The organism is Streptomyces sp. NBC_00988, from assembly GCF_045162645.1.
Taxonomy (GTDB): domain Bacteria; phylum Actinomycetota; class Actinomycetes; order Streptomycetales; family Streptomycetaceae; genus Streptomyces.
Window position 1 is genome coordinate 3,151,121 of sequence record NZ_CP108730.1, and the last position, 114,149, is coordinate 3,265,269.

Genomic DNA, 114,149 nt, shown 5'->3' on the forward strand with positions numbered 1-114,149 from the left:
ATGATCCTTCCGCTGGTCTGCGACCGGCAGGTGCTCTTCATCGGCAAGGACGAGTACGTCACCGGTGAGGGATTCAAGGGCCGTCTCATGGCCTGGTTCTTCACCGGCGTCGGCATGATTCCGGTGGACCGGGACGGGGCGAACGGCGGGGTCGCGGCGCTGATGACCGGGCGTCGCATCCTGGAGGAGGGCAAGGTCTTCGGGATCTATCCCGAGGGCACGCGGTCGCCCGATGGCCGCCTGTACCGGGGGCGCACCGGGATCGCTCGGCTCACGATGATGACCGGGGCGCCTGTTGTTCCGTTCGCGATGATCGGCACGGACAAGTTGCAGCCAGGTGGGGCGGGGTTCCCCCGGCCGGGGAAGGTCACTGTTCGGTTCGGTGAGGCGATGGAGTTCTCTCGGTACGAGGGGATGGACCGGGATCGGTATGTGCTGCGGGCTGTGACCGACTCTGTGATGACTGAGGTCATGCGGTTGTCGGGGCAGGAGTACGTCGACATGTACGCGACCAAGGCAAAAGCCGCTTAAGGGTTCGTTGCCGGGTGCGGGTGCGTGGGTGCTGGTCGCGCAGTTCCCCGCGCCCCTCAAGACAATTCCCTTACCCGGCGTCTTCGAGTTTCTGGTTCTTCAGCATGAACCAAGCCGCAACTGCCGTTGCCAGTAGGACTGTTGCGCCTACCGCCGATGCCACGCTGAGGCCGCTGACGAAGGCTTCTCTCGCCGAGGTCAGCATTTCCTGGGACGCGTGGGTCGGCATGCCGGCCGCCGCTTCCACCGCGCCGCCCAACGACTCGTGCGCACCGCTCGGTGTCCCCGCCGGAGCTGCGAAGTCCCGGTACACGCCCGTCACGATCGAGCCGAGTACGGCGATGCCCAGGGCCGCGCCCAACTCATAGGCCGTCTCCGATACCGCCGATGCCGCTCCCGCCTGTTCCTTCGGTACGGAGGAGAGGACGACGTCGGCTGTCACCGTGAAGGAGAAGCCGGCGCCTACGCCGACCACCAGGAGCGCGGCGCCCAGGAGCGGGTAGCCGGTCGACTGGTTGAGGGTTGTCAGTACGGCCAGTGCCAGGCCCACCGCCGCCAGGCCGCCGGCGACCACCGCGCGGACCGAGAAGCGGCGGGCTGTCCTTCCCGCGATCAGGCCCGCCGCCACCGCGCCTACGGCAGCGGGGATTTCGGCCAGCCCCGCCTCGAACGGGCCCCTGCCCTGGACCAGTTGTAGGTACTGGGAGAGGAAGAACACCAGGCCGGACAGGCCGAGGATGGTCAGCAGGTCGGCGAGGACGGCCGCGCTGAAGCCGCGGTTGCGGAACAGGCGCATGTCCAACAGGGGTGCGGGGAGCGTGAGTTGGCGGCGTACGAACCAGTACAGGGCCGCCGCACCCAGCGCGCCCACCGCGAGTGAGGGCAGCTCGAAGCCGTGGGTCGCCGCCTCCTTGACGGCGTAGACCACGCCGATCACACCGGTCAGGGAGAGCGTGACGCTGATCAGGTCCCAGGGGCCGGGGTTGGGGTTCTTGGACTCGGGGAGCGTCTTGATGCCCACCAGGACCAGGACCGCCATCACGGGCAGGTTGATGAGGAAGACCGAGCCCCACCAGAAGTGTTCGAGGAGGAAGCCGCCGGCCACCGGGCCGACTGCCGTACCGGCGGAGGCTGTTGCGCCCCAGATGCCGACGGCGAGGCTGCGTTCGCGCGGGTCGTGGAAGAGGTTGCGGATCAGGGCGAGGGTGGCGGGCATCAGGGTCGCGCCCGCGACCCCGAGCAGCGCCCGCGCCAGAATCATCAACTCCGGTGTCGTGGCATAGGCGTTGAGGATCGATATCGCGCCGAACGCCGTGGCTCCGATCAGCAGGATCTTCTTCCGGCCTATGCGGTCGCCAAGGCTGCCCATCGACACGAGCAGGCCCGCGATGACGAAGGAGTAGACGTCACCGATCCACAGGAGCTGGGTGCCGGACGGCTTCAGGTCCTCGCTGATGTAAGGCGTCGCGAGGCCCAGGACGGTCGCGTCCACGGCCACCAGCAGCACGGCGAGCACGAGGACGGAGAGCGCGAGCCAACGGCCCGGGCGCTTCTCCGTCTCCGTCGCGATCGCCGGCTGCAGGGTGCTGGTCATGATCCCTCTCTCTGTGTTTCGTCTCGTCGTAGTGCGCCGCCGAGCAGCAGCTCGGCGATCATGCGCGTGAAGTCCCTGGGGGCGCCCTTGCCGCTCTGCACCATCCAGGCACCGGAGGCCAGCAGGCCGAACAGCGCCTCGGTGAGCCAGGCGGGCGTCAGGTCGATGCGGAACTCGCCGTCCTGCTGGCCGCGCCGGAACACGGCGGTGATGCGGTCGTCGATCCGGGCCCAGCCCTCGTGCTGTTCCTCGCCCTCGAACAGCTGGTTCTCGGTGTAGAGGAAGGCGAGCAGGCCGGCGGCCGGTTCGACCTCGCGGACGAGCCGCCGTACGGCGTCCTCCGCGGGGCCCTCGTCCAGTCGCGCCGCCTCCAGCGCGCTCTCGCACTCCGCGATGCCGAGCGCCTCCAGCGCCCGCACGAGCGCGTCGCGGCCCGCGAACTGGCGGTGCAGCGTGGCCCGGCTGATCCCGGCCGCCTTGGCGACCTCGTCCATGGTGGACGTGGATTTCCGGGTGAGCAGCGCGGCCGCGCTGCGGAGTACGTGGTCACGGTCGACGGCCATGAGACAACAGTAACCCATGTGAGACACATCTGTCTCACAGTGGGCACACGTGACTCATGGTTCGGGTCGGATCAGGTGATCGTCAGTGCCAGGGCAGCGAGCTCCGCCGCGCCCAGTACGTGTGCGGGTCCTCGGCCAGCGCGTCGAGGCGTGCGAGCTGGTCGTCGCTCAGGTCCACGACCGCCGCGTGCAGGTTGGAGGCGAGCTGCCCCACGGTCGCCGCGCCGGAGAGGGCCACGCCTGCCCACGGCCGGCGCAGGATCAGGGCCAGGGCGATCGCGTCCGCACCGAGTGACGTCTCTTCGGCTACGGCCTTCAGGGCGTCCGGTGCGTACGGCTCCGCGAGCCTGCCGTTGGCCATGCCCTCCTTGACGATCACCGCGAGGCCGGCGTCGTGCGCCTCGGCGAGGGCGGGGCCCGCGGAGGTCTCCAGGGCGTTGTACGTCGACTGGACCGTGCGGAAGAGGGGCTCGCCATCCACCGTCACGGTGAGCGCGGCGCGGATGGCGTCGGCCTGGGCGGGGCCGCTGGTCGAGAAGCCGATGGTCACGCCCGTCGCCGCCAACTCGGCCAGTTTCGCGTGGAGTTCCTTGTCGGTGAGGGCCGGGCTGTCCGGGGTCACCGAGTGGATCTGGTAGAGGTCCAGGCGGTCGCCGAGCAGGTCGGCGGTCTCGGCGCGCTGGCGGTCGTAGGTCCGGACGCTGTGGTCCTTGACCTCGTGCTTCTCGGCGTCCGTGGTCCAGTCGGCGGTGTAGGTGTAGCCCCATTTGCTGCCGACCACGATGTCGTCCAGGTCGGGGTGGGCCTTCAGCCAGTCGGCCAGGAACTCCTCGGAGCGGCCGTAGGAGCGAGCTGCGTCGAAGTAACGGACGCCCTGCGCGTACGCGGCGTCCAGGAGTTCGTGGCTTCGGGTGCGGAGTGCCTCTACGGTGCGGGTCTCTCCGAGGTCTTTTTCTCGGCCCAGGTTGATGTAGCCGGGGCGGCCTACTGCGGCGAGGCCCAGTCCGATGTGGCTGGTGGGGGTTGTCGCGTTGGCCAGTCGGGCGAAGGGCATCGCGGGCTCCGTTGGTCGGCTGTGGTGCGGCTGCTGACCAACGTAACCCGGGATGACCTTCGCCCTGGAGCTCGGGGGCTTGGGGTGCGTTTCGCGGGTGCGCGCGTCGTGGTTGCTCGCGCCCACGCGGCGGAGCCGCAGATCGACACAGCCCCGCGCCCCTAAAAAAGTCGCCCCTACCGCTTGTTTTTAGCAGTGGCCCACTCGTGCTGGGCCGCCAAGTCCCGCTTCACCTCTGCCAGTTGGATCGCCACCGCGCTCGGGGCCGTGCCGCCTCGGGCGTTGCGGGACGCCAGGGCACCCGGGACGTTGAGGACCGTCCGCACCTCCGGGGTCAGGTGGGCGGAGATCTTCGCGAACTGTTCGTCCGTCAGGCCGTCCAGTTCGATGCCCTCGGCCTCCGCCACCTTCACGCACTCGCCGGCGACCTCGTGGGCCACCCGGAAGGGAACGCCCTGCTTGACCAGCCACTCGGCGATGTCCGTGGCCAGGGAGAAGCCGGCCGGGGCCAGTTCCTCCATGCGGTCGCGGTGGATGGTGAGGGTGGCCATCATGCCGGTGAACGCCGGGAGCAGGACCTCCAGTTGGTCGATGGAGTCGAAGACCGGCTCCTTGTCCTCCTGGAGGTCGCGGTTGTAGGCGAGGGGGAGGGCCTTGAGCGTGGCCATCAGGCCGGTCAGGTTGCCGATCAGGCGGCCCGACTTGCCGCGCGCCAGTTCCGCGATGTCCGGGTTCTTCTTCTGCGGCATGATCGACGAGCCCGTGGAGAACGCGTCGTGCAGGGTCACGAAGGAGAACTCCTTCGTGTTCCAGATGATGATCTCCTCGGCGATCCGGGAGAGGTTCACCCCGATCATCGCCGTGATGAAGGCGAACTCGGCGACGAAGTCGCGGGACGCCGTGCCGTCGATGGAGTTGGCGACACTGCCGTGCTCGAAGCCGAGGTCCTTCGCCACCGCCTCCGGGTCCAGGCCGAGGGAGGAACCCGCCAGCGCTCCCGAGCCGTACGGCGAGACAGCCGTCCGCTCGTCCCACTGGCGCAGGCGTTCCGCGTCCCGGGACAGGGACTGGACGTGGGCCAGCACATGGTGGGCGAACAGCACCGGCTGGGCGTGCTGGAGGTGGGTGCGGCCGGGCATCGCCACGTCCGGGTGAGCCTCCGCCAGGCCGACCAGCGCGTCCTGGAGGTCGGCGATGAGGCCGCCGACCGTGCGGGCGTGATCGCGCAGGTACATCCGGAAGAGGGTCGCGACCTGGTCGTTGCGGGAGCGGCCCGCGCGCAGCTTGCCGCCGAGGTCGGGGCCGAGGATCTCCAACAGGCCGCGTTCCAGGGCCGTATGGACGTCCTCGTCGGCGATGGTGCCGACGAGGGAGCCGTCGGCGACGTCCGCTTCGAGCTGGTCGAGGCCCGCGAGCATCCGGGTCAGCTCGTCGTCCGTCAGGAGGTGCGCCTTGTGCAGCACGCGCGCGTGGGCGCGGGAACCGGCGATGTCGTAGGGCGCGAGCCGCCAGTCGAAGTGGACGGACGCGGAAAGCTTCGCCAGGGCCTCGGCGGGACCGTCGGCGAAACGACCGCCCCAGAGCCGTACGTCACCGCTGTTGCTGCTCACTTGCGCTGCTCCTCAAAGGCCGTGGATGGGGGTCGTCGTTCTGTGGTGCCCCTGCATTGTCTCGCATGCATGATTATGCAGAGCTCTGTATGATTCGTCAATTTGAAGAGATCTTGAACATCAGCAACCGCTTTCCCGTACCTCTCGCCGAACGCAGGCGCCGCGTTCCCCCCCACGAGTCACCCCTTGTTCACCCCTGACCCGAGTGAGGCATTCGCATGTCCAGGGCTCTCCCCAAGTACAACAAGCGTCGCGTCGTGTTCATCGGCGGTGCCGCCGCCGTGGTGCTGTCCGGCGCGGTCATCGCCGGGTCCGCTCTCGCCGGGACGCCGGACAAGAGCAGCACCGCGCAGAGCGCCCGGACGTTGTCCGACCCGGGGACGATCTCCTGCCCCGACGTGAAGTCGCAGCTGCCCGCTGTTCCGGCTTCGGCGCAGGCCGAGGTCGACCGCAACCTCGCCCTTCTCGACACCCAGATCGCCGAGGCCAACAAGCGCCTCGTCGACACCGTCGGACAGGGCGGCGCCAACTTCGTCCAGAACGCGATCCTCGGCCCGCTGAAGGACAAGCGGGTCTCGACCATCGACCGGATCGCCATCTCCATCGGCCGTCAGGGCACCAAGCCGACGGGTCTCGACTCGCTGGCCACCTGCGCCCTCAACACTGGTGGGACCGACGTCGGCGGGGCCGAGACGGGCGGAACCGACACCGGTGCGACCGACACCGCGACCCCGAGCGCCACGGCGTCCGCCACCGACGCGGCCGGAGGGACGGACACCACCGCGGCGGCCGGGACCATCTCCTGCCCCGACGTGAAGTCGCAGCTCCCTGCCGTTCCGGCCTCCGCTCAGGCCGAGGTCGATCGCAACCTCGCCCTTCTCGACACCCAGATCGCCGAAGCCAACAAGCGCCTCGTCGACACCGTCGGACAGGGCGGCGCCAACTTCGTCCAGAACGCGATCCTCGGCCCGCTGAAGGACAAGCGCGTGTCCACCATTGACCGGATCGCCATTTCCATCGGCCGTCAGGGCACCAAGCCCTCCGGTCTGGACTCCCTGGCCGCCTGCACGCTCACCAAGTGACGTGACAGGCAGCCGTGGCCGCCCCGATGAACGCCGGCCGGGGCGGCCACGGTGACGCCCGGACCGGTCGCGTCCTCCCTGTTCGGCCCAACTGAGCTGCCGTCACCTCGTCCGCGCTCTACCGTCTGAGCCATGCGTCCCGGTGTTCTCGCCCTTGCGTCCGCGTCCGTCCTTCTGCTGCTCGGTGCGGTGCCCGCGCATGCGGTGGAGCCTCCGGCACCCTCGTCGCTCGCTGACACCGGGGGTGGGAGTCAGCTGCTCCTCGCTCAGGCGTCGCGCACCAACTCCACGGCGGGGACGCTCAGTTGGTGGGAGCGGCGGGGTGGGGTGTGGGTGAAGGTCGGGTCTGCGGCTGCTCGGTTCGGGGCGAAGGGGCTCGTCGAGGGTGGGGCGCGCAGGCAGGGGTCCTCTACGACTCCGACCGGGTTGTACGACCTGCCGTATGCCTTCGGGATCAAGGCGGCTCCGGGTGGGACCAAGGCCAAGTACCGGCGGGTGGGCGGGAGTTCGTGGTGGTGTGAGGACACTCTGTCTCGGGTCTACAACCGGTGGAGTGAGCCGCTGGCGAGTGATTGCCGGGCGTCCGAGTCCGAGCGGTTGATCTCCTACGCGACGCAGTACGCGTACGGGTTCGTCGTCGGGTTCAACTACGCCAAGCCCGTGAAGGGGCGTGGGGCCGGGATCTTTCTGCATGTCAACGGGCGTGGGGCTACCGCCGGTTGTGTGTCCGTGCCGGGGGATGCGATGCGGAGGATTCTGCGGTGGGCTGATCCTTTGCGTGAGCCGCATATTGCGATTGGGACAGTGGGCGGGGCTACGGCTATTACTCGGTACTGAATCGCGAGAGTGCCGTTCGGTTTTCGGTTGTACGGCGGGTGCGGGCCGGATGTGGCTGGTCGCGCCCACGCGGCGGAGCCGCGCATCGACACAGCCCCGCGCCCCTGAGGGGGTTCAGGCCGCCGGAAGCCACACCGTGAACGTTGTTGAGCCCGGGCGGCTCTCCAGGGTCACGCTTCCTCCGTGCGCCTCCGTCACCGCCGCCACGATCGACAGGCCCAGGCCCGCTCCTCCTCCGCTTCCTCCCCCGCCCTCCGTTCGTCGGCGGTCCGCGCGGGTGAAGCGTTCGAAGACTCCCGGCTGGACCTCTGTCGGAACCCCCGGGCCGTCGTCGTGGACCACCAGGCGGGTCGCCCCGCCGTCGGTTTCCGCCTCCACCGTCACCGTCACCTTCGTGCCAACAGGCGTGTGCAAACGTGCGTTGGCCAACAGGTTGGCCAACACCTGTTGGAGGCGGTGGGCGTCGCCCGTGACCGTGACCGGTTCCTCGGGGAGTTCCAGGGTCCAGCGGTGGTCGGGGCCGGCGGCGCGTGCGTCGGCGACGGCGTCGAGGACCAGGTGGGTGAGGTCGACGGGGCGGCGTTCGAGGGGGCGGCCCGCGTCGAGGCGGGCGAGGAGGAGCATCTCGTCGACCATGACGCCCATGCGGGCGGACTCCGCCGCTATGCGTTCCAGCGCCCGGGTGACCTTCGGCGGGACGGGGTCCGGGTGCAGCAGGGCGAGTTCGGCGTGGCCCCGGATCGACGCCACCGGTGTGCGCAGTTCATGGCTGGCGTCGGCCGCGAAGCTGCGCAGCCGTTCCTCGCTGGCGTGCCGGTGGGTGAGCGCGTCCTCGACATGGCCGAGCATGCGGTTGAAAGCGGCGGCGACCCGGCCCACCTCGCTGCGCGGGTCGGACTCGGGTGCCCTGGGCGGCAGCGTCACCTCGCCGCTGGCCAGCGGGAGTTCACTGACCCGGGTGGCCGTGGCGGCGACCCGGCTGAGGGGCCGTAGCGACCAGCGCACCCAGAGCGCGCCCGCGAAACCGGCGATGAGGAGGGCCGCGCCGAAGACGATCGCCTCGACCGTCTCCAGTCGGTGGACGGTGGCCTCCACCGACTCCAGCGGGAGTCCGGTGATCATCACGTCACCGTCCCGGCCCGCGGCGGCGAGGACCCGGTATCTGCCGAGGGACGAGAGGTGGATGGTGTGGGCCCTGCCGTCGACCCGGACCGCGGCGAGTTCCCGCCGGTCCCGCGCCGTCAGGGCGACCTTCAGATCGGTCGTGGTGTCGTCCTTGTCCGCGGGCACGACCGCCGCGTTGGTGACGGTGCCGTCGACCAAGCGGGCGCCGAACGTGCCCGGTGCCTGCCGGCGGGTGTCGCCGCGTTCCCGGTCGTCGGCGTCGTGGTCGGTCAGCGTCTGGCCCTTGTGCTCCAGGCTGGCCGGGAACTGGGTCCCGACCTCGGTCAGCTGCTGGTCCAGGCGTCCGGTGAGGAAGCCGTCCAGTTCGATCACCGCGGCCACCCCGACGGCCGCGCAGCTGACCGCGAGGAGTACGACCAGGCCCGCTGTCAGCCGCGCGCGCAGGGTGTGCGGCCAGCGCAGTCCCCGTAGCCCCCGTAGCCCCCTGCTCAGTCCCCTGCGCATCAGGGCACCGGCTTGAGCACGTACCCGGCCCCGCGCACGGTGTGGATCATGGGCGCGCGGCCCGCGTCCACCTTCTTGCGCAGGTACGAGATGTACAGCTCGACGACGTGGGCCTGGCCGCCGAAGTCGTAGGACCAGACGCGGTCGAGGATCTGGGCCTTGCTGAGGACGCGGCGCGGGTTGCGCATGAGGAAGCGGAGCAGTTCGAACTCGGTCGGCGACAGTTCGACGAGGTCGCCCGCGCGGGTGACCTCGCGGGCCTCCTCGTCCATCACCAGGTCCCCGACGGTCATCCGGGGGCCCTCCTCCTGCTGGCGGGCCATGCCGGCGCGGCGCAGGAGTCCACGCAGCCGGGCGACGACCTCCTCCAGGCTGAAGGGCTTGGTGACGTAGTCGTCGCCGCCCGCGGTGATGCCGGCGATGCGGTCCTCGACGGTGTCCCGGGCGGTGAGGAAGAGCACGCAGACGTCGGGCTTCACCTCGTGCAGGGAGCGCAGCACGGCGAAGCCGTCGGTGTCCGGGAGCATCACGTCGAGGACGACGGCGTCGGGCCGCAGCTCGCGCGCGCCGACGAGCGCGGAGGCGCCGTCACCGGCCGCGCGGACCTCCCAGCCCTCGTAGCGCAGGGCACCGGACAGCACCTCGGCGAGGTCGGGGTCGTCGTCGACGACGAGGACGCGCACGGGGGTGCCGTCGGGGCGGGTGAGGGCCGGTCGGCCGGAGCGGGTCGTGTTCATGGCGTTTACCAGCATCTCCCCTGGCGGCGCCCCCGGCCGCCGTGAGCGGCTCTGAGTTTCCTCTGAGAAAGCTGAGAAAGGCGTTCGCTGAGAGATCCCTCAGAGGTTCGGCCCGCACAGTTGCGTGCAGGACGGGTGAAAGGACGCTCACATGACCACCGTGTACGAACGGCGGGCGGCACCGCCTGTGGCGCCGGCTCCCCGGCGTTCACCGGCGGGCGCGGTGCTCGGGCTGTTGTGGGCCGGGGCGGCGGCCTCGGTCGCCCTCTGGTGGGCGGACACCGGGTCGGTGGTCGGGGCCGCGGGCTGGCTGACCGGGATCGGGCGGATCGCCGGACTGCTGTGCGGGTACGCCTGCGCGGTGCTCGTGGGTCTGATGGCGCGGGTGCCGCTGCTGGAGCGGCGGGTCGGCTCGGACCGGGTGGCCCGCTGGCACGCGATGGCCGGCCGCTACACGGTCTGCCTGCTCGTCGTGCACATCGTGTTCATCCTGCTCGGCTACGCGGCCCAGGACCGCGCCTCGATCGTGCACGAGACGGTCACGGTCGTCCTGGACTACCCGGACATGCTGAAGGCGACCTTCGGCGCGGTCATCCTGTTCGCGGTCGGCATCACCTCGGCCCGCGCCGCGCGCCGCAGACTGAGCTACGAGTTCTGGTACTACGTCCATCTCCTCACGTACGTCGCCGTGTTCCTCACCTTCTTCCACCAGCTGTCCCTGGGCAACGAGTTCAACGGCAACGCGGGAGCGACGGACGCCTGGTACGCGTTGTACCTCGGCGTCGCGGCCCTCGTCCTCTGGTACCGGATCCTCGCCCCCGTGCGGCTCAATCTGCGGCACCGGCTGCGGGTCGAGTCCGTGCACCGGGAGGCGCCCGGTGTGTACTCCGTCGTCGTACGCGGGCGGCGTGTCGACGAACTCGGCGCGGAGGCCGGGCAGTTCTTCCGCTGGCGGTTCTTCGGCGAGGGCATGGGCTGGGCGTCCACGCCGTACTCGCTGTCGGCGCCGCCCCGCCGGGACCTGCTGCGGATCACGGTCAAGGCGCTCGGCGACCACAGTGCCGCCATAGCCCTGCTGCGGCCGGGGGCGCGGGTGTGGGCGGAGGGGCCGTACGGGTCGATGACCGCCCAACGGGGTTCCGGGCAGCGGTCGTTGCTGATCGCGGCCGGGGTCGGGATCACCCCGCTGCGAGCGCTGTTCGAGACGCTACCCGGCGAGGTGACGCTGCTCTACCGGGCGCGTACGGCACAGGACCTGGCGCTGGGTGCGGAGTTGGAGGCGATCGCTCAGTGGCGCGGGGCGAAGGTGCTGTACGCGCTCAACGGGCCCAAGGGGCAACGGCCTTCGCTCGGCCCGGCGTATCTGCGCGAGGCCGTGCCCCATCTCGCCGGGCACGACGTGTACATCTGCGGTCCGCACGCGTTCGCCCAGGAGATCTACGGGGCGCTGCGCGCCGCCGGTGTGCCGGACCGCCGTATCCATCACGAGTCGTTCGAGCTGTGAGGCCGTCGTGCATCCGTTGAAGAAGAACCGTCCGCTGCGCCGGATCGTGCTGGCGAGCGCGGTCACCGCGTCCGGCCTGGTGCTGCTGCTGGCGCTGAAGCCGCACACGACGCCCGCGATCGCGGTGGCGCCCGCGCCGGCCGCCTCCAGCTCCTCCGGCGCCAACTCCGGTACGGGGTCCGGCGGTTCGACCGCCACCGGCACCAAGACCGTCACCGGGGACACCGTGCAGACCCAATGGGGTCCCGTGCAGGTGAAGATCACCGTGAAGAGCGGCAAGATCACCGATGTCACCGCGGTCCAGTCGCCGTCGGACAATCCGCGCGACCAGGAGATCAACTCCTATGCCCTGCCGGAGTTGCGGCGCGAGGTGCTGGCCGCGCAGAGCGCGAGCATCGACACGGTGTCGGGGGCCACCTACACAAGTGACGGTTACCGCCAGTCACTCCAGTCCGCACTGGACTCTGCGGGACTCTGAACGCACAGGCGCAACGGCACGTACTTCAGGGCCAAGGGACCAGCCCACCCCCCTTGCCCCGTCCACGGAGGAACCGTGACCACCACGCTCGCAGGCGGACGTGCCGCCCGCCGACAGACGATGCGCCGCATCCGCCCGCGCCGCTCCCCAGCGACCCTGCTGCTGCTCGCCGTCTGGGCGGGCGCGGTCGGGGTGCTGTGGATGTGGTGGCACAACACGCCGTCCATCGCCGACCAGAACGGCAAGATCCTCAATGCGGGCCGTATCACTGGCCTGTTGGCCGGTTATCTGATGGCACTCGTCGTGCTCCAGATGGCCCGGGTGCCCGCCCTGGAACGCCGGGTCGGCTCCGACCGGGTCGCCCGCTGGCACGCGATGAGCGGCCGCTACACGCTCTGCCTGGTCTTCGCGCACGTCTTCCTCATCATGTGGGGCTACGCCCTCCAGGCGGGCAAGACGCTGAGCGACATCGTCCAGCAGACCATCGACTCCGTGAACCAGCTGCCCGACATGGGCAAGGCCGCCATCGGGACGGGCCTGTTCCTCCTCATCGGCCTCTCGTCGATCGGCGCCGTCCGCCGCAGGCTGCCGTACGACACCTGGTACCACGTCCACCTGCTGACGTACGCGGCGGTGTTCCTGACCTTCTGGCACCAGATCACCACGGGCAACGACTTCGCGCTGACGCCGCTCGCCAAGACCGTCTGGTACGGGCTGTACGGCACGGTCACCGCGCTGGTGGTCTGGTACCGGATCCTCACCCCGATCCGCCTCAACATGCGGCACCGGATGCGCGTCGAGGCGGTCATCGAGGAGACGCCCGGCATCGTGTCGGTGCTGATCAGCGGGCGCAAGCTGCACCGGATCGGCGCGGAGGCGGGGCAGTTCTTCCGCTGGCGGTTCCTGGCGCCGGGCATGCGGTTCAGCTCGCACCCCTACTCGCTGTCGGCGGCGCCCCGCCCGAACATGCTGCGGATCACGGTCAAGGCGATCGGCGACCACAGTGAACGGCTGCGCGAACTGCGGCCCGGCACCAAGGTGTGGGCCGAGGGCCCGTACGGCGCGCTGACCTCACAGCGGCGCACCCGCGGCAAGGTGCTGCTGGTCGCGGGCGGCGTCGGCATCACGCCGATGCGGGCGCTGTTCGAGACGCTGCCGGGAGCCGCCGGTGACATCACGCTGCTCTACCGCGCCAACACCACCCAGGACCTGGCGCTGTGGGACGAGCTGGCGAAGATCGCCGACGAGCGCGGCGCCCGGCTGATGTACGCGGTGAACAGCCCCGGCGGGGAACGCCCCGACATCTCGGCGGAGTCCCTGCGGCGGAAGATCTCCGACATCGACAACCACGACGTCTTCATGTGCGGGCCGCCCGGCTTCGCGCAGTCGGTCTACGAAGCACTGCGCGGCGCCGGGGTTCCCGCCCGCCGTATCCATCACGAGTCGTTCGAGATGTGAGCGACGGGAGTCAGGAGCGATGAAGAAGAGCCACCCCATCCGGCGTGTTTTGCTCGCGAGCGCCGCCACCGTGTCCGGGATCGTGCTGCTGCTCTCCCTGAAGCCGGCGTCGGATCCAGCGGCGTCCGCGCAGGGTGCGGCGGCCCAGGAGACCGCCGCCGCACAGGAGTCGCCCCAGGGCGGTGCCGCGGCGGCCGGGACCTCGACGGTCACGGGCGCCGTCGCCCAGACCCAGTACGGGGTCGTCCAGGTACGCCTCACGGTCGCCAACGGCAAGATCACCAAGGCCGAGGCCGTGCAGGCGCCCAAGGGCGGCACCAGCGACCAGAAGACCGCGCTGTCCGTGCCCAAGCTCAACCAGGAGGCCGTCGCCACGCAGAGCGCGGACATCACGTCCGTGTCCGGGGCGAGCTACACCAGCGCCGGCTACAAGCAGTCCCTGCAGTCGGCCATCGACAAGATGAAGGCCGCCGGCGCCAACACGGCCGCCCCGTCGAAGAGTTCGGCCGCCGGGTCGGGTCAGGCCGCCCAGGCCAAGACCGTCACCGGTGATGTCGTGACGACCGAGTACGGGCCCGTCCAGGTCCGGATCACCGTCGCGGGCGGCAAGATCACCAAGGCCGACGCGGTACAGGCCCCGAGCGGCGGGACCAGCGACCAGAAGACGGCGCTGGCGGTCCCCAAGCTCAACCAGGAGGCCGTCGCCGCCGGGAACGCGAACATCGACTCCGTGTCGGGTGCGTCGTACACGAGCGGCGGTTACAAGAAGTCCCTGCAGTCGGCGCTGGACAAGGCCGGTGGCTGACACGGTGACCGATCCCGCGGCGGCCCCCGCCGAACTGCGGCACGCCGAGGAGGTCATGGGGACGGTGTTCTCCTTCGACATCCGCGGCGGGGAGCCCGAGGCCGTCCGAGCCGCGCTGGAGCGGGCGGTCGCCCAACTGCACCGCGTCAACGAGGTGTTCAGCACCTACCGCGACGACAGTCAGGTCTCCCGGCTGGCCCGCGGCGACCTGACCCTGGCCGAGTGCGACGCCGAGGTCGCCGAGGTGCTGGAGCTGGGCGCCGAGGCGGAGCGGGTGAGCGCCGGCTGGTTCAGCACCAAGTACGAGGGGCCCCTCGACCCCACCGGGATCGTGAAGGGCTGGGCCGCCGAGCGTGCGGCCGAGCTGATCGCGGCGGCGGCCGGGGTGAGCGGGGTCAGCGTGAACGGCGGCGGCGACGTCCAGATGTTCGGCACCCCGGGACCGCACCGGCCCTGGCGGGTCGGCGTCTCCGATCCCCTCCGTCCCGGAGGTCTCGCGGCCGTGATCTCCGCCGCGGGCACCGACGAGTTGGCCGTGGCCACCTCCGGTACGGCGGAGCGCGGGGCGCACATCGTGGACCCGAGCACCGGCAAGTCCGCGGTGACCGACCTGGTCGCCGTCACCGTCGTGGCACCGCGTCTGACCTGGGCCGACTGCTGGGCCACGGCCGCGTTCGCGATGGGTTCGCGGGAGGGTCTGGCCTGGCTGGAGTCACTGCCGGACGTCGAGGCACTGCTCATCACGGCCGGCGACGAGGTGCGCTGCACGGGCGGCCTGGCGGCCAGACTCGGCTGAAGCCCCATGCGAGTCGGGGGCGCACCGGACAACTCCGGTGCGCCCCCGACTCGTTGGCCGTACGGGTACGTCAGTGGTCGTTCTGCGCCAGCCGCAGCAGATGGTCCGCGAGGGCCTGCCCGCCGAGTGGGTCCCGGCTGATCAGCAGGAGCGTGTCGTCGCCGGCGATGGTGCCGAGGATGTCCTGGAGTTCCGCCTGGTCGATCGCCGAGGCGAGGAACTGGGCGGCGCCCGGCGGGGTGCGCAGGACCACCAGGTTGGCGGAGGCCTCCGCGGAGATCAGCAGCTCGGACGAGAGCCGCCGCATCCGCTCCTCTTTCGCCGACTCCCCCAGCGGCACCCGCGGGGTGCGGAATCCACCCTCGCTCGGTACCGCGTAGATGAGGTCGCCGTCGTTGTTGCGGATCTTCACCGCGTTCAGCTCGTCCAGGTCCCGGGAGAGCGTCGCCTGGGTGACGCTCAGCCCGTCGTCGGACAGCAGCTTCGCCAACTGGCTCTGGGAACGCACCGGTTGCCGGTTGAGGATGTCCACGATCCGGCGGTGGCGGGCGGTGCGGGTCTGCGGCACGGCCGGCCCCGCGGTGTGCTCGTGCTCCTGCGCCTGACTCATCGTCGACTCATTCTCCGGATCATCCGTCCCCCTTGGCCACGTCCAGGACCCCGGGCAGCGCCCGGAGGAACGCGTCCGCCTCGTCGTCGCCGAGGTTCAGCGGTGGCATCAGCCGTACGACGTCGGGGGCGGGCGCGTTGACCAGGAAGCCGGCGTCCTGAGCCGCCTGTTGCACCTGGGGCGCGAGCGGCTCGGTGAGCACGATACCCAGGAGGAGGCCCGCACCCCGGACATAATCGATCAACGGGTGGCCCAGTGACTCGATTCCGTCGCGGATCTTCTCGCTCTGCCGCTTCACGTTCTCCAGCAGGCCCTCGGCCTCGATGGTGTCGAGTACGGCGAGTCCGGCGGCGCAGGCGACCGGGTTGCCGCCGAACGTCGTGCCGTGCTGGCCCGGCTGGAGCAGCTCGGCCGCGCGCCCGAAGGCCACGGTGGCGCCGAGCGGCAGCCCGCCGCCGAGCCCCTTCGCGAGGGTGACCACGTCCGGCAGAACACCTTCGTGGGCCTGGTACTCGAACCAGTGCCCGGTACGGCCGACCCCGGTCTGCACCTCGTCGAGCACGAGCAGCGCACCGTGCGCGGCGGTGATCGCGCGGGCCGCCTTCAGGTATCCGGCGGGCGGTACGACGACCCCGTTCTCGCCCTGGATCGGCTCGATGATGACGAGCGCGGTCTCGTCGGTGACGGCGGCGGCAAGGGCCTGCGCGTCACCGAAGGGCACGTGCGTGACGTCGCCGGGCAGCGGCAGGAACGGCGCCTGCTTGCCGGGCTGGCCGGTGAGCGCGAGGGAGCCCATCGTCCGGCCGTGGAAGGCGCCTTCGGTGGCGACCATGTGCTGACGGCCCGTCAACCGGCCGATCTTGAAGGCGCCTTCGTTGGCCTCGGCACCCGAGTTGCAGAAGAACACCTTGCCGTCCCGGCCGAAGCGCTCAAGGAGCCGTTCGGCGAGGGCGACGGGCGGTTCGGCGATGAACAGGTTGGAGACATGGCCGAGTTCGGCGATCTGCTTGCCGACGGCCTCGACGATCGCCGGGTGTGCGTGGCCAAGGGCGTTGACCGCGATACCGCCGACGAAGTCGGTGTACTCGTTGCCGTCGGCGTCCCACAGCTTGGCGCCCGAGCCGCGGACGAGGGGGAGCTTGGGGGTGCCGTAGTTGTTCATGAGCGACCCCTGCCACCGCTGGGTCAGGTCCTCATTCGCGGTCATACGGCATCCCCCTGCTTCTTGCCCGACTTCTTGGCGGACTTCTTCTTTGCGGGCTTCGGGTCGGGCAGCTCGTCCGGCACGACCATCGTGCCGATGCCCTCGTCGGTGAAGATCTCCAGCAGGATCGAGTGCTGGACCCGGCCGTCGATGACGCGGGCGGTGGTCACGCCGTTGCGCACGGCGTGCAGACAGCCCTCCATCTTCGGCACCATCCCGGAGCTCAACTCCGGTAGCAGCTTCTCCAGTTGGGTGGCGGTGAGGCGGCTGATCACCTCGTCGCTGTGCGGCCAGTCCTCGTAGAGACCCTCGACGTCCGTGAGGACCATGAGGGTCTCGGCGCCCAGCGCAGCAGCGAGTGCCGCAGCAGCCGTATCAGCATTGACGTTGTAGACATGTCCGTCGTCCTCGCTCCTGGCGATCGACGAGACGACCGGGATACGGCCGTCGGCGAGCAGAGCCTCGATCGCGCCCGTGTCGATCGCGGTGATCTCACCCACCCGCCCGATGTCGACCAACTCCCCGTCGATCTCGGGCAGATGCTTGGTGGCGGTGATGGTGTGCGCGTCCTCGCCGGTCAACCCGACAGCGAGCGGCCCGTGTTGGTTGAGCAGCCCGACCAGCTCGCGCTGCACCTGCCCGGCGAGCACCATCCGTACGACGTCCATGGCGTCCTCGGTGGTGACGCGCAGGCCGGCCTTGAACTCGCTGACGATGCCGTGCCGGTCGAGGGCGGCGCTGATCTGCGGGCCGCCGCCGTGCACGACGACGGGCTTGAGTCCCGCGTGGTGCAGGAACACGACGTCCTGGGCGAACGCGGCCTTCAGGTCCTCGTCGATCATGGCGTTGCCGCCGAACTTGATGACGACGGTCTTGCCGTTGTGCCGGGTCAGCCAGGGCAGCGCCTCGATGAGGATCTGCGCCTTGGGCAGCGCGGTGTGCTTGCGGGTAGTGCTCATGACGAGTACGCGCTGTTCTCGTGGACGTAGTCCGCGGTGAGGTCGTTGGTCCAGATCGTCGCGGTCTCGGTGCCGGCGGCGAGGTCGGCGACGATGTGCACCTCGCGGTAGCGCATGTCGACCTTGTCGCGGTCCTCGCCGACACCACCGTTCTTGCAGACCCAGACGCCGTTGATGGCGACGTTGAGCTGGTCGGGTTCGAAGGCGGCCTTGGTGGTCCCGATCGCGGACAACACCCGTCCCCAGTTGGGGTCTTCGCCGTGGATCGCGCACTTGAGGAGGTTGTTGCGGGCGATGGAACGGCCCACCTCCACAGCGTCGTCCTCGCTCGCGGCGTTGACGATCTCGACCTTGATGTCCTTGCTGGCACCTTCGGCGTCGCGGATGAGCTGCTGCCCGAGGTCGTCGCAGACGGCGCGGACGGCCTCGGCGAACTCCTCGTATCCCGGGGTGACTTGGGAGGCGCCGGAGGCGAGCAGCAGCACGGTGTCGTTGGTGGACATGCAGCCGTCGGAGTCGACCCGGTCGAAGGTGGTGCGGGTGGCGGCCCGAAGTGCCTTGTCCAGTACGTCACTTGCGACGTCGGCGTCGGTGGTGAGGACGACAAGCATGGTGGCGAGGCCGGGGGCGAGCATGCCGGCGCCCTTGGCCATGCCACCGACGGTCCAGCCGTCCTTGGTGGTCACGACGGCGGTCTTGTGCACGGAGTCCGTGGTCTTGATGGCGATGGCGGCCTTCTCACCACCGTGCTCGGAGAGTTGACCGGCGGCGGCCTCGACTCCCGGCAGCAGCTTGTCCATCGGGAGCAACAGCCCGATGAGCCCGGTGGAGGCGACGGCCACCTCGGCTGCGTTGAGCCCGAGCGTGACCGCGACCTTCTCGGCGGTGGCGTGGGTGTCCTGGAAGCCCTTCGGCCCCGTACAGGCGTTGGCGCCACCGGAGTTGAGGACGACGGCGGACACCTGTCCGCCCTTCAGTACCTGTTCCGACCACAACACCGGCGCGGCTTTGACGCGGTTGGAGGTGAAGACGCCCGCGGCGGCGAGGCGGGGCCCGGTGTTGACCACGAGGGCCAGGTCCGGGTTGCCGTTCTCCTTGATCCCGGCGGCGATGCCCGCGGCCGTGAATCCCTGTGCTGCCGTCACACTCACGGCGCGACTCCGATCGTGGTCAGCCCGGTGGACTCGTCGAGCCCGAGGGCGAGGTTCATGCTCTGTACGGCACCGCCCGCGGTGCCCTTGGTCAGGTTGTCGATGGCGCTGATCGCGATGATGCGTCCCGCGGCCTCGTCGTACGCGACCTGCACCTGAACGGCGTTGGAACCGTAGACGGACGCCGTCGCGGGCCACTGCCCCTCGGGAAGCAGGAACACGAAGGGCTCGTCGGCGAAGGCCTTCTCGTACGCGGCGCGCACGGACTCGCCGGTGACACCGGCCTTGGCCTTGGCGCTGCACGTGGCGAGGATGCCGCGGGGCATCGGCGCGAGGGTGGGCGTGAAGGACACGGTGACGGTCTCACCGGCGGCCTCACCCAGGTTCTGGATGATCTCGGGGGTGTGCCGATGCCCACCGCCGACGCCGTACGGCGACATGGAGCCCATGACCTCGCTGCCGAGGAGGTGTGCCTTGGGGGCCTTGCCTGCGCCGGAGGTGCCGGAGGCGGCGACGATCACGGCCTCGTTCTCGGCGAGCCCGGCGGCGTACGCCGGGAAGAGCGCGAGGGAGGCGGCCGTCGGGTAGCAACCGGGTACCGCGATGCGCTTGGATCCCTCCAACGCGGCGCGGGCACCCGGGAGTTCGGGCAGGCCGTAGGGCCAGGTGCCGGCGTGCGAGGAGCCGTAGAACTTCTCCCAGTCGGCCGCGTCCTTGAGCCGGAAGTCGGCGCCCATGTCGACGACGAGGACGTCCGGGCCGAGCCGCTCGGCGACGGCGGCGGACTGCCCGTGCGGCAGCGCGAGGAAGACGACGTCGTGTCCGGCGAGGGCTTCGGGGGTGGTTTCCTGGAGGACCCGCCCGGCGAGCGGCAGCAGATGCGGTTGCAGCGCGCCGAGTTTCTGTCCGGCGTTGGAGTTGCCGGTCAGAGCGCCGATCTCGACCTCGGGGTGCGCCAGGAGCAGACGCAGCAGTTCCCCGCCCGCGTATCCACTCGCTCCGGCCACTGCCGCACGTACCGCCATGGAACCCTCCTCTTCGATGGCATGACTATACGTTTCGTTGCACGTTTATGCAATCTGAGTGGGTGGGTATGCACACAGGATCGCGACGTCCGGTGATCGGTGGCCATCGACGGCAGGGGGTGTTGTGGCCGGGCGAATACTGGGGCGGGGCCGACTGGCGGGCCTGGTCGCGTGGCTCCTGGTGCGCGTCACGGTGGTGTTCCTGGGCCTTGAGGTCGGCGCCGGCATCCTGGTGCACGTCACGCACAACGTCTGGGTGGCGTTGCTCGTGTATCCCTCGCTCTATCTTCTGGCGTTCCTTCTCCTCGGGCTGCTGGTGCCGGGCATGGACGAGCCCGAGGGCTGGGCGGCCGTCCTGGCGATGATCATGGTGCCCATCGGTGCCCTGGTCGTGATGCACCTGACCTACTCGGGCCTGGACCAGCGGGCGCTGCACGCGCGCGGCCGGGAGGAGCGGGCGACGGTGACCGACGTGTACTGGGTCGACCAGGGTGCCGATCCGCCGTCCCACGTCGCGTGGCTGGCCGATCCGTCGGGACAGCCGTTGCCGGGCAAGGTGTCCGGGGACGGCCTGAAAGCCGGCCAGACCATCACCGTCACCGTGGACCCCCAGGGGAAGATCCCCGTGCTGCTGGGCACTCCTTCGACAGGTGCGGGGCAGTTCCGGGCGGCGGGCGTCACCGCGGGCGTCGAGGTCCTGGTGCTCGCGCTGGTGGTCTGCCGGGGCGCCGCGGTCGGCAGCTCCCGATCCGTGCCGGGTTAGGCACCGGCCGTACGGACCGAGCGGGGCTGGGCGCGCAGGGCGGGCAGCCGGGCACAGTCCTCTGCGCTCGCCAGGCCCTCCCCCAGGGCGAGGAGCGAGAGGAGCCGCACGGGGTGGCCGGTGGTGGCCGCGGCCTCCAGTTTGTGGTGGCCGTCGAGGAGGAAGTGCGTCAGCCCCCAGTGCCGGGACCGGTCGTCCCCGAAGCCGACCGCGGGCTCGCACACGTCCAGCGTCGAGACCGCCACGGCCGTCGGGACCACACCCCGGCCCATGAGCTCGGCGTACTCCTCGACACGCTCCCGCTCGTTCCACGTCGGCGGAACCATCGGCACGACGAACTCATACAGGTGGGCGGACGCGTCGACCACCGTCTCGAAGGTGCGGTAGTACGGCGTGTGCGGGTACTCCGGGAGGCCCCAGAACTGGTCGAGCCCCCACGTGTCCACCTGCTCGCCACTGAAGTAGTCGCCCTCCTGCCCGGGGACGACCAGCCGGGGCTCCACGCGCAGCAGCACCGGAAGGTACTCGCCCTCGGGCAGCAACGCCCCGAACGCGTCGACCACGCCACCGTCGCCGGGCTCGGCCAGCGGCCCGGTGAGCCGCTCCCGCACCTCCGCCAACGACAGCGTCTGCCTCGCGGTATCCAGCCGGCGGAAGAGCAACGGGCAGGTGCCGCACCAGTGGCTGAGCTCGAAGGCGGGCTCCCCGTCGACCGTGAGCAGCCTCCGGCCCGTCCGGCCCCCGCTCTCCCGCGGCTCCGCCTCGAAGCGCAGCCGCGCCTCGGAATCCGGAACGCCGAGCCTCCGCGGCTCATCGCATTTGATCAACACAGAACGACCGTACGGGGACCGGGTGGACCGGCACCACCGCTCAAGGGCCCCGACGCCCTACCCTCATCGGCATGACCGAGCCAGTGGCAGAGACCGACCCGCCCCGACCGCACGGGAACGACCCGGGCCCGGCACGCCTGATCGCTCTGTCCGACGGGATATTCGCCATCGCGATGACGCTGCTCGTCATCAATGTCGCGGTCCCCGCGGATCTGCCCGCCGCCGCCTTCCACAAGGCCCTGAACGACGCGCTGCCCAGCCTCGGCGCCTTCGCGCTCAGCTTCACCCTCATCGCCGGGTTCTGGCGTGACCACCGCCGCATCCTCACCACACTGCCCGTGGAGACGACCGTGGTGACCCGTCTGACCCTCCTCGGCCTCGGCCTGGTCGCGCTGCTCCCCTTCCCCACCGGGCTCCTGGCCGAGTACGCCTCCCAGCCCGACGCCGTCGCCCTCTACGCGAGCGCCATGGCCGCGATCCACGCGGTGCACGCGACCCTGCTCCTCCTCACCCAACGCCAGGTGCACCCCTCCCCGACGTCCCCCGCCGCCATGGCCCGGCGCCGCTTCACCGCCCAACTCGGCTCCAGCGTCCTGGTGTTCGGCCTGTCCATCCCTCTGGCCTTCGTCAACACGAAGGCCGCCATGTGGTTCTGGATCACGCTCGTGCCCGCCCACTATGTGATCGGCCACTACCGTCGGCGGCTGCCGCAGCCCTGACACCGCCCGCGCGAACACCCCCTTTCCTACGCCGCTCACCCGCGCGGCAGACTTCACGCCATGGACGAAACGGAGCGGGCCGTACGGGAGTTGTGGGGCCGTACAGCCGAGTGGCTGCGGACGCGTGTCCCGGCAGGGCCCGTGCGGGCGGCGACGGATGTGGACGTGGAGCGCGTCGATGCGGTGGTCGCGAGCGTGCCGGGATCGGCTCTGCCGGCGGACCTGGTCGCGTGGTGGCGGCTCGACGACATGGCCGCCACGGCCTGGATCCCTCTGGAATTCGCCCCGTTGGGGCCGGGGGAGGCGCTGGACGTCAGGGACATCCTGGTGCTGGTCGCCCGGGACGAGGCACCGCACTCGGCCGCCCGTGCCGCCGTCGCGGAGTACCTCCCCGGGTTCCTGCCGATCGCCGAAGACGCGGGCGGCGACCACCTGTTGGTCGACCTCCGGTCCGAACTGCCCACGTTCGGCGCCGTCTTCCTCTGGGACCACGAGACGCCCGGCTTGGGGGTACCCCTGTGGAACTCGGTGTCCGAGATGCTCGCGGACACGGTCGAGGCCCTCACCACCGGCGCACCGGCCCTGTCACGGCACGCCGAGCGCGGCGGCCCTGAGCGCCCCTGCGTAGCCGCGGTCTCTGCCGCCCCCCGCTCACTGGTCTGGAACGACGCCCACCCCGACGTCTCGTCCTTCACCGCTCCCTCCGCCGAACGCCCGCCCGCTCCCCTCCCCGTCCCCGTCGACTGGACGGCCGTGGAGACCTGGCTCGGGTCGCGCCTCCCGGACGACTACAAGCAACTGGTCGACGGTTACGGGCCGTTGGACTTCGGTGAGTACCTCTGGATCCATGTGCCCTGCGTCCGGAAGGACCGCTTCGACTACGGCGACTGGCTGCGGGAGACGCATCGCGCGGCCCGGATAGCCGCGCGGCAGCTGCCGGAGGGCGAGCGGCCGACCGTACATCCGTCTCCCGGCGGGCTGTTGGCGTGGGGCCGCAGCCGGGGCGGTGACGTGCTGTTCTGGGACACGTCGGTCTCCGAGGACCCCGACCGTTGGACGGTCGTCGTCCGGCACTCCCACCCGGTGCCCGGCAGTGGCCTGTTGCCGTTCCACCGCTACGACCTCACGCTCACCGGCTATCTGCGCCACACCGTCCGCGGCGCCGGGGAGCAGCCGTCCCCGCCCGGTCCGCTGCTCGGGCCGCTGCCCGGCAGCATCGCCCGCACCGCGTACCTGCCCACGGCCGAGCCGTGGACCCCGCCCGCACCCACCGCACCCCGGCTGACCGAGGCCGAGCGCCGCGTCGCGCTGGAGACCGGGACCGGCCTGGACGCCCTGCGGCTGCTCTCGCCGCCCCCTGAGCGCCCGTACCTCGGCGCCGGCACCTGGGAGGGGCTGTTCGCCGAGCTGGGGACGCGGTTGCCGACGGAGTACGTGGAGCTGATGGAGGTGTACGGCGCCGGCGACTGGGGCGAGTGGCTGCGCTTCCTGACCCCGCTGCGCACCGGCGAACGGCGCTTCGTCACCCACGTCGAGGAGACGCTCGACGCCTATCGGATGCTGAAGGACAACTACCCGGACGGGTATCCGCTGACCGTCTGGCCGGAGCCCGGCGGTTTCCTGCCCTTCGCGAACTCCTACGACGCCGACCACCTCGGCTGGCTCACCCGGGGCCCGGACCCGGACGCCTGGCCCCTGCTCGTGTGGCCCCGCCACACCGACCAGGGGCCGGTACTGGAGGGCGGCCTGATCGACACGCTCCTCGCCTGGCAGCGCGGCACCCCGGCCACCCCCGGGCTGGCCGAGCTCGACGAGGAGGACGACCCCGTCGAGCACGCCGGTTTCAAGGCGTGGGACGACTGCGCCTATTGGTGAGACGGCGGGAGCGTCAGTCGGCGATCATCCGGTCGCCGCGCCATCCCATGCGCTCGGTCTCGCGTTCCCGCTGCCGTCGTACGACATAACGGCCGGGCGCGATGCCCGTACCGCCGTGTTCGGGGTGGATGAGGTAGGCGACCGCCGAGGTCTCGATCATCGCGATGGCCAGGCCCATGGTGTCGCGGACCTGCCGGGTCCAGCGGCACGTGCCGGGGTCGGCGACGAGGGTGTGCGGATTGCCGCCCGCCGCGCTGCGCAGCAACTCGACGCCTGCGGCGGGCACTTCACGCCAGTTGCCGCTCGTGAGGGTGACGGCGCGGGCGACGAACGCGTACGGGACGACGATCAGGTCGCCCTGGGCCTGGAGGCCGTCGACGACGGGGATGGTGACCTGGCGTTCCAGGTGGTCGAGGACGTCGAGGCCGGAACGCCGGGTCAGGTCGGCGAGGGTCATGGTCGGAGTCGGAGTCATGGCAGCGGGCATGGTTGTGGTCATGGGCATCACCTCTGGTGTCGGGAAGGTTCGGGATCAGGTGCGGCGGACGAGCCGCGCGTAGTGCTCGCCGGACAGGCCGTACGTCCAACCCGCCGCCGCCACCGGGTCGTCGAAGTGCGCGGGCACGCTCAGGCCGTAGCGGCGGTGGGTGCCGTCGGGCTCGACGGAACCGTTGACGACGAGCAGCAGACGGGCGGGGCGGCGCCACAACTCCCGTGGGACGTCGTAGAGATGGAGCGCTGAGCCGGGGTTGCCCGGGTCGCCGGCCGTGGCGATGTGCCGGAGGCGGGCCTGCGCGATGTAGGTGTCCCAGCCGATGCGTTCGATGACGCTGCGGCGGACCTCGATGTTGCGTTCGGCGTGGATGCGCTCGACGGACGGGTCGGTCATCACCCAGGTCGGGATATGGGTGCCGTGCAGGGCGTGGATCTGGGTGCCGTCGGCGAAGAGCACGGCGGGGCCGTCGTCCCGGTGCAGCCGCGCTTCGCCGTTGAGGGCGTTGGGGAGGGGTTCGGTGTGGACCTCGGTGGGGCGTTCCGCCATCACGCAGCGGCCCTCACCGGGCCACCACCAGCCGGTCGAGCGCGCCAACTCGGCCAGCAGGGCGAGCAGTTCGGCGTCGGGGCGCCGGTAGTCGGCGAGGCCGGTGCGTGCGTACACGTCGTAGTGGCCGATCCAGTGGGCGTCGTGCTGCCCGTACCAGGTCATGCCGTCCGTGCCGCCGGTCGTGGGCATCGACTCGGCGCGGATCAGGGTGCGGACGCAGTTGTGCAGGGTGGTGTACAGCGCGTCGCCGACGACCATGTCGATGATGGCGGGGATGGCCACTCCCGTGGTCAGGGCCCGTTCGGCGGGGATGGCGAGGGGCCGCCAGTGGAAGCCCCTCGACCTGCCGTGTCCGACGGCCCGGTCGAGACCGCGGCGCACGTCCTGTACGAGGTTGGCCAGTTGTGCCGCCAGGGGCCAACCCTCCGGATACTTGGGCAGGTTGGCGCCCCGGAAGTGGACGGGTGGGAAGGTGTGCGGGTCGTCGTGGACGACCGACAGGGCCGCGGTGGGCGACGGCACCCAGACGAACTCCGGGGCCGGGGCGTCGATCAGCCGGTACAGGGCGACGACTGCGGCTTCGGCCGCGGGGCGGTCGGCCGGGCGTGCCGCCAGACCGTGTGCTCGCCACTCGTCGCTCAGGCGACGGGCCAGTGCGAGGCGGTGGGCGCCCTGGGACAGGGCTGACACGGGGGTCACCGGAGGACTTCGAGGTCCGCCTTTCGATTCATCATGCGGGGAGCGTGACAGCACCTGGGTCGCGGCGCAAGGAAATTACTCCTTGACCTGGAGCGCGCTCCAGGTTTTACCGTTGTGTTCATGAGCAGCGGACAGCCCCTGAAACCCCTCCCCCGGGACCGGGAACCGACCCTGACCATCGCCCAGGTCGCCGAGCGCACGGGTCTCTCGCACGACACGTTGCGCTACTACGAGAAGGCCGGCCTCATCGAGCGGGTCGGCCGGACCACCGGCAACCAACGGCGGTACCAGGCAGCGGACTTGGCCTGGCTGGAGTTCCTGCTGCGGCTGCGCGAGACGGGCATGTCGATCGCCGACATGCAGCGGTTCGCAGCGCTGCGGGCGGCGGGGAACGGCACGGTCGCCGACCGGCTGGCGATGCTCCGTGAGCACCGTGCCGAACTGGCCGACCGGATCAGGGCGTTGCGCCGCAACGCGTCCGCGCTGGACGACAAGATCGACCACTACCAACAGCTGCTCCTCGACGAGGTCGAGCACGAGCGGCCGGGATCGGATGAACCGACATGAGCGCGAGCACCACCCGTGAAGAGCGTTTCACCCACGGCCTGGCGGTCCTGAAGCGGGTCGACGGCGAGGCCGGGCAGCGGGTCGTCGACTCGCTCGCCGACATCAGCCCCGAACTGGGTCACCAGGTCGTCGCCTGGGCCTTCGGCGAGATCTACGACCGTCCCGGACTCGCCCCGCGCGACCGCCAGTTGGTGACGCTGGGCATGCTCACCGCACTCGGCGGCTGCGAGGCGCAGCTCGACGTGCACGTGAACGCGGCGCTGAACGTGGGCCTCACGCCCGAGGAGATCATCGAGGCCCTCACGCACTCCGCCGTGTACTGCGGTATCCCCAAGGCGCTCAACGCGACCTTCGCCGCGAAGAAGGTCTTCGCCGAGCGTGGACTGCTGCCGCTGGGACAGCAGCCCACGCCGGACACGGAAACAACCTCCGCCTGATTCCGGGGCAGTTGCTACTTCTGCCTGATCCTCAGGAACGTGACGGAGTTCGCCGGGAGGGTGTAACTGAACCTCTCCGCAACCCCCTTGAAGGTGGACACGACCGGCGCGACCGCGGTCGCCGTCTCGCTGTTCAACGCGTCGGGTGCCGCGGCGAGCGTGGTCACCTTCGCCTTGGAGGAGACCTTCGCGCCGCCCAGGTCGATCGCCGTACGGGCCGCCGAGGACTGGTCGTTGACGACCTTGACGATCAGGTCGCCGGTCTTCGCGTCCTTCGTGACGACCTGACGGAACGGCTCGGCCGGCTTGTCGTCGGCGAAGCTGCCCCACTCCTGGCCGTCGAGGTACAGGGTGACCTGACGGCCCCTCACCTTGACGTCGACGTCGTAGGCGCGGCCCGTCTCGATGGTTCCCGGCTTGGCGATCAGCGTCGACTTGCCGCCGTCCACGGCCTGTTCGACGGCGGTCTGGGTGTTGTTCCAGCCGCCCAGGTTCCACCAGTAGTAGTTGCCGGTGTCCTTGACGCCGAACGCGACCAGGAAGCCTTCCTTTCCTGCCTTCTTGGTGGCCTTCACATGCAGGTCGTAGTCGTGCCAGGCCGGGTCGCCGGCCGACACCATGGTGTTCTCGGCGGCGGTGTCGGTCTGGACGTACTGCCCGTCATCGAGGCTCCAACTCCCGCCTCCCGTATGGGTCCACCGGGAGGCGTCACCGGAGAAGTCGTCGCTCAGCAGCGACGTCCCGTCGGCGCCGGTCACCTTCACGTCGTCGTACGCCGCACTCGTCGCCCAGGTCGACAGGCCGACCGCGCCGGAGATCGGGGCGACAAGTGAGGGTGTGCCGGTGGCCGTCGACGGCACCACGCGGGTACCGACGTTGTTCATGAAGAGCTTCTGGACCTCGTAGTTGGCGGAGGCCCAGGACGCGTGGTTGTTGAACCACACCAGGTCGGGGCGCCACTGGACGTAGTCCTCGTTGGCGAACAGCGGTGCGTACGAGGCGAGTTTGACGACGTCCGCGTTGCGTTCCAGGCCGGTCATATAGGCGGCCTCGGCGAGGCCGTTCTTGAACGCGTTGCCGCCGGAGGCGTATTCGCCGAGGAAGACCTTCGGGCCGGTGCGGTCGTAGGAGTCGTAGCGGTCGTTGTTCTGCAGGAACCACTGCGGGCTGTTGTAGTAGTGCTCGTCGACCATGTCGACCTTGGCGTCCTTGTTGAGCTGCCAGGCCGTGTCGAAGGTCGAACCGCTGTCGTCCGGGCCCGCGTTGGAGATCACGGTCATGTACGGGTACTTGGCCTCGATCGCCGTACGGAACTGGGTGAAGCGGGCGAAGAACTCGGTGGGGAGGTTCTCCTCGTTGCCGACCTCGATGTGGGTGAGGTGGAACGGCTTGGGGTGGCCCATCTCGGCGCGCAGCCCGCCCCACTTCGACGTCACCGGTCCGTTGGCGAACTCGATGAGATCCAGGGTGTCCTGGATGTGCCGCTTGAGCAGCGCCGGGTCGTCGACGGCCTTGTTCTGGCCGCAGCCGGTCACCAGGGCCGGTACGACGGGCAGCGGCATCGCGCCGATGTCCTCGGCGAAGCGGAAGTACTCGTAGTAGCCGAGGCCGTAACTCTGGTTGTAGCCCCAGAAGTTGGAGTTCGTGGCGCGGGTCTCGACCGGGCCGACGGTGTCCTTCCACTGGTACGAGCGCTTGCGCTGGTAGCCGGAGGCGGCGCTGTAGTCGTCCATGGAACCGGTGTTGACGAGGCAGCCGCCGGGGAAGCGCACGAAGCCCGGGTGCAGGGCGGCGACCTTCTCGGCGAGGTCCTTGCGCAGGCCGTTCGGCTCGTGCCTGTAGGTGTCACGGGGGAAGAGGGACACCATGTCGAGGGCGGTCGCGTCGGAGGAGGCGACGGTGAGGCGGCCGGCGGTGCTGGTGCGGGTCGCGGTGAACGTGGCCTCGTACCGGACCCAGCCGCTCTTCTTCACCTTCACCTGGCGTGCGGTGGCCAGTGTGCCGCCCGCGTCCTGGAGGCTGACTCCGAGCGTGGTGCCGCTGTCAGCGCGGGCCCACACGGAGAAGTCGTACTTCTTGCCGTCCTCGACGGCGATGCCGGTGTTGTAACCGGCGTTCGTGACGGACGAACCGGCCGCCAGGGAAAGGTAGTTGCGGTTGGTCTCGTTGAGGCGGCCGGCGTCGTTCACGACCTGGGCCGTACCGGCGACCGTCCAACCGGTCAGCGGGGTGTACGACGTGTTGTCGTCGGTGGAGTACTCGAAGGACCGATTCTGCACGAGCTCGGCGTACAGGCCGCCGTCGGCCGCGCGGTTGATGTCCTCGAAGAAGACGCCGTACATCGTCTTGTCGATCGCGGCGCCCCGCGTCGACGGATCGACGGTGATCGCGTAGTCGGTGACGTCCGTGGCGTCGTCGGCGTGGGCGGGTGCGGGGACGACGGCCGTCGCCAGCAGGAAAGCGCTTGCCCCCAAGGCAAGTCTCAGACGGGTGCGGCTGGTGCGTGACATGGATACTCCGCGGCTCTTGAAGTTGTTCTGCAATTGTTCGAAATATCAGACGTCGGTCAGCACTTCGAACGGCAAGATAGGGAAGGGGCGTGAGCACGTCAATGGGGCCGACATGGACGGGGACGTAGGGTCGAGGGCATGCATGCGCTGTTCCCGTACCTGGCCCTGCTCGGCTTCCTGGCCGCCGTCCTGGGGTTCTTCACCTGGCTGGCCCGGCGGATCCGCCGCCGCGGCACCGTCGGCGGCGACATGAGCGGCGCCCTGGCCGCGTACGAGGAGGCCTTCCGGGCCACGAGCCACGCCTCGCACTACGAGATCCGGGCCCAGGCGCAGCGCAAGGCGCCCACCGACTCGCCGGACGGTTGGCGGCGTCGGCGGCGGCTCGGGAAGGGGTGACGATGGGTGAGTTCTGGCCGGTGCCGGACGTGTTGGCGTATCTGTCCGGGAGTTGGCGGGTGCGGAGGTCGGTACGGGACCTGTCGAGCGGCGCCGAGGGCGACTTCGCGGGTACGACCGTCTTCACCGCGCTGCCCGAAGGGGGCCTGCTGCACGCGGAGTCGGGCACCTTCACCTGGCAGGGTGTGGCCCGCCCCGCCGAGCGGACCCTGCGGTTCCTGCCGGGCGGCACGCCGGGGACGGCCGACGTGCGCTTCGGCGACGGGCGGCCCTTCCACGACCTGGATCTGACCTCGGGGCACCATGTCACCGACCATCCCTGCTCGGCGGATCTGTACCGGGGCGAGTTCACCGTGCTGGACGCGGACCGCTGGCGGACGGTGTGGCGGGTGGGCGGACCGGCGAAGGATCTGGTGCTCAACACGGTCTACGCCCGCGGGAGTTGAGTGGCGACGCCCTCACCCGCTGCACCCACGACAAGACCCGCCCCGCCCTACACCTGCCTCGACTGGACCCCCGCCCCGTCGAACCGCAGATTCCAGCGCCCCGCATGCCCCGTAACCGTCGTTGTCGACAGCGGGCGTACGTCGATGTTCCAGTAGGTCGACGGGGGTGCCTTGAGGGCGTAGACCAACGCGGCGCGGATGACGGAGGGTTCGGCGACGGCGACTATGCGGCCGCCGTCGTCGTCGGGTCGGGTGTCCAGCCAGCCGCCGACGCGGGCGATGAAGGTCAGCAGGGACTCGCCGCCGTGCGGGGTGGAGCGTGGGTCGGCGAGCCAGGCGTCGACCAGGGCCGGTTCGCGGGCCATCGCCTCGCCGAGGGTCAGGCCGCGCCAGCGGCCCATGTCGCAGTCCCGCAGGGCGAGTTGCACCAACGGGGTGTAACCGAGGCCGTCGCCGGTGGTCCGGCTGCGCGGGGTCGGCGAGCAGTAGCGCAGCTCCGCCGCCGCCAGCGGCAGCAGGACCGGGGCGGCGCGCTGGACCTCGTCCCATCCCGCCTGGTCCAGCGGGCGGTCGTCCTCGAAGCGCTCCGCGAGCAGCGGGGAGCTGCGCGCGGCGGCGACGAACGTGACCCGAAGTAGCATGCGGCGATCGTGATCCCGCCGAAGTACGCAGGTCAAGGGGTGCCGGATGAGAGTTACCCAGGGTGGGCGAAACCTTACTTCGAGGTCGGGACCAGGCGGACAACTCACTCGAAAATGAGGGCCATCCACCGGTCGGGCCGCTCCAGCGGCTTGAACCCGAGCTTCTCGTACACCCCGTGGGCGTCGTGCGTGGCGAGCAGGATCCGCCGCAGCCCGAAGGGCCGCAGCTCCTCCCGTACGGCGCCGACGAACGCCGTGCCGACGCCCTTGCCGCGCACCGACGGGTCCACGTACACGTCGCACAGCCACGCGAACACGGCCTGGTCGGTGACCACGCGCGCGTAGGCCACCTGCTCCCCCGAAGCCGTGTCGTACACCCCGAAGTTCAGCGAGGACGCGACCGCGCGCTCGTGCTTCTCGCGGGGCCGGTCCTTCGCCCAGTAGGCGTCGGTGGACAGCCAGCGGTAGGTGCGGTCGACGTCGACGCGGGCGGAGTCGGCGGAGAACTCATAGCCGTCGGGGAGGCTCGGGATGTCGTTCATGGCGGGAGGCTCGCAGGTCAGGGAGTGAGGTGTCGAGCGGTTTTGGCCGACGGCCCGGGCGTCGGCGTCGAGCCCCTCTTCGCCCACGCCCGGTACGGCAGCTGGAGCACCTCCGCGTCAGAGCACCTCCCCGCAGGCCGCCCGGAGCCGTCGCACCCCCTCCGCGATCTCCCCCGTCCCCGCGACCGCCGCGAAGCTCAACCGGACGTGGGCGGCCGGGGGTTCGGCGCTGAAGTAGGGACGGCCGGGGGTGATCGAGACGCCCGCGCGGAGGGCCGCGACCGTCAACGATTGTTCGTCCATGCCGTCGGGGAGGCGGAGCCACAGGTGGTAGCCGCCGGAGGGGATGTGCGGGAGGGACAGGGTGGGGAGTTCGAGGCGGAGGGCGGTCGTCATCGTGTCGCGGCGGGTCTTCAACTCCGTTGAGATCGCGCGGAGATGGCGGGGCCAGGCCGGGGAGCCGACGAGTTCCAGGGCCGCTTCCTGGAGCGGGCGGGGGACGAAGAAGGTGTCGACGACCTGGATGGCGCGCAGGCGTTCCAGTACCGGGCCGTGCGCGGCGAGGGCGCTGACCCGGAAGCTGGGCGAGGTCGCCTTGGTGAGCGAGCCGACGTGGACGACGACTCCGTCGGGGTCGTCGGCGGCGAGCGGGCGCGGCAGCGGGCCGGCGTCCTCGTGCACCAGCCGTCGTACGAAGTCGTCCTCGATGACGAACGCGCCCGCGTCGCGGGCGATGCGCAGGACCTCCGGGCGGCGGGCGGGGGCGAGGACCGCGCCGGTCGGGTTCTGGAACAGGGGCTGGCAGACGAAGACCCGGGCGCCGGTCGCGCGGAACGCGTCGGCGAGGAGGGGCGGTTTCACGCCGTCGGCGTCCACCGGCACCGGGACCGGGCGCAGGCCCGCCGCCCTGGCGATCGCCAACATGCCTGGATACGTGGGGGATTCGACGAGGACGGGTGCACCCGGGGGTGCGAGGGCGCGCAGTGCGGTGGTGAGGGCGGTCTGGCCGCCCGCGCTGACCAGGACGTCGGCGGCCGTCACCGCTCCGCCGATGCCGCGCGCGAACCACTCGCGCAGTTCCGGCAGGCCCTCCATCGGCGGCCGTCCCCAGGCGCCGGGGCGGCGGCCGGCCCGGGACAGGGCCGCCGCCATCGCGCGCTCGGGCTGCAAGGAGGGGTGCAGATAGCCGCCGTTGAACTCGATCACGCCCGGCGGCGGGACGGCCAGGGTCGCCAGGACCGCGGACGCGTCCACCGTGCGCGGCACGAAGTCGGCGGTGCCGTCCGCGCTGAGCGCGACCTCCTGCCACGAGGTGTCCCCCGGGGCGGTGGCGGTCGCGGGGCGGGGCGTCGCCCGGAACGCGCCGGCGCCGGGCCGGGTGACCACCAGTCCCTCGGCGGCCAGCTGCGCGAGGGCGCGCGAGACGGTCACGGGGCTCACCCGGAACCGTTCGACGAGCGTCCGGCTCGACGGCAGCTTTCCACCTGGCGAGTAGCGGTTGAGCTCTTGCCGCAGATGATTCGCCAGTTCACCGACACTGCTACGCTCGTGCATGAGAGCACACGATAGCGCTACTACCCCGAGCCCGATAGCGGTCAGCACCGGCCCTAACCCCAGCTCCAGCCCCGCTTCCGCCGCCGCACAAACGCACGCGCTCGGCGTCCGCGCCGGAACCGTCCAGGCCGCGCTCGGCGTGATCGCCTTCTCCCTCACCTTCCCCGCCACCGCCTGGGGACTCGAAGGCTTCGGCGCCTGGTCGTTGGTGGCCGTGCGCAGCGTCCTCGCCGCGGTCATCGCGGGTGGCTGCCTGCTGGCACTGCGCGTCCGTGTGCCCGGCCGCCGGCACTGGGCCGGACTGGCCGTCGTAGCGGCAGGGGTGGTGGTCGGTTTCCCGCTGCTCACCACGCTCGCGCTGGAGACGTCAACCACCGCGCACGCGGCGGTGGTTGTCGGTCTGCTGCCCCTGACGACCGCCGCGCTGTCCGCGCTGCGCACCGGCATCCGCCCCTCGCGCACCTTCTGGACGGCCGCGCTCGCGGGCGCCGCCGCGGTGCTCGCCTTCACGGTCCAGCAGAGCGGCGGCGCCGTGACCACCGCCGACCTGTACCTCCTCGCCGCGCTGCTGGTCTGCGCGGCCGGCTACACCGAAGGCGGCCGGCTGGCCCGGGTCATGCCCGGCTGGCAGGTCATCGCCTGGGCACTGGTCCTGTGCCTCCCGCTGAGCGTGCCCGCCACCGCGATCGCGCTGTCGTACGACACCCCGCACCTCACCGCGCACAGTGTGGCCGGGCTGCTGTGGGTCGCCGCCGGTTCGCAGTTGCTCGGGCTCGTCGTCTGGTACCGGGGCATGGCCGCCATCGGCGTCCCGAAGGCGAGCCAACTCCAGCTGGCCCAGCCACTGCTCACGCTGGTGTGGTCAGTACTGCTGCTCGGCGAACACCTGCCTGTGGCCGCCCCGTTGACCGCCGCGGCGGTGCTGGTGTGCATCGCCGTCACGCAACGGGCGCGGAGTTGAGAGGCACGGGCACGGGGCCGTGAGGTCGCCCGGCCCTCGACTGCGAGATCAAAGCACCAGGACATCAAGTACCCGGACCCGGAACGGCAGTTCAGCGCGGGGGCTTCGCCGACTGCTGGTAGTGGTCGGCCACCACCCGCGCCATCGCGCCGGCCGGATCCACCGCCACGTCCCGGGCCGCGAAGAAGACATGCCCGCCGAACTGGGGGTACTTGGCGGCGAGGGTGAGATGCCGGGACAGTTCGGCCGGGTCCTGCCAGGCCGCGGGCTGCGCCGGGTCGCCCGCCTTGTACAGCGCCTCACCTGCGTACAGCCGCGTCTTCGTGCCGCGTGCGACCTCCGCCCACCAGGGCAGCAGCTTCGCGTAGTCGGCGGCGGCGAAGCCGATGTTCCAGTACAGCTGCGGGACGATGTAGTCGATCCAGTTCTCGCGCACCCACTTGCGGGTGTCCGCGCAGAGGTCGTCGTACGTCTGCACCCCCGCCCGGGTGTCGGAGCCTCGCGGGTCGGTCGCGATGTTGCGCCACACGCCGAAGGGGCTGACCCCGAAGCGTGTGCCCGGGCGGATCTGCTGGATGCGGGCCGCGGTCTCGCGGATCAGCTTGTCGATGTTGTCGCGGCGCCAGGCTGCCCGGTCGACGAAGCCGCCGCCGTACTTGTCGTAGGCCGCGTCGTCGTCGAAGGTCTGGCCGGCCACCGGGTACGGGTAGAAGTAGTCGTCGAAGTGGACCCCGTCGACCGGGTACTTCTTCACCGCGTCGAGGATCGCGTCCTCGACGAAGGCGCGGACCTGGGGCAGTCCGGGGTTGTAGTAGAGCTTCCCGCCGTACGCCACCACCCAGTCCGGGTGCTTGCGCGCGGGGTGCGAGGCGACGAGCTTGGTCAGGTCGGTGTTGTTGGCGATCCGGTACGGGTTGAACCAGGCGTGCAGTTGCAGCCCCCGCACATGCGCCTCTTCCACGGCCGTCTTCAGCGGGTCCCAGCCGGGGGCCACGCCCTGGGTGCCGGTCAGGTACTGGGACCAGGGCTCGTACGGCGAGGGCCACAACGCGTCGGCGGTGGGCCGTACTTGGAACATCACCGTGTTGAGGCGGTCGCGGACCGCCGTGTCGAGGTGGGCGATCAGTTCGGTGCGCTGCTGTGCCGGGGTGAGGCCCGGGCGGGAGGGCCAGTCGCGGTTGGCCACTGTCGCCAGCCACACGCCCCGCATCTCGGTGACCCCGCGCGGACGAGCTGCCGGCCTCGGTACGGGCCCGGGTTCCGCCGCCGCGCTGCCCGTCGTGGCCAGCGTCGACAGCGCGGCCATCGCGAACGCCCGACGTGACAATCGCCCCATCTGCACACCCCCATACGCTGTGGATCCGTGCCGTCACGGATCGTCTCCGCGCCCCAGGATGCCCGACCCCGGCGATCGATCATCGATACTTGCGGGTAACGTGCACGATCGGAGCAGGCGTCGGACAACGGGGTCCTGCGACAGCCTGTAGATCAGCGAAGGGGACGATGTGACCGACATCGAGCGCGTCGGAGTGGTCGGCTGCGGCCAGATGGGCGCGGGTATCGCCGAGGTGTGCGCCCGCTCCGGCCTGGACGTGAAGGTCGCCGAGACCACCGGCGAGGCCCTGGAGATCGGCCGGACCCGGCTGTTCAACTCGCTGACCAAGGCCGCCGAGCGCGGCAAGATCACCGCCGAGGAACTGGCGGAGACGCAGGCGCGGCTCAGCTTCACCACCGATCTCGGCGAGTTCGCCGACCGTGACCTCGTGATCGAGGCCGTCGTCGAGAACGAGCAGGTGAAGACCGAGATCTTCCAGGTGCTCGACCAGGTCGTGACCCGCCCCGACGCGATCCTCGCCTCCAACACCTCCTCGATCCCGCTGGTGCGGCTCGCGGTCGCCACCTCGCGCCCCGACCAGGTCATCGGCATCCACTTCTTCAACCCGGCCCCGGTGCAGAAGCTCGTCGAGCTGATCCCGGCGCTGACCACCTCCGAGGGCACGCTCAGCCGCGCCCAGTTGTTCGCCGAGAAGACGCTCGGCAAGCACGCGATCCGCGCGCAGGACCGCTCCGGCTTCGTGGTCAACGCGCTCCTGATCCCCTATCTCCTGTCCGCGATCCGGATGTTCGAGTCGGGCATCGCCAGCCGCGAGGACATCGACAACGGCATGGAGCTGGGCTGCGCCCACCCGATGGGCCCGCTGAAGCTGGCCGACCTGATCGGCCTGGACACGGTCGCCTCGGTCGCCTTCTCGATGTACGAGGAGTACAAGGAGCCGCTGTACGCCGCTCCCCCGCTGCTCCAGCGCATGGTCGACGCGGGACGGCTGGGCCGTAAGTCCGGCTCGGGCTTCTACACCTACGCCTGAGCACTTCCCTCGCGGCAACTCACCGTAATACTTTGGCGGTTGCGGGCCCGGCACTCTTCGGAGTGCCGGGCCCGCGCCATTCACACACCGTGTGCGCGCCGGGCCCGCATATGCCGCTCGCACACTCTCCCCCGGTGCCCACCAGGCGAGTTGACTCTTCATGCGCATGCAAGGGATGTTCCGACTACGGAAAGGAGCGGACCCGTGACCGCCGACCCCGAGCATCCCGTGGTCCATGGAGAACTCGCAGAGTTACGCCGCCGCCTCGACGTCGCCTACGCGCGGGTCGAGGGAGGGCTGGCCCTGCTCAGCCATCGCACCGAGGAAACGGACAAGGAAGTGGATGACCTGAGCGCACGCATCGTTGCACTGGAGCACACCCGGTGGCCGTTGCCTGCCATCGCCGCACTGACCGCCGTGGGCGCACTCGTCGTGACGGTCTGGCAGGTGCTGGGACGCTAGACGCCTGGACGCCTGGCGGGAGTTCGAGGGGCGTCCTGACCGAGCCTCAAGTGGTGCAACAGCAGTAACGCGGCCGCCATGTTGGCGGCCGGGACCTCCCCGCGGGCGACCATGTCGGGTACGAGTTTGAGCGGCACCCATTCCCGGCGGTCCGACTCGAAGTCGTCCACGGGGTGTCCGGTGTACTCGCCCTCCTCGGCCCAGTAGATGTGGTGCCGGGCGTCCGTGAGCCCGTTGGACGGTTCCACGCTCATCAGGTGGTGCAGGGGCCCCGGCCGCCAGCCGGTCTCTTCCTCCAGTTCCCTGGCGGCCGCGCGCGCGATGTCCTCGCCGTCCTCCACGACACCGGCCGCGAGCTCCCACCCCCAGCTGTCGGTGATGAAACGGTGCCGCCACAGCAGGAGAACCTCGTTCGCCTCGTTGACCACCGTCGCCACGGCCACCGGACGCAGCCGTATGAGGAAGTGGTCGAGGTGCCGGCCGTCGGGTAGTTCGACATCCGCGAGATTGACGCTGAACCAGCGGTTTGAGTACACAGTTTGTTCGTTCTGTTTCGTCCACTGCACGGTTCTGCCACCTTCCGTCGAGTAAGTGGCAATATCGCAGCAGGGACTGTGTTGTGGTCTACGGCGCTTTCCAGGGCGCGTTCTACAGCGGTACGCGCAGTGCCCCGTCGATGAGTTCGGCCGCCTCGGTGGTACCCGCGCAGTCGCTGCGCACCAGGTACTCGCGGACCGCGCGGAGTCTGTCGCGCAGCCGCTGGGACTCCATGCCCCGTGCCTGTTCGGCCATCTGCACCGCCGTGGCCACCGCTTTGTCGGCGTTCCCCTGGCGCAGTTCGATCTGGCTGAGCATGGCCAGCCGGTGCACCCGGCCCCGGTCGTGCGCCGGAGTGTCCACGGCCGCCGTGGCGTGTTCTCCCGCCGCCGTCAGATCGCCGAGGCTGAGCAGCGCCTCCGCCACCTGGACGTTGACAAGGCCCGGCTGGACATAGCCGGTCTCGTCGGGTTCGTATCCGCGCCGGATGCGTTCGGCGGCCTGCTCGGCACGCCGGATGCAGGACAGGGCGCTCGTGCCGTCGCCGAGGTGCGCGTACGCCTTCGCCTGCATCGCGTACAGGTCGGAGGCGAGCGCCGGGGTGATCTGCCGGCCGGCGGCTCGCAGCGCGGCCTCCGCGAAGGCGACGGCCTGGCGGAACTCCCGCATGAACAAGGACTGGTTGACGAGCAGCGCGATGACGTACGCGCCAAGTCCCCGGTCGTTGCTGGCCTTTGCGAGCCTGAGGGCCTGGTGGAAGTAGCGCTGGGCGAGTCCGTGCGCGTCGGAGTCGTAGGCGCAGATGCCCGCGATGGCCACCAACCCGCCGGTGGCGCGGTGCAGTTGGCGGCCGGTGGCGTCGGTGTAGCTGCCGCGCAGCAGGGGCGCGGTCTCGGAGTTGAGGAAGCCGACGATGCGGGTGCGGGTCGCGATGCCGCCGGCCTTGCGGTACATCTGCTCGTAGTGGGCGCGGGCCGCGCGCAGCATCTCGATGTCGGCCATGCTCACCCGGTGCCGGCCGCCGCGCGACACGTCGACGTCCTCGGGCGGGTTCTCCCACTCCCACACGGGCATCACCGCGGGCGTTCCGGTGACCGCGGGGGCGCCGAGGATGTGCGGGCGCTGCTGTTCGTCGGAGCGCCACAGGGCGGTGGCCCGCTCGACGAAGCCGGAGAGGGAGGTGCCGTGCGGGGTGGACGGTTCGCCCGGTACGCCGAGGCCGATGTCGTCGAGGGTGACGGGTCTGTGCAGCCGGGTCGCGAGGACCTCGCAGATCAGGTCGGGGACCTGGCCCCGGGGGCGCTGGCCCTTCAACCACCGTGCCACGGCGGTGTGTTCGTACCGGAGCGCGAGCCCTCGGGCTCGTCCCGCCTGGTTCACGTGGGCGGCGAGTCCCGCGTGCGAGATTCCCGCCTCGTCCAGGATCGCGTCGAGGAGTGTGTTGGGCTGCATGGATGGCCCCCCGGTGACTCGGTGCGGACAGAGTAGTGCGGTTCGGTTCACACCGGGTGTGAATGGAGTGCGCGAATCCGTGGTGTGTGCGCGCTGTCGCGGAGAGTTCCGAACCGGTTGACTGGATTGCCTCGCAAGAGGCCGGCCGGGCCGCCGGCTCCCCCTCGTAAGTGCGGCGGCCTGGCTTTGCGGGCGACTAAACACCGTTGGGCTGCCGGTAGTTGGTCGGGGGCGGGTGCGTTGTGGCTGAGCGCGCCCCCGCGGCGGAGCCGCTGATGTCGCAGCCCCGCGTCCCTGAGGGTGTGGATGCGGGCCTGCGGTCATTGCGGAGGACGAGTATCGCCACGTCGTCCGTGGGGGTGCCGCCCGCGTGGCGCAGTAGTGCGGTGAAGACCGAGCCGAGCACCGACTGCGGTACGGGAAGCGGGTGTTGGGCCACCACCTCTGCCAGGACATCCCTCAACGGGAAGAAACGGCCCCGCGCGTCACGGGCGTCCTCCGCTCCGTCCGTGTAGAGGAACAGCGCCTCGCCCGGGAGGAGTTGACCACAGCAGACGAACGGCAGCTCGGCCGGCAGCGGGAACGGACCGAGGGGCGGAAGAGGATCGGCCCGGGCAAGCGGTTCGACACTCTCCCCGCTCAGCAAGTACGGCCACGGGTGGCCGCAGTTCAGCCCCCGCACCTCCCCGTCCCTGCCGATCTCCAGCAGCAGTACGGTGACGAACTCCTCGGCGACCGGGCTGTCGGGGTCGAGGCCGCCGGACGCGGGGTGTTCCGCGCGGGCGCGTTCGCGGAGGTGGCGGGCGAGGGCGCGCTCCAGGCGGCGCAGGACGCCCTCAAGGTCGGGTTCGTCGTGGGCGGCCTCGCGGAAGCTGCCGAGGACGGCGGCGACCGTGCCGATCGCGGAGATGCCGTGGCCGCGCACGTCGCCCATCACGACCCGGACGCCGTGCTCGGTGGCGATCACCTCGTACAGGTCACCGCCGACCACCGCACCGCGCTCCGCGGACAGTTGGGCGGCGGCGATGTTCAGCCCGTCGAGGCGGGGTGGCAGTGGGCGCAGCAGGGCGTTCTGGGCGGCGCCGGCGATCTGGCGGATCTGCCGCAGTTCGCGGAGCAGGGAACGGCGGACCTGGACGATGAGACCGGTGCCGACGGCGAAGAACACCGCGCTGGTGACGATGCGTGCGCCCAGGCTGTTCTGCTGGGCGAGCGGGCAGGTGAGTTTGTAGGTGATCGCTATGGCGCCCCAGACCGTGGGCAGCCCCAGGGCGAGCGCCCTGCGCAGCGGACGGCGGGCACGCTTCCTCGGGCGCGTCCTGCGGGGCACCCCAGCCTTGATGCGGATCATGCCTGTGGCCCCCCAAATAGGCCCCGACAGCGCAATCGGACCGACCCCGAGAGGCCGGTCCGATTCTGTCGACCACATGCCCCGATCGGGCCACATCACCCGAACTTCTCACCCGAACGAGTGAGCCGAGACAAGACAGCCGCATTTATGCAGATAGGGGAGGTGGAGCGCCCCTTTAGAGGCGCGGGGAACTGCGCGACCAGCCACGGCGAACCCGCACCCGGCAAACAACCGCAGCTCCCCACCTCTTAGCCGCGAAGCACCGCCCCAACCCGCTCCCCGGCCAGCGAAACCGCCGCATCCCGAGCCGCAGACGCCTCATCCACAGTCAACGTCCGATCATCCGCCCGGAACCGCAACGCATAGGCAAGCGACTTCTTGCCCTCGCCCAACTGCGCGGCATTCTCATACACGTCGAACAACCGGATCGACTCCAGCAGTTCACCCGCCCCTTCACGCAACGCTGCCTCGACACCCGCATGCGGCACAGCCACATCGACAACGAGCGCGACATCCTGCGTAGCGACAGGGAACGTGGAGATCTTCGGCCCCTTGGGAACCCCCGAAGACGCCAACTCAAGGACATCCAGGTCGAGTTCCATCGCACTGGTACGCGCGGGCAGACCCAGCGTCTTCAGCACACCGGGATGCAACTCCCCCGCGTATCCGATGACTTGCTCAACACCCTCGACGACAACCGCGAGTTCCGCGCAGCGACCGGGGTGCCAGGGTCCGTACTGCCCACCCCGCACAAGGAGTTCGGTCCCGGCCTCCCGCGCCAGCACCCGCGCCGCCTCGACCGCGTCGGCCCAGTCGGACGGACGCCCCTTGCCCCACCAACCGGCCTGCTCACGCGCGCCCGTGAGGACGACCGCGGCATGCCGGGGCTGGACGGGAAGCGCCTCGGTGAGCGAAGCGATCTCCTCGTCGGTAGGACGCCGGTCGACAGGCAGCCGTACCGCGATCTTCAGCTCTTCACGCGGGTGGAAGACCAGCCCGGTCTCGAACAGCGCGAGATCATGCGAGCCACGACCGTCGTTCCGACGCAGCGCACCGAGCAGGCCCGGCAGCAGCGTCGTACGGAGCGCGGGCTCCTCGTCGGAGAGCGGGTTGACCAGCTTGACGACCTTGCGGTTCGGGTCGTCGGCGGTGAGGCCGAACTGGTCGAAGACGTGCTCGCCGATGAAGGGGTAGTTCGGCGCCTCGACGTAACCGGCGCCGGCCAGCGCGCGGCCGATGCGGCGGTGGAAGCGCTGGCGGTCGGTGAGGCCCCGGCCCGCGGGGGGCTTGGGGAGCGTGGAGGGCAGGTTCTCGTAGCCCTCCAGGCGGATGACCTCTTCGGCCAGGTCGTTCGGGTCGGTGAGGTCGGGGCGCCAGGACGGGACGGTGACGATCAGTTCGTCCTGCCCGTACACGTCGCAGCCGACCTGCTGGAGACGCCGTACGACGGTCTCGCGGCCGTAGGCGACACCCGCGACCTTGTCCGGGTGGTCGGCCGGGATGGTGATGGTGTGCGGCGCCGAGGGCGCGATGACCTCGGTGACGCCCGCGTCCGCCGTGCCACCCGCGAGGAGGACCAGGAGGTCGACCGTGCGCTGCGCGGCGGCGGAGGCGGCCTGCGGGTCGACGCCCCGCTCGAAGCGCTTGGACGCCTCGGAGGCCAGCTTGTGGCGGCGGGCCGTACGCGAGATGGAGAGCGCGTCGAAGTGCGCGGCTTCGACGACGACCTCGGTGGTGGTGCCCTCGGTGTCGTCGATCTCGGTGTTGGCGCCACCCATGACGCCCGCGAGGCCGATGGGGCCGCGGTCGTCGGTGATCACCAGGTCCTCGGCGTCCAGCGTGCGCTTGGCGCCGTCGAGGGTGGTGAGCTTCTCGCCCTGCTCGGCCCGGCGCACGCCGATCGGTCCCTGGACGCGGGAACGGTCGTAGGCGTGCAGGGGCTGGCCCAGTTCCAGCATCACGTAGTTGGTGATGTCGACGGCGAGCGAGATCGGGCGCATGCCCGCCTTCTGGAGGCGGCGGGTGAGCCAGAGCGGGGAGCGGGCCTCGGGGTCGAGGCCGGTCACCGTGCGGGCGGTGAAGCGGTCGCAGCCCATCGGGTCGGAGACCTGGACCGGGTAGCCGAAGGCGTTCGGCTGCGGGACGTCCAGGAGCGCCGGGTCGCGCAGCGGGAGGCCGTAGGCGATGGCGGTCTCGCGGGCGACGCCGCGGATCGACAGGGCGTAGCCGCGGTCGGGCGTGACGGCGATGTCGAGGACCTCGTCGACGAGCTGGAGCAGCTCGATCGCGTCGGTGCCGACCTCGTGCTCGGGCGGCAGGACGATGATGCCGTGGGAGCCGTCGTCGCCCATGCCCAGCTCGTCGCCGGAGCAGATCATGCCGTGCGAGGTCTTGCCGTACGTCTTGCGCGCGGCGATCGCGAAGTCGCCGGGCAGGACCGCACCGGGGAGGACCACGACGACCTTGTCGCCGACGGCGAAGTTGCGGGCGCCGCAGACGATCTCCTGGGGCTCACCGGTGCCGTTGGCCTGACCGACGTCGACCGTGCAGAAGCGGATGGGCTTCTTGAAGCCCTCCAACTCCTCGATCGTGAGGACCTTGCCGACGACGAGGGGGCCCTTGATGCCGTCGCCGACCTGCTCGACGGTCTCCACCTCAAGGCCGACGGAAATGAGCTTGGCCTGGACGTCGCGGCCGGTCTCCGTCGCCGGCAGGTCGACGTACTCCCGCAGCCAAGAAAGCGGGACGCGCATCAGATCTCCATCCCGAACGGCCGGGTGAACCGGACGTCGCCCTCGACGATGTCTCGCATGTCTTCGACGTTGTGGCGGAACATCAGCATCCGCTCGATGCCGAACCCGAAGGCGAATCCGCTGTACTTCTCCGGGTCCACACCGCAGGCCACGAGGACGCGCGGGTTGACCATGCCGCAGCCGCCCAGCTCGATCCAGCCCTCGGAGGAGCAGGTACGGCAGGGGCGGTCGGGGTTGCCGACGGACTCGCCCTTGCAGACGTAGCAGAGCATGTCCATCTCGGCGGACGGCTCGGTGAAGGGGAAGTAGTTCGGGCGCAGCCGGGTCTTCATCTCCGCGCCGAAGAGCGCCTGGACCATGTGGTCGAGGGTGCCCTTGAGGTCGGCCATGGTCAGGCCCTCGTCGATGGCGAGGAGCTCGATCTGGTGGAACACCGGGGTGTGCGTGGCGTCCAGCTCGTCCGTGCGGTACACGCGGCCGGGGCACACGATGTAGACCGGCGGCTCGCGGTCCAGCATGGCGCGGGCCTGCACCGGAGAGGTGTGGGTGCGCAGCACGACACCGGACTCGTCGCCCTCGGTGCCCTTGGGGCCCTGGACGAAGAAGGTGTCCTGCATCTGCCGGGCCGGGTGGTCCGGGGTGAAGTTGAGCGCGTCGAAGTTGAACCACTCCGCCTCGACCTCGGGGCCCTCGGCGATCTCGTAGCCCATGGACACGAAGACGTCGGCGACGCGCTCCATGAACGTGGTCAGCGGGTGCCGGGCGCCGGCCGGGACGCGGTCGTACGGCAGCGTGACGTCCACCGCCTCCTCGACCAGGACGCGGGCGTCGCGGTCGGCCTCCAGCTCGGCCTGGCGGGTGGCGAGGGCCTTGTTCACCGCGCCCCGGGCCTGGCCGACGAGCTTGCCCGCCGCGGCCTTGGCCTGCGGGGGCAGCGCGCCGATCTCGCGGTTGGCGAGGGCGAGCGGGGAGGTGCCGCCGGTGTGGGCGACCTTGGCCTCCTGGAGCGCGTCGAGGTCACCGGCGGCGGCGAAGGCGGCGAGCGCCTCGTCCCGCATGCGCTCGATCTCTTCCGGTTTCAAGGCCTCGACCTCTACAGGGTCGTACGACTTATTCGGTGCCGACATCTCTTCCCGTGCTTCCGGTTGGCTGGCGGATGGTCCCCGTCCCGACTCGACTCGGGGGACGCGTCATCGTCCCTGAAACGGGGACGCAAAGGTGCCAAAGGCCGAGTCTAACGGGGGTGAGGCAGGTGACATCGCCCGTGGGGCCTCGTCGGCGGCTGCGGCAGGGCTACTGCAGATACGCCGGGGTGCCCACGGGCAACATAAATCGGAACTCGGCGCCGCCGCCGGGGGCGCGGCCGACCGTGATGGTGCCGCCGTGGGCCTCGACGATGCCCTTGACGATGTACAGCCCGAGACCGGTGCCGCCGCGCTTGCTGCCCCGCCAGAAGCGGGTGAAGACGCGGTTCATGGACTCCTCCGGGATGCCTGGGCCCTCGTCGCTCACCGTCACCGAGGTGCCGGTCTCCTCCCCTTCGCGAGGGGAGGCCGAGGCCGTGACGTCGATAGTGACGGTTCCCTCGCCGTGGCGCACCGCATTTTCCAGCAGGTTGCTCAGCACCTGGTCGACCTTGTCGGGATCGGCCCACAGATCGGGCAGCGGCTGCTCGACGCGGAGCAGGAACCGGTCGGCGGTCTGGCCCGCGGCGACGTACGCCTGGATGTGACGGCCGACGGCCGCGCCCATGTCGACGGGCTGACGGCGCAGCTCCAGCCGCCCGGAGTCGATGCGGGAGATGTCGAGCAGCTCGGCGATGAGCCGGGTGACGCGGTTGGCGTCGGCGTCGACGGTCTCCAGCATCAGCCGCTTCTGGTCGTCGGTAAAACGTTCCCACTTGGCGAGCAGGGTCGCGGTGAAGCCCTTCACGGAGGTGAGCGGCGAGCGCAGTTCATGGGCGACGGTGGCGATCAGCTCGGCGTGGCTGCGCTCGGTGCGGCGCCGGGCCTCGGTGTCGCGGAGGGAGACGACGACCCGGCGAACAGGACCAAGGGGTTCCGTACGGACGTAGCGCGCGGTGACAAGAACCTCATGACCGCCCGGCAACAACAGGTTCCGCTCGGGCTGCCGCACCCGGATGGCCAACCCGCCGTAGGGATCGGTCAGTTGCCACCAGCGGCGCCCCTCAAGGTCCTCTAACGGAAGGGCCTTCTCCAGCCGCTGCCCGAGGGCGTCTGCGGCGGCGACGGAGGTGATGCGCTCGGCGGCGGCGTTGAAGCAGACGACATGGCCGTGCTCGTCGGCGATGACCAGTCCGTCGGCCAGCTCGTCGGGGTCGATGCCGAGGTCGTCGTGCCGGGCCTCGGACGGCCGGGGCACACCCCGTGCTCCCGGCGCGCTGCTCGTGCCGACAGTCATCCCCGTACCCCACCTCTTCTCATACGGCGCAGGTGGCCCCCGAGCTGGTCACCCTACTAGCTGCCGGTGACAGAGCGGCACCCTCCGGAGGCGCGCTGTGCACGCGCCGACGCATACAGACATACGGCGGCGGCAGTGGCGAGGTTCAGGCTCTCGGCCTTCCCGTGGATCGGAACCCGCACGACGGCGTCCGCGAGCCCCCGGGTCTCCTCCGGAAGCCCCCACGCCTCGTTCCCGAACACCCAGGCGGTCGGCCCGCCCATGGTCCCCTGATCCAGCTCGTCGTCGAGGTCGTCGGTCCCGGCCCCGTCAGCGGCGAGAATCCGCACCCCGATCCCCTTGAGCCCGGCCACAGCCTGCTCAACGGGCACCCCGACAGCGACGGGGAGGTGAAAGAGGGAGCCAACGGAGGCCCGTACGGCCTTGGGGTTGTAGAGATCCACAGAAGCATCGGTCAGTACGACGGCCTCGGCCCCGGCGGCATCGGCGCACCGCAGGACGGTGCCGGCGTTCCCGGGATCCCGCACATTGGCGAGCACGGCGACAAGCTTGGGCCGCGCCTTGAGGATCTCCTCGAACGGAGTGTCGAGGAACCGGCAGACCCCGACGAGCCCCTGCGGGGTGACGGTCGTCGAGATGTCGGCGATGACCTGCTCGTCCGCGAGATGCACCCGCGCACCGGCGTCACGGGCCTCACCAACGATGTCGGCGTACCGCTCCGCGGCCTCAACGGTGGCGAACAGCTCGACAAGCGTGTCCTTGTACCCCGCCGCTTCCCGCACGGCCTGCGGCCCCTCGGCAAGAAACAGCCGCTCCTTGCTCCGGAAGTTCCGCTTGGCAAGCCGCCGGGCGGCGGAAACGCGGTCGGAACGAGGGGAGATGAGGTCGGGGGACATGCTCTGCTTCACCTTCAAATCTCAGGCCAACGATATTTCCCTAAGGGGCGCGGGGCTGTGACATTAGCGGCTCCGCCGCGGGGCGCGACCAGCCACAACGAACCCGCACCCGACAACGAACCGGGTCCGGCCAGCAACAAAGGGCCCGCAGGCAAAAACCTGCGGGCCCTTCAAGTCACCGCTCAAGCCGGCGCAGCGTCACGCGGCCTTGGGCGCGTTGACGTCGCTCGGCAGAGCCTTCTGCGCGACCTCGACCAGCGCGGCGAACGCACCGGCGTCGTTGACGGCCAGCTCCGCGAGGATCTTGCGGTCGACCTCGATGTTCGCCGCGTTCAGACCCTGGATGAAGCGGTTGTACGTGATGCCGTTGGCGCGGGCAGCGGCGTTGATGCGCTGGATCCACAGCCGACGGAAGTCGCCCTTGCGCTTCTTGCGGTCGTTGTAGTTGTAGACCAGCGAGTGGGTGACCTGCTCCTTGGCCTTGCGGTACAGGCGCGAACGCTGACCGCGGTAGCCCTTGGCGGCCTCGAGGATCGCCCGGCGCTTCTTGTGGGCGTTGACTGCCCGCTTGACGCGTGCCACTTGTTTAACTCCTTGTAGCGGGGCCGTGGTTGGACTCACACGGCCCGGAATCGATGGGGTCCCGGTCCAGACGTACGGCGCTCAACCGGAGCGCCGCGTACGTCACTTGCCGAGAAGCTTCTTGATCTTCTTGGCGTCGCCCGGGGCCATCTCGGCGTTGCCGGTGAGGCGACGCGTCACACGGGACGACTTGTGCTCGAGCAGGTGGCGCTTGCCGGCACGCTCGCGGAGCACCTTGCCGGAGCCGGTGATCTTGAAGCGCTTGCTGGCACCGCTGTGCGACTTGTTCTTCGGCATAGCGCCGTATCTCCTCGTCGGTGGCGCTCCGGTGCCCGGTCGTGAAACCGGGCACGGGTGGAGCGTCGCTCTTGTTTCGGTTACATCCCTGGACTGGCGTCCTGGGATCAGGCGTCGGCGCGAGCCTCGGCCGGGGCCTCGACGGTCTCGACCTCGGTGACGTCGCCCTCGTCAACGATCTCCTCGTTGACGCTGTCCTCGTCGTCGAACTCGGACTCCGCGGCGTTCTGCGACTTGCCCGGGTTGGCCTTCGCTTCCGCCTTGCGGACCGCCTGGGCCTCACGGGCTTCGGCCATCGCCTCGGTCTTCTTCTTGTGCGGGCCGAGAACCATGATCATGTTTCGGCCGTCCTGCTTCGGGTTCGACTCGACGAACCCGAGGTCCTCGACGTCCGTGGCGAGACGCTGCAGCAGTCGGTAGCCGAGTTCCGGCCGGGACTGCTCGCGACCACGGAACATGATCGTGATCTTGACCTTGTCGCCCTGCTTCAGGAACCGGACGACGTGACCCTTCTTGGTGTCATAGTCGTGCGGGTCGATCTTCGGCCGGAGCTTCATTTCCTTGATGACCGTGTGCGCCTGGTTCTTGCGCGCCTCACGGGCCTTCATGGCCGACTCGTACTTGAACTTCCCGTAGTCCATGAGCTTGCAGACCGGCGGACGTGCACTCGCCGCAACCTCGACCAGGTCCAGGTCGTACTCCTGCGCAAGCTCAAGGGCCTTGGCAAGCGGAACAATTCCGACCTGCTCGCCGCTCGGACCGACAAGTCGCACTTCGGGAACGCGAATCCGGTCGTTGATACGGGGCTCGGTGCTGATGGATCCTCCTCGGTTAGCACCACACGGCCATCTGGCGGACGGCCGCGTTTGTCTTTGGTAGACAGACCTAACCGCGCCGGAACACAAAAAATGCCCCGGACGATCACAAGACGGGGCTCCAAAACACTGCCGGAGCACCGCCGCGATGATCGCGGGGCGCGCTTTCGGGCGACTCCATCGTCCGTACGGAACGATGGTGACCGCCTGACCGGGGTGACCCGCCGTCCGTGAGGACAGTCAGGTGGGAGATCGGAGCCTCCACTTGTTGGCCGGGCACCACAGTGCCTGGCCGGTCATCACACAAGGTTAGCAGCTACCCGGGGGTGGTGCGAACCGCCGTACACCGGGCCCTATCGTGTGGGGCATGAGTGACACGCCTCCCGAGTCCACCAATGTTGACGCCCCCGACTTCGACGCCATGGCCCGCGACATCGCGGAGGTCCCGGCGGTCGAGGTGATCGTGACGGTCGCCGTGAATCTGATGAGCGCCGCCGCCGTGAAGCTGGGTCTGACCGAGGAGGGCGACAAGTACAAGGACCTGGACGAGGCCCGCAAACTGGTCACCGCCCTGGCCGGCCTCCTCGACGCCAGCGCGACCGAGATCAGCTCGTTCCACGCGGCCCCGCTGCGCGACGGCCTGAAGTCCCTCCAGCTCGCCTTCCGCGAGGCGTCCCTCGTCCGCGACGAGCCGGGCCAGGGCCCGGGCGAGAAGTACACGGGCCCGATCTACGGCTAGCAGCTCACCCCATACGTACGTACAAGGGCTCGCCCGGAGGCGTCGCCCCGGCCGGCAGGAGTGCCAGGTCGAGGCCGCGCACCAGGCGGGCCCTCAGCGTCTCGTCGGCGGCGAGGCGTCGGGCCACCGCGCGGGCGGCCTCGGCGGGGGGCGCGGCCGGGTCGAGCACGAGCGCGAGGGTGCCGTCGGCCTGGCCGGGACCGAGGTGCGCACGCAGCACCGCGGGCTCGGCGGCGACGGCGGTCCGTACCGCCTCCACCACCGCCGGATCGGTGAGCGGATCGGCGGTCGTCCGCCCCTCCGCCACCGCGAGCAACGCGGACCCGCTCAGTTCGTACGGCACGGGCCCGGCCAGGTCCAGCACGATCGTGTCCGCCTTCTCGTGCACGGCGGCTTGCAGGGCCTGGTGCAGCGGTACGGCCACGGGCCGGGCCGCCGGGTCCCAGCGGGCCAGCGAGTCGGTGGAGGTGAAGGCGGGCAGTGCGGTCCGGCCACCGGCCTTGAGAGTAGGCACGGCCATGTCGCTCGTCTTCTCGCGGCGCAGCCCGTTCTCGTCCTCCTCGACCTCGCCCAGGACGGCCACCACGGGCACGAGCAGCCGGGCGCCCTTGAGGGCCGCCAGGACGGGACCCACGGCGGTGCGGTCCTCGGCCCAGGCGGCGAGCGCCGCGCTCAGTGCGGGGTCGGCCGTACCGTCGTCGTCGGAGTAGCCGGAGTCGGGAATGTTCTTGTTCGCCACGGTGACCGACCCTATCGGGGGGATGCTGCAGGGCTTGTGCGGGCCCTGAAACGCCGAGGACACAGCTTTCACACGTTTCTCAGACACCGTTGACAGACATCTAACTTTCATCTCACGTGTCGCACAGTCGCCGCCACCACGATCGCGTGCATGGAGTCTTCCAGAGCCGCCCGCCGCAACCACCGCGCGCGTCCCTCCCGGCGCCGTCCGCTCCCTTACATCGCCCTCGCCACCGTGGCCGTCGTGGGCGTCACGGCGGCGGGAACCGTGTACGTGAAGGCACACGCTCACTCCGGCGCCGTATCGTCATCGGCGGCGGCGGCGCCGTCGGCCTCAGCGTCGGCGTCGGGCAGCCGGGAGGCGACGGTGGAACCTGTGACGCAGCCGACGGTCGACTACGACGCGCTGCTGGCCAAGGCGATGACGTCGGTGACTCCGACCGGCGACCAGAAGGTGTCGGTGGCGGTGCTCGATCTGACCTCAGGCGAGAGCGCGACGTACGGCAGCGCCGCCTTCGACACGGCGAGCATCGTCAAGGTCGACATCCTGGCGACGCTGCTGCTCCAGGCGCAGGACGCGGGCCGGCAGCTGACGGCGACCGAGAAGTCGTACGCCACCACGATGATCCAGAACAGCGACAACGACTCCGCGACGGCCCTGTGGGACATCATCGGCACGGCGGACGGGCTCGACACGGCGAACAAGACGTTCGGGCTGACCGGCACCACGGGTGGCGCCGGCCCGCTCTGGGGGCTGACCCAGACCACGGCGGCCGACCAACTCACCCTGCTCCAGCAGGTGTTCGGGGACGACTCGAAGCTGAGCTCGGCGTCGCAGTCGTACATCCAGGGGCTGATGAAGCAGATAGAGGCCGACCAGCAGTGGGGGGTGTCGGCCGCGGCCGACGGCTCCAAGTGGGCGCTGAAGAACGGCTGGTTGGCGCGCAGCACGACCGGTCTGTGGGACGTCAACAGCATCGGGCGGGTGACGGACACGGACGGCGACGCGTACCTGGTCGCCGTACTGTCGAAGGGCAGCACGACCCAGACCAAGGGCATCACCCTGATCGAGGCGGCGGCGAAGGCGGGGGTCGCGGCGTTCGGTGAGAACAGCGGTTCGGCTACGGCGGCTTCGGCGTCCGCGACCGACTGAAGACCGCGCGCCCAGCCCGGGGCGGGAGTGGTTCTCTCCGGCCGACTGCCCCTGCTCACCGCTGTGTTCAGAAGGCCTCGGGGCGTCGGCGTCGGCCGCGCCACAGGACGACCGCGGCCACCAACAGGACTCCGCCGACGCTGCCCGCGAGGGGGCCCGCCCAGTCGGACGTGCTGCTGTCGGACTTGGCGGCGTCCGGTCCCGAGCCGAAGTACTCCTTGCCGTAGGCGGCGGAGCGCAGGCCGGTCGGCTTGAGGCCGGCCGCGGCCTTGATGGCGGCGGCGGGGTCGATGAAGCCGTAGCCGCGGGAGTCGTCGCGGCCGCCGACCGGGGGGTTGCGCGCGGTGTCTTCGAGGAGCTTCTTGATCTGGGCCGGGGTCAGCCCCGGGTGGGCGGCCTTGATGAGCGCGACGGCGCCCGAGACGAAGGCGGACGCGGCGCTGGTCCCCCACCCCTCGTAGTACTTGTGGTCGGGGTCGGCGATGACGACGTTGACGCCGGGGGCGCTGACCGTGGCGTACCAGCGGCGGGTGGAGAAGGAGGCGCGGGTGCCGAAGCGGTCCACGGCGGCCGCGGCGATCACGCCCGGGTAGGCGGCCGGGTAGGAGACGTGGTCGCCCTTCTCGCCGCCGTTGCCCGCCGAGGCGACGACGGCGACGCCCTTCTTCAGGGCGTACTGCACGGCCTCGTCCTCGGCGGGCTCGGGGTGCGCGGAGGCGGAGTCGTCGCCGAGGGAGAGGTTGATGACGTCGGCGCCGTGGTCGGCGGCCCAACGGATGCCGTCCGCAAGGGCGTTGCCGCGGGTGGTGCGGGCCTTGCCGCGGGCGGAGTCGCCGTCTTCGAGGATCACGCGGACCGGGAGGATCTTGGCCTCGGGGGCGATGCCGATGACGCCGTCGGTGTCACCGGGACCGTGTCCGTGGCCGGCGATGATGCCGGCCATGGCGGTGCCGTGCCGGGCCCAGGCGCGGTCGCCCGGCTTGGCCCCGAAACCGACCATGTCCTTGCCCGCGAGGACGTTGCCGGTGAGGTCGGGGTGGTCGGCCTCGACGCCGGTGTCCAGGACGGCGACGGTGATGCCCTTGCCCTTGGTGGTCTGCCAGGCCTCCTGGGTGTGCATGGCGTCCAGGGCCCATTCCTGGGCGCGTATGCCGTCGGCGTGCGCGACGGTGGACGGGACCAGGGCGAGGGAGGCGGCCAGGAGGACGCTCAGCAGACCGGCCCGGCGGACGGTGACGCTCATGAGGTCTTCTTCTCCGAGGTCTCTGAGGTCGTGGGCGTCTCCGAGGTCTTCGATGTCTCGGAGGGCGAGTCGACGGTCTTGCGCAGGCTCCGCTCGACGCGGTCGGCAAGGCCCTGCGCCTCGTTGCCCAGACCGGCCTGGGCGGGGGCTTCGGTGCCGCCGGACGTGACGGCTTCGTCGGCGGGTTCGGGTGCGTCGACCTTACGGCCGTCCGCCCAGCCGGAGACGGCGTAGACGACGACGGGGGCGTCGGTGAGGACGGAGACGGTCCACGAGGCCCGCTGTTTGTCGCCGAAGGCGGCGGCGAGGGTGCCCTTGGCGGCGTACGGGCGGGGCATGAGGTCGGCGCGGTTGCCGAGGTTCTCGTTCTTGAACCGGGTGGAGAGGGCGGTCATCGCGGCGATGTCGGCCTTGGTGAAAAGGATGCCGACGGTGGTGACGTAGCTCTGGGTCGCGTCGGTGTAAGTGGCCCGCAGGAGCCGCTGGCAGCCGACGGGGGCGAGGACGTCACGCAGAAGCGGATCAAAGGCGTTGGCACAACCGCTGTCCGGGGCGACGGCGATCCGCGTCCAGGTACGGTCGGCACCGCCGGGACCAGCCCCCTGCCCCTGCACGGTGGACGGAAAAAGCTGGTCGACGGGCACGCTGTGCCACAACTGCCCGGCGGCGGCGAAGGAAGTGGCGCCGCTGTCCACCCCGTCATCCCCCGTGAGCCAACTCCCGGTCACCGCGCCGCCGATGAGCCCGAGACCGAGCACGACACAGACGCCGACAGCGGCGGTACGCGACCGTATCCGCGCCCCCAACGGCCGCGGCCGCACCCGCTCGTCGTACCCCTCTGGTTCCCCGAACGACACGACTGGGCGTCCCTCGCCGGGGTTCAGGGGCGCGCTCCAGGAAAAGGCAGGGTCGAGGCGGGTGGGGGTGCCGGGGGTGGAGGGGGTCCAGGCGGGGGGTTCAACTGGGGTGCTGGGGGTGGTGGTTGGCCAGGCTCGGGTGCCGGTGTCGTCGGAGGTGGGGCTGGCCGGCTTACTGGGGGCGGCCGTTGACCAGGCACGCGTGTCGGCGTTGTCGGAGGTGGGGCTGGCTGGGGTGCGGGGAGTAGCCGTTGGCCAGGCGGTGGCGTCCTCGGCAGTGGGTTCAACCGGCGCGCTGGGAGCGGTTGCTGACCAGGCACGGGTGTCGGTGTCGTCTGCGGCGGGCCCAACTGGCTTACGGGGGGCGGGCGGTGACCAGGGCGCGGTGTCGTCGACGGTGGAGCCCTGCGCGGCGGACCCGGAGGAGCCGGGGCCGGGTGCGGTGGGGCCGGCGGGGTGGGCGTCGGTCGGTCGGGAGCCGGAGGGGTAAGGCGCAGCGGGTTGAGCGTCAACCGACCGAGTGTCGGAGGGGTAGGGCGCGTTGCCACCGGAGGGCGACCACGCACCACGGCTGGGCGCGCCGCCTGTGGGATCCGTGAACGACTCGCCTCGCCAAGGGGTTTCCGGCCGGAGCCGGTCGGTGGTCTCCGGGGCGGGGGCGGAGGGGGAAGCTGATGGGCGAGTGGGAGTGGGGCTCTGCCGGTCGGGTCCCTGGTGCGGGGGCTCGGTTGTCGGGCGGGGCGGGGTGGCAACGGGGCCGGGAGATGTGGCCGGTCGGTCCGAGTCCTGGCGGAGCCGGTCGGACGGCTGGGGCGAGGGCTCGGCTTCGGGGCGGGGCGGTGCGGTGGAACCGGCAGATGTTCCCGGGCGCGTGGGGACATACCGCTGCCGGTCGGACGACTGACGTGAAGGCTCGGCTTCTGGGCGCGGCGGAGCGGCCGGGGCGGGGGGCGTTGCCGGGCGGGTCGAATCCTGGCCAAGCTGGTCGGACGGCTGAGACGGAGGCTCGCCCTCGGGGCGCGGTGGATTGTCCGAGCCGGGAGGCGTTGCCGGGCGAGCGGAGTCCTGGCGCAGCCGGTCGGACGGCGGGGGCGGAACCTCAGCTGCGGAACCGGGCGGGGTGGTGGAACCGGCAGACGTTCCCGGACGGGTCGGGATATACCTCTGCGAGTCGGACGGCTCACGCGGAGCCTCGGCCGCCGAACCGGACGCGGTGGCAGGGCCGGCAGATGTTCCCGGCCGTGTGGGGACATAGCCCTGCGGGTCGGACGACTGACGTGAGGCCTCGCCCTCAGGACGCGGCGGCGTGACCGGCGCGGGTGGAGGCGTTGCCGAGCGGTTCGAATCCTGACGAGGCCGGTCGGATGCCGGATGCGGGGCCTCACTCGCAGGGCGCGTCGGGGTACCCGAGTCGGCGGAGGTCCCCGGACGGGTCGGGACGTACCGCTGCGAGTCGGACGACTCACGCGGAGCCTCGGCCGCCGAACCGGACGCGGTGGCAGGGCCGGCAGATGTTCCCGGCCGTGTGCGGACATAGCCCTGCGGGTCGGACGACTGACGCGGGGCCTCGCCCTCGGAGCGCGGCGGAGTCGCCGGACCGGGAGAAGCTGCCTGGCGAGCAGAGTCCTGACCGAGCCGATCGGACGCTCGAAGCGGAGCCTCGCCCCCCGGACCGGGCGAAGTGGCGGAGCCGGAAGGCGTTCCCGGGCGCCCCGGGGCATGGCGAAGCCTGTCGGCCGACTGACCGGGGCCCTCGCCCGCAGCACGCGGCGGGACACCCGGAACAGGAGGCATCCCCGAACCAACCGAATCCTGGCGCGACCAGTCGGACGCCTCACGCGGAACCCCACCCACGGGACGCGGCGGAGCAGCGGGGCCGGGAAGCGTTCCCGGGCGGCCCGGGACATGGCGAAGCGGATCTGACGACCCACCGGCGGCCTCACCCGCAGCACCCGGCGGAACGCCAGGAACAGAAGGCATCCCCGAACCAACCGAATCCTGGCGCGACCAGTCGAACGCCTCGCCCGGAACCTCACCCGCAGCGCGCGGCGAACCAACGGAGCCAGGAGGTGTCGCTGCCCCGGTCACATCCTGATGAAGCCAGTCGGACGACTGGCGCGGGCCCTCGCTCGCAGGGCGCGGCGGGTTGTCCGAGCCGGGCGGTGTGGTCGGGCTGAAAGGGGTGACCGTCTCCGAACTGGGTTGCCACAGCGCCTCGTTACCGCCTGTCGCCGCCGTAGGGCGGTGAGGCGGCCGGGGTGGTACAGCTCCCCGCGTTGCTCCTTCGGCGTTCGCGCGGAACGCCTCGCCGCCAGGCGCGGGCGGGGTGTCCGGGAAGCGTGCCGAAGCCGGCGGAGGGGGTGGGTTCACGGAGTCCATGGCACGGGGTGAGAAAGGCCGGAGGCCGGGAAAACGCGGCCGCCCGTCAGAGGAGGCCGATGCGGAACCGGACCCCTCGCGGCCATCGGAGCCGTTGTTCTGAGACGCGGTACGAGGATCAGGACCGTTGCTCGGAAATACCGTGCGGGCATCAGGACCGGTACCCGGCGACACCATACGGGCATCGAAACCGTCACTCGAAGACCCGGTGCGCCCATCAGAACCGGTACTCGAAGACACCGTGCCGGCGTCAAACCCGTTGCCCGGAGACCCAGTTCGCGCATCGGGGCCGTTCCCCCGGAACACCGCGCCGGCATCGGACCCACCGTTCTGCCCGTTCTGCGGTGCCGTAGGCCTCCCGTTACCGCGGTCCCACCAACCCGTACTGGACCCGTCGCTCCCGCTCCCCGCCGAAGCCGCACCGAAACCCGGCGCGAAGGGCTCCCGCCCACTCCGCGAATCTCCCGCAGCCCCCGACACACCCGTGCCGTCGCCCGGTCGCGGCGCATCCCCCGACGCCCGTCGCCCCCTCGCGTGCGCGCCCGAAGCAGGCCGCCGCTCAGACGACCCACCGTTCGTCAGCGCCCCCGGCATCCCCGGCGCACTCCACGCATCCCACGCACTCGAAGTACTCGACGCACCGGGCCTGTTCGGCCCATCCGGCGTCCCCTGCCCACCCCTCGAAGCGGAACCCGAAGCCACCCCCGAGGCCGGCCCCCAAGCGGCCCCCGAGGCCGGACCAGCAACAGAACCCGAGCCCGGAACCGAAGGAGAACCCGAAGCAGAACCGGAAGTGGCCCCTGACGTAGCCGCGCCCCCAGCCCCCGCCGTCCCAGAATCCCCCACAGAACCAGAATGCGGTCGGTCCAAGTCCTCGCCCGTTGCCTCGTCGGCCGTCGGCCGCCCCGCCGAGTCCGTCACGTTCCCCGAATTCGTCCCGTTCGCCGGGTTCACAGGATTCACCGAGCCCGGCGCTCCCGGCGGCCGGTGCGGCGGCGTCGAGCCCGCCGGTCCGGGGGCGCGTCGCGCTTCCGTGCTCATGCACCCCCCGTTTCCTCGTACCCGGGCCACCGTTATGTCCGCCTGCGGGCCGATGTACGCCTGCCCTTTGTCCGTACGCGGGCCGGTGTACTCCTGCCCCTGCTCGTATACGGACCGGCGTCCACCCCGCTCTCACCCGGCACGACACAAAATCAAAGACACACAAACAAAGTCGTCCCGAGCACGCATACCCGCAGCGGTGGACCGCCATCCCGGGCGCGGTCGAACGACCGGCGGCGTTTCCTCCGTGCGTGCGCGTCACTCTACGGGTTGACCCCGCTCGAACGGGAACCAGTCCACGCCCCCGGGGCATCTGCCCGGAACGTCCCCCTACCCTGCGGTAATCCTGTCTGGCAGGCTGCGTTCATGACTGCGCGCGCCGCCGACCGGACCCGTTACGACCGGGCCACCGCCCACCTCGACGCCCCTCTCGCGATCGTCGACCTGGACGCCTTCGATGCCAACGCGGACGACCTCGTCCGCCGGGCCGGCGGCAAGCCGGTCCGCGTCGCCAGCAAGTCCGTCCGCTGTCGAACCCTCCTCGAACGCGTCCTGGCCAGGGACGGCTTCGCGGGCCTGATGTCCTTCACCCTCGCCGAGTCGCTGTGGCTCGCCCGTTCCGGGTTCGAGGACGTCCTCCTCGCCTACCCCTCCGCCGACCACGCCGCCTTCGGTGAACTGGCCAACGACCCCAAGCTCGCCTCCGCCGTCACCGTGATGATCGACGACCCGGCCCAGCTCAAACTCATCGACGACTCCCGCGACGGCGGCACCGAAGTCATCCGCGTCTGCCTGGAGTTGGACACCTCGCTGCGGATGCTCGGCGGCCGCATCCGCGTCGGCGCGCTCCGCTCCCCGCTGCGCACCCCCGCCCAACTCGCCGACATCGCCCGGACGGTGTCCCGCCGCCCGGGCTTCAAGGTCGTCGGGATCATGGCCTACGAAGGGCACATCGCCGGTGTCGGTGACTCCGTCGCCGGGCGGCCGTTCCGCTCGCGCGCCATCCGGCTGATGCAGGCCACCGCCAAGCGCGAACTCGCCGAGCGGCGCGCCGAAGTGGTGCGCGCGGTCAGGGCAGTTGTGCCCGACCTGGAGTTCGTCAACGGCGGCGGCACCGGCAGTGTCCAGCACACCGCCGCCGAGGACGCGGTGACCGAGATCGCGGCCGGTTCCGGGCTGTACGTGCCGCGCCTCTTCGACAACTACACGTCGTTCCACGGCCGTCCGTCCGCGCTCTTCGCCATGCCCGTCGTACGGCGCCCGGGCGTCGGCGTCGTCACCGTCCTCGGCGGCGGCTACCCCGCCTCCGGCGCCGCCGGCCCCGACCGGCTCCCGGTGCCGTACCTCCCGGAGGGCCTGCGCTACGACCCCCAGGAAGGGCCCGGCGAGGTGCAGACGCCACTGCTCGGCTCCCCCGCCGACGACCTCCTCATCGGCGACAAGGTGTGGTTCCGGCACGCCAAGGCCGGTGAACTGTGCGAGCGGTTCGACGCGTTGCACCTGATCGAGGGCGACGCGGTGACGGCGACCGTGCCGACGTATCGCGGCGAGGGCATGACGTTCCTCTGACGGACCGACAGAAACGCACGACGGCCCGGAAGTTCTTCCGGGCCGTCGCTGTGTGCTGACCGACCGACCTCACATCGGCGTGACGTACGCCCCCGAAATCCCGCCGTCCACAAGGAAGTCGGCGGCGTTGACGAACGACGAGTCGTCGCTCGCCAGGAACGCGACAGCCGCGGCGATCTCGGTCGCCTCCGCGAAACGACCGACCGGGATGTGCACCAGGCGGCGTGCGGCGCGCTCGGGGTCCTTGGCGAACAGCTCCTGCAGGAGTGGGGTGTTGACCGGTCCCGGGCAGAGCGCGTTGACGCGGATGCCCTCGCGGGCGAACTGCACGCCCAGTTCACGGGACATGGCGAGGACACCGCCCTTGGACGCCGTGTACGAGATCTGGGACGTGGCCGCGCCCATCCTCGCCACGAACGACGCCGTGTTGATGATGGAGCCCTTGCCCTGGCGGCGCATGTACGGGATCGCGGCCTTGCAACACAGGTACACCGACGTGAGGTTGACGTCCTGGACGCGCTTCCAGGCCGCAAGGCCCGTGTCGAGGATGGAGTCGTCGTCCGGCGGTGAGATGCCCGCGTTGTTGAAGGCGATGTCGACGCTGCCGTAGGTGTCGAAGGCCGCCTTGAAGAGCGCCTCGACCTGCTCGGGGTCGGTGACGTCGACCTTCACGAACAGCCCGCCGACCTCGTCGGCCGCCGCCTTGCCATGGGTCTCGTCGATGTCGCCGCAGACGACGTGCGCGCCCTCGGAGGCGAGCCGGCGCGCGGTGGCGAGACCGATGCCGCTGCCGGCTCCGGTGATGACGGCGGTACGGCCGACGAGACGCCGGCAAACAATCTCTGAGGTCACTGTGCGGAGCCCTCCGTGCTGGTGGAGACGTTGCTGATGAAGACGTTCTTGGTTTCGGTGAAGGCGGTGAGCGCGTCCGGGCCCAGTTCGCGGCCGATCCCCGACTGCTTGAAGCCGCCGAACGGGGTCCAATAGCGGACGCTGGAATGGGAGTTGACGGACAGGTTGCCCGCCCGGACGGCCTGCGAGACGCGCAGGGCGCGACCGACGTCCCGGGTCCAGATGGACCCGGAGAGGCCGTAGTCGGTGGCGTTGGCCAGGGCGATCGCCTCCGCCTCGTCCTCGAAGGGGAGCACCACGGCGACGGGTCCGAAGACCTCCTCGACGGCCACGCGTGCGTGCGGGTCGACGCCGGTCACCACCGTCGGCGGGAACCAGAAGCCGGGGCCCTCGGGCGCCTTGCCCCGGATGCCGGCCAGGTCGTCCGTGACGTACGAACGGACGCGCTCCAGCTGGACCTTGGAGATCAGCGGACCCATGTCCGTCGTCTCGTCGGCCGGGTCGCCGACGCGGACGGACTCGACAGCCGGAGCCAGCAGCTCCAAGAAGCGGTCGTAGACGGAGCGTTGAACGAGGATGCGGGTGCGGGCGCAGCAGTCCTGGCCGGAGTTGTCCAGGAAGGACATGGGGGCCGCGGCTGCGGCGGCCTCGATGTCCGCGTCGGCGAAGACGATGTTGGGGCTCTTGCCGCCGAGTTCGAGGGTGACGCGCTTGAGGAGTTCCGAGCCCTTCGCCAACACCTGTTTACCTACGGCCGTCGACCCCGTGAACACGATCTTCGCGACGCCCGGGTGCTCGACGAGCGCGGTGCCCGCGACCGGGCCGCGGCCGGGGAGTACCTGGAAGAGACCCTCGGGAAGGCCTGCCTCCAGGGCGAGTTCGGCCAGCCGGAGCGCGGTCAGCGGGGTCGTCTCGGCCGGCTTCAGGATGACCGCGTTACCGGCCGCGAGCGCCGGGGCGGTGCCCCACGCGGCGATCGGCATCGGGAAGTTCCAGGGGGCGATCACGCCCACCACGCCCAGCGGTTCGAGGATCGTGATGTCGAGGCCGCCCGCGACCGGGATCTGCCGGCCGGTCAGCCGCTCCACTCCCCCGGCCGCGTAGTCGAGCAGGTCACGGACGTTGCCGGCCTCCCAACGGGCGTTGCCGACCGTGTGTCCGGCCTCGCGCACCTCCAACTGGGCGAGTTCTTCGAGGTGTTCGTCGACGGCGGTCGCGAAGCGGCGCAGCAGCCGGGCCCGGTCGGCGGGCGGGAGCGCCGCCCACTTCGCCTGGGCCCGGGCGGCGCGTACGACGGCGGCGTCCACGTCGGCCGCGGTGGCGGCGGGGACGGTGGCGAGGACCTCCTCGGTGGCGGGGTTGAGTACTTCCAGCGGGTGCTCGGCAGGCAAGGGGGTCCTCACAGACGTTCGAAGGAGCGGCGCAGCTCCCAGTCGGTGACGGCGGCGTCGAAGGCGTCCAGTTCGACGCGTGCCATGTTGCGGTAGTGCGCGACGACCTCGTCGCCGAAGGCGGCCTTGGCGATCGGGCTGTTCTCCCACAGCTCGGCGGCCTCGCGGAGATTGGTGGGGACGTGCGCGTAGTCGCCGCTGTAGGCGTTGCCCGTACAGGCCTCCGGCAGCTCCAGCTTGTGCTCGATGCCGTAGAGCCCGGCGGCGACCAGGCCCGCCACCGCCAGGTGGGGATTCACGTCCCCGCCGGGCAGCCGGTTCTCGAAGCGCATGGAGCGGCCGTGGCCGACGATCCGGAGGGCGCAGGTGCGGTTGTCGTACCCCCAGGCGACGGCGGTCGGCGCGAAGGAACCCGGCTGGAACCGCTTGTACGAGTTGATGTTCGGGGCGTAGAGCAGCGAGAAGTCGCGGAGCGCGGCGAGCTGCCCGGCGAGGAAGTACCGCATGACCTCCGACATGCCACCGGGGTCGTCCGAAGTCCCCGCCATGGCGTTGCCGCCGTCGGCGTCGGCGAGCGAGAGGTGGATGTGGCAGGAGTTGCCCTCGCGCTCGTTGTACTTCGCCATGAACGTCAGCGAGACGCCCTCCTGGGAGGCGATCTCCTTGGCGCCGGTCTTGTAGATCGCGTGCTGGTCGCAGGTGACGAGGGCGTCGTCGTAGCGGAAGACGATCTCGTGCTGCCCCGGATTGCACTCGCCCTTCGCGGACTCGACGGTCAGCCCGGCGACGGTCATGTCGTTGCGGATACGGCGCAGCAACGGCTCGATACGTCCGGTCCCCAGCACCGAATAGTCGATGTTGTACTGGTTGGCCGGTGTGAGTCCTCTGTAGTTGGCGTCCCAGGCCTGTTCGTACGTGTCCTTGAACACGATGAACTCCAGCTCCGTACCGACCTGCGCGGTGAATCCGTGCTCGGCGAGGCGCTCCAGCTGGCGGCGCAGGATCTGGCGGGGTGCGGCGACCACCGGCGATCCGTCGTTCCAGGCGAGGTCGGCGATCAGCAGGGCGGTGCCGGCGTTCCAGGGCACACGGCGGAGGGTGGTCAGGTCCGGGTGCATGGCGAAGTCGCCGTAACCGCGCTCCCAGGAGGACATGGTGTAGCCGTCGACCGTGTTCATCTCGGTGTCGACGGCGAGGAGGTAGTTGCAGCCCTCGGTGCCGTGCCGGAGCACGTCGTCCAGGAAGAACTGGGCGGCGAACCGCTTGCCCTGCAGCCGCCCTTGCATATCGGGGAAGGCCAGGACGACAGTGTCGATCTCACCACTGGCGACGAGGCGTTGAAGTTCCTCGACGCCCAGTGGGGGTGTGCGGTCTGCCACGGGAAAGCCTCCTTCGGCTTCTACGGTCAGCCGGAAGCCATAAGGTATTGCGGAGAACCATTGCTTGGGAAGGGGGTGCCGCCATATGTCGCTGGATGCGGAGAACGGGCTTGAGGACCGGTTGACCCCGGTACTGCGGCCGGTGCGGGCGGGCAACGGCTTCGAAGAGGCGCTGGAACAGATACTGCAGGTCGTACGGCTGGGCCTGGTGCCGGGGGGCGAACGGTTGCCGGCCGAGCGGGAGCTGGCCGAGCGGCTCGGGATCAGTCGGGTGACGCTGCGCGAGGTTCTGAAGGTACTGCAGGACCAGGGTCTCGTGGAGTCGCGGCGCGGACGCTACGGCGGGACGTTCGTCCTGCCGAAGTCGGACGCGGGCGGCGAGGACGAGCTGCGGCGGCGGATCAGCGCGGTCGACATCGAGGACGTGCTGCGGTTCCGGGAGGTGCTGGAGGTCGGCGCGACGGGCCTGTGCGCGACCCACGGCCTGAGCGACGAACAGGCGGGCCGCCTGCGCGACGCCCTCGCCCGCACGCACGACGCCCCGCTCGCCGACTACCGCCGCCTGGACACCCTGCTGCACCTGACCCTGGCCGAGCTGTGCGGTTCACCGACCCTGACCGCGCAGTACGCGGCGGTACGGGCAACGGTGAACGACCTCCTCGACTGCATCCCCCTCCTCGTCCGCAACCTGGAGCACTCGCAGCGCCAGCACATCGCGCTGGTCGAGGCGGTCCTGGACGGGGACGCGGACGGGGCGCGGGAGATGATGCGGGAGCACTGCGCGGGGACGGCGGCGCTGCTGCGCGGGTTCCTGGCATGACCGCCTGACCAGCGGGGTAGTTCAATGGTTCCCACGGAGTCCATTCAATTCGCTTCACGTCGGAGGGGTGCATGGCGGGCAGACCGCTGATCGGCATCAGTACGTATCTGGAGGCCGGAGCACGTTGGGGCACCTGGGAGTTGGAGGCGGCCCTGCTGCCCGCCGGCTACCCACGGCTCGTGCAGCGCGCGGGCGGCCTCGCCGCGATGCTGCCCCCCGACGCCCCCGAACACGCCGCAGCCACCGTGGCCCGCCTGGACGCCCTGGTGATCGCCGGCGGCCCGGACGTGGAACCGATCCGCTACGGCGCCGACCGCGACCCCCGCACCGGCCCGCCGGCCCCCGCCCGGGACGCCTGGGAACTGGCCCTGATCGAGGCCGCGTTGACCGCGGGCATCCCCCTCCTGGGCATCTGCCGGGGAATGCAGCTCCTGAACGTCGCCGTCGGCGGCACCCTCGTCCAGCACATCGACGGCCACGCGGAGACACCGGGCGTCTTCGGCCATCACCCGGTCAAGCCGGTACCGGGAACCCTGTACGCGTCAGCGGTACCGGAGGAGACCTCGGTCCCCACGTTCCACCACCAGTCCGTGGACCGCCTGGGCGCGGGCCTGACGGTGTCGGCCTGGGCCGAGGACGGCACCCCGGAGGCCGTCGAACTCCCCTCTGCCGACTGGGTGCTGGGGGTTCAGTGGCACCCCGAGATGGGCGAAGACCTGCGGGTGATGCGGGCGTTGGTGGAAGCGGCCGCGAAAGCTCGCTAGCCCTGCGTCAGCGAGAGCAGTTCCCGCGCCGGTCCCGTCGGCCGGTGACCCGTGGGCCACACCGCCCTCAAGTCCCGGGCGAGAGTGACCCCTTCGACCGGGATACGCACCAGCCTCCGCATCGACAGCTCCTCCCCCACGGCGAGTTCACTCAACACCGCAGGCCCCGCCCCGCTCACCGCCGACGCCTTGACCGCCGTAGTGGACGACAACTCGATGAGAGGGCGGGCCAGTCCGCCCAATGCCGCGTCCAGTACCTGCCGCGTGCCCGAACCCGTCTCCCGGAGGATCAGGGGCGTCGACGCCAACTCGGCCGCCGGGACAGGGCGTTGACGGCGGGCCCACGGATGGGTCGGGGCGGTCACGACGATCAAGTGGTCGTGGGCGATCACCGTGGAGTCGAGGCCGGGCGGGACCGACAGGCCCTCCACGAAGCCCAGGTCGGCCTCGTCGGCGAGGAGCCGTTCCGCGACCGTGGTCGAGTTGCCGGCCAGCAACGAGACGGCTGTGTCCGGGCGTTGGGAGTGGAGGGCGAGGAGCCAGCCGGGGAGGAGGTACTCGGCGATGGTCATGCTGGCGGCGACGCGAAGCCGGGAGTCACGCCGGTGCCGCAGGGCCTGGGCACCCGCGTCGAAAGCAGCCGCCGCCTCGACGACCCTGCGGGCCCAGTCCGTGACCAGGGCACCGGCGTCGGTCAGGGTCGATCCACGCGGTGAACGGTCCACCAGGGCGACGCCGAGCTGTCGTTCCATGGAGCGGACGCGGCTGCTGGCGGCCGGCTGGGTGATGCCCAGTTCGCGGGCCGCGGCGCCGAGGCTGCCGAGCCGTGCCACCGCCAGCAGCAGCTCCAGCGCCCCGAGGTCCGGCACCCGGTGCGCGATCGACCCGCCCCGCTGATCTTCCGTCTCACTCCCGCTCATAAATCCAGTTTATGTCCCCATAGACACATACTCCCTGGTCGCGTGTCTCAGTCGGCGAGACGGTGGAGGCATGGTCACCGCCGTTCGTCATCTCGGACCCAACTGGTACGCCTCCGTCATGGGCACCGCCATCGTCGCCACGGCCGGTGCCGGGCTCCCGCTCCACCTCCCGGGACTGCGCACGGCCTGCACCGCCGTCTGGGCCCTCTCGCTCGCGATGCTGCTGGCCCTGATCGCCGCCCGGACCCTGCACTGGACCCACCACCGCGACCAGGCCCGCGCCCATCTCCTCGACCCGGCGATGGCCCCCTTCTACGGCTGCCTCGCGATGGCCCTGCTGGCGGTGGGCGGCGGGACCCTGGTCGTCGGCCAGGACTGGATCGGGCTCCGGGCGGCGGTCGTACTCGACTCCGTGCTGTTCGGCGCCGGGACGCTCGTCGGGCTCACGGCGGCCGTCGCCGTCCCGTACCTGATGGCCGTACGGCACAAGGTGCACCCTTCCCAGGCGACCCCCGTGTGGCTGCTGCCCGTGGTCGCGCCGATGGTGTCCGCGGCCCTCGGACCGCTGCTCGTGCCCCATCTGCCGCCCGGGCAGCCCCGGGAGACGCTCCTCCTCGCGTGCTTCGCGATGTTCGGACTGAGCCTGCTGGCAACGCTGTTGATGCTGCCGCTGGTCTTCGCCCGGCTCGTCACCGGCGGCCCGCTGCCCCTCGCACTCACCCCGACGCTGTTCCTCGTGCTGGGCCCGCTGGGTCAATCCACCACCGCCGTAGGCAAGTTCGCGGACTTCGCCCCCGGTGTCGTATCGCCCGCGTACGCCCAGGGCTTCAGCCTCCTCGCCGTCCTCTACGGCGTCCCCGTCATGGGCTTCGCCCTGCTCTGGCTCGGCCTCGCCACCGCACACGTCGTCCGCGCCCGCCGCGAGGGCATGCGCTTCACGATGACCTGGTGGGCCTTCACCTTCCCGGTCGGCACCTGCGTCACCGGCGCCGAGTCCCTGTCCCACCACACCGGCCTCGCCGTCTACGACGGGCTCGCGATCGTCCTCTACGGCGTCCTGGTCGCCGCCTGGGCCACCGCCGCCGCGCACACGGCCCGCGGGCTGGTCAGCGGCGAGCTGCTCGCAGGGCCGCGCCCAGCACCCGTGGCGCTTCGCCCAGTGCCGGCCCGTACCACGTGAGGTGCCTGCCACTGACGAGCGCGCAGGGCAGCCCCGCGAATGCCTCGGGGCCGTCGTCGGCCGTGAAGCGGTACGGCTCGTCCGGGAGGACCACCAGGTCCGGTGCCACAGCCCGTAGTTCGTCGACCGTGGCTCGCGGGTAACGCTCGGCGTGCGTCGCGTACAGGTGGTCGACTCCCAGCCGGGACAGCGCATCACCGGCGAAGGTGTCCCGGCCCAGCACCATCCAGGGCCGCCGCCAGATGGGAACCACAGCGGTTCTACGGTCGTCGGGTTCCGGCAGCTCGGACCACGCCCGCTCCGCCTCGTCCAGCCAGCGCGGGCGGGTCGGCGCTCCGCACGCGTCGAGCACCCGGGCGAGTTCGCGGAAGGCCTGCGGGACGTCACGCACCTCGGTGACCAGGACCTCAACACCCGCCTCGCGCAAGGCAGTCAGGTCCGGCTCGCGGTTCTCCTCCTCGTTGGCGATCACCACGTCGGGGGCGAGGGCAAGGATCGGGTAGAGCTTCGGGTTCTTGGTGCCGCCCACGCGCGTCACGTCGAGGCCGGGCGGATGGCTGCACCAGTCCGTCGCGCCGACCAGAACTCCCGGCAGGGATACGGCGATCGCCTCCGTGAGCGACGGCACGAGGGAGACGACGCGCATCAGCGCTGGCGGTCCTGGACCGCCTCGATGTGTTCGGCCACCGCGACCACGACCACCCGGGTGTCCGGCACGGTCGCGCGCCAGCGGTGACGGACACCGCCGGTCAGGTACATCGTGTCGCCGCGCACCAGCCGGTAGGCGCGCCCCTCCGCCTCGATCTCGACGGCGCCGTCCGCGACGTACATCAACTCGTCGTTGCGGTGCTGGAATTCGCGTCCGGCGTCATGGTCGCCGGTGAACTCCGAGGCGTGCAGCTGGTGGTGGCCCCGTACCAGGGAACGCATCCGGGGTGCCCCGACCGACTCGGGCTCCTCCGCGCGGACGACGTCGACGCTGCACGCGGGGTCGGCGGCGGCGAGGAGTTCGACGGCGGTGGTGCGCAGGGCGTCGGCCACCTTCTCCAGGGAGCTTCGGCTGGGGCGGGCCCGGTCGTTCTCGACCTGGCTCAGGAAGGGCACCGACAGGCCGCTGCGTTCGGCCACGACGGCGAGGGTCAGGGACAGCGCGCGGCGGCGTCGCCGTACGGCCGCACCCACCCGAAGGGGCTGTTCTTTGTGGTCGCCCATAGCTCCGGCTCCCTCCTTCGCTCGTCGGTCCGCGGTTACTTCCGCAGCCACTTCTGAAGCTGCCTCTGATGAGTTCTCTGCACCCTACGCATGTTCGGCAAACCGTTTCATGCGCCTGTCACATCCACGTCACACAGCGTGCGATCGGACGTCATGGTTCTGGCCAGTCCACACGGGCCCGCCGACCCTCGATCGGCGCGAGACTTCCTCTCTACTCTTCAATGCGTACGCGGTCGACTGTGTTCCCGCTCACCTCTCGGGCCTGATTGAGGGGTTTCGTAGCGCTATGTGGTTGGCCGGATCCTTTTCGTACCGGATCGGGGCACCGACAAAGGTGGGCCCCGCCGCACGAAGGGGGGAACGTGCGGTGGGGCCCACCTCTGGGACGGCGGCTCCGGGACTGTCAGGTCACCCGGCCGCCTGGCTCTTCTGGTCCTACTGGCTCTTCTGGTTCTTCGTGACCGGCGCCAACTGGTCGACGAGGCCCGGGTGTTGCTTCAGCCAGGTGCGGACGGCGTCCTGCTCCTCGCCCTTGCCGGACTTCTGGATCTGCGCCTCCAGACCGGTGAGCTGGGACTCGGTCATCCTGAAGTCCTTCAGCCACTTGCCGACGTCGGGGTTGTCGTCGGCGAAGCCCTTGCGCGCCACGGTGTGCACGCCGTCGCCCTTGCCCCAGGCGTTCTTAGGGTCCTTGAGCTTCTTCAGCTTGTAGTCGCTGTACGCCCAGTGCGGCGACCAGAGCGTGACGACGATCGGCTGCTTCTTGGCGTACGCCCGCTTCAGCTCGGCCAGCATCGCCGGGGTGGAGCCGTCGACGACGTCGTAGGAGCCCTGGAGGCCGTACTCCTTGAGGACCTTGGTCTTGAGGAGGCCCATCATTCCGGCGCTCGGTTCGATGCCGGTGATCTTGCCGCCGAACTCGGAGGCGTGGGTCTTGAGGTCCGCCAGCGTGTTGACGTCCTTCACGTACGACGGGACGGTCAGCTCCAGGGACGTGGAGCCGTACCAGCTGCCGAGGTCGTCGAGCTGCTTGCCGTACTTCTTCCAGTACTCGGCGTGCGTGGTGGGCAGCCAGGAGTCGGTCTGGAAGTCGACCTGGCCGGTGGCGAGGCCGGTGTAGAGCGGGCCCGCCGCGTACTGGGTGGTCGTCACCTTGTAGCCGCGCTCCTCCAGGATCTCCTTCCAGAGGAAGGTGGAGGCGATGCCCTCGTCCCAGGGGATGTAGCCGATGGTGATGTTCTTGCCCTTGCCGACGTCCGTGGCGGAGGTCGCCTTCGTGCCGGAGGAGGAGCCGAAGACGCCCATGCCACCGGCCACCAGGGCGAGGACGACCACGCCGATCACGGCGAACGCCGGGCGGGGGCGGTAGTTCCAGGGCTTGGCGGTGCCGGCCGCGCGGGCCTTGGCGGCGGCGCGGCGGCCGAGCGGGGAGATCTGGGTGCCGAGCGCGCTGGTCATGCGGTCGAGGTAGATCGCGAGGACGACGATGCCGACGCCCGCCTCGAAACCGAAGCCGATGTCGAGCTGGCCGATGGCCTCGTTGACGGCGCCGCCGAGGCCGCCGGTGCCGACCATGCCGGCGATGACGACCATCGACAGGCCGAGCATGATGACCTGGTTGATGCCCGCCATGATCGTCGGGAGCGCCAGCGGCAGTTGGACGCGCAGCAGGGTGTCGCGCGGTGAGGTGCCGAACGCCTCGGCGGCCTCGACGAGTTCGGCGTCGACCTGGCGGATGCCCAGCTCGGTCATGCGGACGCCGGGTGCGAGCGCGAAGATCAGGGTGGCGATGACGCCGGCGGAGGTGCCGAGCCCGAAGAAGAGGATCGCCGGGATCAGCAGCACCATCGACGGCATCGTCTGGAGCAGGTCGAGAGCCGGCCGTACGACCGCGCTGACCGTCTTGGAGCGGGCCGCCCAGATGCCCAGCGGGATCGAGATCACCAGGGCGATGACGGTCGCCACGAGCACCAGGGCGAGCGTCGACATGGCCCGGTCCCACAGGTCGAGCGAGTCGATGAGCAGGAACCCGGCGAAGGCCAGGACGCCCGCGACCAGCCCGCGCAGCCACCAGGCGATGACGGCGAAGATGCCCGCGAGGAGCAGGGGTTCGGGGGCGGTGAGGACCGCGTTGATGCCGTCGTACATGCCCTCGACGACCGTCTTGATCGCGTCGAAGAGCCAGGACATGTGGGCGAGGAGCCAGTCGACACCGGAGTCGACCCAGTCGCCGAGCGGGAGCCTAGGCATGGGCGGCCACCTCCGCCGCGGATTCCCCGCCGAGGAAGGCGACGAGGCGTTCCTGCGGTACGACGCCTACGACCTCGTCGGCCTCGTCGAGCACCGCGACCGGGTGGCTGAGGCGGGCGCTGAGGGCGCACAGGTCGGTGAAGGGGGTGTCCGGGGTGGCGGTCGCGCAGTCGCAGTCGGCCTCGTGGCCGTCGACGCCGGTGTCCATGACGGAGCTCGCGGTCAGCACGCGGGAGCGGTCGACGTCCTGGATGAAGGAGGAGACGTAGTCGTCGGCGGGGCGGACGAGGATGTCCTCCGCGGTGCCGGTCTGGACGATGCGGCCGTCGCGCATGACGGCGATGCGGTCGCCCAGGCGCATGGCCTCGTTGAGGTCGTGCGTGATGAAGACGATCGTCTTCTTCAACGACTTCTGCAGTTCCAGGAGTTGGTCCTGCATGTCCCGGCGGATCAGCGGGTCGAGCGCGCTGAACGACTCGTCCATGAGGAGCAGGTCGGCGTCGGTGGCGAGGGCGCGGGCCAGGCCGACGCGCTGCTGCATGCCGCCGGACAGTTCGTCGGGCCAGGAGTCCTCCCAGCCGGCCAGGCCGCACAGGGCGAGCGCCTCGCCGGCGCGGGCTTCGCGCTCGGCGCGGGGCACGCCCTGCACGGACAGGCCGTAGGCGGCGTTCTCGCGGACGCTGCGGTGCGGGAAGAGCGCGAAGTGCTGGAAGACCATGCTGATCTTGTGGGCGCGGACCTCGCGGAGTTCGCGGTCGCCGAGCGCGGTCAGGTCCTGGCCGTCGAAGAGGACGCGGCCCGCGGTGGGCTCCAGGAGTCCGTTGAGCATCCGCAGGAGGGTCGACTTGCCGGAGCCGGACAGGCCCATGACGACGAAGATCTGGCCCGGTGCGACGGAGAAGGAGGCGTCGATCACGGCGGCGGTGGTGCCGTCGGCGCGCAGTTCCTCCCGGTCGGCTCCTTCGCGGAGCCGTTCGACTGCCTGGTCGGGTCGTCTGCCGAACACCTTGTACAGATGCTCGGCTTCTAGCCTGGCTGACACGCGTACCTCTCGATCGGGGGCAGGACGGGAGGCGACGGCGACGGGTCCGAAGGCCCCTCGACGGTTGAATGTGCAACCGGCATCGCTCCGAGGCCGCGCCTGCCCATGCTTCCCGGGCGCAAACACAGGAGTGGCCCAGCTCACCAGCCAGGGGTGTTCGCCTTTCCGGAGCCGGCGGTGTTGGTCCCTCCGGGTGACAGCGAGGGGTGATCGTGGCCCTGTCGTGCGGCATGATGCGAGGCGTGACCGGACGACTGATGCTCCTCGACACCGCCTCGCTCTACTTCCGCGCCTACTTCGGCGTCCCGGAGTCCGTGAAGGCGCCGGACGGGACGCCGGTGAACGCCGTGCGCGGGCTGCTCGAATTCATCGACCGCCTGGTCAAGGACCACCGCCCCGACCAGCTGGTCGCGTGCATGGACGCGGACTGGCGGCCGCAGTGGCGGGTCGACCTGATCCCCACCTACAAGGCGCACCGCGTCGCCGAGGTGCGCGAGAGCGGCCCGGACGCGGAGGAGGTGCCGGACACGCTCTCCCCGCAGGTGCCGATCATCGAGGCCGTTCTCGACGCGGTCGGCATCGCGCGCGTGGGCGTCGAGCCGTACGAGGCTGACGACGTCATCGGCACGTTCACGGCGCACGCCAAGGGCCCGGTCGACATCGTCACCGGCGACCGCGACCTGTACCAGCTCGTCGACGACGCCCGCGGTGTCCGCGTCCTGTATCCGATCAAGGGCGTCGGCACGCTCCAGCTCACCGACGAGGCGTTCCTGCGCGAGAAGTACGGCGTCGACGGGCGTGGCTACGTGGATCTGGCGCTGCTGCGCGGCGACCCCAGCGACGGCCTGCCGGGCGTCCCCGGCATCGGCGAGAAGACGGCAGCGAAACTCCTCGCCGAGTTCGGTGACGTGCCCGGGATCATGGCCGCGATCGACGACCCCAAGTCCAAGCTGACCCCCTCGCAGCGCAAGCGCCTCGACGAGTCGCGGCCGTACGTCGCGGTCGCGCCCAAGGTCGTACGGGTCGCCGACGACGTTCCGCTGCCCGACGTCGACCCGACGCTGCCGCACGCCCCGCGCGATCCGGAGCTGGTGGGCGCACTGGCGGAGCGCTGGGGACTGGGCGGATCATTGCAGCGACTGCTCACCACGCTGGGCGCGTAAGCATTGTTATTGCCCATCCTTTCTTGCCTTTCACAGAGAATGTAGTGCTAACTTAGGTAAGCCTAAGCATGGGAATTTGGGAGGCCGTCATGGCAGAACGTCCGGCACGGAAGCCGCGTAAGCCCCACTCCGCGCAGGTCGTCCGCACCGAGCGCCTGACCCCTCACATGCAGCGCGTGGTGCTCGGTGGCGAGGGTCTGGCCGAGTTCTCGGCGGACACTTGCACCGACCATTACGTGAAACTGCTGTTCCCGGCCGGGGGCGCGACCTATCCCGAGCCCTTCGACGTGGAGCGCATCCGCGCCGAGTTCCCTCGTGAGCAGTGGCCGGTGACCCGCACCTACACCGTGCGCGCCTGGGACCCCGAGCACCTTGAGATGACCCTGGACTTCGTGATCCACGGCGACGAGGGCCTCGCCGGTCCGTGGGCGACCCGCGTCCAGCCGGGCGAGACCGTCCACTTCATGGGTCCCGGCGGCGCCTACGCCCCCGACGCGGGCGCCGACTGGCATCTGCTCGCCGGGGACGAGAGCGCGCTGCCCGCGATCGCCCGCGCCCTGGAGTCACTGCCCGAGGGCGCCACGGCCCACGCCTTCGTGGAGGTCTCCGGCCCCGAGGAGGAGCAGAAGATCGACTCCGACATCGAGGTCGTCTGGCTGCACCGCGGCGACCGCCCCGTCGGCGAGGCGCTCGCCGAGGCCGTACGGGCGCTGGAGTTCCCGGACGGCCGGATGCACGCCTTCGTGCACGGCGAGGCGGCCTTCGTGAAGGACCTCCGCGCCCTGCTGCGCGTCGAGTTGGCGATCCCGCGCGAGGACCTGTCGATCTCCGGCTACTGGCGCCTGGGCCACAACGAGGACGGCTGGCAGGCGTCGAAGCGGGATTGGAACGCGAAGATCGAGGCGGAGCAGGAGGGCGTTGCCGCGTAAGCGCTCCGCTGGGGGTGCCGGGTTTGGGTCGCCTAGCATCTGCGGCGGCGTCGAGGCTGGTCGCGCCCGCGCGGCGGAGCCGCATATCGACACAGCCCCGCGCCCCTTTCGGGGCGCTGCCCCGGGGCGGCACCTTTGGAGTGCCGCCCCTGTCGCTTACACCGACCGCTGATACGACCTGAACGTGCGGATCGACAGCCATACCGCCACCACCGCGAGCCCCAGCAGCGCGCCTCCCCGGCTGAGCACGTCACCCCAGTCCAGATGCTCGCTCATCGCCGAACGGCCCGCCACCATCGCCCAGTTGAGCGGGTTGAAGTCGGCGATGTGCCGCATCCACGAGGGCATCTGGGACGGCGCCATGAAGGCGCTGGACAGGAACGTCAGCGGCAGCAGCAGGAAGGTGTTGATGCCGATGATCGACTCCCGCTGCTGCACCAGCATGCCGAGCGCGTTGGACAGTGCCCCGAAGATGGTCCCCAGCAGCACGGAGGCCACGATCAGGATCGCGATGCCGCCGATGCCGCCCGGGTAGTCGGCGCCACCGAGCAGTCCGAGCAGCACGATGATCGCCGACTGGAGTGCGGTGACGAGGCCGTTGTTGACGACGTTGCCGTTCATCAGCGCGGCCCGGCTGACCGGGGTGGTCAGGAAGCGGTTGAGGGTGCCGCGCTGGATCTCCTCCAACGTGCCCATGCCCGCCCACATGTTGGAGCTGAGGGCGCTCATCACGACCACGCCCGGGACGAGGTAGTCCAGGTACGAGGTGGTGCCGAAGCCGCCGAGTTCCACGACCTTCTTGAAGAGGTTGCCGAACAGGAAAAGCCAGATCACCGGCTGGATGAGGGTGATGACCGCGAAGGCGGGCTGCCGTGCGAACACCATGAGTTGACGCTGCGTCATGTACCAGGTCTGCGAGACGGCGGTGCTCATCGCGCACCTCCGGCGACGGCGAACTGCCCGGTGCTGTTCGTGTCGGCCTCGGCGTAACGGCGGCCCGCGTAGCGGAGATACACGTCGTCCAGCGAGGGACGGGCGACGGTCGCGCTGGCGACGCCGACGCCGGCCCGCTCGAACGCCGTCAGCAGGACGGGCATCGCGGCCGCTCCGTCGTCGGCGCGGGCACTGACCCGGCGCCCGTCGACCAGCACCTCGCGCACGCCCGGCAGTCCGACGAGGGTGTTCCGCAGCAGCGTACGACCGGCGTCGCCGACCGCTTCCCGCAGCTCCAAGTGGACGGCGTCGCCCCGGAGTTCACCCTTGAGGGAGTCGGGGGTGCCCTCCACGACGACCCGCCCGCGGTCGACGATCGCGATACGTTCGGCGAGCCGGTCGGCCTCTTCGAGGTAGTGCGTGGTGAGCAGGATGGTCAGCCCCTCCTCCCCCGCCAGCCGGCCGATCTCGTCCCACATCGCGGTGCGGGCCTCCGGGTCGAGGCCGGTGGTGGGCTCGTCGAGGAAGAGCACCTCGGGCTGGTGCACCAGGCCGAGTGCCACGTCCAGGCGGCGGCGCATACCGCCGGAGTAGCCCTTCACCGGACGCTTCGCGGCGTCGGCGAGGGTGAAGCGGTCGAGGAGCTCGTCCACCCGCTTCGTGAGGACGGCGCCCCTCAATCCGTAGAGCCTGCCATGGAGTTGGAGGTTCTCGCGGCCGGTCGCCGTCGGGTCGGCACCGGAGTTCTGGGCGACCACGCCGATCGCGCGGCGGACCCGGTCGGGGTGGCGCAGCACGTCGTGGCCGGCGACGGTGGCCGTGCCGGAGTCGGGCCTGGCGAGGGTGGTGAGGATCTTGACGGTGGTGGACTTGCCGGCGCCGTTCGGCCCGAGGAGGCCGAAGACGGTGCCGGGCTCGACGGTGATGTCCATGCCGTTGAGGGCGGTGACATCGCCGGAGTAGGTCTTGATCAGTTGACGCGCCTCGACCGCGGGCGCACGGGTACTGCCCATGACAGCTCTCCAAAGAATGAGCGGATGTGCGATGTGAAAGGTCACGACTGATCCGCGTGAAGAGCGCCCGGCTATCCTGGGTGTGCCGCACCTCGATCGCCTGGCTTCGCCGCACGGCGGGTCAGTTCGGGGTTCGTGACCCCGGCGGGGCTGCTCCAACAGCCCGGTCGGGGTTCTTCATGTTCAGGTGAACTCCGGTGGCAGCTCCCCCGTTTCGTGGAATCGGCGCCATCCGTCGACGCCGAGCATCGAGCCCTTCCTGATCTCCTCCAGGAAACCGCGCACCCACTCGGCCTGCGCCTCGATCATGTGCAGCTGGTACTCGACCTCGATCAGGAACAGCCGGGGCACCGACTCGTACAGCTTCTCCAGGGCCCCGCGCTCGCTCGCCGCCTGCACGTCCAGGTTCTTCACCCGCTCCTCCAGGAGTGTCACCACCTCGTCGGGGTGCAGGGCGCCCAGCAGCGAGAGGGCCGTCTCGAAGATCGGGTACTCCTTGACCGGGCGGGCCAGCAGCTCGGACAGCCACTCGGTCGTCTCCTCACGACCGGCCGCGGTCACTCCGTAGACCGTGCGCTCGGGGCGGTTGCCCTTGCGCTCCGTGTCGGCGACCTCGACGAAGCCGTGCTTCTCCAGGTTCTGCACGACCGTGTAGAGCGAGCCGTAGTTGATCTTCGTGCTGGTGTCCTTGCCCTGGCGGCGAAGGGTCTGGGCGATCTCGTACGGATGCATGGGCCCCTGCCAGAGGGTCACCAGCACGGCGAGCGCGAGCGGATTGCTGAGCTTGCGACGCTTCGCAGCCATCGGGATCACCGCCTCCATCCGTACCTCGCGTCCGAATATCCGTGACCGAACATATCGCGAGTTGGACGAGAGCGTCAATACACACGATGTATCGCGATTCCGCCGCCACGGCAAGAGCGTGAGGACTTAGGCCCGCCACAGACACGGCGGCGTGACGCGGCGGAAACAGCGGCTCCCTAATTTCTGTCACCCGACAGGAATTCCGCTGTCGCCGTCAGGATTCCGCTCTCCTGCGCCGAAGGCAGGTGCCGCCGTGACCACAACAGCCCCCTCCGACCTACGCCCCGATCCGCCCCACTCTTCCGAGGACGGCTCCCTCGAAGAGTTCGGCTACCGCCAGGAACTGCACCGCAGCCTCGGCCGGTACGCGTCGTTCGCGGCCGGGTTCTCCTTCATCTCCGTACTGACGACCGTCTTCCAGTTCTTCGCCTTCGGGTACGCGTTCGGCGGCCCCGTCTTCTTCTGGGCCTGGCCGATCGTGCTGGCCGGCCAGCTCCTGGTGGCGGCCTGCTTCGCGGAACTGGCCGCTCGCTACCCGATCTCGGGCGCGATCTACCAGTGGTCGTCACGCCTTTCCAACGCGACCTTCGGCTGGTTCGCGGGCTGGATCATGGTGATCGGCCAGATCGTGGTGGTGGGAGCAGCCGCCCTGGCCCTCCAGATGGTGCTGCCGGCGATCTGGTCGGGCTTCCAGCTGGTGGGCGGCGACCCGGCCCCCACCTCCCCGGACGGCGCGGCCAACGCGGCGGTCCTCGGCGTGATCCTGCTGGTCCTGACGACGCTGGTGAACATCCTCGACAACCGCGTGATGTCGGTCATCAACCGGGTCGGCGTGACGGCGGAGATCATCGGCGCGATCCTGATCGTCGTCCTCCTCCTGACCCACTCGAAGCGCACGCCGAGCATCACCTTCCACACCACCGGCAGCCTGGAGGGCGGACTGCTCGGCGCCCTGCTGGTCGGCTCGTTCACGGCGGCGTACGTGATGATCGGCTTCGACAGCGCGGGCGAGATGAGCGAGGAGACCCACAACCCGCGCCGCACCGCGCCCCGCACGATCCTCACCGCGCTCAGCGCCGCCGGCCTGCTCGGCGGCCTGATCATCCTCGGCGGCCTCCTCGCCGCCCCCAGCCTGACCGACGGCCACCTCGGCGTCGACGGCCTCAGCTACGTCCTCACGAGCAGCCTCGGCGACGGCGTCGGCAAGGCGTTGCTGGCGGACGTGGTGGTGGCGATCGCGGTAGCGACTCTGGCCATCCAGACGGCGGCCTGCCGCATGCTCTTCTCGATGGCCCGAGACGGCCAACTCCCGTTCTCCGCCCGCCTGTCCAAGGTCAACCCCCGCACCGGCATGCCCAGCGCCCCCGCCATCGTCGTGGGCATCCTCTCGGCCGCCCTGCTCCTCCTCAACTTCGCCTCCCCGGACGCGTTCCTCGCCATCGGCACCACCTGCATCGTGATGCTGTACCTGGCCTACGCGATGGTGACGGGCCCACTGCTGTTCCGCCGCGTACGGGGCGAGTTCGAGGTGGCCGGCACGGACGAGACGGGCGCGCGCCTCTTCTCCCTGGGGCGCTGGGGGATACCGGTCAACGCCTTGGCGCTCGTCTACGGCCTCGTCATGACGGTCAACCTGGCGTGGCCGCGGGCCGCTGTGTACGACCCGGCGGGTGGGCACTGGTACTTCCAGTGGTTCACGGTGTTGTTCCTGGTGGTCACGGTCGGGGCCGGCTTCGGGTACCGGGCGTACCGCGCCCGTACGGTCGCGGAGGAGGCTCCCGAGGCAGTGCCCGCCTGACCCGACCACCTACCCTTGACCCCAATGACCCGAAAACGCCGTATCCCACCCTCCCCCCTCCCCCAACGCGCCGGAGTCGACCCGGTGCGGGTCCGCCTGCCCCCCGAAGAGTCCTGGACCACCGTGCGCGAGTACCTGGTGGACCGGCTCTCGGGGGCGGGTGACGGGGTCGTCGATCGGATGATGGACGACGGGCTGTTCGTCGGGGTGGACGGGACGAGCGTGGCCGGGTCGCCGTACGAACCCGGGATGTTCGTGTGGTTCCACCGGGAGCTGCCCGTCGAGGTGCCGGTGCCCTTCCCCGTGGACGTGGTGTACCGCGACGAGCACATCGTCGTCGCCGACAAGCCGCACTTCCTTGCCACCACCCCGCGCGGCAGTCACGTCGTCGAGACGGCGTTGGCGCGGCTGCGCAGGGAGTTGGGGATCCCGGCGCTCGGGGCCGCGCACCGGCTCGACCGACTCACCGCCGGGCTCGTGCTGTTCACGGTGCGGCCCGAGGAACGGGGCGCGTACCAGGCACTGTTCCGGGAGAAGCGGGTGCGGAAGGAATACGAGGCTGTCGCGTCGTACGACTCCGGGCTCGGCCTTCCTACGACCGTGCGCTCCCGCATCCTCAAGGAGCGTGGGGTGATGGCCGCCCGGCAGGTCGAGGGTGAGGTCAATGCCGTCAGCCGGGTCGAGTTGGAGGAGGAGCGGGGGGACGGGCTCGCCCGGTACCGACTGGTGCCCAGTACCGGGCAGACTCATCAACTGCGCGTCCACATGAGCGCGTTGGGCGTGCCCATCCTCGGTGATCCGCTGTATCCCGTGGTCAACGACCCCGTGCCGGACGGTGATTTCCGGCGACCGCTCCAACTGCTGGCGCGGGCGCTGGAGTTCACCGATCCGGTCACGGGGGCCGAGCACCGGTTCCGTAGCGGGCGGGTGCTCGAAGCCTGGTCCTCGTACGAGGACTGGGCCGCTCAGTAGCCCCGCCACCACCTCAAGAACCGCTGCCATGCCCCGAGTCGGTGTACCGGTTCCGGTGCCGGCACCGGCTCCGGCGGTGCCGTCACCTCGACGGGTTGCGGCATCGGGGCCGACGCCGGCTGCGGGTCCGACGGCATGCCCACGTGCCAGGTGTGACGCGGTTGCGGGACCGCCGCGTGGCCCGGCTTCTCCGAGACGTCCTGCGGGGGCTTCGGGGCGAACTGCACCGGCAGGTCCACCAGGTGGCGGGAGGCGATCGACGCCGTCCAGCTCAACTCGTCCTCGTCGCAGTCGAGTTCGATGTCCGGCAGCCGCATCAGCAGCGCGTCCACCCCGGTGTCGGCGATGGCACGGCCGATGTCCTGGCCGGGGCACTCGTGCGGGCCGCCGCCGAAGGACAGGTGGGAGCGGTTGCCCATCATGTTGGCCTTGAGGTCGGGGCGCACCCGGGGGTCCACGTTGCCCGGCGCGGGTGCGAACAGAAGGCCGTCGCCCTTGCGGATGCGCTGGCCGCCCAGCTCCGTGTCCTGCTTGGCGAAGTAGGCGAAGACGGTGGAGAACGGCGGCTCGTCCCACAGGGACTGCTCGACCGCCTCCGGCACCGTCATCTGCCCGCCGTTGAGCTGGGCGCGGAAGCGCGGGTCGGTGATGACCATGCGCAGCGCGTTGGCGAGGAGGTTGGTGGTGGCCTCGTAGGCGGCGAAGAGGACGAGCCGCAGGTGCTCCCTGACCTCGTCGTCGCTGAGCCCCGCCGGGTGCATGACGAGGTGGCTGGTGAAGTCGTCCGCGGGCTCGGCCCGGCGCAGGGCGGTGAGCCGGGTCAGCGCGTCCATGACGTACTGGTGGCTGGTGATGGCGGTCGCGGTGCCCTTGAGGGCGTCGCGGGCCGCCTCCACCATCTGGTCGTTGTACTCGTCGGGCATGCCGAGGATCTCGCACAGCACGGCCATGGGCAGGTGTTCGCAGAACTGGCCGACGAGTTCGGCGTGGCCCTGCTCGCAGAAGGTGTTGGCGAGGATCTGGGTGTAGCGGTTGATGTGCCGGCGGATGCCGCGCGGGTCGATGGTCGACATGGCGCCCGTGACTGCGCCGCGCAGCCGCAGGTGCTCGTCGCCCTCGGCGTGCGAGGCGATGGGCTGCCAGGCGATGTGCGGCATCAGCGGGTGGTCGGGCTTGACCATGCCCTCGCGCAGCGGCGTCCAGACCCGGCTGTCCCGGCTGAACTGCGAGGGCGTACGCACCATGTGCAGGTTCTCGGTGTGGCCGAGGACGACCCAGATCGGTACGTCGTCGTGGAGCAACACCGGTGCCACGGGGCCGTGTTCGGCGCGGAGCTTCTCGTAGAGGGTGCCCAGGTCCGCCGCCTCGGGGCCGTACAGCCGGTGCAGTCCCCCGGGGCCCTGGCCGTGCGCGGGGCAGCCGGGGGGCGGGCCGAGCCTGGTGTCGTCCGTATCGGTCGGAAAGTTGTGTTCAGGCGTCACGGTGATCGCTCCGAGAACTGAAGTGGATCCGGTGTCGGGGGAGTTGGGCGGGTCAGGTCAGTGAGCCCGTCATCGCCAGGGAGTGCAGGAAGCGCATCAGGGTCATCAGGACGTCCCGGCTGGAGGCGCGGCGGCGCGCGTCGCACTCGATGATGGGGATGTCCGGGGACAGGTCGAGCGCCGTACGCAGGTCCTCGATGGGGTAATGCGGGCCGTCCGGGAAGGAGTTGACCGCGATCACGAACGGCACCCCGCGCTCCTCCAGCCGTCCTATGACGTCGAAGCTGACTTCGAGGCGCCGCGTGTCGATCAGCACCACCGCGCCGAGCGCGCCCTCGAACAGCCCGTTCCACAGGAACCAGAAGCGTTCCTGGCCGGGGGTGCCGAAGAGGTACAGCACCAGTTGGTCGGTGATGCTGATGCGGCCGAAGTCCATCGCGACGGTGGTGGCCGTCTTGGTGTCCGAGCCGTAGTTGTCGTCGACGCCGACGCCGGCCTGCGTCATGGTCTCCTCGGTGGTCAACGGCCTGATCTCGCTGACCGAACCGACCATGGTCGTCTTGCCGACCCCGAAGCCGCCGACGATCACGATCTTCACCGCGGCCTGGGCCGTGTGCGGGAGATGGTCCTCGGTCCGAGGGCCCGTGATGGTGTCAGAGCTTTTGAAGTCCATGCATCACCGCTTCGAGGAGGGAACGGTCGGGGAGCGCCTGGCGGACGATCGGGGCGCGCGCCTGCACCAGTTCGGCCGTCAGCAGCTCGGTGAGCAGGACGGTCACCACGCTGTACGGCAGGTTGAGATAGGCCGACAGCTCGGCCACGGACAGGGGGGCGATACAGAGCCCGAGCAGAGTCGCCTGCTCCGGAGTGGCCGACTGCGGCGCGTCGGAACGCGCCACGATCAGCGTGACCAGGTCGAGTTCGGCCCGGTCTCCGTCCTCGGCCGCGCCGGTGAGCACGTACAGCCGCTCCGGGATCTTTCCTTCGCCCTGCTTCTTGGCGGGCTCTGGCGGCGGTCCATCCTTCGGATGTCGCCGCTGGCGTTGCGGAGGAGTCATACGGTCTGCCCGTTGCGCCTCGGCGGGCTGGTGAGGTGGGCGCCGATTCTGACGACGAGGTCACGCATGCGGTTGCTCATCAGGCCGGGCTCGGCGACCACGTCGGACAGGACGGCCAGGTAGGCGTTGGCGCCGGCGGCCATCAGATAGAAGTAGCCGCCGTTGATCTCGATGATGACCATCTTCATCCGGCCGTCACTGCCCGGGATCTCGGAGGCGACGGCACCCGCCAGGCTCTGCAGTCCGGCACAGGCCGCGGCGACGCGGTCGGCCGCGTCGGGGTCGCCGCCGTAGCGGGCGATGCGCAGCCCGTCGGCGGACAGGACCACGATCTGCTGGATGCCGGGCACGCCGTCGGCGAGATCCTTGAGCATCCAGTCGAAGTTGGCTCGCTGCTGGATCACTTGAGGTCCCCCTCGTCGTCGGCCTCGACTCGGGCCGGCTCGGTCTTCTGGGTGAAAGCGGTCGGGTCCGGGTCACCCTTGAGGCCTTCCATGAACGCCTCGACCCACAGGCCCGGTTCGGGTTCGTCCTTCTTCTCCGGCTCCGGCTCGGGCGTGCCCCAGGCGGAGCGGGCCTCCCGTGCGGCGGCCTCGGCGCGCTCGGCGGCGGCCTGTTCGGCGTACCGCTGGGCGAGCGGGACCTTGACCCGGCTGCGGCGCTGCGGCAGGCCGCCCGCCGTCCACTCGGTGACCTCGGGAACCTCGTCCTCCATGCTCACCGAGGCCGGGATGCGCGGGCTCGTGGGACGGCGCCGCTTGATCGTGCGCTTGGGGCCGTCGACCGCGCCGAGTTCGGCCTTGGGCATGGCGGTGGCGCCGATGCCGTGGGCGAGTCCGGGCGCGGTGCCGGGGGTGAGCATCTCGCTGGGCACGATCAGGACGGCGCGGACGCCGCCGTAGGCCGAGGCGCGCAGCGAGATCTGCATGTTGTACGTCGCGCAGAGCCGGCCGACGACCTGGAGGCCCAGGCGCGGGCTCTCACCGAGGTCCTGGAGGTCGGTGCCGGCCTTGGCGCGCTCCAGCATGCCCTCGGCACGGGCCCGCGACTCCTCGCTGAGGCTGACGCCGCCGTCCTCGATCTCGATGGCGACACCGGTCTGCACCTCTACGGCGGTGACGTGCACCTTGGTCTGCGGGGGCGAGTAGCGCGTGGCGTTGTCGAGGAGTTCGGCCGCCGCGTGGATGACCGGCTCGACGGAGATGCCGCGGATGTTGACCTTGGCGATGGAGTGCAGCTCGATGCGGCGGTACTCCAGGATGCGGGACATGGCGCCGCGCAACACGCTGTACAGCGGCACCGGTTCGGGCCACTGGCGGCCCGGGCGGCCACCGCCGAGCACCGAGATGGAGTCGGCGAGACGGCCGATCAGGGCGGTGCCGTGGTCGATGCGCAGGAGGTCGTCGAAGACCTCGGGGTTACGGCCGTGGTCCTCCTCCATCTCCCGGAGTTCCTTGGCCTGTTGGTGGACGATGGCCTGCACGCGGCGGGCGATGCTGACGAAGGAACGCTGCGCGGAGTCACGCATGTTCTCCTCGCGCTGGACGATGTTGAGCACCGTCCTCAGCAAGTCGCGCTGCGGCTGGGGAAGTTGCCGCCAGTCGGGATCGGCGTCGACGACTTGCCGAATCACCTCTCCGGGGGATTCTCCGCTGCTGAGCCGGTAGAGCGTGGCAGGCAGGATCTCCTTGCCGAGCCGGAGCATCTCCGTGTTCTGGTCGGCGAGCCGCCGTTCCAGATACGCGGTGTGACGGTCGTGCTCGGCGCGGGCGTCCCGCAGGTTGCGGCCGCGGCGTACCGCTTCGGCCGCCGTCACGATCACCAGAAGGGTGGCGACGGCTCCGCACCAGCCGACGGCGATCCGCGCAGGCCCCGCCACCAGGGCGACGGCGGCCCCGGTCGCCGCGGCCATCACTATGGCAGGCGGCAACAGCACGCGCGCGTAGGGAAGTTCACGGCCACCGGGAGGCGATTGAACACTCACCATGTATGCCCTCTAAAGACAGGTCGGCTGGGGGGATCGGGGAAATCTGGGGGGATCTTCTGTATCTTTTGCATGTTTGGGAACAAGCGCACGAATACAGCCCAACTCGGTGCGCTGCGGGCGAGCTTAGTCCGACCGGATCACCGCTGTGTCATATTCAGCAAGCCCCTGAAAAGGGACACGGAAGGGGAGTACCCTCAGCCCATTTACACGCTGCGGCTTCAATCGCACACAGCGAGTCACGGCGTACGGACGTACGAAAATCACTCACCGTAATGAGTGAAGCCCCGATTCCGGCTAGCGCTCCGGCCGAGCCTCCGGCTCAGATTCCGGCGATGCGCAACGCCGCGTCGGCCGTCGCCTCCGCGAAGGCGGACACCGGCCGCTCGGGGTCGGAGCGGTGCACGAGGATGACACCCTCGATCAGCCCGAACACCAGATCCGTCCGCAGCTCCAACTCGCTCTTCGCGAGCGCGCCACCGGCGGCCGTCGCGGCGAGCAACTGCCGGTAGGCGTCCTTGAGTTCGGCGCGCACGGCATGGAAGCCGGCGAAGCGTTCGGCGCGCACTTCGGGCAGCAGATACAGCCCGCCGAGATTGTGCGAACCGCCGCACAGCAGCTCGACGTCGGTACGGCACAGCTCCCACAGCCTGCCCTCGGCCGGAGTCACGTCGTCCGCGAGGAGTTCCCGGGCGTACGTCAGCGAGGGCGTGACCGTGGACTCCAGGAGGTCCGCGAGCAGCTCCTCCTTGCCGGAGACATAGTGGTACATCGACGCCTGCCGCATACCCGCGCGCTCGGCAACGGCCCGGGTGGTGGTGGCCGCGTAGCCGCGGGTGGTGAACAACTCGGCGGCGGCGGAGAGGAGTTCGGCGCGCGGGGACAGTCCACTGTCCGGCCGCTGATCGGCCCGCGGCCTGCCGACCCGGCGGCCCCCCTGTGCACCTGTTGTCCCCATGCGTTCGATCCTCGCACACGGCCCCGGACCACGGACTCCCGGTGATCTTCGTGAGGGCTCGGTAACCGAGCGGCAACACCCGGGCAACCCCGGTGACCCGCACGCCTCCTAATTTCTGTCGAGCGACAGAAATACCGCACGACCAAGACGTCCCCACAGCCGGAGGTCCCCCGCGATGGCGACAGCGACCACTTACGGAGCCCGCGACCACGCCCGTGCCCAGGAGGGCAAGCGGGCCGAGGCGATGCCCGTCGTCCCGGCCGGCGACTGGCCGGCCCCGCCCTGCGAGGCGGGCCACCTGGTGTGGGCCGAGACCGTCGCGGGCGGCAACTACACCCACCGCGTCCTGGCCCGCGGCACCGAACTCCGCCTGACCGACCTGCGCGGCGACGCCTGCGCCCACCTGCTCCTGTACGCGGCCGACCGCCCGTGGGAACGCCTGAACGTCGCCGACACGGTCAAGGTCCAGTGGAACGCCTACCTCGGCGAGGGCCAGCTCCTCCTCTCCGACCAGGGCCGCGTCCTCGCCTCCCTCGTCGCCGACACCTCCGGCCACCACGACGCGCTGTGCGGCACCTCCACCCTGGTCCGCAACACCGAGCGCTACGGCGACGGCACCCCGCAGTCCGACTCCCCTGCCGGACGCGAGCTGTTCAAGCTCGCCGCCGCCAAGAACGGCCTGGAACCACGCGACTTGCCGCCCTCGCTCTCCTTCTTCCAGGGCGTCGAGGTCCGCGACGACGGGTCCCTCGACTTCACCGGCTCGACCGGCCCCGGCGGCAGCGTGACCCTGCGCGCCGAACAGGACGTGACCGTACTGATCGCGAACGTGCCGCATCCGGCCGACCCGCGCGACGACTACGTCAACACCCCGCTGGAGGTGCTCGCTTGGCGCGCCGAGGCCACCAAGCCGGGCGACCCGCTGTGGGAGGCGACCCCCGAGGGCCACCGCGCCTTCCTGAACACCACCGAATTCCTTGCCGCGAGGGGGCTCATATGAAGACCGAGGACGTACCGGCCATGAAGACGGTGGAAGTACCGGCCCGCGCCGCCTGGTCCGCCGTCGTACGGACGGGCGAGACCCTCACCATCACCGACCTGCACGGCAACCAGGCCGTCGACTTCCTCGTCTACGACGCCCACGACACGTCGGTCCGCTACAGCGCCCCCGACACGATCCACGCCCAGGGCAACCTCTTCCTGACCACGGGCAGCGTGCTGATGTCCAACGAGCACACCCCGCTGATGACCGTCACGGGCGACGAGGTCGGCCGGCACGACACGGTAGGCGGCGCCTGCTCCAAGGAGTCCAACACCCTGCGCTACGGCCACCACACGTGGTCGCAGCACGCGTGCGTGGACAACTTCCTTGCGGAGGGCGCCCGTTACGGCCTCGGCAAGCGCGACCTGGTCTCCAACATCAACTGGTACATGAACGTACCGGTCGAGAAGGACGGCACCCTCGGCATCGTCGACGGCCTCTCCGCGCCGGGCCTGAAACTGACCCTGCGCGCCGAACGCGACGTCCTGGTCCTGGTCTCCAACTGCCCCCAGATCAACAACCCTTGCAACGGCTTCGAGCCGACGGCCGTGGAGATGACGATCGTTGAGGCCGCCTCCCAAGGGGATGCCGCATGACCTTCGACACGCTGCTGATCGCCAACCGGGGCGAGATCGCCGTCCGCATCATCCGCACGGCTCGCGAACTCGGCCTGCGCACAGTCGCCGTGTACTCCGACGCCGACCGCTCGGCACCCCACGTACGGCTCGCCGACGAGGCGGTACGACTCGGCCCGGCACCCGCCAAAGAGTCGTACCTGGACGCCGACTTGGTGCTGAAAGCGGCCAAGGACACGGGCGCGGGCGCGATCCACCCGGGCTACGGCTTCCTCTCCGAGGACGCGGCCTTCGCCCGGCGCTGCGAGGACGCCGGCATCGTGTTCGTGGGCCCGACACCCACCCAACTGGAGCTGTTCGGTGCGAAGCACACAGCACGGGCGGCGGCCGAGGCGGCTGGAGTCCAACTAGCCCCCGGGACCGGCCTGTTGGCAGACCTGGACGAGGCGCTCACCCAAGCAGCCCTGATCGGCTACCCCGTCATGCTCAAGGCGACCGGCGGAGGCGGCGGCATCGGCATGTCGGCCTGCCACTCTCCCGCCGAACTCGCCGAGTCCTGGGAGCGGGTGCAACGCGTCGCCGCCGCCTCCTTCTCCTCGGCCGGCGTCTTCCTGGAACGCCTCGTCGAGCACGCCCGCCATGTCGAGGTACAGGTCTTCGGCGACGGCGACGGCAAGGTCGTCACCTTCGGCGACCGCGACTGCTCCCTCCAACGCCGCAACCAGAAGGTGGTGGAGGAGGCCCCGGCGCCAGGCCTCCCCGACCACATACGCACCCAACTGGCCACCTCCGCCCGCGACTTGTGCGCCTCGGTCGGCTACCGCTCCGCCGGCACCGTCGAGTTCGTCTACGACGCGACCCGCGAGGAGGCCTACTTCCTGGAGGTCAACACCCGCCTCCAGGTGGAACATCCGGTCACCGAGGAGATCTACGGCGTCGACCTCGTCGCCTGGATGCTACGGCTGGCCCAGAGCGAGACCGACGTCGTCCGCGAACCCGGCACCCCGCGCGGCCACGCCGTCGAGGCCCGCGTGTACGCCGAGGACCCGTCCCGCGAACACCGGCCCAGCGCGGGCCTGTTGACCCGGGTCGAGTTCCCGGACGGCGTACGCGTCGACGGCTGGGTGGAGACCGGCACCGAGGTGACGACGTCGTACGACCCGATGCTCGCGAAGGTCATCGCCTACGGCCCCGACCGCGCCCACGCGCTCCAACGACTCGACGAGGCACTGGCCCGCACCCGCGTGGACGGCATCGAGACGAACCTCGGCCTGGTCCAAGCGGCCCTGGCCGAACCGGACTTCAGAGCAGCCACCCACTCGACGGCAACCCTGGCCACCGTCACCGACGCCACCCCCCGCATCGAGATCGTCTCCGGCGGCACCCTCACCACGGTCCAGGACTGGCCAGGCCGCACCGGCTACTGGCAGGTCGGCGTACCCCCGTGCGGCCCGATGGACGACCTCTCCTTCCGTCTCGGCAACCGCGCGCTCGGCAACGATGAGGGCACCCCCGGCCTCGAATGCACCCTCCAGGGACCGACGTTGAGGTTCACCCACGCCACCACGGTGTGCGTGACGGGCGCCCCGGCACCGGTGACCATCGACGGCACCCCGGTCCCGCAGTGGGAGCCGGTGACGGTACCCGCGGGCGCTGTCCTGGAGATCGGCGCCCCGGCCCAACACGGCCTGCGCACCTACGTGTTGTTCGCGGGCGGCCTGGACGTGCCCGCGTTCCTCGGCAGCGCAAGCACCTTCACCCTGGGCCGCTTCGGCGGCCACGGCGGCCGGGCGCTGCGCACCGGCGACGTCCTGCACGGCGGCACGGTCACCGAGGGCACACCCGTACCCACCGCCGACCGCCCAGCCTTCGGTGCCGTATGGGAGGTAGCAGCGGTCGAAGGCCCGCACGCGGCACCGGAGTTCTTCACCGAGGACGACATCCACGACTTCTACGCCGCCGACTGGAAAGTCCACTTCAACTCGGCACGCACAGGCGTCCGCCTGGTCGGCCCGAAGCCCCGCTGGGCCCGCACCGACGGCGGCGAGGCGGGCCTGCACCCGTCCAACATCCACGACACCCCGTACTCGGTCGGCGCCGTCGACTACACGGGCGACATGCCTGTGCTCCTCGGCCCGGACGGCCCCTCGCTCGGCGGCTTCGTCTGCCCGGCGACGGTCATCAGCCAAGAGCGCTGGAAACTGGGCCAGTTCAGGCCCGGCGACACGGTCCGCTTCACCCCGGTGAACGTCGACGGCTCGCCCCGCCCCGCCATCGTGGACGGCGGCATCCTGGCCAGGGACGGAGACGTCACCTTCCGCCGCAGCGGCGACGACAACCTCCTCGTCGAATTCGGCCCCATGCAACTGGACTTGGCGCAGCGCATGCGAGTCCACGCCCTGATGGAGGCGGTGGCGGAGGCCGACTTCGAGGGCGTCACGGACCTCACCCCCGGCATCCGCTCCCTCCAGATCCAGACGGACCCGACCCGCCTCCCCCAATCCCAACTCCTCGCCTCCGTAAGGGAGATAGCGGCGTCCCTCCCGCCCACGGACCAACTGATCGTCCCCTCCCGCACGGTCCACCTCCCCCTCTCCTGGGACGACCCGGCGACCCGCGAGGCCATCGCCCGCTACATGGCCGGCGTCCGCGACGACGCCCCCTGGTGCCCCTGGAACATCGAGTTCATCCGCCGCGTCAACGGCCTGGACTCGGTACAGGACGTCTACGGCACGGTCTTCGACGCGGAGTACCTCGTACTGGGCCTGGGAGACGTCTACTTGGGCGCGCCCGTGGCAACCCCTCTGGACCCCCGCCACCGCCTGGTGACGACGAAGTACAACCCGGCCCGCACCTGGACCGCCGAGAACTCGGTCGGCATCGGCGGGGCATATCTCTGCATCTACGGCATGGAGGGCCCCGGCGGCTACCAGTTCGTGGGCCGTACGACCCAGGTGTGGTCGGGCTGGCAGCAGCGCGGCGCGTTCGAGCATGGCTCCCCCTGGCTCCTCCGCTTCTTCGACCGCATCAAGTGGTACCCGGTGGAACCGGACGAACTCCTCGAACTCCGGGCCGACATCACCTCCGGCCGCTTCGTCCCGCGCATCGAGGAGGGCACGTTCTCGCTCGCCGAGTACGAGGCGTTCCTCACTGAAAACGCCGAGTCCATCGCGGAGTTCAGGTCCCGCCAGCAGACCGCGTTCGGCGCGGAACGCGATGCTTGGGAGGCGGCGGGCGAGTTCACGCGGGCGGAGGCGGCGGCTGCCCCGGCACCACCGCAGGCCGAGGTCACGGTCCCGGCGGGCGGACGCCTGGTGGAAGCCGAATTCGCCGCGTCCGTCTGGCAGTTGAACGTGGAGCCGGGCGACGAGGTGACGGCGGGCCAACCTCTCCTGGCCCTGGAGGCGATGAAGATGGAGTCCAGGGTGCACGCGCCCATGGCAGGCGTCGTGATCGAGATCCTGGCCAGGCCCGGCGACCAGGTCGAGGCGGGCACGGCGTTGCTGGTCCTCGCCCCCGCAAGCTGAACCTCAAGCCGAACCGCAAGGAGCAGAAGAGATGTCGACCACCGTGTCCCGAGTCCGCGCCGCCTACGCCCGCATAGAGGCGGTGAACCGCCCAGAGATCTGGATCGACCTACGCCCGCAGACAGAGGTCGAGCAGGAGGCACAGGCAATCGACGAGCGAGTGACGGCGGGCGAGCAACTCCCCCTCGCAGGACGCCTATTCGCAGCCAAGGGCAACATTGACGTCCACGGCCTCCCGACCACGGCGGGCTGCCCGGCATACGCCTACGACCCAGAGACCGACGCTCCAGTGGTGGCCCGCCTCCGCGCGGCAGGCGCGATCGTGCTCGGCACCACGAACCTCGACCAGTTCGCCACGGGCCTGGTCGGCACCCGCTCCCCGTACGGCGCGGTCCGCAACGCCCACGACCCGGAGCGGATCAGCGGTGGCTCCAGCGCGGGTTCGGCCGTCGCCGTGGCCCTGGGCATCGTCGACTTCGCACTCGGCACCGACACGGCGGGCTCGGGCCGGGTCCCCGCCGCGTTCAACGGCATCGTCGGCCTGAAGCCCACCCGGGGCCTGGTCCCGACGACGGGCGTGGTCCCGGCCTGCGCCTCGATCGACTGCGTGACGGTCTTCGCCCGCACCCTCCCCGAGGCCGAACAGGCCCTGACCTTCATGACCTCCCCACCGGCCCGCGCCCTCCCGCCCCTCCCCCAGCGAGCACCGGGCCCCTGGCGCATAGCGGTCCCCCCACGGGACCAGCTGGGCGAACTGGACGAGGGCTGGGCGGAGGCCTACGAGAAGGCGGTAACCCGCCTGTCCGACGCGGGCGCCGAGATCCGCCCCCTGGACCTCACCCCGTTCACGGAAGCGGCGGCGATGCTCTACGAGGGAGCGTTCGTGGCGGAGCGCTATACGGCGGTAGGAGCATTTGTCGACAAGGCGATCGCATCCGGCACCGAGGGCCTGGACCCCACAGTCACGGGCATCATCACCCGGGCCCGAGACATCCCGGCCCACCAGCTGTACGCGGACGAGGAACGCCTGGCCGCTCTCCGCACCCGAGCCCTCGCCGAACTGGCAGACGCGGATGCCCTGTTGCTCCCGACGACCCCGGGCCACCCCACTCTGACCGAGGTAGCGGCCAACCCCCTGGGCGCCAACGCCCGCCTGGGCCGCTTCACCAACTCCACCAACCTCTTCGACCTGGCAGCGGTGGCAGTCCCGTCCGGCGAGGTAAGCGGATTGCCCTTCGGCGTGATGCTGATCGGCCCGGCGTTCACGGACGACCGCCTGACGCAGATCGCCCGCGACCTCAACCCAACGATCCAACTGGCAGTGGTGGGCGCCCACTTGACGGGCCAGCCCCTGAACCCACAACTCCTGTCCCTGGGCGCCCGCTTGGACCGCACGACCACAACGGCCCCGGTCTACCGCCTACACGCCCTGACAACAACTCCGCCCAAGCCGGGCTTGGTTCATGTCGGCGAGGGCGGAGCAGCGATAGAGACGGAGATATGGCGCCTACCGGCAGAGGGCGTGGGCAAACTGCTGGCCACGCTCCCCCGCCCGATGACCCTGGGCACCGTAGAACTGGCAGACGGCACAAGCGCCCCAGGCTTCCTCTGCGAACCGGCAGCGCTGGAAAACGCAGAGGACATAACAACCTACGGCGGCTGGCGAAACTACGTGGGCTCTTAAGGAGCGCAAGGCCACCCCCCTAGGGGCGCGGGGCTGTGTCGATATGCGGCTCCGCCGCGGGGGCGCAACCAGCCACAGCGAACCCGCACCCGCCCCCAGACCGCTACCCCACAGACGAGTAGGCCACAACCCCCCGCAGCAACAGCTCAACAGCCTTCCGCGCATTCTTCGCCACGGTGGACGACGCCTCGCCCCCAGTAACCGGCGCCGCGGCAGAAATCTGCCCCAGCACATCGATCACCTGCTTGCACCACCGAACAAAGTCCCCGGCCGGCATCTCCACCTCCCGAAGGACCTCGTCCAGCCCCTTCCCACTGGCCCACATGTACGCGGCCCAGGCGAACCCGAGATCAGGCTCCCGCTGCCCGACCCCCTCGGTCTGAGTGATCCGGAAGTCCTCCTCAAGGGCGTCAAGCCGCCCCCAGATCCGCACCATCTCCCCGAGCGCGGCCTTGGCGGCACCCGACGGCACCTTGGGAACCGTGGCGTCGTCACTGACCCGCGCCTCGAACACCAACGCCGAGACACACGCGGCGAGTTCGGCAGGAGAAAGCCCCTCCCAGACCCCCTCGCGCAGACACTCACTGGCGAGCAGATCGAGCTCGCCGTACAGCCGGGCCAGCCGCTTGCCGTGCTCGGTGACCTCGTTGCCCCGCAGATAGTCCAGGTCGGTCAGCAACGCGACGATCCGGTCGAAGGTCCGGGCGATCGTGTTGGTCCGCCCCTCGATCCGCCGCTCCAACTGCGTCGTGTCCCGCTGCAGCCGGTGATACCGCTCGGCCCAACGGGCGTGGTCCTCACGGTCGTTGCACCCATGACACGGATGCGCCCGGATCGCCGTACGCAACTGGGCGATCTCCCGGTCGTCCGCGGCCTGCGAGCGCTGCTTGCGGGCCCGCTCCGGCGGGATGTGCCCGGCCTTGGTGCGCAGCGCGGACGCCAGGTCCCGACGGGACTGCGGGGAACGGGGGTTGAAGGACTTCGGGATCCGCATCCGGTCCAACGCCTCGACGGGGACAGGGAAGTCAATCGACGCGAGCCGCTTGACCTGCCGTTCGACGGTCAGGACCAGGGGACGCGGACCGTCATGCTGCTCGAAGCCGCGATGGCCGTTGGACCGCCCGGCGGGCAGTCCCGGTTCCAACACCAGTGCCAGACCGGCGTACTTGCCGGTCGGGACGTGGATGATGTCTCCCGGCTTGAGCTTCTCCAGCGCCACGGCGGACTCGGCACGCCGTAGCGCCACGCCCTGGCGGGCCAGCTCGGTCTCGCGGTCCTTGAGCTCGCGGCGCAGCCGCATGTAGTCGTCGAAGTCGCCCAAGTGGCAGGTCATGGAGTCCTTGTAGCCCTCCAGGCCCTCCTCGTTGCGCTGCACCTGCCGCGAGATCCCGACGACCGACCTGTCCGCCTGGAACTGCGCGAAGGACGTCTCCAGCAGCTCCCGCGACCGGTGCCGCCCGAACTGCTCGACGAGGTTGACCGCCATGTTGTACGACGGCTTGAAGCTGGAGCGCAGCGGGTACGTGCGCGTGCCGGCCAGTCCCGCGAGGTGCTCGGGGCTGATCCCGCGCTGCCACAGCACGACGGCGTGGCCCTCGACGTCGATGCCGCGGCGGCCGGCCCGGCCGGTCAGCTGGGTGTACTCGCCGGGGGTGATGTCGGCGTGCTGCTCGCCGTTCCACTTGACGAGCTTCTCCAACACCACCGAGCGTGCGGGCATGTTGATGCCGAGCGCCAGGGTCTCCGTGGCGAACACGGCCTTCACGAGCCCGCGCAGGAACAGCTCCTCCACGACCTCCTTGAACGTCGGCAGCATGCCCGCGTGGTGGGCCGCGATGCCGCGCTCCAGGCCTTCCAGCCACTCGTAGTACCCGAGGACATGCAGGTCCTCGTTCGGAATGGACGCCGTGCGCTCCTCGACGAGCGCACGCACCCTCTCCCGCGCCTCGTCGTCGTTGAGCCGCAGCCCGGCGTACAGACACTGCTGTACGGCGGCCTCGCAGGCGGCGCGGCTGAAGATGAACGTGATGGCGGGCAGCAGGTCTTCGTTGTCCAGCCGCTCGATGACCTCGGGGCGTCCCGGTGTCCACACCCGCGAACGCGATCTGCGCTCCCGCTCCCGGTCGGCCTCGCGCATGGCACGGCCGCGCTTGCGGTCCTGGTACGAGGGGCGCTGGGCCTCCATGCGGGCCAGGCGGGTGAGGTCGGGGTTGACGGCCTTCTTGTTGCCCTCGCCCTCCTCGAAGAGGTCGTACATCCGCCGTCCGGCGAGCACGTGCTGGAACAGCGGCACGGGCCGGTGCTCGGAGACGATCACCTCGGTGTGACCGCGGACGGTGTCGAGCCAGTCGCCGAACTCCTCGGCGTTCGACACGGTCGCCGACAGGGAGACCAGGGTCACCGACTCGGGGAGGTGAATGATCACCTCTTCCCATACGGCGCCGCGGAAGCGGTCGGAGAGGTAGTGCACCTCGTCCATGACCACGTAGCCGAGGCCGAGGAGGGTCTGCGAACCCGCGTACAGCATGTTGCGCAGCACCTCGGTGGTCATGACGACCACCGGGGCTTCGGAGTTGACGCTGTTGTCGCCGGTGAGCAGGCCGACCTTGTCCGCGCCGTAACGGCGGCACAGGTCGGCGTACTTCTGGTTCGACAGGGCCTTGATGGGGGTCGTGTAGAAGCACTTCTTGCCCTGCTGGAGGGCGAGGTGGACGGCGAACTCGCCGACGATCGTCTTGCCGGAGCCGGTGGGCGCCGCGACCAGCACGCCCTTCCCCGCTTCGAGCGCCTTACATGCCTCGATCTGGAAGGGGTCGAGACCGAAGTCGTACATCTCGCGGAAGTCCGCGAGCGCGGTGGCCTGCTCGGCTGCCCGCAGGCGGGCTGCCGCGTACCGCTCGGCCGGGGAGAGGTCCTCTGTCATCGTGCTTTCGAGCGTACCGGGCGCCACTGACAACAGGACGATCATTATCCGTTCCCACGGGTCCTCCACACACGGAGACCGGCCGCCCGCGCTGCGGGAACGGCCGGTCCAGGTGGAGATCCGGAGGTGATCAGGTCACGTCGTCATAGCCGTTGACCCGGTCGGAACCCGTGCCGCTCGCCTGCTCGGGCAGGGCTGCCCGGCCGGCCGAGACGGTCTCGACGTCGCCGATGTCCTCGGGGGTGAGGTCCAGGTCCGAGGCCTCGTCGTCGTCCGGTCCCTCCGCATCGCGGCGGCGCTTGCGCCGGTCGTTGAGCAGGGAGAAGACGACAGCGGCGAAGTACAGCACCCAGATCGGCCCGGCCAGCGCCAGCATGGTCAGCGGGTCGGTGCTGGGGGTGGCGACGGCCGCGAAGACCGTGATGCCCAGGATCATGGCGCGCCACCAGCCGAGCATCCGCTGGCCCGTCAGCGCGCCCGTGAGGTTGAGCATGATCAGCAGCAGCGGCAGCTCGAAGGAGAGGCCGAAGACCAGCACCATGCGCGTGACCAGGTCGAGCAGGTCGTCGAGCGGGAGCAGATTGTTGACGTCCTTGGGCGTGAAGCCGATCAGGACCTGCGCCGTGGTGGGCAGCACCCGGTAGGCGAAGTAGGCGCCGCCGAGGAACAGCGGGACGCCGGTGCCCACGAAGGAGAGCGCGTACTTCTTCTCGTTCTTGTGCAGGCCGGGGGCGACGAAGCCCCACAGCTGGTACAGCCAGACCGGGGAGGCCAGTACGACACCGGCCATCAGGGACACCTTCAACGCCAGTGTGAACGGCGTCAGCAGACCGTTGATCGTGATCTGCGCACACGGCTGGGACGTCTTGGACGCCCTCGACAGCTCCTCGAAGTTCTGGGAGCAACCGACCGAGTGCAACACCGGCTTGGTGATGATGTTCACGATGTCGTTGTAGAAGAAGGCGGCCACGCAGGTCACCACGATGATGGCGAGCATCGCCTTCGCGAGCCGGTTGCGCAGCTCGCGCAGATGGTCCGCGAGGGGCATCCGCCCCTCGGGGTCCTTCTCCTTCGTGCGGGCAGACTTAGGCAACCCACGTCCTCATCTCGTGCGGCAGGCCGAGGGGGTCCCGGCCCTGCGTCAGCGCTTGGTCGTGTCCGACGGCTCGGTGACGGGACGCGCACTGGTCACGTCGCCGGGGGCCGCCTGGATGGTGCGCTGCACGGACTCGTCGGTGTTCGGCGGGCCGGCGGGGGTGGGCGTGGTGTTGCCCTCTTCCTTCATCGCCTTGGCTTCGCTCTTGAGGATGCGGGCGGACTTGCCGAGCGAGCGGGCCATGTCCGGAAGCTTCTTCGCGCCGAACAGGAGCACGATGACGACGAGGATGAGAATGATCTCGGGTGCTCCGAGCCTTCCGAACATAAGTCTTTACCTTCTCACCGAGGCGGCTGGGGTGGGGTGCTGTCCGATCGGTCGGACATCTGTCCGACCTTCGTGCTGCCAGCGATCGTAACGCTCAGGGGTAAACGTGAGGCAATCCCCGTGCGTACTCCCGGTCCGCGCTCCGGGCCTCGTTATCCGGACCGCGATCAGCAGCGTACCCGCCTCCACCGACAACGTGACAGGGCAAAGTGACCCGAAGCGCATGAGGCGCGCAACTCACACCCCGCCCATATGTGACTCACAGTGCGTCGACGGAACGCGCCGTCGACACCGCCGCGCGCTCCAGGTCCTCGGCCGCCCTGTTGATGCGGTGCGCGGCGTCCGTGACCTGGAGTCCGAGCCGCCGCGCCTCCAGGAAGACCCGGACGGCGAGCACGCCGAGCACGGCGAGACCCAGGAAACCCACAGCTACCGCGACCATCGCCCAGAACATGGGGCGAGCCTAGACCCTGCTACCCGACGGAGGTCAGCCGCAGGGTCCTGACCCCGCCGCCGGTGAGCAGTTCGACGATCCGCTCGCCCGCGGGCTTGCGTACGGCCGCGCCGCAGTCGGGGCAGGTGAAGGAGTAGAAGGTGGTGCGGCTGGTGGCGCCGATGGCGAGGCGCAGGGCGCTCGCCGCCAGTTCGAAGTTGCTCCGGCAGTCCGGGCAGCCCGCTCTGAACATCACGGGGACCACGCTCTTCATCCCGGCGAACGCGGCGGCCACCGTCATCTCCGGACCACCCGGGACACCCTGAGCACCCAAGGCGCCGGGGACACCCGTCATCGTCGACTCGCTCACAGCCCCTGCTCCTGCCTCTCGTCAACACCGTGCACTGCGTCAACAACACCCTGCGGGCCGTCGTACGCCGCCAGCGCCTCGCGTGCGGCCCGGCGGGCACTGTCGGCGAGGTCGCTCGGGGAGACGATCCGGCCGTCGCGCCCGAGCCGCAGGGCCAGGCGTCTCAGGGACGTCGGGTCGGGGGTGCGCAAGGTAATACGCAGCCCGCCGTCGGGAAGCTCATCGGCACTGTCGTGCGGGTAGTACTCGGCGACCCAGCGCCCGCCCGGACCGACCTCGACGACGACCTCGGGGTCCTCGGCGGCGGGCTGCACCAACGCCTCGGACAGGTCCCGCAGTTCGATCTCGGGCGGTGCGGACGGCTCGTCGAGGATCTTGATCTCGGCGACCCGGTCGAGGCGGAAGGTGCGGCGCGCCTCGGAGCGGCGGCACCAGGCCTCCACGTACGTGTGCCCGACGCTGACCAGCCGGATGGGGTCGATCTCGCGCTCGCTCAGCTCGTCGCGCGCCGGCGAGTAGTAGCGGATCCACAGGCGGCGCCGCTCCGAGATCGCGCGGTCGACGTCCGCGAAGACCCCGCCCTCGGACTCGAAGGTCACCGACAGCCGTGCGCTGGCCCCGGCCGCCTCACCGGCCGCCGCCTCCACCTTGGCGTTGGCCCGCAGCAGCGCCTGCCGGTCGCTCTCGCGCAGACCCGGGAGGGTCGATACGGCGCGGGCGGCGACCAGGAGCGCGGTCGCCTCGTCGGCGGCGAGCCGCAGCGGTTCGGCGACGTCGTCCGGGTTGTGCCACCAGATGCGGTCGCCGTCGGTGTCGATGTCGAGCAGGTCGCCGCCGCGGAAGCTGGTCCCGCACATGGGCAGCACGTCGAGGTCGGAGACCAGCTCGTCCTCGGTGATCCCGAAGGCACGGGCGACGTCTTCGACGCGTGCTCCGGGGCGCTCCTTCAGATAGGTCACCAGGGAGAGCATCCGCCGGGTCTGGTCGATGGCGTTGACGGGCCTGACCGGTTTGCCTGCCACAGTTCTCTTCCGCTCCCCCTCAGCCCTTGGCCACGGCGCGCAGCCGGTCCACCACGTCGGCCCGCAGCTCGGCGGGCTCCAGGACGACCACGTCGGGCCCGAACTCCACCAGCCAGGCGTCCAGCCCGTGGCCGTACGGAACCTCCAACTCGTCCCAGCCGTCCCCGAGTTCCCGCACCGCCGCGGCTTTCGCCCGCAAGGGGTAACCGGAGCCCGTGCGCAGCCGGATCAGCGCGGAGCGGTCGGCGGTCTCCCCCGCCCAGCTGGCGACGGTCTCGCGCACGGTGACGACGTCGGGGATGTCGGCGGTGAACCGCCCGTTGCGGGAGCGCACCTTGCCGGTGATCCGGGAGAGCCGGAAGACGCGCTCAGCACTCCGGTCCCGGTCCCAGCCGGCGAGGTACCAGTGGCCGCGCCAGCACTCCAGCGCCCACGGCTCGACGTTGCGGGGTTCGGGGCGGGCGGCGGTGGCCTTGCGGTAGTCGAAGACGACGGGCCGACGGTCGCGGCAGGCCAGCATCAGCGGCTCGAACGACGCCTCGTGCACCGGGATGCGCGGTTCCAGGGCGCCGTGCGGCTCGTACGGGTCGAGGTCCTCGGGCATCCCGGCCGCGCGCAGCTTCTGCAGCGCGCCGCTCGCGGCGCCGGCGAGCCTGGCCTGCTGCCACACCTTGGCGGCGAGACCGAGAGCGGCGGCCTCCTCGGCGTCGAGGGTGATGGGCGGGAGGCGGTTGCTGTCGCGGCGGGCGAGATAGCCGACCTCGCCGTCCAGGTTCTCCACCGTCTCGATGACGAGGCCGAGTTCGCGCAGATCGTCCTTGTCACGCTCGAACATCCGGTTGAAGGAGTCGTCGCTGCCCGCTTCGAGATAGGCCTCGATGGACTCGCGCAGCTCACGCTTGCTGAGCGGCCGCCGTGTCCCGAGCAGACACAGCGCGAGGTTCATCAGCCGCTCGGCCTTGGCAATGGCCATCGACGCCCTTCGCCTCCCTGTATGTGCTTACGAACGATGACCGTACCGCCCCGCGCAGGCCTGGCAAAAGCCGAGGGCCCATGCCCTCGCAGGCATGGGCCCCAGGTGATCGGGTCCGGTCGGAACCGGTGATCAGACGGCGATGAGGTCGACCACGAAGATCAGGGTCTCGCCCGGCTTGATCGCCGGGGTCGGGCTCTGGTTGCCGTAGGCGAGGTGCGCCGGGATGGTCAGCCGGCGGCGGCCGCCGACCTTCATGCCCTGCACGCCCTTGTCCCAGCCCTTGATGACACGGCCGCCACCGAGCGGGAACTTGAACGGGGTACCGCGGTTCCAGCTGGCGTCGAACTCCTCGCCGGTGCTGAAGGCCACGCCCACGTAGTGGACGGTGACGTTCTGGCCCGCCACCGCGATCTCGCCGTCACCCTCCCAGAGATCCTTGATCTCCAGGTCGGCCGGGGCTTCGCCCTCCGGGAAGTCGATCTCGGGCTTCTCGATGCTCACGTCTCTGGCTCCTGCTATGTGTACGACAAGACAACTCGGACAGTCTCGCATCCCGGCCGGTGTCGCGCTCCGGCCAGGCCGATTCCCGCAGGGGTCACATGGCCGCCAGGATGTCCACGGAGAACACGAGGGTGTCGCCCTTCTTGATGGCGCCGCCGCTCGGCGGGGTGTTCCCGTAGGCCAGGTCCGCGGGCGCGACGATCATGATGCGGCTGCCGACCTTCTTGCCGGTGATGCCCTGGGCCAGGCCCTTGACGACCGACTCCATGTCCTTGATCGCGAACTGGCTCAACCGCCCCTGGGAGTACGTCGATTCGAACTCCTTGCCGGTGGACCAGACGACACCCTTGAACTGGCAGAGGATCGACTGGGCCTCCTTGACGACGGCACCGTCGCTCTCCAGGACGTAGTTCGACACCAGCTTCTTCGGCGGGTCCGCCTTGGGGACGGTGACCGAGGGGGCCTTGCCGTCGGTGTTCGTGCCGACCTTGGGCAGATCGGCGTCGGACTGCGCGACGGTCGAACCCTTGGCGGAGCTCTTGGCGTTGAAGGAGTCCTGGATGTCGATCACGAAGACCAGCGTGTCGGTGCCCTTGATGCCGGCCTGCGGGCTGCCCGCCGTGCCGTATCCCCAGGTCGGCGGGATCGCCATCTCGACGCGGCTGCCGACCTTCCTGCCCGCCAGGCCGTAGCGCCAGCCGTCGATGATGCCGCCCTGGGCGAGCTGGATGACCAACGAGGTCTTGCGGTCGTAGGAGTTGTCGAAGACCTTCGCCGTCGACCAGATCTGGCCGAGGTAGTTGACCTTGACGAAGTCGCCTTCCGCCACGGCCTTGCCGCCGCCCGCGATCACCGTCTTCACCGCGAGGTCCTTCGACGGATCGCCGCTGCCCTTGGCGACGGTCGGCTTCTCGTCGAACTTCGTGCCCGCGGTGATCGCCGGCAGCGGACCGTCCACGAGCTTCGGCGGCGGCACGGTCGAGGCCGAGGAGGACGGCGAGGGCGACGGCGACGCACTGGCCTTGCTGGAGGAGGAATCGCTGTCACCGCACCCCGCGAGCGTCACAAGTCCTGCGGGAACAGCGATGAGTACGGAGCGTCGGCGCACGGTGAAGGCCTCGTATCGGTCGATCTTGTTGATGGCGTGCGCGCAACTCTACGGCGTGGCACGGGCCCCGTACGTGAAACGTACGGGGCCCGTGTGGCGTACCGAATATGTATCCGGACGTCGGTATCCGGAGGCTTTCGCCTACATTCCGGCGATCAGTTTCTCCACCCGGTCGTCCACCGAACGGAACGGGTCCTTGCACAACACCGTGCGCTGGGCCTGGTCGTTGAGCTTGAGATGGACCCAGTCGACGGTGAAGTCCCGCCGCTGTTCCTGAGCCCTGCGGATGAAGTCGCCGCGGAGCCTGGCCCGAGTGGTCTGCGGCGGAACGGACTTGCCCTCGAAGATCTTCAAGTCGTTGCAGATCCGGGCGGCTTGGCCCTTCCTCTCCAGGAGGTAGTAGAGCCCTCGGCGACGGTGGATGTCGTGGTAGGCGAGGTCGATCTGCGCCACCCGCGGGTGGGACATGGTCATGTTGTGCTTCGCCCGGTACCGCTCGATGAGCTGGTACTTCATGACCCAGTCGATCTCGGTGCCGATCCGGTCGAGGTCCTCGGCCTCGATCGAGTCCAGCACCCGGCCCCACAGTTCGAGGACCTGCTCGACAGTGCCGGTACGGATGCCGCGGCGCTCGACGAAGTCCACGGCCTTCTCGTAGTACTCGCGCTGCACCTCGATCGCGGAGGCCTCGCGTCCGCTGGCCAGACGCACCTTGCGCCGGCCCGTGATGTCGTGGCTGACCTCACGGATCGCCCGGATCGGGTTCTCCAGGGTCAGGTCGCGCATCACCGTGCCCGCCTCGATCATGCGCAGCACCAGGTCGGTGGCGCCGACCTTGAGCAGCATGGTCGTCTCGGACATGTTCGAGTCGCCCACGATGACGTGGAGACGGCGGTAGCGCTCGGCGTCCGCGTGCGGTTCGTCCCGCGTGTTGATGATGGGCCGGGAACGCGTCGTCGCCGAGGAGACGCCCTCCCAGATGTGTTCGGCGCGCTGGCTGACGCAGTACACGGCGCCGCGCGGAGTCTGCAGCACCTTGCCCGCGCCGCACAGAAGCTGACGCGTGACCAGGAACGGGATGAGGATGTCCGCGAGCCGGGAGAACTCGCCGTGCCGTGCCACCAGGTAGTTCTCGTGGCAGCCGTACGAGTTGCCCGCCGAGTCGGTGTTGTTCTTGAAGAGGTAGACGTCGCCCGCGATTCCCTCCTCGTGCAGGCGTCGTTCGGCGTCCACCAGGAGTCCTTCGAGAATGCGCTCGCCGGCTTTGTCGTGGGTGACCAGTTCGGTCACGTTGTCACATTCGGGGGTCGCGTATTCCGGATGTGAGCCCACGTCGAGATAGAGCCGGGCGCCGTTTCGCAGAAAGACATTGCTGCTGCGGCCCCATGACACGACACGGCGGAAGAGGTACCGAGCCACTTCGTCGGGAGACAGACGCCGCTGTCCCCTGAACGTACACGTGACGCCGTACTCGTTCTCCAGCCCGAAAATGCGGCGGTCCATGACTGAACATTACGCCCGATCCCCTGTGCTGAAACGGGGTTCGGCGGCACGGTTTGGATCATTTTCCGATGAAGCCGCAACCACCGCACCCCCGGCGGGAGCTGCGAGGACCCGTCCGGTGGACAGCAGGACCAGCAACGACACCGCCCCCGCGACCCCCGGCACGGCGAACCCCCACAGGGCCCCACCGGCCTGTACGACCGGCCCCGCGACGCCCGTTCCGACCGACGCCCCCACGGTGAACGTCGTCACAAGCCACGAGAAAGCCTCGGTGACCGTGCCCTTCGGGGCGTGCCGGTCGACGATGATGAAGGCGCAGGCGAGGGCGGGCGCGAGGAACACCCCGGCGAGCACGGTCAGCAGCACCATGGCGACCGCGCCCGGCATGAGCATCAACGGCAGGTAACACACCGCCAGCAGCCCCACCAGGACCCGCAGTCGCCGCTCCGGCACCCCGCTCCACTGCCGCGCCCCGTAGACGGTCCCGCCGAGCAGCGCGCCCAGCCCGATCGCCGCCATCAGCCAGCCGTAGACCACGTCACCGCCGTGTCCGTCGGCGTACGACACGGACGCGACCGTGATCGACCCGAGCGCCATGCCGACGAACAGGAACGCGCCGAGCAGCGCCAGGAGTCCCGGCGAGCGCAGGGCGCCCAGCCAGTGCGCCTCGCGCGGAGCCGAGCGCCACGCGCGCGAGGGCGGCGACACGACTACGGAGAGAGCGCCCAGGACCCCGATGACGTTCAGCACGAGGAGCGCCACCGGCGCGGACCACAGGGACACGAACACCGTCACGAGCAACGGCCCCACGGTGAACAAGACTTCCTGGGCGACCGCGTCCATGGCGTACGCCGTGTGCACCTGCTCCTCCCGGCGCAGCACGGCCGGCCACAGCGCCCGCAGGCCGCCCTCCAGGGGCGGCGCGAAAAGTCCGGCGGCGGCTACGGCGACGTAGGCGAGGGGCAGCGGATCGGTGCCCCCGAAGGCGAAGACGGCCATCGCGAGCGCCGACAGGACCGCGGCGGGCAGCTGCACGCGCGGCTGCCCGTGGACGTCCACCATGCGCCCCAGGAGGGGCTGTCCGACCGCGTTGGCGATGCCGTAGACGGCCGCCAGCGCCCCCGCGAGGCTGTAGGTGCCGCCCTCCGCGCGGATGAACAGCACGATCGCGATCGCGGCGGTGGCGTTCGGCAACCGGCCCACCAGCGTGCCCACCAGCAGGCGGGTGGCGTGCCTCGCCCTGAGGATCTCCAGATATCCCACGGCCTCGAACCGCCCTCCCCCTCACCGTCGCGCATGAGGTTTTACGTATAACGTCTGCTGTCATACGTACCATGTGCGCTGTTCACGCGTCCATACGGAGTCCCTACGGAGTCCTCACCAAGGAGCAGGCCGACCGTGGCACCAGCCAGCACCCGCCCCACGAGCCGCGACGTCGCGCAGGCCGCCGGCGTCTCCCAGGCCGCGGTCTCCCTGGTGCTCGGCGACAAGTGGCGCGGCCGGGTCTCGGCCACGACCGCCGAACGCGTCCGCGAGGCCGCCCGCGACCTGGGCTACCGCCCCAACCTCGCCGCCCGCAACCTCCGCCTCGGCCGCACCCGCACGGTCCTCCTCGTGGTCCCGGTGCTGACGACGGAGTTCTTCGCCGGCGTCTACACGGGCGCCGCCCGCGTCGCCGCGGAACACGGCTTCGGCGTCGTCCTCTACCCCTCCCCCGAGGGCATCGGCCCCGCCCGCGACCCCTTCGCCTCCGCCCAGGCCGCCCTGGACGGTGTGATCGCCTCCTCCATGGCCGCCGACGCCCTCACCGCGATCCGCGGCGACCAGCTCCCCCTGGTCATGCTCGACAGCGACCCCGAGGGCAGCCTCGGCGCGGCCACCGTCAACCTGGACATCGCCGACGGCATCCGCCAGGTCGCCGACCACCTGCTGACCCTGGGCCACCGCCACTTCCTGCACCTCGCCGCCGACGTCCCGTCCTGGACCTTCGAGGTACGCGCGCGTGAACTGGCCGCACGGGTGGGCTCCGTGGCAGGCACCTCGGTACGGACGACCCGCGCCCCCATCTCGATCGAGGGCGCCCTGGCCGCCGCCGAGGCCGCGCTCTCAGCCCCGGGGTCGCGGGTGACCGCCCTGGTCTGCGACGACGACAAACTCGCCGCCGGCGCCTACAAAGCGGCCCGCCGCCTGGGCCTGCGCATCCCGGACGACCTCTCGATCACCGGCCTCGACGACCTCGCCCTCGCCACCGCCATCGACCCGGAACTCACCACCGTCCGCCTCGACGCCGAACTCTTCGGCGAACACGGCATGCGCGCCCTCCTGGCCGTCCTGGACGGCCGCGTACCGGAGGAGGGGGACATCCCGGTGGAACTGGTCGTCCGCGGCTCCACGGCGCCACCAGGCGCCGCCTGACGCCCCTGTGGCCCCCACAACGCCGTGTGCCCCGGCCGATGACCGGCCGGGGCGCACGAAAGGCTGGGTGAAGTCGACTCACTCCTCGTCGTCGGCGTCGGACTCCTCCGACGAGGCGTCCGCGCTTCCGCCCTCCAGCAGACGGGACAGCTGAGGGCCGACGATGCGCCGGAACTTGCGGGCCTGCGGGCGCGTACGGTCCAGGACCGCGACCTCCAGGCGCTCGGCGGGGATCTCCCGCTCGCTGCCGTTCGTGTCGCGGGACAGGGACTGCACGGCCAGCTTGAGCGCCTCCGCGAGCGTCATGCCGTCGCGGTGGCGCTGGTCCAGATAGGTGCTGATCGTCTCGGCGTTGCCACCGACCGCGACCGAGCCGTGCTCGTCCACGATCGAACCGTCGTGCGGCAGCCGGTAGATCTGATCGCCGTCCGGAGTGTCCCCGACCTCCGCGACGACCAGCTCCACCTCGTACGGCTTCTCGGCCGCGCTGGAGAAGATCGTGCCGAGCGTCTGGGCGTAGACGTTGGCGAGACCGCGGGCGGTCACATCCGCACGGTCGTAGGTGTAACCGCGCATGTCGGCGTACCTGACGCCGCCGATCCGCAGATTCTCGTACTCGTTGTATTTTCCGGCGGCCGCGAACCCGATCCGGTCGTAGATCTCGCTGAACTTGTGCAGCGCACGGGACGGGTTCTCGCCGACGAAGACGATGCCGTCGGCGAACTGCAGCACGACCAGGCTGCGGCCACGGGCGATGCCCTTGCGGGCGTACTCCGCCCGGTCGGCCATCGCCTGCTGGGGTGAGACATAGAACGGCGTCGACACCGGTATCCGTCCCTCTCTTTAAAGTTCCGTCGAAATCAGTGGATCACCTTGTGACGAACGGGCCCTCGGTCAGAGCAGCGCGGCGCGCGGGCCGTCGGGCTGCTGCAGTCGCCGCTCCAGGATCGAGCGGGCGATCTCGGAGGACTCGTCGTCGGTGAGCCGGCGGAAGCCGTCCTCGGTGATCACGGTGACGATCGGGTAGATCCGGCGGGCGACATCGGGACCGCCGGTCGCCGAGTCGTCGTCGGCCGCGTCGTAGAGGGCCTGGACCACGAGGGTCGTGGCCTCGCTCTCGGTCAGCTGGTCGTGGAAGAGCTTCTTCATGGCGCCCCGCGCGAACACCGAACCGGAGCCGGTGGACGCGTAGCCAAGTTCCTGGGAACGGCCGCCCGTCACGTCGTAGGAGAAGATGCGGCCGATGCCGCGGTCCACGTCGAAGCCGGCGAAGAGCGGCACCACGGCGAGGCCCTGCATGGCCATGCCGAGGTTGGAACGGATCATGGTGGACAGTCGGTTCGCCTTGCCCTCCAGGGAGAGTTGGGCGCCTTCGACCTTCTCGAAGTGCTCCAGCTCCAGCTGGAAGAGCTTGACCATCTCGACGGCCAGACCGGCGGTGCCGGCGATACCGACGGCCGAGTACTCGTCCGCGGGGAACACCTTCTCGATGTCCCGCTGTGCGATGACATTGCCCATGGTGGCCCGCCGGTCACCGGCGAGCACCACGCCACCGGGGAACGTGACAGCGACGATCGTCGTGCCGTGCGGGGCCTCGATGACGCCCTGCATGGGCGGCAGTTGCCGGTTGCCCGGAAGCATCTCCGGCTGGTGGTCGGAGAGGAAGTCCATGAAGGACGACGACCCAGGCGTCAGGAAGGCAGCTGGTAGACGCCCGGGGCTACGAGTGTTGGCTTCCACGAGGATCCTTCCAAGTAGGCGGCAGCCCGACGAACAGCGTCGGGATCATCTCCCAACTTGCCGATGGCCGAATTGCAGTTGAAGCACAGTACGCAACGGACCCTACCCGTCTCGTGGCAGTGATCCACATGAACGGCGGAGGCATTCCCGAGCCGCTCAGAACGTGGCCGACTCGCCCCGAACAGCACGCGATTCGTGCGCCCGGATGCGAAGACTGCGTGCGGCTTGGTCTCGCCGCACCGCACGCAGCACTTCATCTTCGACTCGCCTGCCACCACGCCACCCCGTTCACCTTCGAATCGAAGGGTAGAGCGGCCTACTGGCCGCCCTTCTGAACGAAGGAGCGCACGAAGTCCTCGGCGTTCTCTTCGAGTACGTCGTCGATCTCGTCCAGAACCGAGTCGACATCGTCGCTCAGCTTCTCTTGGCGCTCCTTGAGATCATCCGAAGCCTCCGTCTCAACGGCCTGCTCCTCGACCTCCTCGGTAGAGCGCGTCGCCTTCTGCTGTCCGCCGCCGGTGTCCTTGGTCGCCATAACCCTCACCCCGCTCGGTTCGACGTTCTTGATCAGACCCTACTTGCAGGGACTGACATCGGCCCCGCAGTTCCTACAACGTACGGCGGCCACCTCGATGATTCCCGGCCACCGGACATTCCACCCTGTCCGGCGCCCCGGATCCGAGGGTCCTGTCAGCCGCCCGACAGGACCCTGACCAGGTCTTCCGCGGTTCGACAGCGGTCAAGGAGCTCCTTGACGTGATTACGCGTTCCGCGAAGTGGTTCGAGGGTTGGGACGCGCTGGAGCGAGTCCCGGCCCGGGAGATCGAAGATCACGGAGTCCCAGGAGGCCGCCGCGACATCGTCCGCGTACTGCTCCAGGCAGCGCCCGCGGAAGTACGCGCGCGTGTCCTCCGGAGGCGTCGTACGCGCCCGCTCGACCGTGTCCTCGTCCAGCAGGCGCTTGATGCGGCCGCGGGCCACCAGACGGTTGTAGAGGCCCTTCTCGGCCCGTACGTCCGCGTACTGGAGGTCGACCAGCTGGAGCCGGGCCGCGTCCCAGTCGAGGCTGTCGCGGCGCCGGTAGCCCTCCATGAGCTCACGCTTGGCGACCCAGTCCAGCTCGCCGGCCAGGCTCATCGGGTCGTTCTCCAGGCGGTTGAGCGTGTCCTCCCAGCGGGCCAGGACGTCCTTGGTCTGGTCGTCCGCGTCGGAGCCGTAGCGCTCCTCGACGTATTTGCGGGAGAGCTCGAAGTACTCCATCTGCAACTGGACCGCGGTGAGGGTCCGGCCGCTGCGGAGGGTGACCAGGCGCTTGAGGGTCGGGTCGTGGGAGACCTGGTGGAGGGTGCGGACCGGCTGGTCGACGGCCAGGTCGACGGCGATGAAGCCGTCCTCGATCATGGAGAGGACGAGAGCCGTGGTGCCCAGCTTCAGATAGGTCGAGATCTCGGAGAGGTTCGCGTCGCCGATGATCACGTGCAGGCGGCGGTACTTCTCGGCATCCGCGTGCGGTTCGTCGCGGGTGTTGATGATCGGGCGCTTGAGCGTGGTCTCCAGGCCGACCTCGACCTCGAAGTAGTCGGCGCGCTGGCTGAGCTGGAAGCCGTGCTCATGGCCGTCCTGGCCGATGCCGACGCGGCCCGCTCCGGTGACGACCTGGCGCGAGACGAAGAAGGGTGTCAGGTGGCGCACGATGTCCGAGAAGGGGGTCTCCCGCTTCATCAGGTAGTTCTCGTGCGTGCCGTAGGAGGCGCCCTTGTTGTCGGTGTTGTTCTTGTAGAGGTGGATCGGCTGCGCGCCGGGCAGTTGGGCCGCGCGCTCGGCGGCCTCCGCCATGATGCGCTCGCCGGCCTTGTCCCACAGGACGGCGTCCATGGGGTTGGTGACTTCGGGGGAGCTGTACTCCGGGTGTGCGTGGTCGACGTAGAGCCGTGCGCCGTTGGTGAGGATGACATTGGCGAGGCCGATGTCCTCGTCGGTGAGCTGGCTGGAGTCGGCGGCCTCCCGGGCGAGGTCGAAGCCTCGCGCGTCCCGCAGCGGGTTCTCCTCCTCGAAGTCCCAGCGGGCCCGCCGGGCCCGGTGCATCGCCGCCGCGTAGGCGTTGACGATCTGGGACGAGGTGAGCATGGCATTGGCGTTGGGGTGGCCGGGGACGGAGATCCCGTACTCCGTCTCGATGCCCATTACTCGCCGTACGGTCATGCGGCCCTCCTTGCCCGGCGGCGCCCTCGGTCGGGGACGCTGCTCAAGTACCGCTGGCGCTCCGGTGCGTGTGCGGTGCCCGTCCCCGCACTGCGCGACTCGGCGGTACCGAAGAGCCTAGAACGGCTTTGCGCTGGTGGGGAGATCATTTGCGTCATTGCCTCGCGCGCCCCTTGTTCGGTCATGGCCTGAAAAACAGTCGGCTGCGGGTACCCGCGAGGGCACCCGCAGCCGCCCTGCTTTTTACAGGTACTGACCGGTGTTCGCCACCGTGTCGATGGAGCGTCCGGTGTCGGCGCCCTGCTTGCCGGTGATGAGCGTACGGATGTAGACGATCCGTTCGCCCTTCTTTCCGGAGATCCGGGCCCAGTCGTCCGGGTTGGTGGTGTTGGGCAGGTCCTCGTTCTCCTTGAACTCGTCCACGCACGCCTGGAGGAGGTGCGAGACGCGGATGCCCTTCTGCTTCTGGTCGAGGAAGTCCTTGATGGCCATCTTCTTGGCCCGGCCCACGATGTTCTCGATCATGGCGCCGGAGTTGAAGTCCTTGAAGTAGAGGACTTCCTTGTCACCGTTGGCGTAGGTGACCTCCAGGAAGCGGTTCTCCTCGGATTCCGTGTACATGTGTTCCACGGCCGTCTGGATCATGCTCTGGACGGTGGTGGTCTTGTCGCCGTTGTGCTCGCCGACGTCGTCGGGGTGGAGCGGGAGGCGTTCGGTGAGGTACTTGGCGAAGATGTCCTTGGCGGCCTCGGCGTCGGGACGCTCGATCTTGATCTTCACGTCCAGGCGGCCGGGGCGCAGGATGGCGGGGTCGATCATGTCCTCGCGGTTCGAGGCGCCGATGACGACCACGTTCTGCAGGCCTTCCACGCCGTCGATCTCGGCGAGCAGCTGGGGGACGATGGTGTTCTCCACGTCCGAGCTGACACCGGAACCACGGGTGCGGAAGAGGGACTCCATCTCGTCGAAGAAGACGATGACGGGAGTGCCCTCGCTGGCCTTCTCACGAGCGCGCTGGAAGACCAGGCGGATCTGCCGCTCGGTCTCACCGACGTACTTGTTGAGGAGCTCGGGGCCCTTGATGTTGAGGAAGAAGCTCTTGCCGGTGGCCTGGCCGGTGACCTCGGCGACCTTTTTGGCCAGCGAGTTGGCGACGGCCTTGGCGATGAGCGTCTTACCGCATCCGGGAGGCCCGTACAGCAGGACGCCCTTGGGCGGCCGCAGTTCGTGCTCCTTGAAGAGCTCGGGGTAGAGGTACGGCAGTTCGACCGCGTCGCGGATCATCTCGATCTGGCCGCCCAGACCGCCGATCTGCTCGTAGCCGATGTCGGGGACCTCTTCGAGGACGAGTTCCTCGACCTCGCTCTTCGGTACGACCTCGTAGACATAGCCGGACCGAGGTTCCAGCAGAAGGGCGTCGCCGGGGCGGATGACGACGTCCAGGAGCGGCTCGGCGAGCCGTACCACCCGTTCCTCGTCGGTGTGCCCCTGCACGAGGGCGCGTTCGCCGTCCTCGAGGATCTCCTTGAGGGTGACGATGTCGCCGACGCGCTCGTACTCCATGGCCTCGACCACGTTGAGCGCTTCGTTGAGCATTACTTCCTGGCCGCGGCGGAGCTCTTCGAGTTCCACGCTTGGGCTGACGTTCACCCGCAGTTTGCGACCGCCGGTGAAGATGTCCGCTGTGCCGTCCTCGTTGGCCACGAGGAAGACACCGAAGCCGGCCGGCGGCTGTGCGAGCCGGTCGACTTCTTCCTTGAGGGCCACGATCTGGTCGCGGGCCTCACGGAGCGTGTTGGCGAGTCGCTCGTTCTGGGCGGACACCCCGGCCAGATTGGTCTGCAGCTCGACGATCCGCTCTTCGAGAATCCTCGTGTGTCGCGGAGAGTCGGCGAGCTTACGTCGCAGGACGGCGATCTCCTGCTCAAGGTAGGCAATCTGCCCGGACGGGTCGTCGGACCCTCGTCCCGGGCGGATGCCGCGGTTCATGTCGTCGTCGTGGGCTGCCACGGTCCTCACCTCCTCCAAGGGGAGCTGGACGCTTCCAGACCCTACCTGGGTGGGTGTCGATTGAAACCCCTAGATCACAAAGACTGTCAAGGTGTGTCGTCGGTCACCCTGCGCTCTCCCTCACGCCGATTGGATACCCACTCAACGTGATTCAGAAGCGGACTGTTCCAAGGCCGGGTTGGTCAAAACCCTTCACGACGGACGTGAGTTGCCGTGCGGGCGGGTTCTGCACCCGACGGAAACCGGCCAAGGCGCCCCTGACTGAGAGTGTCCATGCGGACAGTGTCCGTCATGCGGGGGCACGAAACCCGAGATCGCGGAGAAAGGCCGTTCGGGCGGGCGGAGGTAGGGTCGAGGATGTCCAACACCCGGCGGAAACAGGAGACATCACCGTGCAGGACGAGGCAGTGGCCGACGGCGAGGCGCTGGAGGTCTGGATCGACCAGGACCTCTGTACCGGCGACGGCATCTGCGCCCAGTACGCCCCTGAGGTCTTCGAGCTGGACATCGACGGCCTGGCCTATGTGAAGAGCCCGGACGACGAGCTGCTGCAGGACAAGGGCGCCACCACGCTCGTGCCGCTGCCGCTTTTGGTCGATGTCGTGGACTCCGCCAAGGAGTGCCCCGGTGACTGCATTCATGTGCGCCGGGTCGCGGACCGGGTCGAGGTGTACGGGCCCGACGCGGCCTGAGTTTCAGCGGGTCGTCGTCAGACGTTCTGGGCGTTGCCGGGGGTGGAGCGGACGAACGTGCCGTTCTGCCACTGCCACTTGGCGGTTTCCTTCACGTCGGGGCAGCAACTGGGCACGTCCGCCGTCGAGTAGCCGAGCAGTGTCGCGAGCACCGCGCCGTCGCGTACGGAGAAGTCGGTGACCGTCTCGCGGGCCTTCGGGGCGACCAGGGTGGCGACGACGCGCGGCTTGGCGGCTCCGGCGCCCTGGGTGAGGACGTAGACGCCGTCGGGCGGGGTGCCCATGCCCGCGTCGCAGTGGACCACGGCGACCGTCTCCGGCCGCCCATCGCCGTCGAGGTCCCCGGATGCCTTCTTCTGTACGACGGCCTTCACGGGGCCGCAGTCGAGGGGGAAGGCGACTCCTGTGGTCGCGGGGGCCGAGGCGGCGGGCGCGGACTTCGTCTGCGGGGCGGCGGCCTGGGCTGCGTGCGCGGAATCGGGCTGCAGGCCCGAAGAGAGGGCCACGACACCGGCGAGAGCCGTGGCGGTGGCGACCCAGTGGATGGGGCGGGTGGTGGTGTGTGCCAGTTCCAGTTCCGGGACGGCGGAGTGCTGCACTAGGAGTGTCTCCTGTGAGGGCTGTGCCGGTGGGGGTGGCCTGCATGCTGCCACACGGCACGGTGCGGGGGAACGGCGGGGTCGACAGTTCGTTCGCCCGGTCACACGGGAGGGGCCGACGGGGTCGGTACGGCAGAAGTCGGTACGTCGGTCGGTGCGCCAGTCGGTGTGTCAGCAGAAAGACGCCGTGGCCGAGTTCCGGAGGATTTCCGGGAACTCGGCCACGGCGTTCGTGCGTTGAGTGCGGCACAGGGCCGCCCTTGCGTGCGGCTCAGCGGCCGGCCGCGCCGCCACCGTCGGCGTTCGGGCCGGTGTAGTCGTCGCCGTAGGCACCCTTGGAAGGGCGGCGTCGGCGCATCGGCGGCTCGACGCCGTCCGCGAGGCGGCGGGCGGTGAGCAGGAAGCCGGTGTGGCCGATCATCCGGTGGTCGGGGCGGACGGCCAGGCCCTCGACGTGCCAGTTGCGGAGCATCGTCTCCCAGGCGGTCGGCTCGTTGAAGGAGCCGATCTCACGGATGGACTCGACGGTCCGCGCGAGCTGGGTGGTGGTCGCGACGTAGCAGCACAGGATGCCGCCGGGCACGAGCGCCTTGGAGACGGCCTCCAGGCACTCCCAGGGGGCGAGCATGTCGAGGATGACCCGGTCGACGTCCAGGTCGGACAGGTTGTCCTGGAGGTCGCCGACGGTGAGCTGCCAGGCGGGGTGCGGGCCGCCGAAGTAGCGCTCCACGTTCTGCTGGGCGATCTCGGCGAAGTCCTCGCGGCGCTCGTAGGAGTGCAGCATGCCCTGGTCGCCGATGGCGCGCAGCAGGAAGCTGCTGAGCGAGCCGGAGCCGACACCCGCTTCCACGACGCGGGCGCCGGGGAAGATGTCGGCGAAGGCCAGGATCTGCCCCGCGTCCTTGGGGTAGACCACGGCGGCGCCGCGGGGCATGGACAGGACGTAGTCGGGGAGCAGGGGGCGCAGCGCGAGATAGGCGACGTTTCCGGTGGTGCGGACAACGCTGCCCTCGGGAGCACCGATCAGTTCGTCGTGCGGGAAGGAACCCTTGTGGGTGTGGAAATTCTTCCCGGCTTCGAGCGTGAACGTGTAGTGGCGGCCCTTGGGGTCGGTCAGCTGAACCTGGTCCCCGACCTTGAAGGGCCCGCGCCTGCGGGCGGCACCGGTCGGTTCGGACATGTGACCAGCCTACCGGCGTTTGCCGGGGCCGCCGACCACGCGCGCGTGCCTCAGTTGGGGCGGGCCATGGCCTTCACGAAGGCGCGCTCGACGTCGGCGGCGGACAGGACGCCGTAGATCTCGCCGGTCTCCTCGACCACGAGGTACTCGGTGGCGGGGGTGGCGCGCAGGGCGTCCAGGAGGTCCTCTCCGGCGAGTTCCGCGGAGACGCGCATGCCGTCCGTGAGGTCCTGGGCGAGGCCGCTGACGACGACCCAGGGGCGGCGGTGTTCAGGAACGCCGACGATGGCGGCCTCGCGGACGAGGGAGAGGGGCTGGCCGTCGGCGTCGACGACGACCAGGGCGCGGGCGCCGGCGGCGTTGGCGCGTCGCAGGGCCTCGGAGAGCGGGGTGTTGGTCTCGACGGGGACCGCGCGGCGGGTGAGGTTGCGGGCGCGGAGTTCCGGGAGGTGTTCGCGGAGTCGGGCCATGCGGAGGCTGTTGCCGGCGCCGGTCCAGATGATCGCGGCGAGGATCGCGGCGAGCAGGGCGTCGGTGACGGTGTCCATGCCGCTGATGTCCTCGGTGTTCGTGCCGAGGGCGCCGGTCTGGGTGAGCAGCGGGAGGCCGATCAGGACGGAGACGGCGAGGGCGCGGCCGACCCAGGCGGCGGCGATCGTGCCGCTCATGGGCCTGCCGGTGATCTTCCAGACGACGGCGCGGAGCATGCGGCCGCCGTCGAGGGGCAGGCCGGGCAGGAGGTTGAAGACGGCCACGATGAGGTTGGAGACCATCAGCCCGGCCAGCAGGACGCCGGGGACGGTGCCGGGTTCGACGGGCAGCATGGCCAGGTAGAAGATGCCCGAGAGGATCAGCGAGAGCAGCGGGCCGACGAAGGCCAGCACGAACTCCCTGCCGGGGGTCTCGGCCTCCTTCTCGATCTCGGAGACACCGCCGAAGAACTGCAACTGGATGCGGCGGACCGGGAGTTTGAAGCGGAGCGCGGCGACGGTGTGGGCGAGTTCGTGGACCAGGACCGAGCCGTAGAAGGCGACCGCGAAGAAGAGGGCCACGAGGTAGCGGGCGGCGCCGAGCTCTGGCAGCACGCGGTCCAGCTGCCCGCCGAACACCCAGGTGATGAGCGCGGCGACGAGGAACCAACTGGGCGCGACGTAGACGGGCACACCGAAGGGCCGCCCCATCAGCAGCCCGCCGCCGGGCTCCTTGGGGCGCTGTGGGGGGCGGCCCTTGGCGATGCGGGGGTCTGCGTGGGGTTGGGCGTTGGGGTCGGTGTGGGCGTAGGGGAGGTTCGGGTGGCTGGGGTGGTCGGGGGTGCGGTCGTCGCCGCCGCCCGTGGGCGCGTCGTCGCGTCTCGGCTCACCGTTCAGGTGGGCAGGAGTTGGGGAGGGCGACGTGCCGGTCGCCTCGGGCGTCGTGCGGTGGTTCGTGGTGGGGCCGGCGGAACCTGCGGTCGCCTCCGTCTCCGCGGCGCCGTTCGCGGCGGACCCAGACGGTGATCCCTGCTCCGTACCACCCCCTGCGGCAGGCGCGGACGGCGTGCCCGGCTCCAAGTCGCCGTCACGCGTGGCGTGTTCGAGCGACGTGGTCGCCTCCTCGCGGTTCCCGGACGACGTGTTCACGTCCCCTCGGGTCTCGGACGGCGTGCTGGAGTCCTCGCGAGGCTCGGACGAAGAGTGCTCGTGCTCGTGCTCGCGGTCCTGGGACGACGTGGCTGTGACCTCACGTTCCCCGGACAGCGTGCTGCCGTCCATGTGGTCCTCCGACGACGTTCCCGTGCCCCTCGCCGCTCCGGACGGCGTGTCCGTGTCCCCTCGCTCCTGCGAGGGCGTCTCGGGCTTCTGGTGGGTGGAGTCGTCCGGTTTCGGTTCGGGGGTGCCGGAGGCGGTGGCCGGGGGTGTGGCGCCCGGGGCGTGTTCGGTCGGCTCGTTGGTGCCGGACCGCGGCTGCCCGCTCCCGCCGCTCTCGTCCACGGTGTCCCCTCGTTCGAAGCATCCTCCGCGCCAGCCGGGCGGAGGGGTCTCGGGTCGATGGTATGCGGCGGTCGCGACGCGTTCCGCCCCGGCACCCCCCGCGTTTCCTCGGTCGTCGCGGGTTCGTCGGCCGGGATCGGGTCACTGTCAGTGGCGGGCCGTAAGGTCTGTGGGCATGGAGACCAGTGCGGAGGGCGTCGCGGGGACAGCCGGCGACGAAGGCGCGGCGGCGGAGTCGACCGCGGCGGTGACGGTGGAGACGGGGACGGTGGACGTGGTCGAGCGCGTCGCCATAGCGCCTGCCTCGTTGTCGCCCTCGCGTGCCAGTGACTTCATGCAGTGCCCGTTGCTGTACCGGTTCCGGGTGATCGACCGGCTCCCACAGAAGCCCAGCGAGGCGGCGACCAGGGGGACCCTGGTGCACTCGGTGCTGGAGCGGCTCTTCGACGCGCCGGCGGCCGAGCGTACGGCGCCGCGGGCCAAGTCGCTGATCCCCGGACAGTGGGACCGGCTGCGGGAGTCCCGGCCGGAGGTCGTGGAGCTGTTCGCCGATGATCCCGAGGGCGAGCGGCTGGCGCGCTGGCTCGGGGAGGCGGAGCGGCTGGTCGAGCGGTGGTTCTCCCTTGAGGATCCGACACGGCTGGAGCCCGCCGAGCGGGAGATGTTCGTCGAGGCCGAGCTGGATTCGGGGCTGAAGCTGCGCGGGATCATCGACCGGGTCGATGTGGCGCCCACGGGCGACGTGCGGATCGTCGACTACAAGACGGGCAAGGCGCCGCGGCCCGAGTACGCCGAGGGTGCGCTGTTCCAGATGAAGTTCTACGCCCTGGTGGTCTGGCGGCTGAAGCAGGTCGTCCCGCGCCGGCTCCAGCTGGTGTATCTGGGCAGCGGGGACGTGGTGACGTACGACCCCGTCATCGCCGACCTGGAGCAGGTGGAGCGCAAGCTGCTCGCCCTGTGGGAGGCGATCCGGCTGGCCACGGAGACGGGCGACTGGCGCCCACGCCCGACCAAGCTGTGCGGCTGGTGCGACCACCAGGACGTGTGCCCGGAGTTCGGCGGCACTCCCCCGCCGTATCCGTTGCCGGTACGGAGGGCCAACGGGGATGTTGAGGTGGCAGGCGGTGTTTCCGCTGAAGGTGCCTCGGGTCCGGAGGCCGCGGGCGGTCTCCACTAAAGGGGCATCAGCGCCGTACCAACCCTTCCGCCAAGAGTCCGTACGGCGCCCCCCGCCACAAGCCCGGACACAGCACACCGCGTCCCCACACCCACTCCCACCAAGACCCGACAGCCGCCCCCAAGGCCGGTCGAGTCGCCCGGCCCCACGCAGGGCAGAATGGGCCCGGGCTAGCGAAGGAGATTCACGTGGCCATCCGCGTCCTACTGGTTGATGACCAGCCGCTGCTGCGAACCGGGTTCCGGATGATTCTGGAGGCGGAGCAGGATCTCGCGGTCGTCGGTGAGGCCGGTGACGGTCTGCAGGCACTCGACCAGGTGCGGGCCCTGCAGCCCGATGTGGTGCTGATGGACATCCGTATGCCGCGGATGGACGGGGTGGAGGCGACCCGGCAGATCACCGGTCCCGGTCGGGACGGTCCGGCGAAGGTGCTGGTGCTGACCACCTTCGATCTCGACGAGTACGTGGTGGAGGCGTTGCGGGCCGGAGCCAGTGGCTTCCTGCTCAAGGACGCGCCGGCCAATGAACTCGTGCAGGCGATCCGGGTGGTGGCCTCCGGTGAGGCGATGCTCGCGCCCAGCATCACGCGGCGCCTGCTCGACAAGTACGCCAGTCATCTGCCGTCGGGTGACGAGCCCGTCCCGGACGCCCTGCACACGTTGACCGAGCGTGAGGTCGAGGTGCTGAAGCTGGTGGCCCGCGGGCTGTCGAACGCGGAGATCGCCGCCGACCTGTTCGTCAGTGAGACCACCGTCAAGACGCATGTGGGGCACGTCCTCACCAAGTTGGGCCTGCGCGACCGGGTCCAGGCCGCGGTGTACGCCTACGAGAGCGGGCTGGTGCGCCCCGGCGCGCAGTAGCCGTCGCAGTCGCGGCAGGCAGCCGTATGTACGAAGAAGAGGGCGCCCCTT

General features: G+C 70.2%; 103 protein-coding genes and 2 pseudogenes (1 of these 105 cut by a window edge). 36 read left to right on the plus strand and 69 right to left on the minus strand.

What is annotated here, in order from left to right:
* A protein-coding gene (locus OG496_RS14300; RefSeq protein ID WP_019059854.1) for a 1-acyl-sn-glycerol-3-phosphate acyltransferase crosses the window boundary here: on the plus strand, positions 1–531 show its 3' portion. The gene continues 141 nt to the left of window position 1, outside the view; the window shows 531 of its 672 coding nt (coding positions 142–672); its start codon lies beyond the left edge, outside the window; its stop codon occupies positions 529–531.
* A 70-nt stretch (positions 532–601) separates the two neighbouring features.
* On the opposite strand, the gene OG496_RS14305 is transcribed toward OG496_RS14300, so the two are convergent.
* The 4 genes from OG496_RS14305 to argH form a co-directional block, all read right to left on the minus strand.
* Positions 602–2,125, minus strand: a complete 1,524-nt coding sequence (locus OG496_RS14305; RefSeq protein ID WP_405971124.1) for an MFS transporter — start codon at positions 2,123–2,125, stop codon at positions 602–604.
* Positions 2,122–2,688 carry a TetR/AcrR family transcriptional regulator gene (locus OG496_RS14310; RefSeq protein WP_405971125.1) on the minus strand — a complete coding sequence of 189 codons (567 nt, stop codon included), beginning with the start codon at positions 2,686–2,688 and terminating at the stop codon, positions 2,122–2,124. The genes OG496_RS14305 and OG496_RS14310 overlap by 4 nt, the downstream gene beginning before the upstream one ends.
* An 82-nt stretch (positions 2,689–2,770) precedes the next feature.
* On the minus strand, positions 2,771–3,742 hold the full coding sequence (locus OG496_RS14315; protein WP_405971126.1) for an aldo/keto reductase: 972 nt from the start codon (positions 3,740–3,742) through the stop codon (positions 2,771–2,773).
* 176 nt (positions 3,743–3,918) lie between these two features.
* Positions 3,919–5,352 carry an argininosuccinate lyase gene (argH, locus tag OG496_RS14320; protein WP_405971127.1) on the minus strand — a complete coding sequence of 478 codons (1,434 nt, stop codon included), beginning with the start codon at positions 5,350–5,352 and terminating at the stop codon, positions 3,919–3,921.
* Between the two features lie 218 nt (positions 5,353–5,570).
* Between argH and OG496_RS14325 the strand changes: the two genes are divergently transcribed.
* Both OG496_RS14325 and OG496_RS14330 read left to right on the plus strand, forming a co-directional pair.
* Positions 5,571–6,434 (plus strand): hypothetical protein, encoded by an 864-nt coding sequence (locus OG496_RS14325; protein WP_405971128.1) that lies wholly within the window; start codon positions 5,571–5,573, stop codon positions 6,432–6,434.
* A gap of 132 nt (positions 6,435–6,566) precedes the next feature.
* Positions 6,567–7,271 carry a L,D-transpeptidase gene (locus tag OG496_RS14330; protein WP_405971129.1) on the plus strand — a complete coding sequence of 235 codons (705 nt, stop codon included), beginning with the start codon at positions 6,567–6,569 and terminating at the stop codon, positions 7,269–7,271.
* 114 nt (positions 7,272–7,385) lie between these two features.
* Here OG496_RS14330 and OG496_RS14335 read toward each other — a convergent pair whose 3' ends face one another.
* The gene (locus tag OG496_RS14335; RefSeq protein WP_405971130.1) at positions 7,386–8,900 is read right to left on the minus strand and encodes a sensor histidine kinase; all 1,515 of its coding nucleotides are present in this window, start codon (positions 8,898–8,900) and stop codon (positions 7,386–7,388) included.
* Entirely contained in the window at positions 8,900–9,637 is a 738-nt protein-coding gene (locus OG496_RS14340; RefSeq protein WP_366495561.1) for a response regulator transcription factor, read from the minus strand. Before OG496_RS14340 ends, OG496_RS14335 begins: the two co-directional genes overlap by 1 nt.
* A gap of 151 nt (positions 9,638–9,788) precedes the next feature.
* On the opposite strand from OG496_RS14340, the gene OG496_RS14345 reads away from it, so the two are divergent.
* The 5 genes from OG496_RS14345 (at position 9,789) to OG496_RS14365 (ending at position 14,678) form a co-directional block, all read left to right on the plus strand.
* Entirely contained in the window at positions 9,789–11,141 is a 1,353-nt protein-coding gene (locus OG496_RS14345) for a ferric reductase-like transmembrane domain-containing protein (RefSeq protein ID WP_405971131.1), read from the plus strand.
* A gap of 7 nt (positions 11,142–11,148) precedes the next feature.
* Positions 11,149–11,619 carry an FMN-binding protein gene (locus tag OG496_RS14350; protein WP_405971132.1) on the plus strand — a complete coding sequence of 157 codons (471 nt, stop codon included), beginning with the start codon at positions 11,149–11,151 and terminating at the stop codon, positions 11,617–11,619.
* 75 nt (positions 11,620–11,694) lie between these two features.
* Complete coding sequence (locus OG496_RS14355; protein ID WP_366495564.1) at positions 11,695–13,077, plus strand: ferredoxin reductase family protein; 1,383 nt, start codon at positions 11,695–11,697, stop codon at positions 13,075–13,077.
* A 19-nt stretch (positions 13,078–13,096) separates the two neighbouring features.
* On the plus strand, positions 13,097–13,882 hold the full coding sequence (locus OG496_RS14360) for an FMN-binding protein (RefSeq protein ID WP_399396331.1): 786 nt from the start codon (positions 13,097–13,099) through the stop codon (positions 13,880–13,882).
* Entirely contained in the window at positions 13,875–14,678 is an 804-nt protein-coding gene (locus OG496_RS14365; protein ID WP_366495566.1) for an FAD:protein FMN transferase, read from the plus strand. The genes OG496_RS14360 and OG496_RS14365 overlap by 8 nt, the downstream gene beginning before the upstream one ends.
* Positions 14,679–14,748: 70 nt before the next feature.
* Here OG496_RS14365 and OG496_RS14370 read toward each other — a convergent pair whose 3' ends face one another.
* From OG496_RS14370 to argC, 5 genes are read right to left on the minus strand one after another with little or no spacing between them, the layout of a single operon-like run.
* Positions 14,749–15,288 (minus strand): arginine repressor, encoded by a 540-nt coding sequence (locus OG496_RS14370; RefSeq protein ID WP_019059868.1) that lies wholly within the window; start codon positions 15,286–15,288, stop codon positions 14,749–14,751.
* 19 nt (positions 15,289–15,307) lie between these two features.
* Positions 15,308–16,495: an acetylornithine transaminase gene (locus OG496_RS14375; protein ID WP_405971133.1), complete on the minus strand. Its 1,188-nt coding sequence runs from the start codon at positions 16,493–16,495 to the stop codon at positions 15,308–15,310.
* Positions 16,492–17,451 carry an acetylglutamate kinase gene (argB, locus tag OG496_RS14380; RefSeq protein WP_366495568.1) on the minus strand — a complete coding sequence of 320 codons (960 nt, stop codon included), beginning with the start codon at positions 17,449–17,451 and terminating at the stop codon, positions 16,492–16,494. The genes OG496_RS14375 and argB overlap by 4 nt, the downstream gene beginning before the upstream one ends.
* Positions 17,448–18,602, minus strand: coding sequence for a bifunctional glutamate N-acetyltransferase/amino-acid acetyltransferase ArgJ (argJ, locus tag OG496_RS14385; RefSeq protein ID WP_405971134.1), 1,155 nt, complete (start codon positions 18,600–18,602; stop codon positions 17,448–17,450). Before argJ ends, argB begins: the two co-directional genes overlap by 4 nt.
* Complete coding sequence (gene argC, locus OG496_RS14390; RefSeq protein ID WP_405971135.1) at positions 18,599–19,627, minus strand: N-acetyl-gamma-glutamyl-phosphate reductase; 1,029 nt, start codon at positions 19,625–19,627, stop codon at positions 18,599–18,601. Before argC ends, argJ begins: the two co-directional genes overlap by 4 nt.
* A 124-nt stretch (positions 19,628–19,751) precedes the next feature.
* Between argC and OG496_RS14395 the strand changes: the two genes are divergently transcribed.
* Positions 19,752–20,390 carry a hypothetical protein gene (locus OG496_RS14395; protein WP_405971136.1) on the plus strand — a complete coding sequence of 213 codons (639 nt, stop codon included), beginning with the start codon at positions 19,752–19,754 and terminating at the stop codon, positions 20,388–20,390.
* Here OG496_RS14395 and OG496_RS14400 read toward each other — a convergent pair.
* Positions 20,387–21,220, minus strand: coding sequence for a hypothetical protein (locus tag OG496_RS14400; protein WP_405971137.1), 834 nt, complete (start codon positions 21,218–21,220; stop codon positions 20,387–20,389). The two genes, OG496_RS14395 and OG496_RS14400, sit on opposite strands and share 4 nt — an antisense overlap.
* Positions 21,221–21,291: 71 nt before the next feature.
* On the opposite strand from OG496_RS14400, the gene OG496_RS14405 reads away from it, so the two are divergent.
* Positions 21,292–21,939 (plus strand): TMEM175 family protein, encoded by a 648-nt coding sequence (locus tag OG496_RS14405; protein WP_405971138.1) that lies wholly within the window; start codon positions 21,292–21,294, stop codon positions 21,937–21,939.
* Between the two features lie 60 nt (positions 21,940–21,999).
* Positions 22,000–23,814 carry an SMI1/KNR4 family protein gene (locus OG496_RS14410; RefSeq protein WP_405971139.1) on the plus strand — a complete coding sequence of 605 codons (1,815 nt, stop codon included), beginning with the start codon at positions 22,000–22,002 and terminating at the stop codon, positions 23,812–23,814.
* A 13-nt stretch (positions 23,815–23,827) separates the two neighbouring features.
* On the opposite strand, the gene OG496_RS14415 is transcribed toward OG496_RS14410, so the two are convergent.
* On the minus strand, positions 23,828–24,313 hold the full coding sequence (locus tag OG496_RS14415; protein WP_405971140.1) for a hypothetical protein: 486 nt from the start codon (positions 24,311–24,313) through the stop codon (positions 23,828–23,830).
* A 33-nt stretch (positions 24,314–24,346) separates the two neighbouring features.
* Positions 24,347–25,549 carry a DUF6745 domain-containing protein gene (locus tag OG496_RS14420; RefSeq protein ID WP_405971141.1) on the minus strand — a complete coding sequence of 401 codons (1,203 nt, stop codon included), beginning with the start codon at positions 25,547–25,549 and terminating at the stop codon, positions 24,347–24,349.
* Between the two features lie 129 nt (positions 25,550–25,678).
* On the opposite strand from OG496_RS14420, the gene OG496_RS14425 reads away from it, so the two are divergent.
* Positions 25,679–26,125: a MerR family transcriptional regulator gene (locus OG496_RS14425; protein ID WP_405971142.1), complete on the plus strand. Its 447-nt coding sequence runs from the start codon at positions 25,679–25,681 to the stop codon at positions 26,123–26,125.
* Entirely contained in the window at positions 26,122–26,562 is a 441-nt protein-coding gene (locus OG496_RS14430; protein WP_366495578.1) for a carboxymuconolactone decarboxylase family protein, read from the plus strand. The genes OG496_RS14425 and OG496_RS14430 overlap by 4 nt, the downstream gene beginning before the upstream one ends.
* Positions 26,563–26,576: 14 nt before the next feature.
* On the opposite strand, the gene OG496_RS14435 is transcribed toward OG496_RS14430, so the two are convergent.
* Positions 26,577–29,072 (minus strand): alpha-L-arabinofuranosidase C-terminal domain-containing protein, encoded by a 2,496-nt coding sequence (locus OG496_RS14435; RefSeq protein ID WP_405971143.1) that lies wholly within the window; start codon positions 29,070–29,072, stop codon positions 26,577–26,579.
* A gap of 138 nt (positions 29,073–29,210) precedes the next feature.
* Here OG496_RS14435 and OG496_RS14440 point away from each other — a divergent pair, with 138 nt between their 5' ends.
* Both OG496_RS14440 and OG496_RS14445 read left to right on the plus strand, forming a co-directional pair.
* Positions 29,211–29,468 carry a hypothetical protein gene (locus OG496_RS14440; RefSeq protein WP_405971144.1) on the plus strand — a complete coding sequence of 86 codons (258 nt, stop codon included), beginning with the start codon at positions 29,211–29,213 and terminating at the stop codon, positions 29,466–29,468.
* Positions 29,469–29,470: 2 nt separating this feature from the next.
* The gene (locus OG496_RS14445; protein WP_405971145.1) at positions 29,471–29,914 is read left to right on the plus strand and encodes a DUF6314 family protein; all 444 of its coding nucleotides are present in this window, start codon (positions 29,471–29,473) and stop codon (positions 29,912–29,914) included.
* A 47-nt stretch (positions 29,915–29,961) separates the two neighbouring features.
* Here OG496_RS14445 and OG496_RS14450 read toward each other — a convergent pair whose 3' ends face one another.
* The 3 genes from OG496_RS14450 to OG496_RS14460 all read right to left on the minus strand — a co-directional run bounded on the left by OG496_RS14450 (position 29,962) and on the right by OG496_RS14460 (position 32,795).
* Complete coding sequence (locus OG496_RS14450; RefSeq protein WP_366495582.1) at positions 29,962–30,555, minus strand: histidine phosphatase family protein; 594 nt, start codon at positions 30,553–30,555, stop codon at positions 29,962–29,964.
* 104 nt (positions 30,556–30,659) lie between these two features.
* Positions 30,660–31,097, minus strand: a complete 438-nt coding sequence (locus OG496_RS14455; RefSeq protein ID WP_366495583.1) for a GNAT family N-acetyltransferase — start codon at positions 31,095–31,097, stop codon at positions 30,660–30,662.
* Positions 31,098–31,214: 117 nt separating this feature from the next.
* Complete coding sequence (locus OG496_RS14460; protein ID WP_405976625.1) at positions 31,215–32,795, minus strand: PLP-dependent aminotransferase family protein; 1,581 nt, start codon at positions 32,793–32,795, stop codon at positions 31,215–31,217.
* Between OG496_RS14460 and OG496_RS14465 the strand changes: the two genes are divergently transcribed.
* Positions 32,686–33,612: a DMT family transporter gene (locus tag OG496_RS14465; protein ID WP_405976626.1), complete on the plus strand. Its 927-nt coding sequence runs from the start codon at positions 32,686–32,688 to the stop codon at positions 33,610–33,612. The genes OG496_RS14460 and OG496_RS14465 overlap by 110 nt on opposite strands.
* A gap of 91 nt (positions 33,613–33,703) precedes the next feature.
* Here OG496_RS14465 and OG496_RS14470 read toward each other — a convergent pair whose 3' ends face one another.
* On the minus strand, positions 33,704–34,948 hold the full coding sequence (locus OG496_RS14470) for a glycoside hydrolase family 10 protein (RefSeq protein ID WP_405971146.1): 1,245 nt from the start codon (positions 34,946–34,948) through the stop codon (positions 33,704–33,706).
* A 169-nt stretch (positions 34,949–35,117) separates the two neighbouring features.
* On the opposite strand from OG496_RS14470, the gene OG496_RS14475 reads away from it, so the two are divergent.
* Positions 35,118–35,978 (plus strand): 3-hydroxybutyryl-CoA dehydrogenase, encoded by an 861-nt coding sequence (locus tag OG496_RS14475; protein ID WP_366495587.1) that lies wholly within the window; start codon positions 35,118–35,120, stop codon positions 35,976–35,978.
* Positions 35,979–36,182: 204 nt separating this feature from the next.
* Positions 36,183–36,440: a hypothetical protein gene (locus tag OG496_RS14480; protein WP_019059891.1), complete on the plus strand. Its 258-nt coding sequence runs from the start codon at positions 36,183–36,185 to the stop codon at positions 36,438–36,440.
* Here the strand turns inward: OG496_RS14480 and OG496_RS14485 are convergent.
* The 10 genes and pseudogenes from OG496_RS14485 to infC all read right to left on the minus strand — a co-directional run bounded on the left by OG496_RS14485 (position 36,437) and on the right by infC (position 47,572).
* Positions 36,437–37,006, minus strand: coding sequence for an NUDIX hydrolase (locus OG496_RS14485; protein WP_366495588.1), 570 nt, complete (start codon positions 37,004–37,006; stop codon positions 36,437–36,439). The genes OG496_RS14480 and OG496_RS14485 overlap by 4 nt on opposite strands.
* 82 nt (positions 37,007–37,088) lie before the next feature.
* Positions 37,089–38,429 (minus strand): transcriptional regulator, encoded by a 1,341-nt coding sequence (locus tag OG496_RS14490; RefSeq protein WP_366495589.1) that lies wholly within the window; start codon positions 38,427–38,429, stop codon positions 37,089–37,091.
* A gap of 196 nt (positions 38,430–38,625) precedes the next feature.
* Positions 38,626–39,780, minus strand: a complete 1,155-nt coding sequence (locus tag OG496_RS14495; protein ID WP_405971147.1) for a PP2C family protein-serine/threonine phosphatase — start codon at positions 39,778–39,780, stop codon at positions 38,626–38,628.
* Between the two features lie 248 nt (positions 39,781–40,028).
* Complete coding sequence (pheT, locus tag OG496_RS14500; protein WP_405971148.1) at positions 40,029–42,533, minus strand: phenylalanine--tRNA ligase subunit beta; 2,505 nt, start codon at positions 42,531–42,533, stop codon at positions 40,029–40,031.
* Entirely contained in the window at positions 42,533–43,660 is a 1,128-nt protein-coding gene (gene pheS / locus OG496_RS14505) for a phenylalanine--tRNA ligase subunit alpha (RefSeq protein ID WP_043681804.1), read from the minus strand. Before pheS ends, pheT begins: the two co-directional genes overlap by 1 nt.
* Before the next feature lie 166 nt (positions 43,661–43,826).
* Positions 43,827–44,954 carry an ATP-binding protein gene (locus tag OG496_RS14510; RefSeq protein WP_366495592.1) on the minus strand — a complete coding sequence of 376 codons (1,128 nt, stop codon included), beginning with the start codon at positions 44,952–44,954 and terminating at the stop codon, positions 43,827–43,829.
* 56 nt (positions 44,955–45,010) lie between these two features.
* Positions 45,011–45,850, minus strand: coding sequence for an RNA methyltransferase (locus tag OG496_RS14515; protein ID WP_366495593.1), 840 nt, complete (start codon positions 45,848–45,850; stop codon positions 45,011–45,013).
* A 198-nt stretch (positions 45,851–46,048) separates the two neighbouring features.
* Positions 46,049–46,432, minus strand: coding sequence for a 50S ribosomal protein L20 (gene rplT, locus OG496_RS14520; RefSeq protein ID WP_019065472.1), 384 nt, complete (start codon positions 46,430–46,432; stop codon positions 46,049–46,051).
* Positions 46,433–46,534: 102 nt separating this feature from the next.
* The gene (gene rpmI / locus OG496_RS14525) at positions 46,535–46,729 is read right to left on the minus strand and encodes a 50S ribosomal protein L35 (RefSeq protein WP_019065473.1); all 195 of its coding nucleotides are present in this window, start codon (positions 46,727–46,729) and stop codon (positions 46,535–46,537) included.
* 107 nt (positions 46,730–46,836) lie between these two features.
* Positions 46,837–47,572: pseudogene (gene infC / locus OG496_RS14530) on the minus strand (translation initiation factor IF-3).
* A gap of 339 nt (positions 47,573–47,911) precedes the next feature.
* Here infC and OG496_RS14535 point away from each other — a divergent pair.
* A complete protein-coding gene (locus OG496_RS14535) occupies positions 47,912–48,283 on the plus strand; it encodes a DUF1844 domain-containing protein (RefSeq protein ID WP_019065475.1) in 372 nt (123 codons plus the stop codon).
* Positions 48,284–48,287: 4 nt separating this feature from the next.
* Here OG496_RS14535 and OG496_RS14540 read toward each other — a convergent pair whose 3' ends face one another.
* Positions 48,288–49,022 (minus strand): SseB family protein, encoded by a 735-nt coding sequence (locus tag OG496_RS14540; RefSeq protein WP_366495594.1) that lies wholly within the window; start codon positions 49,020–49,022, stop codon positions 48,288–48,290.
* A 150-nt stretch (positions 49,023–49,172) separates the two neighbouring features.
* Between OG496_RS14540 and OG496_RS14545 the strand changes: the two genes are divergently transcribed.
* A complete protein-coding gene (locus OG496_RS14545) occupies positions 49,173–50,174 on the plus strand; it encodes a serine hydrolase (protein WP_405971149.1) in 1,002 nt (333 codons plus the stop codon).
* A gap of 67 nt (positions 50,175–50,241) precedes the next feature.
* Here the strand turns inward: OG496_RS14545 and mycP are convergent, their stop codons facing one another.
* The gene (mycP, locus tag OG496_RS14550) at positions 50,242–51,417 is read right to left on the minus strand and encodes a type VII secretion-associated serine protease mycosin (RefSeq protein ID WP_405971150.1); all 1,176 of its coding nucleotides are present in this window, start codon (positions 51,415–51,417) and stop codon (positions 50,242–50,244) included.
* Positions 51,414–52,274, minus strand: a complete 861-nt coding sequence (locus OG496_RS14555) for a hypothetical protein (protein ID WP_405971151.1) — start codon at positions 52,272–52,274, stop codon at positions 51,414–51,416. The genes mycP and OG496_RS14555 overlap by 4 nt, the downstream gene beginning before the upstream one ends.
* 3,786 nt (positions 52,275–56,060) lie before the next feature.
* Between OG496_RS14555 and OG496_RS14560 the strand changes: the two genes are divergently transcribed.
* Positions 56,061–57,263, plus strand: coding sequence for an amino acid deaminase/aldolase (locus OG496_RS14560; RefSeq protein ID WP_399397276.1), 1,203 nt, complete (start codon positions 56,061–56,063; stop codon positions 57,261–57,263).
* A gap of 69 nt (positions 57,264–57,332) precedes the next feature.
* Here the strand turns inward: OG496_RS14560 and OG496_RS14565 are convergent, their stop codons facing one another.
* From OG496_RS14565 to OG496_RS14575, 3 genes are read right to left on the minus strand one after another with little or no spacing between them, the layout of a single operon-like run.
* The gene (locus OG496_RS14565; RefSeq protein WP_405971152.1) at positions 57,333–58,115 is read right to left on the minus strand and encodes a 3-oxoacyl-ACP reductase; all 783 of its coding nucleotides are present in this window, start codon (positions 58,113–58,115) and stop codon (positions 57,333–57,335) included.
* Positions 58,112–59,506 carry an aldehyde dehydrogenase family protein gene (locus OG496_RS14570; protein WP_405971153.1) on the minus strand — a complete coding sequence of 465 codons (1,395 nt, stop codon included), beginning with the start codon at positions 59,504–59,506 and terminating at the stop codon, positions 58,112–58,114. Before OG496_RS14570 ends, OG496_RS14565 begins: the two co-directional genes overlap by 4 nt.
* An 8-nt stretch (positions 59,507–59,514) precedes the next feature.
* Entirely contained in the window at positions 59,515–60,885 is a 1,371-nt protein-coding gene (locus OG496_RS14575) for a glutamine synthetase family protein (RefSeq protein ID WP_405971154.1), read from the minus strand.
* 85 nt (positions 60,886–60,970) lie between these two features.
* Here OG496_RS14575 and OG496_RS14580 point away from each other — a divergent pair, with 85 nt between their 5' ends.
* Both OG496_RS14580 and OG496_RS14585 read left to right on the plus strand, forming a co-directional pair.
* Positions 60,971–61,705: an FCD domain-containing protein gene (locus OG496_RS14580; RefSeq protein WP_327405317.1), complete on the plus strand. Its 735-nt coding sequence runs from the start codon at positions 60,971–60,973 to the stop codon at positions 61,703–61,705.
* A 71-nt stretch (positions 61,706–61,776) separates the two neighbouring features.
* Positions 61,777–62,469, plus strand: a complete 693-nt coding sequence (locus OG496_RS14585; RefSeq protein WP_405971155.1) for a gamma-glutamyl-gamma-aminobutyrate hydrolase family protein — start codon at positions 61,777–61,779, stop codon at positions 62,467–62,469.
* Here OG496_RS14585 and OG496_RS14590 read toward each other — a convergent pair.
* The gene (locus tag OG496_RS14590) at positions 62,466–63,389 is read right to left on the minus strand and encodes a LysR family transcriptional regulator (RefSeq protein WP_405971156.1); all 924 of its coding nucleotides are present in this window, start codon (positions 63,387–63,389) and stop codon (positions 62,466–62,468) included. The two genes, OG496_RS14585 and OG496_RS14590, sit on opposite strands and share 4 nt — an antisense overlap.
* Positions 63,390–63,459: 70 nt before the next feature.
* On the opposite strand from OG496_RS14590, the gene OG496_RS14595 reads away from it, so the two are divergent.
* Entirely contained in the window at positions 63,460–64,569 is a 1,110-nt protein-coding gene (locus tag OG496_RS14595) for a TDT family transporter (RefSeq protein ID WP_405971157.1), read from the plus strand.
* On the opposite strand, the gene OG496_RS14600 is transcribed toward OG496_RS14595, so the two are convergent.
* From OG496_RS14600 to OG496_RS14615, 4 genes are all read right to left on the minus strand, one after another.
* Positions 64,496–65,215 (minus strand): helical backbone metal receptor, encoded by a 720-nt coding sequence (locus OG496_RS14600; RefSeq protein WP_405971158.1) that lies wholly within the window; start codon positions 65,213–65,215, stop codon positions 64,496–64,498. The two genes, OG496_RS14595 and OG496_RS14600, sit on opposite strands and share 74 nt — an antisense overlap.
* Positions 65,215–65,781: an XRE family transcriptional regulator gene (locus OG496_RS14605; protein WP_327405312.1), complete on the minus strand. Its 567-nt coding sequence runs from the start codon at positions 65,779–65,781 to the stop codon at positions 65,215–65,217. Before OG496_RS14605 ends, OG496_RS14600 begins: the two co-directional genes overlap by 1 nt.
* Before the next feature lie 435 nt (positions 65,782–66,216).
* Entirely contained in the window at positions 66,217–68,031 is a 1,815-nt protein-coding gene (locus OG496_RS14610; protein WP_405971159.1) for an ABC transporter permease/substrate binding protein, read from the minus strand.
* Complete coding sequence (locus tag OG496_RS14615) at positions 68,024–69,073, minus strand: glycine betaine/L-proline ABC transporter ATP-binding protein (protein ID WP_366495607.1); 1,050 nt, start codon at positions 69,071–69,073, stop codon at positions 68,024–68,026. The genes OG496_RS14610 and OG496_RS14615 overlap by 8 nt, the downstream gene beginning before the upstream one ends.
* Positions 69,074–69,306: 233 nt before the next feature.
* On the opposite strand from OG496_RS14615, the gene OG496_RS14620 reads away from it, so the two are divergent.
* Both OG496_RS14620 and OG496_RS14625 read left to right on the plus strand, forming a co-directional pair.
* Positions 69,307–70,236 (plus strand): 5'-3' exonuclease, encoded by a 930-nt coding sequence (locus OG496_RS14620; protein ID WP_366495667.1) that lies wholly within the window; start codon positions 69,307–69,309, stop codon positions 70,234–70,236.
* Positions 70,237–70,325: 89 nt separating this feature from the next.
* Positions 70,326–71,165, plus strand: coding sequence for a siderophore-interacting protein (locus OG496_RS14625; protein ID WP_366495608.1), 840 nt, complete (start codon positions 70,326–70,328; stop codon positions 71,163–71,165).
* 156 nt (positions 71,166–71,321) lie between these two features.
* Here OG496_RS14625 and OG496_RS14630 read toward each other — a convergent pair whose 3' ends face one another.
* The 3 genes from OG496_RS14630 to OG496_RS14640 all read right to left on the minus strand — a co-directional run bounded on the left by OG496_RS14630 (position 71,322) and on the right by OG496_RS14640 (position 73,915).
* Positions 71,322–72,098 carry an ABC transporter permease gene (locus OG496_RS14630; protein ID WP_405971160.1) on the minus strand — a complete coding sequence of 259 codons (777 nt, stop codon included), beginning with the start codon at positions 72,096–72,098 and terminating at the stop codon, positions 71,322–71,324.
* On the minus strand, positions 72,095–73,111 hold the full coding sequence (locus OG496_RS14635) for an ATP-binding cassette domain-containing protein (RefSeq protein WP_405971161.1): 1,017 nt from the start codon (positions 73,109–73,111) through the stop codon (positions 72,095–72,097). The genes OG496_RS14630 and OG496_RS14635 overlap by 4 nt, the downstream gene beginning before the upstream one ends.
* Positions 73,112–73,294: 183 nt before the next feature.
* Positions 73,295–73,915, minus strand: a complete 621-nt coding sequence (locus tag OG496_RS14640; protein ID WP_405971162.1) for a PadR family transcriptional regulator — start codon at positions 73,913–73,915, stop codon at positions 73,295–73,297.
* Between the two features lie 253 nt (positions 73,916–74,168).
* Between OG496_RS14640 and OG496_RS14645 the strand changes: the two genes are divergently transcribed.
* Positions 74,169–75,713 carry an amino acid permease gene (locus OG496_RS14645; protein ID WP_405971163.1) on the plus strand — a complete coding sequence of 515 codons (1,545 nt, stop codon included), beginning with the start codon at positions 74,169–74,171 and terminating at the stop codon, positions 75,711–75,713.
* 24 nt (positions 75,714–75,737) lie between these two features.
* Entirely contained in the window at positions 75,738–76,685 is a 948-nt protein-coding gene (locus tag OG496_RS14650; protein ID WP_405971164.1) for a pseudouridine synthase, read from the plus strand.
* Here the strand turns inward: OG496_RS14650 and OG496_RS14655 are convergent.
* From OG496_RS14655 to OG496_RS14680, 6 genes are all read right to left on the minus strand, one after another.
* Positions 76,679–78,166, minus strand: coding sequence for a cytochrome P450 (locus tag OG496_RS14655; protein ID WP_405971165.1), 1,488 nt, complete (start codon positions 78,164–78,166; stop codon positions 76,679–76,681). The two genes, OG496_RS14650 and OG496_RS14655, sit on opposite strands and share 7 nt — an antisense overlap.
* A gap of 52 nt (positions 78,167–78,218) precedes the next feature.
* A complete protein-coding gene (locus OG496_RS14660; protein ID WP_399397294.1) occupies positions 78,219–78,839 on the minus strand; it encodes a GTP-binding protein in 621 nt (206 codons plus the stop codon).
* Positions 78,820–79,224, minus strand: coding sequence for a DUF742 domain-containing protein (locus OG496_RS14665; RefSeq protein ID WP_366495616.1), 405 nt, complete (start codon positions 79,222–79,224; stop codon positions 78,820–78,822). The genes OG496_RS14660 and OG496_RS14665 overlap by 20 nt, the downstream gene beginning before the upstream one ends.
* Complete coding sequence (locus tag OG496_RS14670; RefSeq protein WP_019066134.1) at positions 79,221–79,628, minus strand: roadblock/LC7 domain-containing protein; 408 nt, start codon at positions 79,626–79,628, stop codon at positions 79,221–79,223. Before OG496_RS14670 ends, OG496_RS14665 begins: the two co-directional genes overlap by 4 nt.
* On the minus strand, positions 79,625–81,211 hold the full coding sequence (locus tag OG496_RS14675) for an ATP-binding protein (protein WP_366495617.1): 1,587 nt from the start codon (positions 81,209–81,211) through the stop codon (positions 79,625–79,627). The genes OG496_RS14670 and OG496_RS14675 overlap by 4 nt, the downstream gene beginning before the upstream one ends.
* Positions 81,212–81,530: 319 nt before the next feature.
* The gene (locus tag OG496_RS14680) at positions 81,531–82,166 is read right to left on the minus strand and encodes a TetR/AcrR family transcriptional regulator (RefSeq protein ID WP_405971166.1); all 636 of its coding nucleotides are present in this window, start codon (positions 82,164–82,166) and stop codon (positions 81,531–81,533) included.
* A gap of 175 nt (positions 82,167–82,341) precedes the next feature.
* Between OG496_RS14680 and OG496_RS14685 the strand changes: the two genes are divergently transcribed.
* The 4 genes from OG496_RS14685 to atzF are packed head-to-tail and all read left to right on the plus strand — an operon-like array spanning position 82,342 to position 88,994.
* Positions 82,342–83,166, plus strand: a complete 825-nt coding sequence (locus OG496_RS14685; RefSeq protein ID WP_405971167.1) for an urea amidolyase associated protein UAAP1 — start codon at positions 82,342–82,344, stop codon at positions 83,164–83,166.
* A gap of 20 nt (positions 83,167–83,186) precedes the next feature.
* Positions 83,187–83,804, plus strand: a complete 618-nt coding sequence (locus tag OG496_RS14690; protein WP_405976627.1) for an urea amidolyase associated protein UAAP2 — start codon at positions 83,187–83,189, stop codon at positions 83,802–83,804.
* Positions 83,801–87,310, plus strand: a complete 3,510-nt coding sequence (locus OG496_RS14695; protein ID WP_405971168.1) for a 5-oxoprolinase/urea amidolyase family protein — start codon at positions 83,801–83,803, stop codon at positions 87,308–87,310. Before OG496_RS14690 ends, OG496_RS14695 begins: the two co-directional genes overlap by 4 nt.
* Before the next feature lie 31 nt (positions 87,311–87,341).
* Positions 87,342–88,994, plus strand: a complete 1,653-nt coding sequence (gene atzF / locus OG496_RS14700; protein WP_405971169.1) for an allophanate hydrolase — start codon at positions 87,342–87,344, stop codon at positions 88,992–88,994.
* Positions 88,995–89,097: 103 nt separating this feature from the next.
* Here the strand turns inward: atzF and OG496_RS14705 are convergent, their stop codons facing one another.
* From OG496_RS14705 to OG496_RS14755, 11 genes are all read right to left on the minus strand, one after another.
* Positions 89,098–91,962 (minus strand): DEAD/DEAH box helicase, encoded by a 2,865-nt coding sequence (locus OG496_RS14705; protein WP_405971170.1) that lies wholly within the window; start codon positions 91,960–91,962, stop codon positions 89,098–89,100.
* An 85-nt stretch (positions 91,963–92,047) separates the two neighbouring features.
* A complete protein-coding gene (tatC, locus tag OG496_RS14710) occupies positions 92,048–93,010 on the minus strand; it encodes a twin-arginine translocase subunit TatC (protein ID WP_366495622.1) in 963 nt (320 codons plus the stop codon).
* Positions 93,011–93,058: 48 nt separating this feature from the next.
* Positions 93,059–93,340, minus strand: a complete 282-nt coding sequence (tatA, locus tag OG496_RS14715; protein WP_033283742.1) for a Sec-independent protein translocase subunit TatA — start codon at positions 93,338–93,340, stop codon at positions 93,059–93,061.
* 259 nt (positions 93,341–93,599) lie between these two features.
* Positions 93,600–93,794, minus strand: coding sequence for a hypothetical protein (locus tag OG496_RS14720; protein WP_366495623.1), 195 nt, complete (start codon positions 93,792–93,794; stop codon positions 93,600–93,602).
* Positions 93,795–93,813: 19 nt separating this feature from the next.
* Positions 93,814–94,128: a hypothetical protein gene (locus tag OG496_RS14725; RefSeq protein ID WP_366495669.1), complete on the minus strand. Its 315-nt coding sequence runs from the start codon at positions 94,126–94,128 to the stop codon at positions 93,814–93,816.
* 11 nt (positions 94,129–94,139) lie between these two features.
* Positions 94,140–95,165, minus strand: coding sequence for a WYL domain-containing protein (locus tag OG496_RS14730; protein WP_366495624.1), 1,026 nt, complete (start codon positions 95,163–95,165; stop codon positions 94,140–94,142).
* Positions 95,166–95,184: 19 nt separating this feature from the next.
* Positions 95,185–96,138: a helix-turn-helix transcriptional regulator gene (locus OG496_RS14735; protein ID WP_384159645.1), complete on the minus strand. Its 954-nt coding sequence runs from the start codon at positions 96,136–96,138 to the stop codon at positions 95,185–95,187.
* 132 nt (positions 96,139–96,270) lie between these two features.
* Positions 96,271–96,642 (minus strand): FKBP-type peptidyl-prolyl cis-trans isomerase, encoded by a 372-nt coding sequence (locus tag OG496_RS14740; RefSeq protein ID WP_328684380.1) that lies wholly within the window; start codon positions 96,640–96,642, stop codon positions 96,271–96,273.
* A 94-nt stretch (positions 96,643–96,736) separates the two neighbouring features.
* Positions 96,737–97,750 carry an FKBP-type peptidyl-prolyl cis-trans isomerase gene (locus tag OG496_RS14745; RefSeq protein ID WP_405971171.1) on the minus strand — a complete coding sequence of 338 codons (1,014 nt, stop codon included), beginning with the start codon at positions 97,748–97,750 and terminating at the stop codon, positions 96,737–96,739.
* 141 nt (positions 97,751–97,891) lie between these two features.
* Positions 97,892–99,253, minus strand: coding sequence for a Pup--protein ligase (pafA, locus tag OG496_RS14750; RefSeq protein WP_366495627.1), 1,362 nt, complete (start codon positions 99,251–99,253; stop codon positions 97,892–97,894).
* 9 nt (positions 99,254–99,262) lie between these two features.
* A complete protein-coding gene (locus OG496_RS14755) occupies positions 99,263–100,516 on the minus strand; it encodes an MFS transporter (protein WP_405971172.1) in 1,254 nt (417 codons plus the stop codon).
* 135 nt (positions 100,517–100,651) lie between these two features.
* Between OG496_RS14755 and OG496_RS14760 the strand changes: the two genes are divergently transcribed.
* Positions 100,652–101,668, plus strand: a complete 1,017-nt coding sequence (locus OG496_RS14760) for a LacI family DNA-binding transcriptional regulator (RefSeq protein ID WP_405971173.1) — start codon at positions 100,652–100,654, stop codon at positions 101,666–101,668.
* Between the two features lie 78 nt (positions 101,669–101,746).
* Here OG496_RS14760 and prcA read toward each other — a convergent pair whose 3' ends face one another.
* From prcA to arc, 6 genes and pseudogenes are all read right to left on the minus strand, one after another.
* Entirely contained in the window at positions 101,747–102,493 is a 747-nt protein-coding gene (gene prcA / locus OG496_RS14765; protein WP_366495630.1) for a proteasome subunit alpha, read from the minus strand.
* A 69-nt stretch (positions 102,494–102,562) separates the two neighbouring features.
* Positions 102,563–103,408 carry a proteasome subunit beta gene (gene prcB, locus OG496_RS14770; RefSeq protein ID WP_366495631.1) on the minus strand — a complete coding sequence of 282 codons (846 nt, stop codon included), beginning with the start codon at positions 103,406–103,408 and terminating at the stop codon, positions 102,563–102,565.
* Positions 103,360–103,551: pseudogene (locus tag OG496_RS14775) on the minus strand (endonuclease domain-containing protein); the annotation flags it as partial. The pseudogene OG496_RS14775 and the gene prcB, both read right to left, overlap by 49 nt.
* A gap of 173 nt (positions 103,552–103,724) precedes the next feature.
* On the minus strand, positions 103,725–103,943 hold the full coding sequence (locus OG496_RS14780; RefSeq protein ID WP_366495632.1) for a ubiquitin-like protein Pup: 219 nt from the start codon (positions 103,941–103,943) through the stop codon (positions 103,725–103,727).
* 155 nt (positions 103,944–104,098) lie between these two features.
* Complete coding sequence (gene dop / locus OG496_RS14785; RefSeq protein ID WP_199811048.1) at positions 104,099–105,610, minus strand: depupylase/deamidase Dop; 1,512 nt, start codon at positions 105,608–105,610, stop codon at positions 104,099–104,101.
* A gap of 243 nt (positions 105,611–105,853) precedes the next feature.
* The gene (gene arc / locus OG496_RS14790; protein ID WP_366495633.1) at positions 105,854–107,620 is read right to left on the minus strand and encodes a proteasome ATPase; all 1,767 of its coding nucleotides are present in this window, start codon (positions 107,618–107,620) and stop codon (positions 105,854–105,856) included.
* A gap of 386 nt (positions 107,621–108,006) precedes the next feature.
* Here arc and OG496_RS14795 point away from each other — a divergent pair, with 386 nt between their 5' ends.
* The gene (locus OG496_RS14795) at positions 108,007–108,312 is read left to right on the plus strand and encodes a ferredoxin (RefSeq protein WP_366495670.1); all 306 of its coding nucleotides are present in this window, start codon (positions 108,007–108,009) and stop codon (positions 108,310–108,312) included.
* A gap of 17 nt (positions 108,313–108,329) precedes the next feature.
* On the opposite strand, the gene OG496_RS14800 is transcribed toward OG496_RS14795, so the two are convergent.
* The 3 genes from OG496_RS14800 to OG496_RS14810 form a co-directional block, all read right to left on the minus strand.
* Positions 108,330–108,911 (minus strand): hypothetical protein, encoded by a 582-nt coding sequence (locus OG496_RS14800; protein WP_399397310.1) that lies wholly within the window; start codon positions 108,909–108,911, stop codon positions 108,330–108,332.
* Between the two features lie 271 nt (positions 108,912–109,182).
* A complete protein-coding gene (locus OG496_RS14805; RefSeq protein ID WP_019059114.1) occupies positions 109,183–110,091 on the minus strand; it encodes a tRNA (adenine-N1)-methyltransferase in 909 nt (302 codons plus the stop codon).
* Between the two features lie 50 nt (positions 110,092–110,141).
* Positions 110,142–112,061 carry a site-2 protease family protein gene (locus tag OG496_RS14810; RefSeq protein ID WP_405971174.1) on the minus strand — a complete coding sequence of 640 codons (1,920 nt, stop codon included), beginning with the start codon at positions 112,059–112,061 and terminating at the stop codon, positions 110,142–110,144.
* A gap of 175 nt (positions 112,062–112,236) precedes the next feature.
* Here OG496_RS14810 and OG496_RS14815 point away from each other — a divergent pair, with 175 nt between their 5' ends.
* Both OG496_RS14815 and OG496_RS14820 read left to right on the plus strand, forming a co-directional pair.
* Positions 112,237–113,238, plus strand: a complete 1,002-nt coding sequence (locus OG496_RS14815; protein WP_405971175.1) for a RecB family exonuclease — start codon at positions 112,237–112,239, stop codon at positions 113,236–113,238.
* Between the two features lie 188 nt (positions 113,239–113,426).
* Positions 113,427–114,098: a response regulator transcription factor gene (locus OG496_RS14820; RefSeq protein ID WP_019059117.1), complete on the plus strand. Its 672-nt coding sequence runs from the start codon at positions 113,427–113,429 to the stop codon at positions 114,096–114,098.
* Positions 114,099–114,149: the final 51 nt, after the last annotated feature.

Excerpts from the sequence above, each read along its gene's own strand:
- OG496_RS14340 (WP_366495561.1), bottom strand. The coding sequence starts at position 9,637 with ATGAACACGACCCGCTCCGGCCGACCGGCCCTCACCCGCCCCGACGGC.
- OG496_RS14665 (WP_366495616.1), bottom strand. The coding sequence starts at position 79,224 with ATGACTCCTCCGCAACGCCAGCGGCGACATCCGAAGGATGGACCGCCG.
- OG496_RS14435 (WP_405971143.1), bottom strand. The coding sequence starts at position 29,072 with ATGTCACGCACCAGCCGCACCCGTCTGAGACTTGCCTTGGGGGCAAGC.
- dop (WP_199811048.1), bottom strand. The coding sequence starts at position 105,610 with ATGACCGTACGGCGAGTAATGGGCATCGAGACGGAGTACGGGATCTCC.
- OG496_RS14330 (WP_405971129.1), top strand. The coding sequence starts at position 6,567 with ATGCGTCCCGGTGTTCTCGCCCTTGCGTCCGCGTCCGTCCTTCTGCTG.
- pheT (WP_405971148.1), bottom strand. The coding sequence starts at position 42,533 with ATGCGCGTCCCGCTTTCTTGGCTGCGGGAGTACGTCGACCTGCCGGCG.
- mycP (WP_405971150.1), bottom strand. The coding sequence starts at position 51,417 with ATGAGCGTCACCGTCCGCCGGGCCGGTCTGCTGAGCGTCCTCCTGGCC.
- OG496_RS14590 (WP_405971156.1), bottom strand. The coding sequence starts at position 63,389 with ATGAGCGGGAGTGAGACGGAAGATCAGCGGGGCGGGTCGATCGCGCAC.
- atzF (WP_405971169.1), top strand. The coding sequence starts at position 87,342 with ATGTCGACCACCGTGTCCCGAGTCCGCGCCGCCTACGCCCGCATAGAG.
- OG496_RS14625 (WP_366495608.1), top strand. The coding sequence starts at position 70,326 with ATGGCAGAACGTCCGGCACGGAAGCCGCGTAAGCCCCACTCCGCGCAG.
- OG496_RS14545 (WP_405971149.1), top strand. The coding sequence starts at position 49,173 with ATGGAGTCTTCCAGAGCCGCCCGCCGCAACCACCGCGCGCGTCCCTCC.
- OG496_RS14620 (WP_366495667.1), top strand. The coding sequence starts at position 69,307 with ATGCGAGGCGTGACCGGACGACTGATGCTCCTCGACACCGCCTCGCTC.
- OG496_RS14675 (WP_366495617.1), bottom strand. The coding sequence starts at position 81,211 with ATGGTGAGTGTTCAATCGCCTCCCGGTGGCCGTGAACTTCCCTACGCG.
- OG496_RS14600 (WP_405971158.1), bottom strand. The coding sequence starts at position 65,215 with ATGCGCGTCGTCTCCCTCGTGCCGTCGCTCACGGAGGCGATCGCCGTA.
- OG496_RS14415 (WP_405971140.1), bottom strand. The coding sequence starts at position 24,313 with ATGACCACAACCATGCCCGCTGCCATGACTCCGACTCCGACCATGACC.
- OG496_RS14495 (WP_405971147.1), bottom strand. The coding sequence starts at position 39,780 with ATGATCCGCATCAAGGCTGGGGTGCCCCGCAGGACGCGCCCGAGGAAG.
- OG496_RS14535 (WP_019065475.1), top strand. The coding sequence starts at position 47,912 with ATGAGTGACACGCCTCCCGAGTCCACCAATGTTGACGCCCCCGACTTC.
- OG496_RS14610 (WP_405971159.1), bottom strand. The coding sequence starts at position 68,031 with ATGCCTAGGCTCCCGCTCGGCGACTGGGTCGACTCCGGTGTCGACTGG.
- OG496_RS14305 (WP_405971124.1), bottom strand. The coding sequence starts at position 2,125 with ATGACCAGCACCCTGCAGCCGGCGATCGCGACGGAGACGGAGAAGCGC.
- OG496_RS14585 (WP_405971155.1), top strand. The coding sequence starts at position 61,777 with ATGGCGGGCAGACCGCTGATCGGCATCAGTACGTATCTGGAGGCCGGA.
- OG496_RS14405 (WP_405971138.1), top strand. The coding sequence starts at position 21,292 with ATGACCGAGCCAGTGGCAGAGACCGACCCGCCCCGACCGCACGGGAAC.
- OG496_RS14630 (WP_405971160.1), bottom strand. The coding sequence starts at position 72,098 with ATGAGCACCGCCGTCTCGCAGACCTGGTACATGACGCAGCGTCAACTC.
- argB (WP_366495568.1), bottom strand. The coding sequence starts at position 17,451 with ATGAGCACTACCCGCAAGCACACCGCGCTGCCCAAGGCGCAGATCCTC.
- OG496_RS14510 (WP_366495592.1), bottom strand. The coding sequence starts at position 44,954 with ATGACTGTCGGCACGAGCAGCGCGCCGGGAGCACGGGGTGTGCCCCGG.
- OG496_RS14695 (WP_405971168.1), top strand. The coding sequence starts at position 83,801 with ATGACCTTCGACACGCTGCTGATCGCCAACCGGGGCGAGATCGCCGTC.
- OG496_RS14450 (WP_366495582.1), bottom strand. The coding sequence starts at position 30,555 with ATGCTACTTCGGGTCACGTTCGTCGCCGCCGCGCGCAGCTCCCCGCTG.
- OG496_RS14680 (WP_405971166.1), bottom strand. The coding sequence starts at position 82,166 with ATGGGGACAACAGGTGCACAGGGGGGCCGCCGGGTCGGCAGGCCGCGG.
- OG496_RS14595 (WP_405971157.1), top strand. The coding sequence starts at position 63,460 with ATGGTCACCGCCGTTCGTCATCTCGGACCCAACTGGTACGCCTCCGTC.
- OG496_RS14455 (WP_366495583.1), bottom strand. The coding sequence starts at position 31,097 with ATGAACGACATCCCGAGCCTCCCCGACGGCTATGAGTTCTCCGCCGAC.
- OG496_RS14445 (WP_405971145.1), top strand. The coding sequence starts at position 29,471 with ATGGGTGAGTTCTGGCCGGTGCCGGACGTGTTGGCGTATCTGTCCGGG.
- OG496_RS14360 (WP_399396331.1), top strand. The coding sequence starts at position 13,097 with ATGAAGAAGAGCCACCCCATCCGGCGTGTTTTGCTCGCGAGCGCCGCC.
- OG496_RS14650 (WP_405971164.1), top strand. The coding sequence starts at position 75,738 with ATGACCCGAAAACGCCGTATCCCACCCTCCCCCCTCCCCCAACGCGCC.
- OG496_RS14490 (WP_366495589.1), bottom strand. The coding sequence starts at position 38,429 with ATGCAGCCCAACACACTCCTCGACGCGATCCTGGACGAGGCGGGAATC.
- OG496_RS14705 (WP_405971170.1), bottom strand. The coding sequence starts at position 91,962 with ATGATCGTCCTGTTGTCAGTGGCGCCCGGTACGCTCGAAAGCACGATG.
- OG496_RS14725 (WP_366495669.1), bottom strand. The coding sequence starts at position 94,128 with ATGACGGGTGTCCCCGGCGCCTTGGGTGCTCAGGGTGTCCCGGGTGGT.
- OG496_RS14580 (WP_327405317.1), top strand. The coding sequence starts at position 60,971 with ATGTCGCTGGATGCGGAGAACGGGCTTGAGGACCGGTTGACCCCGGTA.
- OG496_RS14430 (WP_366495578.1), top strand. The coding sequence starts at position 26,122 with ATGAGCGCGAGCACCACCCGTGAAGAGCGTTTCACCCACGGCCTGGCG.
- OG496_RS14660 (WP_399397294.1), bottom strand. The coding sequence starts at position 78,839 with ATGGACTTCAAAAGCTCTGACACCATCACGGGCCCTCGGACCGAGGAC.
- pheS (WP_043681804.1), bottom strand. The coding sequence starts at position 43,660 with ATGTCGGCACCGAATAAGTCGTACGACCCTGTAGAGGTCGAGGCCTTG.
- OG496_RS14640 (WP_405971162.1), bottom strand. The coding sequence starts at position 73,915 with ATGGCTGCGAAGCGTCGCAAGCTCAGCAATCCGCTCGCGCTCGCCGTG.
- OG496_RS14470 (WP_405971146.1), bottom strand. The coding sequence starts at position 34,948 with ATGGGGCGATTGTCACGTCGGGCGTTCGCGATGGCCGCGCTGTCGACG.
- argC (WP_405971135.1), bottom strand. The coding sequence starts at position 19,627 with ATGGCGGTACGTGCGGCAGTGGCCGGAGCGAGTGGATACGCGGGCGGG.
- OG496_RS14780 (WP_366495632.1), bottom strand. The coding sequence starts at position 103,943 with ATGGCGACCAAGGACACCGGCGGCGGACAGCAGAAGGCGACGCGCTCT.
- rpmI (WP_019065473.1), bottom strand. The coding sequence starts at position 46,729 with ATGCCGAAGAACAAGTCGCACAGCGGTGCCAGCAAGCGCTTCAAGATC.
- OG496_RS14815 (WP_405971175.1), top strand. The coding sequence starts at position 112,237 with ATGGAGACCAGTGCGGAGGGCGTCGCGGGGACAGCCGGCGACGAAGGC.
- tatA (WP_033283742.1), bottom strand. The coding sequence starts at position 93,340 with ATGTTCGGAAGGCTCGGAGCACCCGAGATCATTCTCATCCTCGTCGTC.
- OG496_RS14720 (WP_366495623.1), bottom strand. The coding sequence starts at position 93,794 with ATGTTCTGGGCGATGGTCGCGGTAGCTGTGGGTTTCCTGGGTCTCGCC.
- OG496_RS14440 (WP_405971144.1), top strand. The coding sequence starts at position 29,211 with ATGCATGCGCTGTTCCCGTACCTGGCCCTGCTCGGCTTCCTGGCCGCC.
- OG496_RS14805 (WP_019059114.1), bottom strand. The coding sequence starts at position 110,091 with ATGTCCGAACCGACCGGTGCCGCCCGCAGGCGCGGGCCCTTCAAGGTC.
- OG496_RS14325 (WP_405971128.1), top strand. The coding sequence starts at position 5,571 with ATGTCCAGGGCTCTCCCCAAGTACAACAAGCGTCGCGTCGTGTTCATC.
- OG496_RS14375 (WP_405971133.1), bottom strand. The coding sequence starts at position 16,495 with ATGACCGCGAATGAGGACCTGACCCAGCGGTGGCAGGGGTCGCTCATG.
- OG496_RS14410 (WP_405971139.1), top strand. The coding sequence starts at position 22,000 with ATGGACGAAACGGAGCGGGCCGTACGGGAGTTGTGGGGCCGTACAGCC.
- OG496_RS14605 (WP_327405312.1), bottom strand. The coding sequence starts at position 65,781 with ATGGGCGACCACAAAGAACAGCCCCTTCGGGTGGGTGCGGCCGTACGG.
- OG496_RS14425 (WP_405971142.1), top strand. The coding sequence starts at position 25,679 with ATGAGCAGCGGACAGCCCCTGAAACCCCTCCCCCGGGACCGGGAACCG.
- OG496_RS14345 (WP_405971131.1), top strand. The coding sequence starts at position 9,789 with ATGACCACCGTGTACGAACGGCGGGCGGCACCGCCTGTGGCGCCGGCT.
- OG496_RS14310 (WP_405971125.1), bottom strand. The coding sequence starts at position 2,688 with ATGGCCGTCGACCGTGACCACGTACTCCGCAGCGCGGCCGCGCTGCTC.
- OG496_RS14335 (WP_405971130.1), bottom strand. The coding sequence starts at position 8,900 with ATGCGCAGGGGACTGAGCAGGGGGCTACGGGGGCTACGGGGACTGCGC.
- OG496_RS14635 (WP_405971161.1), bottom strand. The coding sequence starts at position 73,111 with ATGGGCAGTACCCGTGCGCCCGCGGTCGAGGCGCGTCAACTGATCAAG.
- OG496_RS14690 (WP_405976627.1), top strand. The coding sequence starts at position 83,187 with ATGAAGACGGTGGAAGTACCGGCCCGCGCCGCCTGGTCCGCCGTCGTA.
- pafA (WP_366495627.1), bottom strand. The coding sequence starts at position 99,253 with ATGGACCGCCGCATTTTCGGGCTGGAGAACGAGTACGGCGTCACGTGT.
- OG496_RS14735 (WP_384159645.1), bottom strand. The coding sequence starts at position 96,138 with ATGGCCATTGCCAAGGCCGAGCGGCTGATGAACCTCGCGCTGTGTCTG.
- OG496_RS14515 (WP_366495593.1), bottom strand. The coding sequence starts at position 45,850 with ATGTCCCCCGACCTCATCTCCCCTCGTTCCGACCGCGTTTCCGCCGCC.
- OG496_RS14560 (WP_399397276.1), top strand. The coding sequence starts at position 56,061 with ATGACTGCGCGCGCCGCCGACCGGACCCGTTACGACCGGGCCACCGCC.
- OG496_RS14315 (WP_405971126.1), bottom strand. The coding sequence starts at position 3,742 with ATGCCCTTCGCCCGACTGGCCAACGCGACAACCCCCACCAGCCACATC.
- OG496_RS14370 (WP_019059868.1), bottom strand. The coding sequence starts at position 15,288 with ATGAGTCAGGCGCAGGAGCACGAGCACACCGCGGGGCCGGCCGTGCCG.
- OG496_RS14685 (WP_405971167.1), top strand. The coding sequence starts at position 82,342 with ATGGCGACAGCGACCACTTACGGAGCCCGCGACCACGCCCGTGCCCAG.